A 111,481-nucleotide genomic window follows, 5' to 3' on the forward strand; every position below is an offset into this window, starting at 1 on the left:
CGCCTCCCGCGTCGTCGTCGGTCACCGACGCCCCTTCCCCGAGCTCTCAGCTGCTTTCGAGCAGGACAGACCCCATCCGCCTCCCTCCTCCGCCCTGGACTCGAAGCCGCACGACGCCGCTCGCCGATCCACTGCCTCTTGCTCCCCAGGTCGTTGTTCCGGTGGTGCGGACCGGGGAAGAGTGGACGGCATGTTCCGGGACGACGAGCGACTGCTGACCACGGAAGCGGACGCGATACACGGGCTCGACCCCACCGGTGGCGATCCGCCGGCCTTGGGGCTCACCCCATTGGGCTGGTTCCGGACCGTGCGTTGACGTCCGGGCCGACATGGCCGATTCACAAGTACGCAAGGAGAGCCGGGGATATGACGGTGCCTCTAATCTGAGGCGCGGTTGATCCATCGAACACACAGGGGGTCGCATGCACAGCGACGGTACGGAGGATCGCGGTACGGGCGACGGACGCCACGGCGACGGATCCGACGGGCGCCACGGCGAGAGGGCCGACAGCCGCGACGGCGAGGGAGCCGACGGCTGGTCGTACGACGGCCCGGAGGCCCAGCCGCCGCCGGAGACGGTGACCGCGCCCCTCGAAGTGATCGACGCGCGTTACCAGTTGCTCCGCAGGCTCGGGCACGGCGGGATGGGTGAGGTCTGGGAGGCCCTGGACACCCGCCTGAACCGCAAGGTCGCGGTGAAGGGCCTGCTCGACCGCGGCTCGGTGAGGACGGACAGGCAGGCCCAGTTCATGCAGCGGGCGCGGCGCGAGGCGGAGGCCATCGCGCGGATCAAGCACCAGAACGTGGTCGCGGTGCACGACCGGGTCGAGACCGACAGCCAGGTCTGGATCGTGATGGAACTGCTCAACGCCCACTCGCTGGCCGATCTGCTGCGCGCGGAACAGCAGCTCACGGTGCGGCGGACGGCCAGGATCGGTCTGCAGATCCTGCGCGGGCTGCGGGCCGTGCACGAGGCGGGGGTCGTCCACCGGGACGTCAAGCCGCACAACGTCCTGTTCCGACCGGACGAGTTCGCGATCCTGGCCGACTTCGGGATCGCGACCTTCGACGGGGCCGTACCGGTCACCCGGTCGGGGGAGCTGGTCGGGACGGTGAAGTACCTCGCACCCGAGCTGTTCGACCACGCGTCGGGACGGCCGCAGCCCGCGACGCCCGCGTCCGACCTGTGGGCGCTGGGCATCACCCTGTACGAGATGGTCGAGGGCAGGACCCCTTTCGACGGGCTGTCCCTGGTGGAGTTCCTGATCGCCGTGCGCGACTCGCCGGTGCCGCCCATGGCGTACGGCGGACCGCTGACCCCGGTCGTCGAGGAGCTGCTGCGCAAGGACCCCCGGCAGCGGCTCTCCGCGCCGGACGCGGAGAAGATGCTCCGGGCGGTCGTCCACGAGTCCCCGGCGCCGGGGACATCCGTGCCCGGCACCTCCCCGGTGCGCCGGCCGGACACCGTGTCGTCGTCCCCCGACCCCGTCCCGCCACCGGACCCGGCCCCGCCGCCCCCGCGGCACGGGACGCCGACACCGCCTCCGGGGCCGTCCGCGGAGGGTTCCCGGGCGCCGGAGGAGTCCGACCCGGCCCAGTCCCGGCCCCGGACCCCGGACCGGGCCACGGCCCAGGGACCGGACGCGGGCCGGGCTCGGACCCGGCGCAGGGCCCTGGCCGCCGTGCTGTGCGCCGCCCTGCTGGCCGGCGCCGGCTGGTACGCCGTGGACCTCTCCCGGCGGGGCGAGGAGACGAACGCGCGCGGTGGGGAGGGCAAGGGCGCGCCCGCGCAGAAGTACCGGACCATGCACCGGACCCTGAAGGTGGGCGTCAAGGCCGATCAGCCCGGTCTCAGCGAGCGGACGGCGAACGGCACGTACCGGGGCTACGAGGTCGACCTGGCCCTCGCGATCGCAGGGGACATGGGCTACGCCCCCGAGGCCGTCGAGTTCAGACCCGTGAGCACCGAGAACCGGAGCAGCCTGCTGGAGAGCGGGACGGTGGACCTGGTCATCGCCACGTACAGCATCACCGACGGGCGGAAGAACGCGAAGCCGCCGGAGTACAGCGTCGCCTTCGCCGGGCCGTACTACGTGGCGAACCGGAGTTTCCTGGTGAACAGGGAGTCGAAACTGCACAAGGTCGAGGACTCCAGCGATCTGATCCGTGACGACCTGGAGGTGTGCACCGCCCGGGGATCGACGTACGTGGACTGGCTCGCGGCGGAGAAGTACAACATGACGGCCTCGCGCCCGAACGGATACGAGGAGTGCGTGCAGCGCCTGCTGAATCCGGCGTCGGACGTCTACGCGGTGAGCACGGACGACGTCATCGTCGCCGGGTTCGTCAGGAAGGATCCGGGCCGCCTCAAGCAGCTCCCGAGCAGTTGGGGAGCGGAGGGCTACGGCGTCGCGATGAAGCCCAAGGAGAAGGAGCTGAAGGGCGAGGTGTGTTCCGCCCTGGCGAAGGTCATGGCGGACGGGACGTGGGAGCGGCTCTACCAGAAGCATCTGTATCCGCTGAGGGACCGGGCGGCGGCGCCGAACAGGCCGTCCCTGGAGGAATGCCCGAAGCGCTGACGGCCGGCGGGGCGGGAGGAGACGCGGGACCGGCGGGACCGGCCGCCTCCCGGCTCACCGGGCGAGCGGATCGGTGGTGAGACCCGCGAGGGCGGCGACGGCCAGGCGCACCGTACGGTCCGTCACCGCGGCGTAGTCGTCGCCTGCCTCCAGTGCCGTGGTCGCGGCGTTCACGAGCCCTTGCAGCAGCCGGGCAGTGCGCAGCGGGGCGTCGTCGCCGAGGTCGCGCAGGGCGTCCAGGAGCGGGGAGAGCAGGGCGTGGTGCGCCGCGTCGGCGCCTGCGCGCAGGGCCGCGGCGTCCTGTGCGTCGGCGCTGGCGCGGGCGATGCGGTGCTCGCCGTCGCGCACCATCTCCAGCTGCGCCGTGACGTAGGCGGCGATCCGCCTTTCGGGGGCGTCGCCGGCGGCCGCGACAGCGGCGTGGATGCGCTCGGTCCAGCGCGGCGCGGCCTGCCGTACCACCTCGGTCAGCAGCTCATGGCGGTTGGGGAAGTACTTGTAGACGCTGTTGCGGGCCAGCCCGGTGCGGCGGGCGATCGCCGTGAACGTCACCTTGGCGGCATCGCCCTCGGCGAGCAGCTCGTATGCCGCGTCGAGCAGGGCGGCGCGCTGCTGGGCGCGGTGATCGGCGACCGAAGCGGCCTGGATCCTGGGCATCCGTTCAGTCTAGGACCCCACCCCACTTAGGGACGCGGCGTCGCCATCCTTTATTTTGGGGACACCTTGTCCCTATCTTTGGAGGGAACACCGTGTTCCTCGCCCTGCTGGAACTCAAAGCGGCCAGAGGCCGCTTCCTGCTGATGGGCAGCGTCGTCGTCCTGGTCGCCGCGCTCGTCGGCATCGTTTCCGGCTTCACCACCGGCCTCGGTGACGACACCGTCTCCGCCCTGCGCAGACTGCCCGCCACTCACATCGCCTTCGCCGAAGGCACCAAGTCGGACCAGTTCGCCCGGAGCCTGATCGACCAGCGCACCGTCACCGGCTGGACGAAGGAGAAGGACGTCGAGGCCGCACCGCTGGGCATTGCCATCACCCGCGGCACCACCGACCGCAAAGTGGAGGTCGACCTCGCCGCCTTCGGCGTCGAACCCGGATCCTTCACCGACCCCGGCGCCGAGAAGGGCCACCGCCTGGACGCGGCAGCCCCCAACGGCATCGTCGTCTCCCGCCAGCTCGTGAACGACGGCATCCGCATCGGCGACACCCTGACCATCGACCGGCTCGGCATCCGCCTGAAGGTCACCGGCACCACCGGCCGCTCCTCCTACGGCCACGTCCCGGTGGCCTACGTGACCACCGACGCCTGGCGCCAGATCCGCTTCACCACCCCCGGCGCCCGCACCACGTCCACCGACCTCCCCGGCCAGTACACCGCGACGGCCCTCAAAGTCCCCGCCGGCCTCGGTGGGCAGGCGCTCGCCGAGGCCGACCGCCGCCACAGCACCGCGACCGTCCCGCTCCAGGACGCCTTCGCCGCCGCCCCCGGCTACGACGGAGAGCGCCTGACCATGACCTCCATCCAGACCTTCCTCTTCCTCATCGCCCCGCTGGTCGTCGGCGCCTTCTTCGCCGTCTGGACCGTCCAGCGCACTCCGGAACTCGCCCTGCTGCGCGCCATGGGCGCATCCCGGCGCCGTCTCCTCGGCCACACCCTCGCCCAGGCCGCCGTGGTCGTCGCCGCCGGTACCGCCGTCGGGGCCGCGCTCGCCGCCGCCGTCGGTCTCCTCGTCGGTGAGCAGGTGCCCTTCAGCCTGCCCGCCGCCACTCTCACCACGACCATGGCCGCCGTGGCCCTGGTCGGCCTCGCAGGTTCCGCCCTCACTCTGCGCCGCGTCACCACCGTCGACCCGATGACCATGCTGGGAGCCGCACGATGACCCTCCACCTCGACGGCATCACCGTCACCCTCGGCCGCGGCGAATCCCGCACCACAGCCCTCGACAGCCTGACCGCCTCCTTCCGGCAGGGCGCCCTCACCGCCCTCGTCGGCCCCTCCGGCTCCGGCAAGTCCACCCTCCTCGCCGTCGCCGGCGCCCTGCTCCGCCCGGACCGGGGCCAAGTCCTCCTCAACGACACCGACCTGGCCGCCCTCACCGACCGCCAACGCGCCCACGCCCGCCGCACCCGCATCGGCTACATGTTCCAGAGCGGCAACCTGCTGACCGGCCTCACCACCGAGGAACAACTCCTCGCCGCCGCCTCCCTTGCCGGGCACAAACCCCGCACCCTGCGCGCCCAGGCCCGCGAACTGCTCGCCGAGGTCGGACTCGGCCACCGGCTGCGCCACCGCCCCGACCAGCTCTCCGGCGGCGAACGACAGCGCGTCGCCCTGGCACGCGCCCTGCTCACCCAGCCCGAACTCCTCCTGGTCGACGAACCGACCGCCGCCGTCGACCGCACCCGCGCCGACGACCTCACCCGGCTCATCGCCCGCACCACACACGAACACGACTGCGTCACCCTCGTCGCCACCCACGACCCGGTCGTCGTCGAGGCGGCCGACACCACCATCGACATGCTGGACCACGCTCCCGCAGCCACTGCCTGAACGGCGAGGCCGGCGACAGTCGAATACGCGAGCCCACCGGCACCGAGGGCCGGTGGGGGAAGCGACCGGATTCCGGCCGCGGCGGCCTCGCGGGCGGCGGAGCGGGCCCTCGGCAGCGATGTGGAGGTCGTCGCACGCGCCGCGGACGTCGCCTTCACGCCCCCGGGCGTGCGAGCACCCCCGCCTTCACGCCCCGGCGCCCCGCTCATGCGACCGCGCCTCCGCCCGTGAGCCCGCGCCCCGCCCGCGGACGCGCGCGTCAGGCCGTCGGCTCCCGGCGGAACAGGGCCGTCCAGAGGAACGGCTCGCCGAAGGACGGCGACTCGGGCGGTTCGTCGTTCATGCGGCGGAGCTCGACCTCCGTCAGGCCGGAGAAGATCCGGCGCAACGACTCGGGCGTGTAGGCCAGACCGCCCCGCAGCCCCGCCCCGTCGTAGAAGGCGGCGTCGGGAAGTTCGGACCCCATGCCCCGCTCACCGGCCGCGAAACAGGCGAGCGCGAGATGCCCGCCCGGGGCCAGCACGCGGTCCAGGAGTGCGAGATAGCTGATCCGGCGGTGCGGCGGCAGATGGTGGAAGCAGCCGGAGTCGTGGATCAGGTCGTACGGACCGGTCGGCCCGGTCCCCTCGGCCGCCGTGAGGGCGAAGGCGTCACCGTGGTGGAACCGGATGTCGGCCCCCGCCTCCCGGGCCCGCTCCCCGGCCCACGCGAGGGCCGCCGGGGAGAGGTCCACCGCGTCGACCCGGAAGCCCAGGGACGCGAGGTACAGCGCGTTGCGCCCCGGACCGCACCCCAGGTCCAGGGCGCGGCCCGGGGAGACCAGACCGCGGTCCACGTACGAGACGAGGCTCTCGTCGGGCTTCGCCGCGAAGAACGGGACCGGCCTTCTCCGGTCCCTGTAGAAGCCGTCCCACCAGGACGCCGCGTCAGCCGTCCACCGGTCGGCCTCCGGTGGCACCAAGTCGTCAAGAAGCGCGAGGACATCGTCCGTCGTGCGAATGTTCCGATCCATGCGGACCCCACTCCCTTTTCCTGCCCGGAAGAGGGAATCGTAGGACCGCCCGGTGTGGGAGCCCAGCGTCGAAGAAGACGGCGAGGGCCGGTTTTCGGCGTCCGGCGGCCCCCCGTCGAAAGGGGGCGAATCCCAGGTCGGAGTCGGTCCGTTCGGGGGTCGTCGCATGCCTGGAGGGGCGTGGAAGGGCATGTCCGGGCGCCGCCTGCCGGTGTTTTTCCGGCGGTGTCCCCCCGGCCCTCCGTGCCGCGTCCGGGCGCCGTGCCGGAGGCGGCCTCCCGAGTATCGGGAGCCCTCGCTCCGGGCGCCGTCACGCCCCCGCCGAATATGCCCGTTGGACTCCGGCGTGACTCAGAGTGTCGTTAGAGTCACCGTCGTGAGGGCGGTGTCGTGCGGGCGGCGCCCGCACCGGATGCGGTGCGGGCCGCGGTGCGGACGAGCGGACCCTCGCGGCCGGGAGACCGATGCCGTGGCGGCAACGGTTCGTCGGGCGATCGGACTTGATGAGGTGCCGTCCCGCGCGTGCCCCACTGCGTGGCGGAGACCCCACCGGCGGGGCGGAGCAGGAAGAGTGTGGGGGCAGCGGTGCGGACGACGAAGGAGGACCGATGGTGGGTGCCGTGGCGAACCAGCGGAGCCGGGCGGCCGGGCAGGAGGCGGAGGGACAGGGCGCGCGGGACCGACTCCTGCGGGCCGGACGCCAGTTGTTCGCCGCGTACGGATACGCGCACACGAGCGTCGAGGACCTGTGCGAGCAGGCGAAGGTGCCCGTTCACGTCTTCCAGCAGGAGTTCGTCTCGCGCGAGGTGCTCCTGATGGCGATCTACGACGAGGTCGCGACCCATGGACTGCGCGCCGCCGAGAACGCCCTGATGGCCGAGGGGATGGAGGACTGCCCGACGCGGGAGAGGGTCCGGCTGCTGTTCGACGCCTATGTGAAGGCGGTCACCGGGGACCCCTGCGCGGCCCGGGTGGCGTTCGTCGAGGTGCTCGGGGTCAGCCGTGAGGTGGACAACCATCTCGCCACCTGGCGGACGATGTGGATCGAGTTCCTGACCTCCGAGGCGGAGCGCGCCGTGCGACGGGGCGAAGCGGTGCCGAGCGACCACGCCGTGACCGTCACGGTGCTGAACCACGCGGTGGACGAACTCATGGCCCACCACGGCCGCCGCCCCCGTCAGGTCGACGCCGAATGGCTGACCGACGAACTGACCAGGCTCTCGCTGACCATGATCCTGCCGTCCTGACCCTGCTGTCCTGCCCCGGCAGCCCCGCCTGCCGGACCAGCCGCCCACCGGACCGGCCGCCTGCCCCGCCGGCCGCCGTCTGCCGCCGGTCACCCGTCACCGGGCAGGCGAATAATGGGCGGATGGCGGACGACGGAGAACACCGGGCGCGCGGAGCGCGGCACAGGACCGGGAACCATCAGGAACGCGGCGGCCGGGCGGACGACGGCAAGGCGGGCGCGGACGACGAGATCTCGGCCGTCCTGACGGGCGTCGGACCCCGGCTGAGGGCCCTGCGCCAGGAGCGCGGCACGACCCTGGCCCAGCTCAGCGAGACCACCGGCATCTCCCTCAGCACGCTCTCGCGGCTGGAGTCCGGCGGCCGCAAACCCACCCTCGAACTGCTGCTGCCGTTGGCGAAGGCGTACGGGGTCCCGCTCGACGAACTCGTCGGCGCCCCGCCCACCGGCGATCCCCGTCTCCGCTTCCGCCCCATCACCCGTGACGGCATGACCTTCGTACCGCTGGCCCGGCACCTCGGCGGGCTGCACGCGTACAAGCAGATCCTGCCCGGCGGGCGCGGCGCGACGGGACCGCTGGAGCAGCGGGTGCACGAGGGATACGAGTGGGTGTACGTGCTGACGGGACGGCTGCGGCTGGTGCTGGGCGAGCACGATCTGGTGCTGACGGCCGGTGAGGTCGCCGAGTTCGACACGCGTACCCCGCACGCGTGGGCCAGCGCCGGGCCCGAACCGGTCGAGTTCCTCAGCCTGTTCGGCCCGCAGGGCGAACGGATGCATGTGAGGGCCCGGCCCGCGGGGCGGCCGGAGGACTGACGGGAAGGGCGGGGCCCGACGGGTGGGCGAGGGACTTCGACGGCCGGTGGTCGCCTACGGCCGGGGCGCGTAGGGGCCGCCGAGTCCCCACGCCTGGTGCATCGCGTCGGCGAACGCCGCCGCCAGTCTGTGCTCGCCGGTGGGGCCGGGATGCGTCCCGTCGTACGTGTCCCGGTGGATGTCGTACCCCGTGGGGCGCGAGGCCAGCAGGATCGGGGACATCGGGTCGTCGAGGTCGGCCACGGCCTTGGCCAGGAGTTCGTTGAACCGGTCGCACTCGGCGGCGAACGGGGCGTCCGACTCGGCCCGTACGTTCGGTATCACGGGCAGCAGCACCATCTTCACGCGCGGGTTCGCGGTGCGCGCGGCGGCGATGAACTTCCGTGCGTTCAGGGCGGTCTGGTCACTGTCGGTGTAGAACCCGAGGTCGATCAGGCCCAGCGACACCAGCAGTACGTCCGTGCGGTGCGCGGTGACCGTGTCGGCGATCACCGGGGCCATGTGCAGCCAGCCCTCGCCCCAGCCGGCCAGATGGGCGCGCGCCCCGGTGGGGAAGTCCGGTGCGGCGTACGCGTGACTGACGGCGGCGTCCGCCCCGGTGTCGTACAGCGCGTCACGCGGACCGACGATCGCGAACGGGGCGCCGAGGACGGATGTGAGGTGCTGCCACATCCGGTAGCGCCAGGTGAAGTCGCCGGCGCGCCCGATCGTCATGGAATCGCCGACAAACATGAAACGCATGGGTGTCATCATCGTCGATCAGCGGCGATCGTCCGTCCGGGGGCGGCGTGACGATGGACACTTGCGTCATGCGTTCGTACCTGACTGTGTCCGGAGCCGCCGCACTGCTCCTGTTCGCCGGGGCGCTCCCTGCCGGGGCGGCCGTCACCGATTCCGGCGACGGGGCCGACCGGAGCTTCACCATCGAGGACCCCCGGATCACCGAGTCCAGCGGTCTCGCCGCCAGCCGCGTCCACCCGGGCGTCTACTGGACGCACAACGACAGCGACGACGGGCCGTACGTCTACGCCGTCGACTCCCGCACCGGCAAAACCGTCGCGACGATCACCATGAGCGGGGTGGGGCGGCCGCGCGATGTGGAGGCCGTCTCGCTGGGGCCCGACGGCAATCTGTACGTGGGGGACATCGGCGACAACCTGAACGGCAGCTGGGACCATGTCTGGATCTACCGCTTCCCGGAGCCGAAGGAGCTGAAGGACGCCACGGTCCGCGCCACCCAGTTCGACGTGAAGTACGCGGACGGCCCGCGCGACGCGGAGGCGCTGATGGTCCACCCCACGACCGGACGGGTCTACATCGCGTCGAAGAACGAGAACGGCGGCGGGCTGTACGAGGGGCCGGCCCGGCTCGCCACCGGCTCCGTCAACGTGTTCCGGCGGGTGGGCGAGGTGCCGTGGGTGACGGACGGGGCGTTCTCGCCGGACGGCGGGGAACTGGTGCTGCGCTCGTACTTCAGCGCCCGCGCGTACGCCTTCCGCAACGGCAGGCTCGGCGCCGACGAGGCAGTCCGGGCACCGTTCCAGCGGCAGGCCGAGTCGGTGACGTACACGGCGGACGGCTCGGCGCTGATGTTCGGCTCGGAGGGGGAACGCAGCGACGTGGTGCGGGTGGACCTGGGGAAGGACGCCGGCCGCGGTGGGAACGGGTCCCGGGGCGGGGACCCGTCGGCGTCCGCCGACGACACCGGGGACGGCATCGGCGGAGCCGGGGGCATGAGCCTGAGCGGGGTGCTCGTACTGGTCGCCGTGGCCGCCTTCTTCCTCATGAAGCGGCGTCGCGGACAGGGCTGACGCCGACCTCGTGGAGCGGCGCCCCGGCCGGGGCCGGCCGTCCGGGCGGCGGCCCGGCTCACTCCCCGGACCGCCGTCCCCCGGACCGTCGTTCGACGAGCACCTCGAAACCGTCGATCAGCCGTTGCAGACCGAACGCGAAGTGGTCGGTCCCGTAGTCGAACGCGTCGTCGGAGAGGGCCGCCATCAGCGGGTAGTCGCCGCTCAGCATGGCCCGTTCCAGGTAGGGGCGCTGGTTCTCCCAGAAGTCGTCGTCGCTCAGCCCGGTCTCCCGGGAGGCCTCGGAGGTGTGGAGGCGGGCGCGGGCGATGCCCTCCACGAAACTGTTGACCGTGATGATCGTGGAGATCAGCTCGGCGTCGGACAGCCCCATGCCCCTGATGCCGCCCAGGGACCTCTCCAGACCGCGCACGGCGTTGGGGCCGAGGACCGTGCGTGCCTGATTGACCTTGAGCAGCCAGGGGTGGCGGCGCAGCTGCTCCAGGTAGGAGCGGGCCAGGGCGCCGAGGGCGGCGCGCCAGTCCGCGGGCTCGTCCCCCGCCGTGCCGTCGGGGACGGCCGGTGGCTCGCCCAGGACGTGGTCGAGCATCAGATCGAGCAGTTCGGCCTTGCCTGGGACGTAGCGGTAGAGCGACATCGTGCCCGTGCCCAGATCGGTGGCCAGCCGCTGGCGATCCTCGTGGCGACCGCGCTGGCGATCGGCTGGCGCGCGGGCGACGGACCGGCCTCGGCCGTGGGGGCGTTCGGACTGCTCCTGCTGCTCAGGTTCAGCCTGATCTGGGTCGGCGTCTGGCTCGGGCTGCTGGTCCCGGACCCGGAGTCGGCGGGTGGGCTGTACGCGATCGCGTTCCCGGTCACGATGATCTCCAGTGCGTTCGTCGCGCCGTCCCTGATGCCGGGCTGGCTGGGCGCCGTCGCCGCCTGGAACCCGATCTCGTCCACGGTCACGGCGACGCGCGAACTCTTCGGCAACCCGGTGGCGAGCGGCGGCACCTGGGTCGAGGAACACGCCCTGCTGATGGCGGTGGTGTGGCCGCTGGTGCTGACCGCGGTGTTCCTGCCCCTGGCGGTTCGGCGCTTCCAGCGACTGAGCCGCTGATCCGCCGAGCCGCGGTGCCGCTGGATCGCGGGTGGTCGGTGGGGCGTCGACGCCTCGGGGCCCGCCGGGCACGGGTCGGCCGGCCCGGGTAGGGTCCGGCGCCATGACGAACCAGGAACCCGCGCCCTTCTCCACCGAACGCCTCGACGCCCTGCCGCTGCGGGTCGCGTACGCGGCCGAGATGGCGGCGGTGCTGGACGACCCGGCCCTGTACACGTACACCGGGGGCGCCCCGGAGTCCGCCGACGGTCTGCGGGCCCGCTACGAACGGCAGACCGCCGGTTCGCCCGACTCCGGGGTGCGGTGGTGGAACTGGGTGCTGCGGGTTCGGGACGAGGACCGGTCGGCCGGATACGTGCAGGCGACGGTGTGCGTCCGGGAAGCGGAGGCGGAGATCGCCTGGGTGGTCGGGACGCCGTGGCAGGGGCGCGGGTACGCGAAGGAGGCCGCGGTCGGGCTGGTGTCCCATCTGACGCGGGCGGCGGCGGAGGAGAACGTGCGTACCGTCGTCGCCCACATCCACCCGGACCACGCCGCCTCCGCCGCCGTGGCCGCGGCGGCGGGTCTGGCGCCGACCGCGGAGTGGCACGACGGCGAACGGCGCTGGGAACGGAGCCCGGACCGGAACCGTGACCGGAACCGGGAGTGTGACTAGGCAAACGTTGCCTGATGCGGCACTAGGTGACACCAAGGTGGGTCGGTGAGCCGGCACCGAGCGTGGAGTCGAGCGCGGTACCTGTCACCGTTTGGGCATTCCAGTTGTCACCACCTGGGGTTTTTCGCTCTGGTTGTCACCAACTTCGCTGGACCGGGGCTGCGACGGTGATCTCCGTGACGCTGCGCTAACGACCTGGGGACCGATAGGGAGCGGGCTCGCGCCGCCCTGCGACTCCGCTTGCGGCGTTGTCGTCGGTTGTCGATGCGCCGCATCGACTCCCTCCTCCGCCTTGCAATCGAAGCCGCATGACGACGCTCCCTGATCCACTCCCCATCGCTCCCCAGGTCGTAAGACCTGTTGCAGTGTGCTACGCGCAATGTGGCTGACCGTAGTTGGCCTGTGGAGGGAGGCACGCCGGCAACTGACTCGCCGGAAGCAACTTTCGCGCCGAAACCCACGTCTGCCAGTGGGAACGGGACCGAACCCCACCGACCCATACATGAACGGAGCTTTCGGTGCTCATAGGACTGCTCACCGCCGTGGCAGCATCGATCTGTTACGGCACGGGCTCCGTCCTTCAGGCCGTCGGATCACGGAAGTCAGCCAGCCGGGAGGCCGCCGCGGGCAGCGTGACCCAGCACGGTGGCCCGAGCCTGTCGTCCACTGCGAAGGCAGCGATGACCTGGGAGTTCATCGTCGGGACCATCCTGGACTTCGTCGGCTTCGGGCTCGGCGCACTGGCGGCGCGCCTCCTGCCGCTGTTCCTGTCGCAGACCGTGATCAGCGCCAACTTGGTGATCACGGCGGTGCTGAGCATCAAGCTCCTCGGCATCCGGCTCAACCGCGCCGAGTGGACCTCGATTGCTGTGGTCTGCTCCGCGTTGGTGCTTCTGGCGACGGCGGCGGGCCCGGAAGGCAGCGGCGCCACCCCGATCTCCACGCACTGGTGGCTGCTGGGGATCTCGCTGCTCCTGATCGTGGGCGGCACCGTGGTCGTACGCCTACTGGGGGCGCGCGCCGCGATCCTGGCCGGCCTGCTGTCCGGACTGGGCTTCGGTGCCCTCGGTGTCGGGGTCCGTGTGCTGAACGGCATCGATCCTTTCGACCCGGGAGCGCTGCTCTGCGACCCGGCGCTCTACGCGATCCTGGTGGCAGGCATCGGCGGCATGTACCTGCACACGATCGCCCTGCAGATCGGCTCGGTCAACGGCGCCACCGCCGCTCTGGTCGTCGGCGAGACCGTCCTGCCGGGCATCATCGGCGTGCTGTGGCTCGGCGATGCCTCCCGTCCCGGCTTCGCCTGGGCGGCGATCACCGGGTTCGTGCTCGCCGTATCGGGCGCGGTGGCAGTGGCCTGGTTCGGGTCCCCGCAAGGGCACGGCAGCGACCCTGCGGCGGCGCCCGTGACACCCGCCAAGGACGCCCGGACGTCCGCGGGGGGCTGACCCGGCACCAGATGCGCCGAATTTCCAACGCTTGGCTGCCGTACGGGAGCCATCGTTTGCGACACAACTCCCCCCACACAAGCCTGGTTGAGATCCGACATCCTCTGGCCAAGAGAGCGGTTCAACGTGTGGAGTCTGGTGGCCAAACCGACGACTCGCCTGCGCATCGTCTCTTCCGTCCGGCATCGTTGCCACCGATATCGGGCTCCCAGATGCTCAGTGACAGGTGTCGCGCCCAAGTGGCAACTATCTCGCCCAGTCACAGGGAGCCCGGCAGGGAAGCCCGCTGAAATGCCGTTGTCAGTGGCGGGTGTGAGGATGGCGCTCGCCGGTGGGGTGCACCGGCCGACGTCGTCCCGCACTGAGCCGACGCCGATTCGCATTGAAGGGGACACCGCCATGGGCACCTGGGACACCGGTCACTTCGACAACGACTCCGCAGCGGACTTCTCGGGACGTCTGGACGACACCCCCGAGGCCGAACGGCCGGCGCTGATCCGCAAGGTCCTGGAAATCGCCGTCGCCGCGACGGACTTCCTGGACAGCGACGAGGCGGCGGAAGCGGTCGCGGCGGCGGCGCTGATCGGTGCGCAGTGCCCGGGCGGGGAGCCGGTGACCACCGCGTACGGCCCCGACAAGCCGCTGCCCGAGTTTCCGGCGGACCTGCGCCCGCTCGCGGTGAAGGCGCTCGACACGGTGCTCGGTGAGAACTCGGAGATGCGCGAGCTGTGGGAGGGCGACGAGACGTGGACGGCGGGCATCGTCCGGCTCCGGGAGGTGCTGGTCGCGGCGAGCGCTTGAGCGCGCCCGACGCCCGACGGGGACCGGGCGCGGCCGAGTTCAGGCGCGGGCGCGGCCGGCCCGGATGAGGTCGTCCACGTCGAGGGCCACCGGGGCACCGATCGAATCCGGGAGCGGGGCGGACTGCCCGGGGGCATACACCTGGTGGCTGTCGTACCCGCCCCCCATGGGCTCGGTGAGGACGTGCACCCGGCCGTGCTTGCGGTCGATGATCACGTACACCGGAACCTTGGCCTCGGCGTACGCGGCGACCTTGTTGCGCAGGTCGTTGTTGTAGTTGCTGGAGGTGACCTCCAGCACGAGACGGAAAACGGCCGGGTCGTAGCAGTTGTTCTCGACCATGTGCTCGTCGAAATCGGCGTCGACGACGGCCAGGTCGGGGATGGCGTAGTCCGCGGGGCCGCTGGGGAGCCACAGGCCGATGCCCTGGAGGACCTCGGTCTCGCCGTCATCGATACCGGCTGCGATGAAGGGGCGCATGACTTTGGTCAGCACTCGGGCGTGCGGTCCGTCCGGGGACGGAGCCACGGTGATGACGCCTCCGATGATCTCGACACGGTAACCCGGGTGCTGCTCCATGAGGCTGTTGGCCGTGTCGAGCAGGGGCTCGGGTTCACCGTCACAGGGGTGCTCGACTGCTGCTGCAGACATTGCGGACCTCCTGAAGGGATGATGTCGAGGCCATCATCGTAGGACGATCCGGCCGCCCGGGCCCGGAAGGTCGCCCGCCTCCCGGTCGGGTGAACGGCGAAGGTCCCCGCGCGCCGACGTGCACGGGGACCTTCGCCGGGCGTCGGGGCCGCCGGCGCGGGTGGGACCGTTACAGCTTCTCGATCACGTAGTCGATGCAGGCCGTCAGCGCCTGGACGTCCGCCGGGTCGATCGCCGGGAACATCGCCACGCGCAGCTGGTTGCGGCCCAGCTTGCGGTACGGCTCGGTGTCGACGATCCCGTTGGCGCGCAGCGCCTTGGCGACGGCCGCGGCGTCGATCTCGTCCGAGAAGTCGATCGTGCCGATGACCTGCGAGCGCTTGGCCGGGTCGGAGACGAACGGGGTCGCGTACTTGGACTCCTCGGCCCAGCCGTACAGGTGACGGGACGAGGTGGCCGTGCGGCGGACCGCGAAGTCCAGGCCGCCCTGCCCGTTCAGCCAGTTCAGCTGCTCGTTCAGGAGGAAGAGGGTGGCCAGGGCCGGGGTGTTGTACGTCTGGTTCTTGAGGGAGTTGTCGATCGCCGTGGGCAGGCTGAAGAACTCCGGGATGTGCCGGCCCGACGCGTGGACGCGCGCGGCGCGCTCCAGGGCCGCCGGGGAGAACACGCCGATCCACAGGCCGCCGTCGGAGGCGAAGGACTTCTGCGGGGCGAAGTAGTAGACGTCCGACTCGGTGATGTCGACGGGCAGACCGCCCGCGCCGGAGGTGGCGTCCACCAGGACCAGGGCGCCCTCGTCGGCGCCCGCCACGCGCTCGATCGGCGCGGCGACACCGGTCGAGGTCTCGTTGTGCGTGAACGCGTACACGTCCACGCCCTCCTCGGCCCGCGGCTCGGGATGGGTGCCCGGGTCGGAGGCGACCACGGACGGGTCGGCCAGCCACGGGGCGAGCTTGGCGGCCTTCGCGAACTTCGAGGAGAACTCGCCGAAGGTCAGGTGCTGGGACTTGTTCTCGATCAGACCGTGCGTCGCGATGTCCCAGAAGGCGGTGGAGCCGCCGTTGCCCAGGATCACCTCGTAGCCCTCGGGGAGCGAGAAGAGGTCGCGTACGCCCTGACGGACCGAGCCGACCAGGTTCTTGACCGGGGCCTGACGGTGGGACGTACCGAGCAGGGACGTACCCGTGGCGGCCAGGGCGTCGAGCGCCTCCGTCCGCACCTTGGAAGGGCCGGCGCCGAAGCGTCCGTCGGCGGGCTTGATGTCAGCGGGAATCTGGATATCGGCCACGAACCGGAGCGTAGTACCTCATGGACGGCTCCGAGGACCATGTCCGTCGGATGAGACACCCGCTCCGGTGCGTGGACGATGTCCGTGCAACGGGCGCGTCAGGCCAGGCGCACCGGGAGCTCGTACAGGTCGTTCTGGGTGACGATCGGCTTGTTGCGCAGTTCGGACGCGGGGACGGCCAGCTCCAGGTCCGGGAACCTCTCGTACAGCGCGGGCAGCGCCACCCCGGCCTCCAGCCGGGAGAGCGCCGCGCCCGGGCAGACGTGCGAGCCGTGGCCGAACGCGATGTGGCGGTTGGGGGAGCGGGTGATGTCGAATTCACCGGCCGTCGGCCCGTGCTGTCCCTCGTCGCGGCCGAGCGCACCGAAGGAGACGATCAGCGCCTCGCCCTTCGGCAGGATCCGGTCGCCCACCTCGACGTCCTCGGTGGCGAACCGGAACAGGACGTGGGACGTGGGCGTGGACCAGCGCAGCGTCTCCTCGATCACGTTCTCCCACGGCACCTCGCCCTTCAGCACCCGTGCGCGCTGCTCGGGGTGGGTCTGGAGCGCGACGACCGCGTTGACGATCAGGCTGATCGTGGTCTCGTGCCCGGCCGCGATGATCAGCTGGAGGGTGTTGACGATCTCCTCGCCGGTGAGCTGGTCGCCGTCCTCGGACGCGGCGATCAGGGCGCTGGTGAGGTCGTCGCCGGGGTTCTCCCGCTTGCCGTCGACGATCTCCGTGAAGAGCGCGCCGAGGTCCGCCATCATCTGCGGGACCTCCTCGGGCGGGGTCTGTGTCGAGAAGAACTTCTCGAACAGCCCCTTCAGCCGCGGGTGGTCGGCGCTGTCGACGCCCATGAGCTCGCTGATCACGTTCATCGGCAGCGGGTAGGCGAACTCCGCCTTCAGGTCGACCGGCCCGTCCTCGGCCAGGGCGGTCAGCCGGTCCAGGCTCGCCGCGGTCAGTGCCTCGATGCCGGGGCGCAGCCGTTCCACCCGCTTGACGGTCAGGGCCTGGGCGACCAGGGTGCGCAGTCGGCGGTGGTCCGCGCCGTCGACGGTGAGCATCGAGCGGCCCGGGTTGGCGAGGCCGATCAGCGCCCAGTCCAGGGGTATCTCGCCGCGCTGCCAGGCGTTCCAGACATTGATGTCCTTCACGAGGCGGCCGTCGGTGAGCAGTTCCCGGGCCTCGGCGTGGTGGGTGACGGCGAAGCAGGGCACCCCGCCCGGCAGTTCCACCTCGGCGAGCGGACCGGCGGCCCGCAGCCGGGCGGACTCGCCGTCGAGGTCGGTGACGAAGGGGTCGAGCACGATTCGGGTCATCTCGCGCCTCCGATGGCGGCTTCAGTGGCTGTTCCTGTGGCTGTTCCTGTGGCTGATGCGGTGACGGGGCCGATGGCGGCCGCGAGGGCGGTGCCGGTCGGGGAACCGATGGCGGGCGTGGGCGTGAACGTCACCGGCAGGGTGGTCAGGCCCCGCAGCCAGGGGGACGGGCGGCGGGTGAGCTGTTCGGCCGGGACGGCGAGGTCGATGTCCGGGAGCCGGTCCAGCAGCACCTCGATGCCGGTGCGGGCGATGACCTCGGCGGTCTCCTGGGCCGGGAACGGGCAGCGGTGCTCGCCGTGGCCGAAGGAGAGGAACGCGTTGTTGCCGCCGGTCAGCGCGGAGCCGTCGGTGCGTACCTGCGGGTCGTAGTTGGCGGCGGCGATGCCCAGCAGCAGCAAGTCGCCGGCCTGGATGTGGCGTCCGCCGAGGCGGGTGTCGCGCGAGGCCCAGCGGCCCGCGACGTTCTGGGTCGGGGTGTCCTCCCAGAGCACCTCGTTCATGGCCTCGGCGACGCTGTGCCGGCCGCCCGAGAGGGAGGCGGCGAAGCGGTCGTCGGTGAGCATCAGCCGCAGCGAGTTGCCGATCCAGTCGGCGGTCGGCTGGTGTCCTGCGGCCATCATCACCATGAGGTCCTGGGCGACCTCCTCGTCGGTGAAGTGGCCGCGGTCGGCAATCATCCGCGAGGCGACGTCGTCGCCGGGCACGGCGTGCTTGTCCACCAGCAGCTGGAACATGGACGTGGCGAGGTGCTGCTGCCCGGCCAGGGCCCGTTCCCGGCCGTCGATCATGTCGTTGAGCGAGCCGACGAGCGCGGCGCCGACGGTGTCGGCGAAGCCGTAGATCTTCGCCAGGACGAGCGCCGGGAGCAGCATCGCGTAGTCGGCGATGATGTCGGTGCCGCCGGTGGAGCAGAACCGGTCGACGAGGCCGTCGGAGAACTCCTCCGCGTACCGCTTCAGCGAGAACGGGTCGACCCCCTCCAGCGCGTCGCTGATCATCGCGGCGCGCTGGGTGTGGCGGGGGCCGACGGTGTAGAGGATCGACGGCTGCTTGCGGCCGATCATCGGCAGCAGCGGCCAGTCGTCGGGGATGCGGTCCCACTGGTTCCACAGGTCGGAGTCGCGGCTGAACAGCACCGGGTCGCCGGTGACCTGGTGCAGCTCGCGGTAGCCGAGCACCAGCCAGGCGGGGACGTCCCCGTCGAGGACGACGGGCGCCACCGACCCGTGGTCGCGGCGCATCTCCCGGTACAGCCGGGTCGGATCGGTCTGGAACCGGGGGCCGGACAGCGGTACGCGGCCCTGGGAGAAGGGGCAGCCGGAGGACGGCGCCGGGGGCTGGGTCACGACGAGGGCTCCGGGGTCATCTCCGGCGCGGTCGCCGGAGGGATGGCGGACGGGTCGGCGGAGGACCCGGCGGCGAGGCGGCGCCGCGACAGCGTGTGCAGGTGTTCGACCAGCGTGATCAGTACGTACTTGCTGGACGAACGGTCGCGGGCGTCGCACTCCACCAGGGGCACGTCGTCGGAGAGGGCGAGCGCCTCCCGTATCTGCTGCTCGGTGTGGAGCGGTCCGCCGAAGTCGTTGCAGGCGACGATGAACGGCGCGCCGTGGTGTTCCAGGCGGTCGATCGCGTACCAGGAGTCGGCGAGCCGCCGGGTGTCGACGAGGACGACGGCGCCGAGCGTGCCCGAGAACAGCCGGTCCCACAGGAACCAGAAGCGTTCCTGACCGGGGGCGCCGAAGAGGTACAGCACGGAGCGTTCGTCCAGGGTGATCCGGCCGAAGTCGAAGGCCACGGTGGTGGCCGTCTTCGAGTGGACGCCGTCGAGGTGGTCGACGGCCTCGCCCGCGCTGGTCATGGTCTCTTCCGTGTTCAGCGGACGGATCTCGCTGACGGAGCGGACCATGGTGGTCTTGCCCACCCCGAAGCCGCCGACGATGGCGATCTTCAGTCCGTTGTCGGCGGTCGCCCGCAGGGCGGCACGGTCAGAGGTTGCGGAGTCCAACGAGCACCTGTTCCAGGATGTCGGGGTCGGGGAGCCGGTCCGCGACCCGGGCGGTACGTGGGTGGCGGGCGCTGATCCGGCCGGTGGCCAGCAGATCGGACAGCAGGATGCGGACGATGCTGACGGGCAGTCCGAGGACCGCCGCGATCTCGACGACGGCGGTGGGCAGGGTGCACATCCGCAGGATCGTGGCGTGCTCCGACTGCATGCCGGGGGTCGGTTCGCACTCGGAGACCACCAGGGTCACCAGGTCGAACGCGTCCGAGTCGGACCGGCTGCGGCCCCCGGTGAGGGTGTACAGCCGGTCGGGTGCGTCGTCCCGGCCGGGGCGGGGGCGGCTCATACGGTCGCGGTCGCGTCGACGGAGGAGCGCGGCGGGGCGCTGAGGTGCTCGCCGAGCTGCTCGACGAGTTCGCTCATGTTGTGCCCGACGAGGCCGACGTCCGCCTGGTCGGAGGCGATGACCGCGAGGTGGGCGCCCGCCCCGGCCTCGACGATGAACAGCACACCGCCGTAGAACTCGGTCATCGCGGACCGTACACCGCCGGTGCCGTCGCCGAACTCGACGGACGCGCCCTGCGAGAGGCTCTGGATGCCGGCCGAGATCGCGGCCAGCTGGTCGGCCTGGTCGACGGTCAGCTCGGGGGTGCGGCACAGCTTGAGGCCGTCCCTGGACAGGACGAGGGCGTGGCGGGCACCGGGGGTGCGCTCCAGGAGCCCCTCCAGCAGCCAGTTGAGCTTCTCGTCGGTGGTCGCGGTCATCGGGTGTTGCCTTCTTCCGGGTGCGGGGTGTTGGGCCGGACAGCCTGGCGGAAGCTGCTGAAGCGGGCTGCCTGTTCCTTGGGGTCGGAGGCGCGGGGCCGGGTGGTCTCGCCCGTGGGGTCGGTGAGGCCGGTGTGGTCGGCGCCCGAGGTGCCGTCGGCGCGGCCGCGGGCCTCGGCGATGCGGGCCTCGGCGGCGGCGAGGGTACGGCCGCGGGGGCGCCGGGGGAGCCCGCTCTCGCCGAACCGGGGGAGGCCTCCGGTGCTCTCGGACGCGGCGGGGGCCGGGGGCGTGGCGGGCGCCGGGGCGGCGGCCGGACCAGGGGCGACGGCGGGGGGCGTCGGCGCGGGGGCCGCCGCGTTCCGCGGGCGGGGGAAGTCGTCGGGGCCGGCCGGGAAGGCCGTGCCGTGCGTGGGCTCCGGTTCGGCGGCCGGGGCCGGGGCGGGGGCGACGGGCCGGGCCGGGGCCTGGACGGGGGCCTGGGACGCGGCGGGGGCGGCGGCCGGTGCGGGGGCGGCGATCCGGGTGAGGATCTCCTGCGGGAGCATCAACAGCGCGCCCGTGCCGCCGCGCGCGGACGGCCGGAACGACACGGTCAGACCGTGCTTGCGGGCCAGCCGGCCCACGACGGCGAGGCCGAGCCGGGTGCCGGAGAGTCCCGTCAGGTCCTGGTCGGTGGCGGACACCGCGCGCTCGGCGCGGCGCAGCTGCACATCGCTCATGACCAGGCCGCTGTCCTCGACGGTCACGACGATGCCGGCCGGCACCTCCTCGACGTACACATGGACCTCGGCCGTGGGCGGCGAGAAGTTGGCGGCGTTGTCGATGAGTTCGGCGAGCGCGTGCATGACGCCCTCGGCGGCGTGACCGGCGACCGCGACATCGCTCGTCGAGTGGAGGCGTACCCGCTGGTAGCCGCTGATCCGGCCCATGGCGCCGCGCAGAATGGACTCCATCACGATCGGCTTGGCCCAGCGCCGTCCGGAACGGGCGCCGGTCAGCACGGCGATGGAGTCGGCGAGGCGGCCCGCCTGGGCGGTGCGGTGGTCCAGGTGGAGCAGGTCGCCGAGCACGTCCTCGGCGGCGTGCCGGTGCTCCATCTCGCGCAGGTCGGCCAGCATGCTGGTGGCCAGGGCCTGCATCCGGCCCGCGGCGTTGGCGCAGGCGGCGATCGCGGCGGAACGCTCGCTCTCGCTGCGGGTCGCGCGGGCGGCGAGCCGCTCCACCTCGGCGCCCAGCCGTCCCGCCTCGGCGGCGGCCTGCGCGGCGATCCGCGCGCCCTCGACGTCGGCGGCGGCCCTGATCCGGGCGGTCTCCGCCGTGAACCGCTGGCCCTCGGCCGCGGAGGCGGACACCAGCCTGCTGATCTCGCCGGTGAACCGCTGGGTCTCCGACGCGAGACGCGCCCGCAGCCGGTTCGCGGTGGCACGGGCGTGGACCGTGGCGGCCACGGCGGTGGACACCAGTACGGCGGCGGCGCCCGCGCCCCAGGCCAGGGGAGTCCGCACCGAGTCGGGGGCGGCGACGACCGCCCACAGGCACAGGGAACCGGTGACGGCCAGTGATATCAGCAGGGCCAGTGCGGTCGGCCGGGATGAGGCGCTCAAGTGGAGTCCTTGGGGCGGACGGGGGCGGGCGGGCCGGGCGGTCCGACGGCACGGACGGGGTGGTCGGACCGATCGGGCGGAGTGTTTCGGGTGAACAGGGCTTATCGGGACGGTTCGGTACGGCTGTGGGGCATGCGACAACTGGAGGTGATTATTCCCAGGTAAGTCGTGGTCACTATATGAGAATTGAAGCTCTCTTTGGGAAGGTCTTGTGGCCTTCTCTGTTTATGTATGGGGCGAGGTGTCCGGCTGCGCGTCGGCGGTGCGGCAGGCCGTGAATCCGCTGTGTCCGGGCGCGTTTCCGGCGCGTTCAGGAGTATTTCGGACATATATTCGTCTCGTTCCTGCCTGTTCCTGCTCGCTATGTCTTGTTATGGCTTGTTCCGTCGCGTTGAGGCATTCGCGGGAAACGCGCGCGCTCCGGGCGCGCGGGCGCCCCGCCGGCGGCATCCTGGGCCGATGGCCGCACACCAGGAACCGACGGGACGCGACGCACGACCGACAGGGAACGACGCCGACCCGGCGGATCGCGAAACGAAGCGGACGGATCACGACGCACGACCGACGGGACGCGGCGCGAAGCGGACGGATCACGACGCGCGACCGGCGGAACGCGACGCGCTCGCCCGGGCCCTGCGCTCCGCGGTCCGCGGAGAGGCCGACTTCACCCCCACCGCGCGGGCGCTGACGACGATGGACGCCTCCAACCACCGCCGCGTACCGCTCGGTGTCGTCACCCCGCGCGACGCCGACGACGTGGCCGCCGCGCTGGCCGTCTGCCGCGAGCACCGGGTGCCCGTGGTGCCGCGTGGCGGCGGGACGTCCATCGCGGGACAGGCCACCGGAACCGGGGTCGTGATCGACCTCACCCGCCACATGCGGCGGATCACCGCGCTGGACCCCGGCTCCCGCACGGCGGTCGTCCAGCCGGGCGTGGTCCTGGACGAGCTGCGGGCGGCGGCCGCCCCGTACGGCCTGACCTTCGGCCCCGACCCGTCCACGCACGGCCGCTGCACGCTCGGCGGCATGATCGGCAACAATGCCTGCGGGGCGCACTCGGTCGCCTGGGGTACCACCGCCGACAACGTGGACACCCTGACCGTGGCCCGCTACGGCGGCGGCACCCTTCGGGCGGGCCGCGGCCGGGACGCCGGACTCCCCGACGGACTCCGTGCGTTCATCGACACCAACCTGGCGCTCCTGCGCACCGGATTCCCCGAACTCCCGCGCCGGATCTCCGGTTACGCACTGGACGCGCTGCTGCCCGAACGCGGCACCGACCTCGCCCGTGCGTTCTGCGGCAGCGAGGGCACGCTCGGCGTGGTGACGGAGGCGACCGTCCGGCTCGTCGAGGCACCGGCGGCCCGCGCGCTCGCCGTCCTCGGCTATGCCGACGAGTCCGCGGCCGCCGAGGCCGCCCCCGGCCTCCTCCCGTACGGTCCGCTGACCGTGGAGGGCATGGCCGCCGATCTCGTGCGGGGGGCCGCCGACCTCGTACGGACGTCGGCCGGGCTCCCGCGCGGCGGCGCCTGGCTGTTCGTCGAGACCGGCGGCGCCGGCCCGGCCGAGGCCCGCGCCCATGCCGAACGGATCCTGCGGTCCGCCGACCCGCTGGACGGCACGGTGGTCACCGACCCGGCCGGACAACGGGCCCTGTGGCGCGTCCGCGAGGACGCCGCCGGCACCGCCACCCGCATGCCCGACGGCACCGAGGCATGGCCCGGCTGGGAGGACTGCGCCGTACCGCCCGCCCGGCTCGGCCCGTACCTGCGCGCGTTTCGCGCACTGCTCGCCGAGCACGGGCTGCGCGGCACCCCGTACGGCCACTTCGGCGAGGGCTGCGTCCACGTCCGGATCGACTTCGACCTGCTGACCCCCGAGGGCGTGGCCCGCTACCGCCGCTTCTCCACCGACCTCGCCGACCTGGTCGTCGCGCACGGCGGTTCACTGAGCGGCGAACACGGCGACGGCATGGCCCGCGCCGAACTGCTCCCGCGCATGTACGGGGACGAACTCGTCGACCTCTTCGCCCGGTTCAAGGACATCTGGGACCCGGACGGCGGCATGAACCCGGGCATTCTCGCCCGCCCCGCCCGGCTCGACGAGAACCTCCGCTTCGACGTGCTGCCGCGACGCCCGGTGGACGTCGCGTTCGGCTATCCGCACGACGGCGGCGACTTCACGGCGGCGGTACGCCGGTGCGTGGGCGTCGCCAAGTGCCGTACGGCCGTGCCCGCGGGCACGGCCGTGATGTGCCCGTCGTTCCGGGTGACCGGCGAGGAGGCCCACTCCACCCGGGGCCGGGCCCGGCTGCTGCACGAGATGCTCGCGGGCGAGGTGATCACGGACGGCTGGCGGTCGACGGAAGTGCGCGACGCGCTCGACCTCTGCCTCGCCTGCAAGGGCTGCCGCACCGACTGCCCGGTGGGCGTCGACATGGCCACGTACAAGGCGGAGTTCCTGCACCACCACTACCGGGGTCGTCCGCGCCCGGCCGCCCACTACGCGATGGGCCGGCTGCCGCGGTGGCTGCGCCTGGCGGCCCCGTTCGCGGGCACGCTGAACGCCCTGGCCCGGGTGCGCCCCCCGGCCGCCCTGGCCAAGCGGCTCGCCGGGATCGCTCCGGAGCGCGACATCCCGGTGCTCGCGCGCGAGACGTTCAGCCGGTGGCTGCGGCGGCGCCTGGGCAAGAGGACGGTGATCCTCTCCGACGACCGGGTGGCCCTCCTATGGCCGGACACGTTCACCGAACACTTCGCGCCCGAGGTGGGCCGGGCGGCCGTCCGTGTCCTGGAGTCGGCGGGTCGCACCGCGCTGACGCCCGGTCGTGGGCTGTGCTGCGGCCTCACCTATGTGTCCACCGGCCAGCTCGACCGGGCCCGTACGGTGATGCGCCGGACACTGGACCGGGTCGCCCCGGTCCTGGGCGACCCGATCGTGGTCCTCGAACCGAGCTGCGCCGCCACCCTCCGCACCGACCTGCCCGAACTCCTCCCCGGCGACCCGCGGGCCGCCGAACTGGCTTCATCCGTAAGGACATTGGCCCAGTACCTGGAGGAGTGCGCCCCGCACTGGCGGCCGCCCCGCCTGGACCGTCCGGTCGTCGGCCAGACCCACTGTCACCAGCACGCGGTCCTGGGCGATGAGGCCGACCGCCGCCTGCGCGAACGGGCCGGACTGAGCGGCGAGTTGAGCGGCGGCTGCTGTGGACTCGCGGGGAACTTCGGCTTCGAGCGCGGCCACTGGGAGGTGTCGGTGGCGTGCGCGGAGGAGCAACTGCTCCCCTCGGTACGGGAGGCCGGGCCCGGCGCGGTGATCCTGGCCGACGGCTTCTCCTGCCGCACGCAACTGGCGCAACTGGGCGGCGGGGTACGTGCACGCCACATGGCGGAGGTGCTGGCGGAGGGCCTGCGGGACGGGCCACGGGGGGAACGTCCGGAGGATCTGCCGGAGGACCCGCCGGACGGGCTGTCGGAGAGCCCGCCGGAGGGGTGAGGGCCCGGGGCCCCAGGCCCCGCGCCGGGCCGGACCTCGACGCCGAGGCTGGGCCTCGGCGTCGGCCCGGGCCGGGCTCCGACGCACGGCCGGGCCGTGACGTACGGCCGGGCCCCGACCTCGTCCCCGGGCCGTGACCCCGTCCCCGGGCCCCGACCTCGTCCCCGGGCCCCGCCCTCGTCCCCGGGCCCCGACCTCGTCCCCGGGCCGTGACCCCGACCCCGGGCCTCGGCCTCCGCGCCGGGCACGGGCTCCGATCTCGACCCCCGCCCCCTCACCCCCCGACGCCCCGGTGGCGCACGACCTCGCGGGCGAGGTCGAGGAGGTCCGGCAGCGCGGGGTGGCCGGCAGCGTCGCGCCGGGCGAGGAGGACGGGGAGGGCCGGGGCGTCGACGAGCGGACGGTAGGCGACGCCGGAGTGCGGGTGCATCTCGGCGGTGGAGGCGGCGGAGACCCCGACGCCCCGCCCCGCCGCGATGGCGGTCAGCCAGTCGTCGGTGTTGGCGACGGTGAGGGTCGTGGCGGGGCGGGCATCCGGCGGCCACAGGTCGAGACCGGTGGTGCCGGAGACGGTGTTGAGGACCACGGTGCCGTCCGCGAGATCGGCGAGGCGGAGCACGGCGCGGGCGGCGAGAGGGCCGTCCGCCGCCACGGCGGCCGTCCGGCGCTCCTCGAACAGCACCTCGGTGACGAGCCCGGGCGCCACCACCGGTCCGCGCAGCAGCGCGGCGTCGACCTCGCCCCGGGTGAGCCCGGCGGTGCGGTCGTCGATCCGCAGCAGTTCGAGCGGGGTCGACGGATACCGCTCCTGCCAGCGCCGGAGCAGCGGTGTGGTGTACGGACCGAACGCGGACCAGGCGTGCCCGACCCGCAGCGGCCTCAGGCGCGGCCCGCCGGGGCCGAGCGCCTCGTCGAACGCGGCGACCGCGGCGACGGCCCGGTCCCGGAAGGCGACGCCTTCGGGGGTGAGGACCAGATGGTGGGTGGACCGGTCGACGAGCCGGACGCCGAGGCGCCGTTCCAGGGCGGCGAGCGTCCGTGAGACCGCGGGCTGGGTGAGGCGCAGCCGGGCAGCGGCGCGTGTGACGTTGCCCTCGTCGGCGACGGCGAGGAAGGCGCGCAGATGGCGGATCTCGATGCCGCGGCCCCGCCCGCGGTCCGCAGGGGTCCCGACAGGGGGGTCATCACTGGGTCCAAGGCTCATGCGCGCTGAGCATAACCGGAGCCCAACCGGCATTTCACATGGCACGCGGAGGTACCTACCGTAAGAGGGAGGTACCGCACGGTCCGGTGCAATATTTTCGATCGGGCAGCTCAGCGGAGCGCACTGATGGCGACGGACGCAAGCGCATCCGGACGCCGAGCATCCGGACGTCGGCATTCGGAACACCGAGCGTCCGGGCGTCGGACTCGGACTCGGACTCGGACCTGGACTTGGACTCGGGAGGAACAACGCACGTGGACGTGAACGACCGGAGCGCGGCGGCAGGGGCGGCAGCGACAGAACGGGTGGCGGCCGTCGCCGTACCGGAGACGGTGGCCACGGCCGGCACGGCACCGGATTCCGTCCGCGCACGCGATTCCGTCGGCGCACCCGGTTCCGTCCGCGCCCCGGGCCGGGCGGCGGCGCTCGCCCCGATCGCCCTGGTCGTCGCGGGCGGCCTCTCCGTCCAGTTCGGCGCCTCGGTGGCGGTCCTGCTGATGCCCCGGGCCGGGGCGCTCGGGGTGGTCACCCTGCGGCTGGGCGTCGCCGCGCTCGCGATGCTGGTCGTCTGCCGCCCGAGGCTGCGCGGATACTCACGCGCCGACTGGGGCACCGTCCTGGCCTTCGGCGCGGCCATGGCCGGCATGAACACGCTCTTCTACCAGGCGGCCGACCGCATCCCGCTGGGCGCGGCCGTGACCCTGGAGGTGCTGGGCCCGCTCGCCCTCTCGGTGATCGCGTCGCGCCGCCTGGTCAACGTGGTGTGGGCGGGGCTCGCGCTGGGCGGTGTCGTGCTGCTGAGCGGTGGGGGCTTCGACCGTCTCGACCCCGTGGGCGCCGCGTACGCGCTGGGCGCCGGTGCCATGTGGGCCGCGTACATCGTCTTCAGCGCCCGGACCGGGCGCCGCTTCCCGCAGGCGGACGGCCTGGCCCTGTCCATGGCGGTCGCCGCCCTCCTCACCCTGCCCCTCGGCGTCCTGGAGTCCGGCTCGAAACTGCTGGTCCCGTCCACGCTGGGACTGGGCGCGGTGGTAGCGCTGCTGAGCTCCGTGCTGCCATACACCCTCGAACTCATGGCGCTGCGCCGCCTGCCCGCCCCCACCTTCGCGATCCTGATGAGCCTGGAACCGGCCATAGCGGCCACGGCGGGCTTCCTCGTCCTCGGCCAGGCCCTGGCCCCGACGGACGCCCTGGCCATCGCCCTCGTCATCGGCGCGAGCATGGGCGCGGTGCGCAGCCAGACCCGGCGCCCGAGGCCCCGGGAACGCGGCTGATGCCCGGGGCGAGCCCTTGTCGGCCCGCCCCCGCGCGCGGAATCATGGCGGCCCGTCACGCGAGATCCCGCCGGGGGAGCCCATGATTGTCGCCGCCGTCTATTTCGTCGTCGCCGTGGCCGCGGCCGTGATGTTCGGGAGGAACCTGGACCGTCACCTCCAGGGCCCCCGGCTCCGGGCCATCTGGGCGGGCGGCCGCACGGCCGAGGCCCGGTGCACCGGCGTGCGCACCGAGGAGGCCCAGGACGCCGAGGGCGGCTTCGTCCTGCACGCCCACCCCACCCTGGAGTTCCGCACCGGCGACGGGCGCACCGTCAGCTTCGAGGAGCGCCAGTCGCGTCCGGCCCCGGCCCAGGGCGATGTCGTGACCGTCTACTACGGTGCCGAGAACCCGCAGGACGCGACCACCCGGGCCCCGTCCTTCGGCATCCGCCACGCCAGGACCCTGGTCACCGGGGTGGGCGGCGCCTTCGCCCTGGTCACGGCGGTCGTCGTCGCCCTCGTCCGCTGAGCGCGGCCCGGAGCCGTCCGACCGGCGCTCATCCGGGGGTGACGGTGTCGAGGGGCAGGCTGTCCGTGGCCGTCTCGCGAAAGAACCGCCCCTCCGGCAGATCGTCCACCGCGCCGGAGCCCAGGGGCAGCGCGTCGCAGGAGGCGCTGGTCATCCCCCGCGCGTACGCGGACAGGAACGGGGCCGGCACGTCCGGCACCCCGTGCGGTGCGGACGGCTCGAAGGCGTGCGACGGGTCCGCCACGGCCCGGGCCGCGGTCCCGGCGGGCAGATGGGCCACACCCACCACCCGGTACCGCGGGTCCGGGCCGGGCGGATGTGAACGGCCCTTCGCGTCCCGGTCCACGCCGGTCAGTGCGCCCCGCCCAGTCACCCTGCCCGGCCGCCCCGTCTCGCCGAACGGAAAATAATGCAAGCATGCTTGCTTGTTTATTGCTCCGCTGCCATGCTCCTGGGCACGCCGCCACGTCGCGAGGGGAGCGCACCGTGTCCGAAGTCGCAGCCGTGATCGACGATCTGCGCGACGAGAGCGATGAACTCGACGTCCTGGTACGGGAGCTGAGCGTGGAGCAGTGGTCCGCGCCGACGCCCGCCCCCGGCTGGAGCATCGCGCACCAGATCGCCCATCTCACCTGGACCGACGAGGTCGCGCTGCTGGCAGCCACCGATGCCGACGCCTTCGCGGGCGAGGCGGCCGAGGCCCTGGCGGCCCCCGAGTCCTTCGTCGGCCGGGGCGCCGAGGAGATCGCCGCCGCCCTGGCCCCCCAGGTGCTGCTCGAGCGGTGGCGCGGCGGGCGGGAACGGCTGGAGGCGGTGCTGCGGGAGGCTCCGGCGGGTACACGTATCCCCTGGTACGGGCCGCCGATGAGCGTCGCCTCGATGGCGACCGCCCGGATCATGGAGACCTGGGCGCACGGCCAGGACATCGCCGATGCCCTCGGGGTCACCAGGACTCCCACGGCCCGGCTGCGGCACGTCGCCCGGATCGGGGTGCGGGCCCGCGACTACGCCTATCTGGTACGGGGGATCGAGGCGCCCGAGGAGGAGTTCCGGGTCGAACTCCTTGCGCCGGACGGCGGGGTGATCGTGTTCGGGGACGAGGACGCACCGCAGCGTGTCACCGGGCCGCTGATCGACTTCTGCCTCCTCGTCACCCGGCGCGCCCACCGCGACGACCTCGCCGTCCGGGCGTTCGGGGCCGATGCCGACCGGTGGCTCGACATCGCCCAGGCCTTCGCCGGACCCGCCGGAGCGGGCCGCGCACCCCGGGGGGACGGCAAGTGACCGACGTACTGCGGATCGGCAACGCCTCCGGGTTCTACGGCGACCGCTTCGACGCCGTGCGCGAGATGCTCACCGGAGGCCCGCTCGACGTCCTCACCGGGGACTACCTCGCCGAGCTGACCATGCTCATCCTCGGCCGGAGCCGCCTCAAGGACCCGGCGCGCGGATACGCCACCACCTTCCTGCGCCAGCTCGAAGAGGGCCTCGGGCTCGCCCACGAACGCGGGGTGAAGATCGTCGCCAATGCGGGAGGGCTCAATCCGGCCGGACTGGCCGATGCCGTGAGGGGGTTGGCGCAGAAGGTGGGCGTGCCCGTGCGCGTCGCCCATGTGGAGGGCGACAGCCTCCCCGTGCCCGAAGGATTCCTCACCGCCAACGCCTACCTCGGCGGCGCCGGGATCGCCGCCTGCCTCGACGCGGGCGCGGACGTCGTCGTCACCGGGCGGGTCACCGACGCGGCCCTCGTCACCGGTCCCGCCGCCGCCCGCTTCGGCTGGGGGCCCGGCGACCACGACGCGCTCGCCGGGGCCGTCGTCGCCGGACATGTCCTGGAGTGCGGCACCCAGGCCACCGGGGGGAACTACTCGTTCTTCCGGGGCCACGACCTGCGCCGGCCCGGCTTCCCCGTCGCCGAGATCCACGCCGACGGCTCGTCCGTCATCACCAAGCACGACGGCACCGGCGGCGTCGTCGACATCGGCACCGTCACCGCCCAGCTGCTGTACGAGACCGGTGGCGCCCGGTACGCCGGACCGGACGTCACCGCCCGGCTCGACACCGTGCGGCTGACCCGGGAGGGCCCCGACCGGGTGCGGATCACCGGCGTGCGCGGCGAGGCCCCGCCGTCGACCCTCAAGGTCGGGCTGAACCGGCTCGGCGGCTGGCGCAACGAGGTCGCCTTCGTGCTCACCGGCCTCGACATCGAGGCCAAGGCGCAGCTGGTGCGGGAACAGTTCGCCGACGCGCTCGCCCGCTCCGGCGCCGAACCCGACGAGGTGCGGTGGGAGCTGTCCCGGACCGACCGGGCCGATGCCACCACCGAGGAGAGCGCCAGCGCCCTGCTCCGGCTCGTCGTCCGCGACCGGGACCAGGCGACCGTCGGACGCGCCGTCTCCGGCGCCGCGATCGAGCTCGCGCTCGGCAGCTACCCCGGCTTCCACGTCACCGCCCCGCCCGGCAACGGCGCACCCTACGGGGTGTTCGAGGCGCGGTACGTACCGGCCGGCGAGGTCCCGCACATCGCCGTGCTCCCCGACGGGCGGCGACAGAACCTGGCGCCTCCCGCGACCACACGCCCGCTCCGGGACGTCGGCGAACCTCCGCTGCCCGACCCCCTGCCGGACCCCGGCCCCACCCGGCCCGCCCCGCTCGGCCGGATCGCGGGCGCCCGCAGCGGCGACAAGGGCGGGGACGCCAACGTGGGCGTATGGGCCGTCGACGACGACGCCTGGCGGTGGCTGGCCCACGAGCTGACCGTCGAACGGTTTCGGGAGCTGCTGCCGGAGACCGCCGCCCTCACCGTCGTACGCCATGTCCTGCCCAACCTCCGCGCGCTGAACTTCGTCGTCCACGGACTGCTCGGCGAGGGCGTCGCCGCGCAGCACCGGTTCGATCCGCAGGCCAAGGCGGTGGGGGAATGGCTGCGGTCCCGGCATCTCCCCATCCCCGTAACGCTGTTGAAGGCCGCCCACGCCCCGGAGGTGACCGCATGACCGTCCTGCCCACCGGGCTCGACACCGCGAGCCCCGAATACGCCGCGAACCGCGCGGCCATGCTCGCCAAACTCGACGAACTGGACGCCGAGCACGCCAAGTCGCGGGCAGGAGGCGGTGAGAAGTACGTCGAACGGCACAGGAAGCGCGGCAAGTCGACCGCGCGTGAGCGGATCGAGCTGCTGATCGACCCGGACACCCCCTTCCTGGAGCTGTCGCCGCTCGCCGCCTGGGGGAGCGACTACACGGTGGGAGCCTCGCTCGTCACCGGCATCGGTGTGGTGGAGGGCGTCGAGTGCCTGATCACCGCCAACGACCCGACCGTGCGCGGTGGCGCCTCCAACCCGTGGACGCTGAAGAAGGCGCTGCGGGCCAACGAGATCGCCTTCGCCAACCGGCTGCCCTGCGTCAGTCTCGTCGAGTCGGGCGGAGCCGATCTGCCCTCGCAGAAGGAGATCTTCATCCCGGGCGGCGCGCTGTTCCGCGACCTCACCCGGCTGTCGGCGGCCGGCATCCCCACCGTGGCCGTGGTCTTCGGCAACTCGACGGCCGGCGGCGCGTACGTGCCCGGCATGTCCGACCACACCGTCATGATCAAGGACCGTTCCAAGGTGTTCCTCGGCGGTCCGCCCCTGGTGAAGATGGCGACCGGCGAGGAGAGCGACGACGAGTCGCTCGGCGGCGCCGAGATGCACGCCCGCGTCTCGGGGCTCGCCGATCACTTCGCCGTCGACGAGCGGGACGCGCTGCGTCTGGCCCGGCGCGTCGTCGCCCGTCTCAACTGGCGCAAGGCGCACGCCGATCCGGGACCGGCCGAGCCGCCGAAGTACGACGAGGACGAGCTGATCGGCATCGTGCCCGGCGACCTGAAGGTCCCCTTCGACCCGCACGAGGTCATCGCCCGGATCGTCGACGGCTCCGACTTCGACGCGTTCAAACCGCTGTACGGGACCAGCCTGGTGACCGGATGGGCCGCGCTCCACGGCTACCCGGTCGGCATCCTCGCCAACGCGCGGGGCGTGCTGTTCAGCGAGGAGTCCCAGAAGGCCGCCCAGTTCATCCAGTTGGCCAATCAGCGCGACATCCCCCTGCTGTTCCTGCACAACACCACCGGCTACATGGTCGGCAAGGAGTACGAACAGGGCGGCATCATCAAGCACGGCGCCATGATGATCAACGCGGTGTCGAACTCGAAGGTGCCGCATCTGTCCGTGCTGATGGGCGCCTCGTACGGGGCCGGGCACTACGGCATGTGCGGGCGGGCGTACGACCCGCGCTTCCTGTTCTCCTGGCCCAGCAGCAAGTCCGCCGTCATGGGGCCGCAGCAGCTCGCCGGGGTGCTCTCGATCGTCGCCCGCGCCTCCGCCGCCGCGAAGGGGCGGCCGTACGACGAGGAGGCCGACGCCGGGCTGCGGGCCATGGTGGAGCAGCAGATCGAGTCGGAGTCGCTGCCTCTGTTCCTGTCCGGGCGGCTGTACGACGACGGGGTCATCGACCCGCGCGACACCAGGACCGTCCTCGGGATGTGCCTGTCCGCGATCCACACCACCCCGGTCGAAGGCGCCCGCGGCGGCTTCGGCGTCTTCCGGATGTGAGGCCAGGCATGACCACGCAGAAGTCCGCATCGACGTCCCCGACGACCCCCACGTCGACCTCCGCCAGGTCGGTCGCCGCGCCGACCTCCGAGCCCGCCCCCGCACCGATTTCCGTGCCGGTCTCGACGCTGCTCGTCGCCAACCGGGGCGAGATCGCCTGCCGGATCTTCCGCACCTGCCGGGCGCTCGGCATCGCCACCGTCGCCGTGTATTCCGACGCGGACGCCCACGCCCTGCACGTACGGGAGGCGGACACCGCCGTACGGCTGCCGGGCACGGTCCCGGCCGACACCTATCTCCGCGGTGACCTGGTCGTACGCGCCGCCCTCGCGGCGGGCGCCGACGCCGTCCACCCCGGCTACGGCTTCCTCTCCGAGAACGCCGGTTTCGCGCGGGCCGTACGGGACGCCGGACTCGTATGGGTGGGGCCGCCGCCCGAGGCCATCGAGCTGATGGCCTCCAAGACCAGGGCCAAGGAGCTGATGGCCGGGGCGGGAGTGCCGCTGCTCGCCCCCGTCGACCCGGAACGCGCCACCGAGGCCGATCTGCCGCTGCTGCTGAAGGCGGCGGCGGGCGGCGGCGGCCGCGGAATGCGGATCGTACGCGAACTCGGCCAGCTGCCGGGCGAGGTGAAGGCGGCTGCGGCCGAGGCCGAGGCGGCGTTCGGGGACGGGGAGGTCTTCGCGGAGCCGTACGTGGAGCGCGGCCGGCACGTCGAGGTGCAGATCATGGCCGACGGGCACGGCGGGGTCTGGGCGCTCGGCACCCGGGACTGCTCGCTCCAGCGACGCCACCAGAAGGTCGTCGAGGAGGCTCCCGCGCCCGGCCTCGACGACGCGCTGCGGAACCGGCTGCACGAGGCCGCCACGGCCGCCGCGCGGGCGGTCGGCTACCGGGGTGCGGGCACCGTCGAGTTCCTCCTCGCCCCTGACGGCAGGCCGTACTTCCTGGAGATGAACACCCGCCTCCAGGTCGAACACCCCGTGACGGAAGCCGTGTTCGGCCTCGACCTCGTCGCCCTGCAACTGCGCGTCGCGGAAGGCGGACCCCTGCCCGACGCCGCACCCCCCGAGCCGCACGGGCACGCCGTCGAGGCCCGGCTCTACGCCGAGGACCCCGCCCGCGACTGGCAGCCGCAGACCGGAGCACTGCTCGCGCTGGAGATACCCGACGAGCCCGGACTCCGCCTGGACACCGGATACACCGGGGGCGACACGATCGGCGTGCACTACGACGCGATGCTCGCCAAGGTCGTCGCCCACGCCCCCACCCGCGACCAGGCCGTACGCCTTCTCGCCCGCGCCCTGGAACGCGCCCGCGTGCACGGGCCGGTCACCAACCGCGACCTGCTCGTACGGTCCCTGCGCCACCCCGACTTCCGCGCGGCCCGCCTGGACACCGGCTTCTACGACCGCCACCTCACGGCCCTCACCGCGCCGCCCGACCCGGCGGAACTCCGCCTCGCCGCCCTGGCCGCCGCCCTCGCCGACGAGGCCGCCCGCCGGGAGGGAAGCGGACCGGGACCGGTCCGCTTCGGAGCCTGGCGCAACAACCCCTCGGGGCCGCAGGTCAAGCGCTACCGCGCCGAACCCGACGGCTCCGAGCACGAGGCCGTCTACCGCACCGGCCGCACGGGCCCGGTCCCCGGGACCGGGGAGCGCGTCATCGCCGCCCGCCCCGGCCGTGTCACCCTCGAAGTCGGGGACGTCACCCGCCACTTCACCATCAGCGGGTACGAGGAAGACCCGCACGGCGGGACCCTCCACCGCGGCACGGTGTACATCGACACCGCCGGCGGCTCGTACACCCTCACCGCCCTGCCCCGCTTCACCGACCCCGCCGACCGCACCGAACCCGGCTCCCTGCTCGCCCCCATGCCCGGCACCGTCGTCCGTGTCGCGGAGGGACTGGCCGCCGGGGCGGTCGTCGAGGCCGGGCAGCCGCTGATCTGGCTGGAGGCGATGAAGATGGAACACCGCATCCTCGCCCCCGCCTCCGGCATCCTCGCCGCCTTCCACGCCACCCCCGGCCTCCAGGTCGAGGTCGGCACCCTGCTCGCCGTCGTACGGGACACGGACGCGAGCCCGAGCGGCCGGATGCCGGACACCGACGAGACCCCGAGCACCCGCGCACCCGGCACCCACGCATTGAGCACCCCCGTACCGGGCACCGACACACAGGAGGCACCGAAGCGATGAGCACCGTTCTCGAAACCGACGAACACCGGGACCTGCGCGCCGCCGTCGCCGCCCTCGGAAAGCGGTACGGGCGCGACTACATGATGTCCGTCGTGAACGACGGCTCCCACCCCCGCGAACTGTGGGCCGAGTCCGCCAAGGCGGGCTACCTCGGCGTTAACCTCCCCGAGGAGTACGGCGGCGGGGGCGGCGGTATGGCCGAACTCTCCATCGTTCTGGAGGAGTTGGGGGCAGCCGGTAGTCCCCTCCTGATGATGGTCGTCTCCCCGGCGATCTGCGGCACGGTGATCGCCCGCTTCGGCACCGACGTGCAGAAGCGGCAGTGGCTCCCCGGCCTCGCCGACGGCAGCCTCATCATGGCCTTCGGCATCACCGAACCCGACGCCGGTTCCAACTCCCACCGCATCACCACCACCGCCCGCAGGGACGGCTCCGGAGCGGACGCCGACTGGCTGCTCACCGGACGCAAGGTCTTCGTCTCGGGCGTCGACATCGCCGACGCCACACTGATCGTCGCACGCACCGAGGACGCCAGGACCGGGCGCCTCAAGCCCTGCCTGTTCATCGTCCCGCGCGACACCCCCGGCTTCGGCCGCTCGCCCATCGACATGGAACTCCAGGCCGCCGAGAAGCAGTTCGAACTCGTCCTGGACGACGTACGGCTGCCCGCCGACGCCTTGGTGGGCGATGAGGACGCCGGACTGCTCCAACTCTTCGCCGGGCTCAACCCCGAACGCATCATGACTGCCGCGTTCGGTATCGGCATGGGCCGCTACGCGCTTGCCCGCGCCGTCGACTACGCGAAGACCCGGCAGGTGTGGAAGGAACCCATCGGCGCCCACCAGGCCATCGCCCACCCCCTCGCCCAGGCCCACATCGAACTCGAACTGGCCCGGCTGATGATGCAGAAGGCCGCCCGGCTGTACGACGACGGCGACGACATCGGCGCCGGGGAGGCCGCCAACATGGCCAAGTACGCGGCGGGCGAGGCGTGCGTGAGGGCCGTGGACCAGGCCGTGCACACCCTCGGCGGCAACGGGCTCGCCCGTGAATACGGCCTGGCGTCCCTGGTCACGGCGTCCCGCGTCACCCGGATCGCCCCCGTCAGCCGGGAGATGATCCTGAACTACGTGTCCCACCAGTCCCTGGGGCTCCCCAAGTCGTACTGACGCGGGCCGTCCTGTCCCTCCCCCGTGCCGCGGCCACGCGCCACGGCCCGTCGGCGCGGCTGCCGATGCGCGGACGCACCGGCAGCCGTCCTTCACCGCTCCGAAGGGACCCACCGCCATGGCGCACGTGTTCCACAGCGATCTCCCGCCCGCCCGGGCACTCGACGTACCCGTGCACGACGCGGTCCTCGGGCGGGCCGCCGCGTACGGCGACACACTCGCGCTGATCGACGGCACAGGCGACGGATCCGCCCTCACCTACCGACAACTTGACACGTTCCACCGCAAGGTCGCCGCCGCACTCGCCGGGGCCGGACTGCGCAAGGGGGACGTACTGGCCCTGCACAGCCCCAACACCATCGCCTACCCCGTGGTCTTCCACGGCGCGACACGTGCGGGCGCCACCGTCACCACGATCCACCCGCTGGCCACGGCGGAGGAGTTCGCGAAGCAGCTGCGCGACTCCTCCGCCCGCTGGATCGTCACCGTCTCCCCGCTGCTCGCGACGGCCCGCCGCGCGGCCGAACTCGTCGGCCGCATCAAGGAGATCTTCGTCTGCGACCGGGCGGACGGGCACACATCCGTCCTCGACATGCTCGCCACCACCGAGCCCGAACCTCATGTCACCATCGACCCGGCCGAGGACGTCGCCGCCCTCCCGTACTCCTCCGGCACCACCGGCACCCCCAAGGGCGTGATGCTCACCCACCGCTCCATGGCCACCAACCTGGAGCAGCTGCGCCCCTTCGTCCCCATGGGCCCCGGCGACCGCATCCTGGCGGTCCTGCCCTTCTTCCACATCTACGGGCTGACCGCCCTGATGAACGGCCCCCTGCGCCTCGGCGCCACCGTCGTCGTGCTGCCGCGCTTCGACCTCGAACAGTTCCTCACAGCGATCGAGAAGCACCGGATCACCGGCCTGTACGTGGCCCCGCCGATCGTCCTCGCCCTGGCGAAGCACCCCGCGGTCGACCGGTACGACCTGTCCTCGCTGGAGTACGTCGTCAGCGCCGCCGCCCCGCTGGACGCCGAGCTCGCCGCCGCCTGCTCGCGGCGGCTGGGCCTGCCCCCGGTCCGCCAGGCGTACGGCATGACGGAACTGTCGCCCGCCACCCATGTCGTCCCCCTCGCCGCCCAGAACCCGCCGCCCGGCACGGTGGGCAGGCTGATCCCCGGTACGGAGATGCGCATCGTCCCGCTCGACCGGGACGGCGAGAACGGCGGGAACGGTGAGGACGGTGAGGACGGTGAGGACGCCACGCCCGGGACGGTCGGCGAGATCCTGATCCGCGGACCACAAGTGATGAAGGGCTACCTCGGCCGCCCCGACGCCACCGCCGAGATGATCGACGCCGACGGGTGGGTGCACACCGGCGACATCGGACGCGTCGACGCCGACGGTTGGCTGTTCGTCGTCGACCGGGTGAAGGAACTGATCAAGTACAAGGGCTATCAGGTCGCCCCCGCCGAGCTCGAAGCCCTGCTCCTCGGCCACGAGGCCATCGTCGACGCCGCCGTCATCGGCGTGCCTGACGCCGAGGGCAACGAGATCCCCCGGGCCTACCTGGTCCGCCGCCCCGGCGAGGCGGGGGAGCGGCTGACGGCGGACGCCGTCATGGCGTACGTCGCCGAGCGCGTCGCCCCGTACAAGAAGGTGCGGCAGGTGGAGTTCGTCACGGCCGTGCCCCGCGCGACCTCGGGAAAGATCCTCCGCCGCGAGCTGCGCACCCGTGCCGGGGCCCCGCGCCGACAGGACGGGGCGGCGACGCGGTGACGCAGGAAGCCCCCATGGGCCTCATGCGACCCCCGTTCGCCCGGCTCTCACTTCGCGTGATGGCAGGGGCAGTCGCACCGCCGGATCTCGATGGGCACCTCCCACTCAGGAGCCCCCGCCCGCCGCATCACGCCCGGCCCGGGGCACTCTCCGTGTTCACCGAGCCGACACGCGGGCGCGAGCGCCTTCCGGTGCGGTGTCGGCGCGGTCACGGCTGCTCGCCGTACGGGACCAGGCGGCGCTGTTCGCGGCACGGGGCGCACGCGTACACACCGACCCCCGGTCCCGAGCCCTGCTCGACGATCTCGATCAGCGCGGCCGTCCCGGACGGGCCCTTGTGCCAGTGACACCAACCGGTCTCCGCCGTCCCCGGGCCCAGCACCGGGCGGACGGGCCCCACGCTCACCGCTGCCCGCCCTTGCACCGGTCGCACCGGCAGACGGGGAACTCGGTCGACAGTTCCACCATCTCGGCCGGAACCACCTCGGCCTTCGGCCGAACGACACGTGTCCGCCCGTACCGGTCCACCTCGTACACCTTGATGGTCATGCCCATTCAGCCCGCCTACGTCGTTCGAGGGCCACTTGGCGATTCCGCTGTGCGGCCCGATTGCACCTCCGATGATGTGTGCGCCCGTCGAGTAGGTACCAGGTCGTCCGATGGCCACGCGCGGCCACGTAGCGGCCACGGCTGGAAGCGTGAGTGATGACGTCTCAGACTGGACACATGAGTCGTAACGACGCGTTGAGGGCTGCCCGGCTCCGTGCGGGGTGGCGCACCGTCGAGTCGGCCGCAGCCGGCATCACCGAGCATGGACGGGCCCTGCTCGACGACAGGCAGTTCACCGTGTCCGCAAGGACATGGCGGCGGTGGGAAGGCGCCCGCCCCGGATGGCCGGCCGAGGAGACCGCGATCGTCATCCACGACGCGCTCGGTCGATGGCCCGAAGATCTCGGGTTCACGACTCCGCCGAAATGGATCCGGCCCGAGCATCACGAAGAGGAACATGTGCGCCGTCGAGAGTTCGTCTCTGTCACCGCTGCTGCCCTCGTTGCCGGCCCCGTTGCGCGACAGCACGTCGACCCCGCATTGATCGACTACTTCCAGCAGCAGCTGGAGGGGCATTACTGCGCGGATATGTTCCTTGGTCCTCATGACCTGATCGGCACGGTGTCCGCGCAGTACCAGCTCATCGACAAGCTGGTCCGCTCCGCCAAGGGGGAGACCCGCCGCGGTCTACTGCGCGTCGGTGCGGCCTATGCGGCACTCGTCGGCTGGCTGTACCAGGACGCCGGCGACATGGAGGGGGCCAGCTTCTGGCGGGGGGTGACGCAGGAGATCGCAGTGCGGTCCCGCGACCCGCACCTCATCGGATACGCGCTGGTGAACCAGGCGCAGGTTCGCACTGATCTGGGCGACGGGCACGCTGTCGTCGAGCTGTGCGAGGCCACCCTCGACGACGCAGGCCGTCTCGTGCCGAAGGTACGGATCATGGCAATGCAGCAGCAGGCGCACGGAGCCAGCCTCACAGGAGAGCGCCGTGTCGTCGACCAGCTCCTGGACCGGGCCGACCGGCTACTGCCCCGGGTCGATGACGATTTGCCGTGGGGCAACGCCTGCCGCCGGACCCCGGGATACCTGGAGGTCCAGCGTGCCACCTGTTACGGGCGGCTCGGGCTCGGTGCCGAGGCCAGTTCCTTGTGGGCGCAGGTGTTGGCAGGGGTGCCGGAGACCGCCCGCCGCGACCGCGGGGTGTACATGGCCCGGCAGGCAACCGCAGCGGCGACGGCGCGGGAACCGGAACAGGCAGTGGAGATCGCGAGGGAGGCTGCGACGATCGCGGCAGAGACCAGGTCTGCCCGGATGCGCCGCGAGCTGGTCACTCTGGAGAGGGCCATGCGACCGTGGCACGATGCACCGGTCGGCCGGGACCTCGCAGAGATCCTGGCGCCTGTGACCGATGGGAGCTGACCATGGCCAAGGACCCCCTGTCTGATGTGGAGATCGCTGCGAGGCTGGCAGAGCGGCCGGGCTGGGACCGTCAAGGGAATGAGATCACCCGCTGGTTCGGGATCCGCTATCACGGTGGCGTCGCGATGATCGTGCACATCGCCGACACCGAACGGCTCATCGGCCACCACGCGGACATCGACCTGCGATGGGACCGCATACGTTTCGGCATCACGACGCACGACGCCGGGCATCGGCTCACCGAAGCCGACTTCGACCTGGCGGCCCGGATCGATCAGATTGCCGACGCACACGGGGCCCAGCCACTCGACGGCTGACCCCGGACGCGCATCGATGATCTTCACGCGTAAGGTCCGGTCCGGCCGTACTTCGACGGGGAGGTTGGACAGGTCGTGCATGGTGCCCCCTCTCGGTCCGGCCGGGGCCGGACGCCCCGGCCGGAAGGTGCGGGCGTCGACCTACTCGAACCGCAGGTCGACGATGCTTTCGAGGTCGATGCCGTACAAGCTGTAGACCTTTGTGGTGTTGATCGACGTGAGGCGGCCGGGGGCGAGGCCGAGGGCGGCGGCCGCCTCCCACACCTGTGCTTCATCGTCGGCCTCGATCTCCAGATAGGGCGGGATGCGCGGCCACTCGTCCACCTCCAGGCGGACCGCACCGAGCTTGTAGGAAGTGCGGCGGTTCTCCTGATAGCTGCGCGGAGTCAGTCCGGCGAGGCGGAGCAGAGTGGCGGCCTCGGCGAAGTCATCGACCGTGACCTCGGTCTCGCGAGTGCCGTCGACGGCGTCAGTGGTGATCTCCTTGACGCACAAAGTGACCACGTCGCCCGTGTCGCGCAGGCGCACCCATCGGCCGGGAACGGGAGGGACGGTGTCGTAGACGTACCGCCGCATGGCACGTGGTGGGGCCACCTCGACCCCGCCGGCGACGGAGATCCGCCGAGCGATGTCCGAGGGGTCGATGCCGAGGGCTTTCACCTCGTACTCGATGTCTGTCACAGGGTTGACTCCTGGGGTGACGGGAGCGGAACGGACGGGAAAGGCCGGTGAGGGTCCGGCATAGTCAATTCGGCCCAGACGACCTTGCCCCAGGCATATCGGTCGCAGCCCCAGCGTCGACTCAGGGCGTCGACCAGAAGCAGGCCGCGCCCGGAGCCCTCCCTGTCGCCGGGGCGGCGTGGCTCGGGGAGCCGACCGCCCCTGTCGGCCACACCGATTCGAATCACCTGGGCGCGGGGCCGCCGTTCGACGGCGACGCGCATCAGGCGGCACCGCGTGTGGACGATGGTGTTGTTGACGAACTCGGAGACGATCAACGCCCCGGGCTCGGCCAGTTCTTCCATGCTCCAGGTGTTGAGTGCGGCGGAGACGAGCAAGCGCGCCCGCGCGGCGGACTCGGGCTCGCAGGGCAGGGATTCGCTGTAGCGGTGAACACGGGTCTCAGCGGTTCCGGCGGCGGTTGCGGTCACAGGGGTGTCCCTCCGGGGCGGGTGGTCCTCCAGGCAGGTGGCCCCGGCGGTCATGCCGGGCCTGCGCACTGTCGCGCTGGTGCGACGAGGGAAGTCCACCGTCGGATCGGCCGGGAGAACAGGCGAAACCCCGGATGCGGGGCGTGCGTGACCCCGGTGATTTTTACCGTTCGGAGGCTGCGGTGGTACCAGTGCGGCTTCGGTGCGCGTACGGCAGGGAACGTGCTCGCTCCGCCTAAAGTTCTCGGACCATGACGGCGTACAGCGGGGAGTCGTCGGAGGGCTTGGCCTCGCCCGCCTTGCTGTAGTGCCAGCGCCCGTACAGCGCCTGGACGCGGGGGTGCTCGGTGTCCACCAGGAGCGTGGCCAGATCGGCGCGGACTGAGGCGAGCAGAGCGTCGTGGATCTTCCGGGCGCGCCCGGTACTGCGCCATTCGGGCAGCACCATGAGTTCGGACAGTGCGAACACGGAGCCCCTGAGACCGGACGGGCGCCGGTGCCCCTTCCACCAACCGCCCGGTTTGAGCAAGGAGCCGTAGGCGTAGCCGACCGGGCCGTCGTCCTCCCAACCGGCAACGCACTGCCAGTCCTCCCGGGAGGACCAGAGGTCGACGAAGTAGGAGAAGCGCTCACGCGAGTGGAACGGGTCCGGATCGCCGGCGTACGCCTCGTCATGGATGTCCAGCAGCAGTGAGCGCACGTCAGGTGCGTCCGTGTGCGTGTAGTGCCTCAGATCCATTGGGCGGACTCCTCGATCCAGTCGATGACTTCGGGTGCCCTCGATCCCGAGGCCACAAGCATTCGGCGGGTGGCGGCCAGGGTGTTGACCGTGCGCCGCGAGCCGGACGGCGAGGGCAGCATCGCGTGGGCTCGCCGGCCCGTCGCGCAGGCGAGTTCCAACTCCGCCTGTCTGGCCTGGGCGAGGGACAGGTGCGCGGTGTACAGAGCTCGGTTACGGACCAGGCCGTCCGGGATGGCCGCGAGGGTGCGGTGCAGGCAGTATTCGGCCCGCCTGTGATCGCCGAGCGCCGACCATATGAACGAGGACAGCGCGTCGACCTCGCTGTCGTCGTAGAACCTGATCCACTCGGGACGTCGCTGGTCCGTGGTGCGCGCAAAGGCCCGCTCTGCGTCATTGAGGGCACGTAAGGCCTCGGATCGCCGCCGCAGGCGCGCCAGGCCGTTCGCGTTGCGCAGGTGACCGAGAGAGGCGTACAGCGGGTCGCGCCGTGCGATGGAGGAGCGCTTCATGACCTCCGCTCCGGCGACGGCCTCCGCGTGGTTTTCGCGCTGACTGGACGTCAAGGTCAGGTGGTTCCAGACGTGATACGTCGTCTCGCTGTTCCGGGACAGACCGGCGAAGGTCAGGGCCGTATCGAGGTGCGCGCGCGCCCGCCTTGGCGCACTCGCGTCGATCGACGCGAAGGCGGCCGAGCTGATGACCTCGGCGGCGAGCCGGTGAAGCATGTCCCGTACACGCGTTGAGGCCGAGGACGACGCCAGAGCGGACTGAATCCTGGATGCCAGTTCCACCGCCAGGTTCTCCACCTTCTGTGAGCCCTGCCCCGCATCGTCGTGCCGGAGGATGGCCACATAGTCCTGGTGGAATCGCCGGACATCCTGGATGCCGAGTCGGCCCCGGGTGTCGGTGCCCGGCATCCCGGCGCCCAGGACGGAACAGCTTGCCGCGGCGACAAAGGCACGACGGTCCACGGGGTCCACCTCCAGTGATGCGGTGCTCCTCCTGCGTGGGACGAACCCGAGATCCTCGGCGCGAGCGGAAAGGACCCGTTCCAGAGAAAGCCGGATCCGATCCTGCGGCCACTTCGTCTCGCCGCGTATCCATCGGCGTACGTCCGCATCGGTGACGTTCCCCGATCTGCCTGTCAGCAGCTCGATCTCAACGTTGATCCGACGTGCCAACTCGGCCTGAGTGAAGCCGAGACCAGCAATCCGGTCGGCGAGTTTCCGGTTCACCTGCGGCATGTCCTCACGGTAGTTCCGGGTGCTCTCGGGGACACGGAGGAAGGTAAAAATCACCTGGTTCATGTGCGGGCCGTCCCCGTTTCACGCCTTCGCTCGCCCCGGGGCCCAAACTGCCGTCGAGCAGACATTCACCGGAAGCCGAGGGCCGGCAGTGAAAGGAACGGGCGCGGCCATGAGGAGGGGCCCGCCGCCAGGGGCCAGGCTGAACCATGCAAGCACGCTTGATTGATATGGGTTCCACTGCCACGCTCTGCGGGACGCCGTGGAACGGCCTCGCGGGGACGCCGTGGGGTGGCCCGGCGGGACCAGGGGCACCACCCCAGGGCAACCGCTCCCGGGCAACCGGCCCCGGAGACAAGGAGACGAACCGTATGACGCCGTCGCTCGCCGCCCCCGTCCACGACCGGGGCATCACCACCCTCGCCCTCGACTCGCCGGGCAACCGCAACGCGCTCTCCGCCGCGCTGGTCGGCGAGCTGTCCGTCGCCCTGGAGGCGTGCGCCGCCGATGACGCCGTGCGGGCCGTGGTGCTCACCCACACCGGCAACACGTTCTGCGCGGGCGCCGATCTGACCGCGCCGCCCGATCCGGCGGCGTTCGTCGCCCTGATGCGGCGGATCGTCGCGCTGCCCAAGCCCGTCGTCGCCCGCGTCACCGGGCACGTCCGGGCGGGCGGGCTCGGGCTGCTGAGTGCCTGCGACATCTCCGTCGCCGGGCCCGGCGCCTCGTTCGCCCTCACCGAGTCCCGGCTCGGGCTGGCCCCCGCCGTGATCTCGCTGCCGCTGCTGCCCCGTACCGACCCGCGCGCCGCCGCCCGCTACTACCTCACCGGCGAACGCTTCGACGCCGCCGAAGCGGCCCGCATCGGTCTCGTCACGCTCGCCGCCGAGGCGGACGTGGACCAGGCGCTCGCCCCCGTGCTCGACGGGCTGCGCAGGGCCTCCCCGCAGGGGCTGGCCGCGTCGAAGGAGCTGGTCACGGCTACTGTTCTGGAGAATTTCGACCGGTACGCCGAAGACCTCATCGCCCGCTCGGCGGCACTCTTCGCCTCCGCCGAGGCACGGGAGGGGATGACGGCCTTCCTCGAACGACGGGACCCCGCATGGGTGCTGTGACGCCCCCCACCGACAGGACGCCCAAACAGGACCGCAGCCGGGCCACCCGCCGACGGCTCCTGGAGGCCGCGGTCGCCTGCCTCGCCGAACACGGCTGGGCGGGCTCCACGGTCTCCGTCGTCGCCGAACGCGCCGGGGTCTCGCGCGGTGCCGCCCAGCACCACTTCCCGACCCGTGAGGACCTGTTCACCGCGGCCGTCGAGTACGTCGCGGAGGAACGCTCCGCCGCTCTGCGCGCCCTGCCCGTACAGGGCCGTGCAGAGGTCGTCGCCGCTCTCGTCGACCTGTACACGGGCCCGCTTTTCCGGGCCGCGCTCCAGCTCTGGGTCGCCGCTTCCAACGAGGAACAACTCCGGCCCCGCGTCACCGAACTCGAAGCCCGCGTCGGTCGCGAGACCCACCGCATCGCCGTCGAACTCCTCGCCGCCGACGAGACCGGACCCGGCGTGCGCGAGACCGTCCAGGGCTTCCTCGACATGGCGCGCGGCCTGGGCCTGGCCAACGTCCTCACCGACGACACCGCCCGCCGCCGCAGGGTCGTGGCGCAGTGGGCGCTGCTGCTGGACGAGGCGCTGGGCTGACCCGGGCACGGCGGACCGCCCCGTTCCGCCGTGGCCGCCGGGGGCGGCAAGTGTGGCTGGCACCAAGGCGGTTGGGGTGGTAGCCGTAGTGAGTGCCGACGCTCGCGTCCCTAGCGTCGACGGGTGTGAGATACGGACAGAGCAGAGCAACCAGGATCCCTGTCGGAAACCGGCCCCGCGCCGGAACGAGTCGTACGGCGCGCCGCGCGACGGTGCTGGTGGCGGCCTCGGCCCTGCTGGCGGTCGCCGTCCCCGCCGCGAACGCGTCGGTCGCGGCTTCGGCCGCCGCGCCGGACCGCGACCGCCCGGCGCACACGACGGGCCACGACGCCGGCACGGATAACGGCAAGGGAGTCGGCCGCTACCACCGGCAGCACCTCGCCTGGGGCAGCTGCGTGACGGGCCCCGACGACACGGCGGGCCGTGAGCTGGACGAGGCCGGTGCCCAGTGCGCGGACGTGACCGTGCCGCTCGACTACGCCGACCCCGGCGGCCGTACGATCACCGTGGCCATGTCCCGGCTGAAGGCCACCGACACCCGCCACCGCATCGGCGCGATCCTGCTCAACAACGGCGGACCCGGCGGAACCGCCGTCGAATCCCCGCCGGCCGTCCGCGAGGTGATGAAGGACGTCGGCGCCCGCTACGACATCATCGGCTTCGACCCGCGCTTCGTCGGCCGCAGCACCCCGCTGGACTGCGGCTGGCCCACCGGCATGTTCCTCCGCGCGGCCGGTCCCGACCGGGCGGGCTTCGACCGCCAGGTCGCCTTCCAGAAGGACCTCGCCGACAAGTGCCGGGCCACCAACGCCTCCGTGCTGCCGCACGTCACCACCCGCAACACCGCTCGCGACATGGACGTGATCCGGGGCGCACTCGGTGAACGGAAGATCTCCTACCTGGGCTACTCGTACGGCACCTACCTGGGCACCGTCTACAGCCAGATGTTCCCCGGCCGCTACGACCGGATGGTGCTCGACGGGGCGATCGCCCCGGAGGACTACGGACCGCGGCTGTTGCGGGAGGCGGTGCGCGAGAACGAGCAGGCCCTCGCGGACTGGGCCGCCTGGGCCGCCGCCCGTGACGACACCTACCACTTCGGCCGCACCCGCGACCAGGTCCTCGCCGCCGTCGACCGTGTGGTCGAGGCGGCGGCCCGTCAGCCGTTGACCGTCGGCACCGGAAGCGACGCGTTCCGGCTCGACGCCTCCCACATACCGCTTCTCCTCTTCATGATGCTCTCGGACGACACCGACGCGACGCGGGCCGAGCTCGGCGAGGTGGTCTCCATGCTGTCCGAGGCCGCGCAGGGGAACTCCACCCAACCGTCAGCGGGATTCGCCGAGATGCTGCGGTACGTACTGACCGGCGAGGGCTCGCAGGGCGGCAGTGTGCAGACCGCGATTCTCTGCGGGGGCAAGGCCGCGCCCCGGGACCCCGAGAGCTACTGGCGGGACATCGAGCGCAGCCGTGCCGCCCACCCGCTGTTCGGCCCCATGACCGAGAACATCATGCCGTGCGCCTTCTGGGACCGGCCCCGCGAGGAGCCCACCCAGGTACGTCACGACGTCCCGGCCCTGATCGTGGCCGCCACCGGCGACCCGCGCACCACGTACCGCAGCTCCCTCAAGCTGCATCGCGAGCTGCCGAGCTCCAAGCTGATCACCCTCACGGGCGCCAACCGCCACGGGATCTACGGCGACTACGGCAACGCCTGCGTCGACGACCAGGTCAACCGTTACCTGGCCACCGGAGAGGTGCCCGCGAAGGACCGGACCTGCGCCAAGCGGACGACGGACCGCCAGGACTGACGGGGCGTCCGCAAGGCCCGGGGCGGGTACGGGCCCCGGAGCGTTCGACGAGGGCGGGGCGGGTCCGCCGCCCGGCCGGGTCCGCCGCCCGGCCGGGTCCGCCCCGCCCTCGCCCGGCCCGGGGCTCAGTTCCCCAGGTCCGCGAGCTGCCCGTATCCCTCGATCGACCGGGGGTCGCGCGGTCCGGGCCCGATGTACCGGGCCGTGGGCCGCACCAGCCGGCCCGTCCGCTTCTGCTCCAGGATGTGCGCCGACCAGCCCGCCGTGCGCGCGCACGTGAACATCGACGTGAACATGTGCGCCGGGACCTCCGCGAAGTCCAGCACGATCGCCGCCCAGAACTCCACGTTCGTCGCCAGCACCCGGTCCGGGCGCCGCGCGTGCAGCTCCTCCAGCGCGGCCTTCTCCAGCGCCCGCGCCACCTCGAAGCGCGGCGCGCCCAGCTCCTCGGCGGTGCGCCGCAGGACGCGGGCACGGGGGTCCTCCGCCCGGTAGACCCGGTGGCCGAAGCCCATCAGCCGCTCGCCCCGGTCCAGGGCCCGCTTGACGTACGCGGTGGCGTCCCCGGTCCGCTCGATCTCCTCGACCATGCCGAGGACCCGGGAGGGGGCGCCGCCGTGCAGCGGCCCCGACATCGCGCCGACCGCACCCGACAGCGCGGCGGCCACATCGGCGCCGGTCGACGCGATGACCCGCGCCGTGAACGTGGAGGCGTTCATGCCATGCTCGGCGGCCGATGTCCAGTACGCGTCCACGGCCTTCACATGTTTCGGATCCGGCTCGCCGCGCCAGCGGATCATGAACCGTTCGACCACGGAACCGGCCTTGTCGATCTTGCTCTGCGGCACCATCGGCCGACCCTGGCCGCGCGCCGACTGGGCGACGTACGACAACGCCATCACCGCCGCCCGCGCCAGGTCGTCGCGCGCCGTGCGCTCGTCGATGTCGAGCAGCGGGCGCAGCCCCCACACCGGGGCGAGCATCGCCAGCGCGGCCTGCACGTCGACCCGGATGTCACCGGAGTGGACCGGGATCGGGAACGGCTCGGCCGGCGGCAGCCCCGGACTGAACGCCCCGTCGACCAGCAGCCCCCAGACGTTTCCGAACGAGACATGACCGACCAGGTCCTCGATGTCGACCCCGCGGTAGCGCAGCGAACCACCGGCCTTGTCCGGTTCGGCGATCTCCGTCTCGAAGGCGACGACTCCCTCTAGTCCCGGTACGAAGTCGGACATGGCGGCTCCCTCGGTCGACGGCTGCACGGAGGCCACAGTGGCCTGCCCCAAGATATTGGCGGGTTCCCACGACTCGGGGAAGCGTGACATCCGGCACGGCTCCCCTAATCACCGATGACGGACAGTTGCCCTCCTCGCAAGGCCGGACGCCTCCTCGCGGGTCCTCCCGGGCTGGACGCCCCTCCTTGCCGGGCGGGGGCGACCGCTGCGGCAGGATGACCCCGTGCCCACCGCAGACTCACCTTCCGATTCCATCACCGATCCGGCCGCGATGCGCGAGCAGTACCGCTCCGAGCCCTTCACCGAGGACTCACTGGCCGCCGACCCGATGCAGCAGTTCGCCCACTGGTTCCGGCAGGTCGCCGTCGGCGGGCTGCTGTACGAGCCCAACGCCATGGTGGTCTCCACGGCCACCCCCGACGGCCGGCCGTCCTCCCGCACGGTGCTGCTGAAGAAGTACGACGAGCGCGGCTTCGTCTTCTTCACCAACTACGAGTCCCGCAAGGGCCGCGAGCTGGCCGCCAACCCGCACGTCTCGCTGCTCTTCCCCTGGCACCCCATGGCCCGGCAGGTCATCGTCACCGGCACCGCGTCCCGCGTCGGCCGTGAGGAGACCGTGGCCTACTTCCGTACCCGCCCGCACGGCTCCCAGCTCGGTGCCTGGGCGAGCGCCCAGTCCTCCGTGATCGGCACCCGCACCGAACTGATCGCACGCTACGAGGAGCTGGCCGCCCGCTACCCCGAGGGCGAACACGTCCCCGCGCCCCCGCACTGGGGCGGCTACCGTGTCGTCCCCGCCACGATCGAGTTCTGGCAGGGCCACGAGAACCGGCTGCACGACCGGCTGAGGTACGTGCGCGAGGGCCAGAGCTGGCGCGTCGAGCGCCTGTGCCCTTAGGTCGTGTTGCGAACGTTCCGTCTGGCCCGCGACGCCGGGCACGGCGCCTCGCCATGTTGTCGAGGTCGTCCACGCACGCCCCGTACGAGGACGACCGACGACCCTCCGCCTTGCGATGCACCGCACCGGACGCCGTGGGCCCCGCCCTTCGGGCGGACGACGCTACTTTCGAAACAGGCCCCAGCGGACCGCCGCGCGGCGGACGTTCCGTGGCGGAAACGCAGAAACCCGCAGGCTCTGGTCCCTCCTCACGGAGGAGCCGGCCGGACTTACCGGCGAGCCTGCGGGTCGGTGACTGCTTGGGATTGGCCGACGACCGGCCTGCACTGCGAAGAGCGCGGCAACGGGCGTCAGCCCGCAGCCACCTCACGAGTCCGAGAAGAAATCACTTTTCGGAACACCTCCTTTCACGTGTGGCAGCAGCCTAGGAAGGCGTCGAGCGGCGCTCAACCCATTTATTCCGGCGGGGAGAACCGGGAAGCCGGAAACCGGAAGCCGGGGCCCGAAGCCGGGTCCTGGGCGCCGGAGGCCGGTGGCCGGGAGCCGGAACGGGCTGGTCCCGGCATGCCCGGCGAGCTGCGGCGGGACCGGCCGTGACGGGGCGGCCATGACGGGATCGGCGTGGAGGGATCAGCCGTGGCGGTAGAAGATGCGGTCCCGGTACTCCGTCATCACGCGTCCGTTCCATTCGTGACCACCGTCCACGTTGCCGGACCGCAGCAGCGGCGGCTCGATGCCGCGCGCCACGAGCCGTTCCGCGGCGGCGGCCATCATGGCCTGCATGATCGCGCTGGTGACCACGGTCGACGCGGGCGCGAACGGCGCCTCGATGCCCTCGGTGGTCAGTTCCGCGTCGCCGATGGCGATCTTGCTGTCGAGCACGATGTCGCAGTGGTCCCGCAGGAAGCCGCCCGAGGAGTGCCGGGACCGGGTGCCCTCCGCGTATGCCACAGAGGTGACACCGATGACCTTCAGCCCGAGGGCCCGCGCGTTCATCGCCATCTCCACCGGGAGCGCGTTGCGTCCGGAGAGCGAGATGATCACGAGAAGGTCGCCCTCCCGGGCGGGGCTGGAGTCGAGCACCGCGCCCGCCAGACCGTCGACCCGCTCCAGGGCCGAGCCGAGGGTCGCCGGTACGACGTCGACGCCGACCGTCCCCGGCACCGCCAGCAGGTTCATCAGGGCGAGCCCGCCCGCCCGGTAGACGACGTCCTGCGCGGGCAGCGAGGAGTGCCCGGCGCCGAAGGCGAAGAGCCGGCCGCCCGCGGCGACGGTGCCGGCGATCGCGGCACCGGCCGCCGCGATGTTCCCGGACTCCTCGTCGCGCACGCGCTCCAGCAGGCCGATCGCGGCGTCGAAGAACTTCCCTGCCGGCTTGCTGTCGCTCATCGAAAAGACCCTTTCCGCAAGGGGAGAAGTGTTCACGGGATGTCCATGGGGTGTCGTGCCGCAGATCACGTTGCGGTCTGGACCAGTGGCCTGTCAATGCCGTCTCCGCCGCTTCACCGCATGCTGTTCGACCGGCTCGGCACGGTTGTCAGCGGTATGCGTCAGAATTGGTGGAGGGCCAGCGCACCACGTTTTCCTGTCACAGCACCGAGGGGCACGAATGTCCGGACTGATCGACACCACGGAGATGTATCTCCGCACCATCCTCGAACTCGAAGAGGAAGGGGTGGTCCCCATGCGCGCCCGGATCGCGGAACGGCTGGACCAGAGCGGTCCGACCGTCAGTCAGACGGTGGCGCGGATGGAGCGCGACGGGCTGGTGCAGGTGGCGGGCGACCGCCATCTGGAGCTGACCGGTGAGGGGCGCCGCCTGGCCACCCGCGTCATGCGCAAGCACCGGCTCGCCGAATGCCTGCTCGTCGACGTCATCGGGCTGGAGTGGGAGCAGGTCCACGCCGAGGCGTGCCGGTGGGAGCACGTGATGAGCGAGGCGGTGGAGCGGCGTGTCCTGGAGCTGCTGCGCCACCCCACGGAGTCCCCGTACGGGAACCCGATCCCGGGTCTGGAGGAGCTGGGCGAGAAGGCCGAGGCCGACCCGTTCCTCGATGAGGGCATGGTGAGCCTGTCCGAGCTCGACCCGGGGGCCGAGGGCAAGACCGTGGTCGTGCGCCGGATCGGCGAGCCGATCCAGACGGACGCCCAGCTGATGTACACGCTGCGGAGGGCGGGCGTGCAGCCCGGTTCCGTGGTCAGCGTGACCCAGTCGCCCGGCGGGGTGCTGGTCGGCAGCGGCGGCGAGGCCGCGGAGCTGGACGCCGAGATCGCCTCGCACGTGTTCGTGGGCAAGCGCTGAGTCGTGCCCGGTGCGGCCGAGGGACCTCCTCGGCCGCACCGGGTGCCGTGCCTCGACAGGACGCCGGAGCGGAGCCTGGCGTCCGCTTTTTTTGTTTTGGCGTTCGCTTTTTTGTTTTTCTGTCCGGACCGCAGCGCTTGGACGGGGCACGTGCCAGGCTGTGGCTCCAGGCATGCCTGAGAGTGTCGGCACTCGGCCGCGCGGCCGGGGAGGGAGCAGGCGCATGCGCCCGTCGAACTGGCACGTCCGCCCCACCCAGCACGTCTGTCCTGTCCGTCCGGTCCGCTCCACGCGGCCTGCCCGGCACGTCCTGCCTCTTTGGCGCGTCCGGCAGCTCCGGCGTATCCGGCCGCTCTGGCGCATCCAGCCCGCCCGGCTTCCTGGCCCGTCCGGCTTCCTGGCCCGCCCGGCCCGGCGGGTTCGCCCGGCCCGAACAGCAGAGGGCCCCGGCGCCTGCGGACGCCGGGGCCTGTCCTCCCCTGCTTCGACCCGGAGCCCCGAGCTCCCAGGGTCGGTCCCCACGGGCCCTCATCCCCGAGTGGCCCGCCTCCCGGGGAAGGTCTCCCCTCCGACGCCGGCGCCAACCCTCGGGGCCGGTCACTCGAACGAGGGGTGTTGGTCGACGGAGCCCCGTTTTCGAATAAAGGTTCGATAGTCTGCGTGCGCGTGACCACACGGTGATCGAGCGGGACCGAGCGGTGATCGAGGACGAGAAGGGGGTGCCAGAACCTATGGCGCGGCGCATCGATGTGACCGGGGCCGATGGCGTACGTCTCGCGGCCTGGGAGTTCGCCGAACCGCCCAAAGGGGGCGCGGAGGGCGAGCGGCCCCCCGGCGTCCTCCTGCTCCACGGCCTGATGGGCCGGGCCGCGCACTGGGCGTCGACCAGCCGCTGGCTCGCCGCGCGGTACCGCGCGGTGGGCCTCGACCAGCGGGGGCACGGCCGCAGCGAGAAGCCGGCCGAGGGCCCGTACACCCGGGACGCGTACGTGGCGGACGCCGAGGCGGCGATCGAACAGCTCGGACTCGCCCCCGTCACCCTCGTCGGGCATGCCATGGGGGCGCTCACCGCCTGGCAGGTCGCCGCGAAGCGCCCGGACCTGGTCCGGGCCCTGGTCATCTGCGACATGCGGGCCTCCGCGCTCGGCGCGGCCTCGCAGCGGGAGTGGGAGGAGTGGTTCGCGTCCTGGCCGGTGCCGTTCGCGACGCTTTCCGACGTACGGAAGTGGTTCGGGGAGGACGACCCCCGGGTGGAGCGGCCCAACCCGGCGCGCGGCGACTTCTTCGCCGAGGTGATGGCCGAGCGGGCGGACGGCTGGCGGCCCGTCTTCTCCCGCCGCCAGATGCTCCGGTCCCGTGCGACCTGGGTGTTCGACGCGCACTGGGAGGAGTTGGCCCAGGTCCGTTGCCCGGCCCTGGTGCTCCGGGGCATCGACGGGGTGCTCGGCCGGGCGGAGGCCCAGGAGATGGTCCGCGTGCTTCCGCGCGGGCAGTACGCGGAGGTGGCCGACGCCGGTCACCTCGTCCACTACGACCAGCCGGAGGGCTGGCGCACGGCGGTCCAGCCGTTCCTGGAGCGGTTCGCCGAGGGCTCCCGGAGCGACGGCGACTCCACGAACTCGCCTCCCGGCGAGCGGGCCATGACGGACCGGGCGGGCCATGGCGGATCCGAGGGCCGTTGACGGCCCGGGTCCGGGCCGGGAGTACCGGGGCCGGTCCTGGTACTCCCGTTGACGGTGCGTGATGTGCCGGATTTGGACGGCGGGCCGTGACGGAACCGGGCGGCCCGTCACGGCCCCGGCCCTCAGCCCTTGCTGACCGCCGCCAGGATCTCCGGGAGCCGGTCCGCCGTGCGCGGTGCGGCGATCCGCAGACCCGCCCAGAGGATCAGCGCCCCGTACACCACGCCCGCGGGCAGCAGCGCCCACAGCCACTCGTGCCGGTCGGTGACGCTCAGCCAGACCGTCGCCGTGATCACGGGCGCGCCCAGGACCATGGCCGAGATCATGCCGCCGAAGATCGAGATCCAGGCGAGCCCGGCCTGTCCCGGGGCGACGTTCTTGAACGCCCCGTCCTGCGGAATCGAGTACGGGAACAGCGCCGAGGACACCGCGCCCGTCCCCAGCATCCCGCCCAGCAGGGCGAACGACAGCCCCAGCGCCCCGGGGAGCGCCGTCCAGTCGCCGACCATCGCCGCCGTCAGCACCGTCACCACGGCCGTGTACGGCAGGGTGATCAGCAGCAGCGCCAGCGCCCGCGCCCGCAGTTCGACGTACGCGTCGCGGCGGGAGGAGATCGTCAGCGCCACCATCCAGAACGCGGAGGTGTCCTGGCCGAACTGGTTGTACATCTGGACGCCGAGCATCCCGGCGGCCAGGCAGGCGAAGTAGACCGAACCGTTGCCCTGCAACGCGCTGAACACCGGCACGATCAGCCCCACCGCCAGCGCGGTGACCCAGGACGCCTTGGTCTTCGGGTCGCGCGCGATGTACCGCAGGCTGCGCTCCATCACCGTTCCGGTGCGTCCGGCGGGCAGCAGAGCGGCGAGCCCAAAGCCGCCTCGGCCGGCCTTCTCGCGGGTCGGCGCGGCGGCGGCCAGGGTCGAACCGTCGGGGGCCGTCATCAGCTTCACCAGGCTCCGCCGCCACAGCCACAGCAGGAGGACGAACGCCGCCAGGGACAGCAGGAGCTGCACGGCGGCCTGCCCGTAGAGGCCCCGCGACGCCGAGTCCACGGAGCCGATCGCCGAGGCAGGCGGCAGCCAGCGCACCACGTCGGCCACCGGGGCGAGCGCGGACAGGCCGCCCGCCTCGCCCAGCCGCTGCGCCCCGAAGTTGACCACCTGGAAGCCCACCGCGATCACCAGTCCGCTGAGCACCGCCAGGTCGCGGCCCTTGCGCGAGGTCAGCAGGCGGGAGTTGGCCGTGGCCACGGCCCGGGCCAGGGCCACGCACACCAGCAGCGCGAGCGGCGCGGCGACCACGGCGAACGCCGCCCCGGCCGCCCCGTGCGCCACCGCGATGACCGAGCCCAGCACCAGGCACAGCGTGAACAGCGGACCGATCCCGATCAGCGAGGCCACCAGCAGCGCCGTGATCAGCGGGCGCGGACGCAGCGGCAGCATCACCAGACGGCTCGGGTCGAGCGTCTCGTCACCGGCGGCGAAGAACAGCGGCATCACCGCCCAGGCCACCGCCAGCACCGCGGCCGTCAGCACGACGACGGAGTCGACGTGCGCGTTCCCGCGCATCAGGATCAGCCCGAGCAACTGGCTCGCGGCGAACAGCGCGGCGAAGACGATGGAGGTGATGTACGCGGCGCGCCGGCCCGCCGACTGGCGCAGCCCGTTGCGCAGCAGCGCCAGCTTGAGCCGCACGAAGACGGGGACGAGCGCCGTGCGCCCGGTCGCGGCGGGCCGGACGGTCGCGGCTCCCGCGGGGGTGTCGGGCACGCTCATCGGTCGCCGCCCAGCCAGTCCAGGGACTCACCGGCGGTCCGCGAGCCCGCGCCGACCAGTTCGAGGAAGGCGTTCTGCAGGGAGGGTGCGTCGCCGCGTACCTCGGCCAGGGGGCCCTGGGCCCTGATCCGGCCCGCGGCCATGACGGCCACCCAGTCGCAGAGGGACTCCACCAGTTCCATCACATGGCTGGAGAAGACGACGGTCGCGCCCGAGTGCGTGTACCGCACCAGCACTTCGCGGATGGTCTGCGCCGACACCGGGTCGACGCCCTCGAACGGCTCGTCCAGGAACAGCACTTCGGGGTTGTGCAGCAGCGCGGCGGCGAGCCCGATCTTCTTCCGCATACCGGTCGAGTAGTCGACGACCAGCTTGTGCTGGGAGCCCGCCAGGCCGAGGACGTCGAGGAGCTGGGTGGCCCGCTTGTCGACCTCTTCGCCCGGCAGCCCGCGCAGTCTCCCGGTGTACGCGAGGAGTTCGCGCCCCGAGAGGCGTTCGAAGAGGCGCAGCCCCTCCGGGAGTACACCGATCCTGGACTTCACCTCGACCGGGTCGCGCCACACGTCGTGGCCGCCGATCTCTATGCGTCCCTCGTCGGGGCGGAGCAGCCCGGTGATCATCGACAGGGTGGTGGTCTTGCCCGCGCCGTTCGGCCCCACCAGGCCGATGAACTTGCCCGCGGGCAGTTCGAGATCGATCCCGGCGACCGCGGTCTGCTGCCCGAACCGCTTCCACAGCCCCTGTACGTGAACGGCGGGCGGTGCCGTCGGCACTCCGCTCGCCGTTCCCGTTTCCCCCGGCCGGACTTCTCTTTCGGTCTCTGCCCGGTCCTGCATGGTTCCTTACCTTTCGTCGCCCCGTTTGTACGGACAGCTTACGAAAGGTGTGCGCGGGCCCGCTCTTGCCTACGAAACGTGTGCTCGGCTCCGTCGTCGCCCACGGGAAGCGCGCTCGGGTCCGTCGTCGCCTATGCGAGGCGTGACCGGGCGTCGGCCGCTTCTCGCGCGCAGGCGTAGGCGAGCGGGCCGATGACCTCCTCCACGTCCGGCAGCCAGCGTTGGGCGGACGTGGGGCGGCGGGCCCACTGGACCGCGCCGCGTCCGCCGACCCGGGTCGGCGGAGCGGTCACGCAGCGGCCCTCGCCGTGGCCGACGAGGTCGATCGCGGCGGCGCGCCAGCCCAACTCCCGTACCAGACCGTCCGTCCTGGCCGCCGCGCCCGGAAGGACGAAGAAGAACATCCGCCGGTCGGGGGTGCGGGTGACGGGGCCGAGCGGCAGTTCCATCCGTTCCATCCGGGCCAGGGCGAGGAAGCCCGCGGACTCCGGTACGTCGAGCGCGTCGAAGGAGCGGCCGGTGGGCAGCAGGATCGACGCCGTCGGGTGCTCGGACCACATCCGGCGGGCCGCGGAGCCGCTGCCGGTGGCGCGTTCCGCCCAGTCGGCCCCGGCGGGATGGGCGCCGGGCGAGGCGCAGCCGGTGTCGCCGCAGGAGCACCGCTCCGTGCCGTCCCCCGCCTCCAGCCAGGTGCCGGGACAGACGTCCCAGTGCCGTTCCTCCGCGTATCGCACGGCGGCGTCGAGCAGTTGCCCGCCCCTTTGCAGGGGGATGTGCGTGGCCTGCGCGGCACCGGCGCTCTCCCGTTCCCCGCCGGGCACGTGACCACGGCCGGACGCGGGGACACCGCCGGGTACGTGGCCGTCGTCGGGCTCCCCGGTCCCGGTCCGCTGCCGGACTCCGACGAGATCTTCCACTCCGATGGGCTCTTCCATGATCGGCACAACTCCCGCCACCGGCCGGGGTTACGGGCGTACCGGGCGCGGCCACGGCGTACCGATCCGGTGAACGGGCGCATGGATGCATGGGCGGGGGCGCGCGCGAGACGGCGCCCGGGCGGGTCGGGTAGCCATGTACGGGCGAGGCCGCGACGACCGTCCGCGGCAGCGCCGGAGGGGCGCCCGCGGCACCGTCGGAACGGCCGGCCTCCGTCGTGCGGCGACAGGGGTGACAGGTAATGACAAGGAACGGCAAGGAAAAGCAAGGAACAGTAAGGAATAAGACGGACGTGACGAACACGATGAATGTGCGCATTTTCCGTGCAATCGCCGGGCATTGATCCGCTCATCGATCTCTGCGGCCTCTGGGGGAAACATGGCAGCCAGGCCTCTCGTCGCCCGTCAGCCGAACGAACGGCTCCAGGCGCTCATTCAGGAAGCCGGATGTTCCAACGCCGGCCTTGCCCGCCGCGTCAACATGGTCGGCGCGGAGCGCGGCCTCGACCTGCGGTACGACAAGACCTCCGTGGCCCGTTGGCTGCGCGGGCAGCAACCGCGCGGCAGGGCGCCGGGCATCATCGCCGAGGCGCTCGGCCGCAAACTGGGCCGTACGGTCACGATCGACGAGATCGGCATGGCCAACGGCAAGAACCTGGCGTCCGGCGTCGGTCTCCAGTTCGCCCCGACCGTCATCGGCGCGATCGAGCAGGTCTGTGAGCTGTGGCGGAGCGACGTCGGCCGTCGCGACTTCCTCTCGGGTTCGACGGTCGTCTCCTCGGCCCTGGTCGAACCCAGCCGCGACTGGTTGATCACCGGCGCCGACCCGCAGGTGGCGCGGACCGCCGGGGCCCGGGTCGGGATGTCGGACGTGGCCGCGGTCAGGGCGATGACGTCCGCGCTGGTCGATCTCGACCACCGGTTCGGCAGCGGCCACGTGCGGCCGGTCCTCGTGCACTATCTGAACAGCGTGGTGTCCGGGCTGCTTTCGGGCGCGTACCGCGAATCGGTCGGACGGCAGCTGTTCGCCGCGGTCGCCCGACTCACCGAACTCGGCGGATACATGGCGGTCGACACGGGCCAGCAGGGGCTCGCCCAGCGCTACTACATCCAGGCGCTGCGGCTGGCCCAGGCGGCGGGCGACCGGGCGTACGGCGGTTACGTACTGGCCGCGTCGATGAGCCATCTCGCCGCCCAGCTCGGCAATCCGCGGGAGATCGCGCAACTGGCGCGGGCCGCGCAGGAGGGGGCGCGCGGACACGTCACCCCGCGCGCGCAGGCGATGTTCCACGCCGCGGAGGCGCGCGGCCACGCCCTGCTCGGCGACGCCCGCACCTGCCAGGCCGCGGCGGGCCGGGCGTCGGCGGCCATGGAGCTCGTCGAGCCGGACACCGGCGACGACCCGGACTGGATCGCACACTTCGATCACGCCTATCTGGCCGACGAGTTGGCGCACTGCCACCGCGACCTCGGCCAGGCGGAGGCCGCCGCGCGTCGGGCGAAGGAGGCCCTGGACGGTCATCCGGAGTCCCGGGCGCGCCGACGCGGCATCGGACTGGTGCTTCTGGCCACCGCCCAGGTCCAGTTGCGCGAGGTGGAGCAGGCGTGCCACACCGGCACCCGGGCCATGGAGCTGCTGGCATCGGTGCGTTCGAGCCGGGGCGCGGAGTATCTGGACGACCTGCAGCAGCGTCTGGTCCCGTACGGGGACGAGGCGGCGGTACGGGAGTTCGGGGCGCGTCTGGAGCTCCAGGCGGCCTGACGGGCCCCGCCGGTTCCGCGCCCGGCCCACGTCGCTTCCCTGCCGTCCCGCGTCGGTTGCCTGCGTCGTCCTGCGCCGGTTCCCTGCCGTCCTGTGTCCGTTCCCTGTTGTGCCGGGTGTCCGACGGTCCTCCGACCGTGTCTTGAGGGCTGCCGGGTGCCCGGCCTCTGTGAAGGGGCGGTGAGTGACCGGACACGCTTGGCGGACGACGGGGACCACCCGATAGCGTGAGCCGACGATTCCGTAGGTTCACATGTAGGAGTCCCGGTGACGCAGAGCGGACAGGGTGACGAGCGGCAGCTCCCTGCTGTACGGCCCGCGCACGAAGGTGTCGTGCTGCCCGCGGGTGGCGGCGAGCCCTGGATACCAGGGGGGCCCGGCGAGCAGGGCGCCCCGGCGGGCGGTCAGTCGTGGGGGCAGCCCTGGGGGCCGCAGGCGGCGCACCCGGACGCCTCGTCGCTGCCGCAGCAGGCCGCTCCGGAGCAGGATCCGTACGGGCAGGCGCAGTACGGGCAGGCGCCACAGGGGCAGTCGTACGGGCAACCGCTGCCCCCGATGCAGCAGCAGCCCCCGCAACATCATCAGCACCACCAGCCACCCCAGATTCCACAGCAGCCTCAGCACCAGCAGCCGTCGCAGCCGTATGCCCAGCCCCTGCCGCCCGAGGCGGTGCCCCCCGCGGGCGGGGACGCGGACGCCACGCGGTACATCGCGCCGGTGCCCGGCGGACCGGCGCCGGGCGGGCTGCCGCCGGAGAACCCCGCGGAGGCCACCCAGTTCCTTCCCCACGGTGCGCAGCCGCAGCAGCAGCCGTACCCGCAACAGCAGCAGCCCGCGCACGGCGGTGACGCGGAGGCGACCCAGTACATCCCGCCGGTCCCCGGCGGCGCCCCGTACGGGATCAGGCCCGGCGCCCCCGGTGACCGTCAGCCGCCGGCCGAGTTCGACAACCTGTTCCGCGAGGACGGGACGGCCGGGGCCACTCAGCAGATGCCCCGGCTCGCCCCCGCGCAGCAGCACCCGGGCGGCGGAGCCCATCAGGCACCCCCGGCGCCGCGACCGGGGTACCAGCACGCGGACGAGCCGCAGGGGCGGGCCGCACCGCGCAAGAAGCGCGCGCACGTCACGCTCATCACGGCGGTCGTCGCCGGCTGTGCCGTCGTGGGGCTCGGCGCCGGTGCGCTGATGAGCGGCGGCGACGGCAAGGGCGACGACGACAAGCAGCCCGTGGCGGCCACCGGTTCACCGTCGAACGAGGCCCCCCGGAAGTCGGCCGAGGACCCGGTGAAGACGCAGGCCGAGGCGCTGGACAAGCTGCTGGCGCACAGCAACAACAGCCGTTCGGCGGTCATCGGCGCCGTCGAGAAGACCAAGAACTGCCAGGACCTGGACCAGGCTGTGACGGACCTGAAGGACGCGGCCCGGCAGCGCCGCGATCTGGTGACCCAGCTCGGACAGCTGAACGTCGACAAGCTGCCGGACCACGAGCGGCTGACCGCCGCCCTCACCAAGGCGTGGCAGGCGTCCGCCTCCGCCGACGACCACTACGCCGCCTGGGCCGAGCAGGCCAAGCAGGGCAAGAAGGTCTGCAAGCACGGCAAGGCCCGCACGACGCACGAGACGCAGCAGGCCACCGTGCGCAGCGGCGAGGCGAGCAAGGCGAAGCAGCAGGCGTCGGAGCTGTGGAACGTGATCGCGTCCAAGTACGGACTGACCACGCGGGAAGCGGTCGACCTCTGAGGAGGGCGGTCGGTCTCCGACGGCGGGGCGCGCGCCGGGGCGAGGCGGCCGGGACGGGATGACCGGCCCCGGCCCGCGCGGCGGCAGGAGTCCCTGCGTCGGCGGGGCGTATGCCCGGCGCGGGTGAGGAGCGGGGCCGCTCCTCACCCGCTCACCCCCTGGCGCTGGCGTCCGACAGCGTCTCGGCGACGTCCACGAAGCCCTTCTCGTCCTCGACGAGCCGCCCGTCGCGGACCACCTGGAACGTCACCTTGGTGTTGACGATGCGGGGGTAAGCGGACGAGCCGAGCGTGTCCGAGAACCGCCAGCGCAGTGGCGGTGTCAGCCCGCCGGTCTCGATCCGCGGACCGTGGCCGAGCGCTCCGACGACCTTTCCGGCGGTGACCTCCGGGGAATCGATCGCCTTCACGATCTCGTTCAGCACGGTGTAGGCGATCCACGTGGTCTGGACGCCCGGGTCGTCCGGGTCGATCCGGTTGTCGCCGAAGGCGTGCTCGCGGACCACCGCCCGCATCTCGTTCCAGCGGGAGTCGCTCGGCGCCGGGTACCAGCCGGTGACGTACGCACCCTCGAACGGACTCTTCCGGCCACCGGTGCTGTCGATCATCTGCTGCCCGACACTGCCGAGGACGGACGAGATGCGGACCTCCCCGTACGAGGGTTCGAGCCGTCGGAAGGAGTCGAAGAAGGTCTCCGTACGGCTCCCGAGCACAGCCGTCACACAGCCGCCGCTCCGGCCTGCCGCCCGGAGCGCGCGACCGGCGGCGTCGTCGTACGACGTGGCCGCCTCGGCCGCCCGGATGTCGGCGGGGGCGGGGCGGTCGGCATCGGTGAGGCCGGTCTTCAGGAGCCACGCCTGGCCGTCGCCGCCCAGGGTGTCGGGCCGCACCACGGACACCCGGTCGCAGCGGCGGGCCAGCTGCCGGGCGTTGCCCGCCAGGAGCGCCGACTGTCCGCCGTTGACCGGGAAGGAGTTGTAGCTGCTGAACTCCTCCTCGGAGGCGCCGTAACCACCGATGAAGGGGATGCCGGCGGTCTCCAGCGGTGGCATGAACGACGAACCGTGCCGGCTGTAGGAGCCGACGACCGCCACCGCCTTCTTCTCGACGGCCAGCCGGGCGCAGTTGGCGGCGCCGACCGGGGTGTCCGCCTCGTCACAGGTGACGACCCGCAGCTCGTGACCGTTGAGCCCGCCGTTCTCGTTGACCCAGCGCCCGTACGCGACCGCCATGGCGGTCATGCCGGACATGTCCAGCGTGTCGGGACCCGTGGTTCCCGCGGGGGCCCAGGTGACCACGGTGACGGGCTCCCTGGAACCCCCCGTGGCCCCAGGGAGCGCGCCGCAGCCGGTGGCCAGCAACGCCCCGGCCGCCACCGCGCTCATGAGGAGTCCGCGGGGGCGGGGGGAGGTGAGGCGTCGCCGTCCGGTCATGGACAAGGAGAATTCCGCCCCCGGGGTAACGGCGCTGTGTGCTCCGTACAACGCGCGGTGGCGTCCAGGTGAATTACGGGGGCCCGCGCGGTTGGCTGAAAAGGGAACGTACGATCGACTCTCGTGCAGCAAGGTTCGCAGAACACTTCCCGCCGTGGCCGCCGCTCCTCCACCATGGGCGGCATGCCGCTGAACGACATGCCGTGGTGGCGCTGGCGCAGCAATGTGCGCTCGGCGCTGCACATGCTCTCCGACCCCGTCTTCCACCAGGAGTGCTGGCTGGCCGGACGGGAAGGGTACGGCGACGTCACCGACGCCGTGTACCGCTTGGTCGAGGACACGTGGCTGGACAACTGGTCCGCCGAAAAGTACGTCGGCACGATCTTCCGCGACGCGGACGAGGCCGCCCTCGTCGATGCCGCCGTGCTGCGGGTGCTGCGCATCATGCACCAGATCGGCGCGGACGCCCCCGTTTCGGCGTACCTGGAGCACCCGGGCTGGCCGGAGGCCGTGGTCGCCGCCGGGGAGGCCCATGTGCTGCTCGCCACCAACGACGGCGAGGACCCGGACACCCCGCCGCGCTCTCTGGACGTGCTCCGCATCATGACCGGGTCCGCATCATGACGGGCCGGGGTGCCGGCTGCTCGGCCTGACGGCAGGTCCGAGCGGCGGCCGGTCCTCGTGCGGGTGCGTATACATCATGATCGGGTCCGCATCATGATCGGGTCGGCCTGATCCCGGCCCGATGTGGCACGCTACGGGAATGACCGTGCCACATTCCGCCGAACCGGCCGAGACCACCTCCGAGCAGTACGTCCTCACGCTTTCCTGCCCCGACAAGCAGGGCATCGTGCACGCCGTGTCGAGCTATCTCTTCATGACGGGCTGCAACATCGAGGACAGCCAGCAGTTCGGCGACCACGACACGGGTCTGTTCTTCATGCGGGTCCACTTCTCGGCGGACAGCCCGGTGACCGTGGAGAAGCTGCGGGCCAGTTTCGCCGCGGTCGGCGACTCCTTCCGGATGGACTGGCAGATCCACCGTTCCGCGGAGCGGATGCGGATCGTGCTGATGGTCAGCAAGTTCGGCCACTGCCTCAACGACCTGCTGTTCCGCTCCCGGATCGGGGCGCTGCCGGTCGAGATCGCGGCCGTCGTCTCCAACCACACGGACTTCGCGGAGCTCGTCGCCTCGTACGACATCCCGTTCCGGCACATCCCGGTGACGAAGGAGACGAAGGCGGAGGCGGAGGCCGAGCTGCTGGAGCTGGTCGAGGCGGAGAACGTCGAGCTGGTCGTCCTCGCCCGCTACATGCAGGTCCTCTCGGACGATCTGTGCAAGCGGCTGAGCGGCCGGATCATCAACATTCACCACTCCTTCCTGCCGAGCTTCAAGGGCGCGAAGCCGTACCACCAGGCGCACGCGCGCGGCGTGAAGCTGATCGGTGCGACGGCGCACTACGTGACGGCCGATCTCGACGAGGGGCCGATCATCGAGCAGGAGGTCGAGCGGGTGGGCCACGACGTCACCCCGGACCAGCTGGTCGCCCTCGGCCGCGACGTGGAGTGCCAGGCGCTCGCACGGGCGGTGAAGTGGCACGCGGAGCGGCGCATCCTGCTCAACGGCCACCGCACGGTGGTCTTCGCGTAGCGCGTGCCGGGCACTGTGGGCCGGACGCCGTGCGGCCCCGCCCCGTCCCCGCTCGTCCAGGGCGCGGGCGGGGCGTTGCACGCCGGGTGAGACCGGTCCGGATGCCGCTCGCACCCGGCTGCCGGGCGCGGCGTTCCACGTTCGGCAGCGGCGGCTCGGTCGCCGGCCGCAACTCGTCGCCGATGTCCCACGGCTTCCACCGAGCCGCCGTCCCGACATCCCCGGAGCACCGACCCGGACGACCCGACCACATCGGAGATCATTTCGTCGGGAGTTCTCAGAGGCGGCTCAGCGAGGCCGCGGTGAACAGGATGTCGCGGATCGCCTCGCGGTCGCCCTGCTGACCGGCCGCCGCGTCCACCGGAGGCACCCGCCCGGCGATCAGCTGGCAGAACTCGACGCCGTCCAGCGCGATCTGCGCCACCGTGTGCGCGGGCGAACCGGAGGCGGCGGGGGAGTCCAGCGGGATGTACCAGCTGCCGCCGCCCGAGCCCTCGATCTCCAGATGCAGCGAACGGCCCGGCGAACCCGCCGTCACCAGATGACGTACGGGCCCGGCCAGTCCCGTCCTGCGGCGTTCGGCCAGCGCCGCGGGCAGCACCCGGGCCGCCAGGTCGACGATCCGGTTCAGATGCGGGGCGGACGGCGCCTCGTACGGATAGTCCACCGCGTCCGCGATGTCACCGCCGTGCACCCAGCATTCGAAGGCACGCTCCAGCAACGCGTCGTGCATCGGCAGCGCGAAGTCGCCGTACGGGACGGAGAGCTCGGAGACTCGGCGGCCCGCGAACGACACGGTGCGGATGAGGGTGTGGCTCTGCGCCCGCCACGGCTCGTGGACCGAGCGGGTGGGCGGCAGACGGGTCGCGGACCAGTACCGCTCCGTGCGGGCGGTGGGCGACAGCGGCCAGTCCTCGGCCCGGCCGATGGTGCCGTCGCCGAGCGGCACGTCCAGGCCGAGTGCCGTGCCGACCAGCCCGTCGACGGTCATGAGATGGCCGACGACACCCGCGACCGTCGTCCTGCGACGGGCCTGTTGCTCGTCCTCGAACCACTTCAGCCGCACCGGGGCGTGCCACTCGCAGTCGCCGATGTCGTGCAGCAGCGCGTCGAGCCGGGCGGTCTCCGCCTCGTACGGAGCGGCCCAGTCCGGTACCGGGATGGCGGCCGGGCGACGGGTCAGGCAGGAGTCGATCACCCGGGAACGCAGCGCCGGATCGAGATCCAGACTGCGGTCGGTCTGCAACAGGCCGACCGCGTCGCGCAGCCGCAACGCCTCGTCCGCGCAGGTGGCGCACTCGGTCAAGTGCGCCTCGACGGCCTCGGTCTCCTCCGCCGAGCACGCGGCCAGCGCCCAGGCGCCGAGCAGCGACTTGAGGACGCGATGGGGCAGCAGCGGGGCCGGCGGCTCCGTCGGCTTCGGCGGCAGCGGCGGGGCCTGTGGATTCGGTGAGCCCGGCGGGCTCTGCCGGTTCGGTCGATTCGGCGGGGGCGGCGAGGCCGAGAAGGCCGGTGGGTTCTGCGGCTTCGGCGGCGTCAGCGGGCCGGATGGTGCCACGGCGGATTCCCGTTCCGGTGTCGTCGGCCGCGGTTCGTCGGATGCGCACGCCCGTTCCTCGGGTGCCCACGGTCGCTCGTCCGGCGTCCGGTGCCGCTCGTCGGGCGGGGACGCCGGCGCGAGCGGCGGCAGCGGCAGGGAGCCGAGGTCGAAGTCGTCGGCGGCCGCCCGCGGTCCCGGTATGCGCGGTGCGCCCCGCACCTCCTCGTCGCGTCCCTCGCTCTCGTCGTCGCGTCCGTGCGCGCTGCCGTCGGTGGTCACAGCGCCCGTCCGTATCCGGGCGGGGACGCACCCTCCAGCGGGTGGGTGTGGGCGGTGGACAGCAGCTGCAGCCCGAGCCGCAGCCGGCGACGGGCCTCGTCCTCGGTGACCCCGAGGTCGGCGGCGGCCTGCCGGTAGTCCCTGCGCTGGACGTAGGCGAGCTCCAGCGCGGCGCGCAACGGGGCGGGCATGGACGTCACGATGTAGTCGGCGCGGGCCGAGGCCGTGGCCCGGCGCACCCGCTCCTCCAGCTCGGCGCCGGTCCGCCCGTCCGCGTCCTCGGCGGGGCGGTACGTCTCGCGCAGCCGCCGTACGGAGTGCCGGTGCGCGAGCCGGGCCACCCAGGAGCGCATCGAGCCCTGCTTCGGGTCGTAGGCGTCCGGGTTCTCCCACACGTAACCGAAGACCTCGCGGGTCACCTGGTCCGCAGCCGTCTCGTCATCGAGCATCCGGTGGGCCTGGCTGTGCACGAGCGAAGCGAACCGGTCGTAGAGCTCGCCGAGGGCGGCCGCCTCACCGCGCGTCAGCCGCTGCTGCATCTTGCGGTCCCAGCGGGGTGGTGCGTTTTTCGCCATGCGACCCCCAGCCCTGTTCCCCTCGTCACACCGAATGTAGTCGGCGGTGCCGACCACGGACGACCCTTTGTGGCAAGTGCGCCCCCGGAGAGGCCGGACGTGGTAGAGAAGGCGCCGTCTCGTCGCCGTGGCGAAATCGTATGCGAACCAATCATTTCGGTCCGGACGCGACTATGTCCTCTCGGGCCTCTCGGGCCTCTTGGGCCTCTCGGTCCTCTCGCGCGAGCCGGTGTTTCATGAGCCTGCGGCGGGGCACCCGCGAGAAGGCACGGAAACTTCCGGAACGTCGGACGAGCCGATCGAAGACGATCGAAAACGGTCGGAAACATTTGTAAGTAGTCGAAAATCGACGCCACGGAACGGCGTCGGAGGACACGGAACGAGAGGCCCAGTCGCGTGACACTGAAAGTGGCCGAGACCGTGCATGGCAACTGGACCGTGCTGCGCATGCGCGGCGAGCTGGATCTGGTGTCGTCGCCCGCGGTGCGCCGGTCCGTCCATGAGGCGGTCGCCGAGGGCCGCCACGACGTGGTGCTCGACCTCTCCGAGGTTGAGTTCTGCGATTCCAGCGGCGTCGGCGTACTGATCGCGGCCCGCCGCCTGATGCGCTCGTGCGGGGGCCGGCTGCGGCTGATCCTCCCGGCGCGGGGCGTGGAGGAGGGCTCGCACGTCAACCGGGTCATCGGCGTCCTCGGCGTACGCCGTCTCTTCGACATCTACCCCGACCGGCGCGCGGCCGTCGACGACGGGGCCCGGCCGCTCCTGGTCCGAGGGCCGGAGGAAACGGGGCACCGGCCCCCGCCGTCAGGAGAACCGCTCGCCGCCGGGAGGACGCCTGCCGTCAGGAGAACCGCTCCCGCAGCCGGTACTTCAGCACCTTCCGCAGGGTCTCGTTGCGTGGCAGCTCCGTGACCACCTCCAGCTGTTCCGGCAGCTTGTGCACGGAGAGTCCCCGTTCCCGCAGGTAGCCGGTGATGTCCGGCAGGGTCGGCGGGGCGGCGCCCGCGGGCTGTTCCACGACCGCGCAGACCCGCTCGCCGCGCTCCGCGTCCGGGAGCCCGATCACCGCCACGTCCCCGACCTGCGGGTGTCCGTGCAGCAGGTCCTCTATTTCCTTGGCGGAGACGTTCTCGCCCTTGCGGATGATGATGTCCTTCAGCCGCCCGGTGAGCACCAGATGCCCGCTCGGCTCGACATGGCCGATGTCCCCGGTGATCAGGAACCCGTCGGCGTCGAAGGCGGCGGCCGTCGCCGCAGGGTCCAGGTAGCCCTTGCAGACGGCCTCCCCGCGCAACCGCACCTCGCCGTCCGTGCCGTGCGGCAACGGCATGCCGTCCTCGTCCGTGATCCGGATCTCCATGCCCGCGGGCGGGCGCCCCTCCGTCCCGGCGAGGTGCTCCGCCGTGTCGTCGGGGGAGCCCATCGTGATCATGGGGACCTCGGTCATGCCGTACCCGTGGGTCAGCTGGACGCCCATCTCCCGCACCACCGCGTGGTACAGCTCCGGCGGCTTCGGCGCCCCGCCGCCCGCCAGCAGCCGCAGGGTGGGGACCGGCCCGCGGTCCGGGGTCCTGCGCTGCTCGGCCAGGAACATCGAGTAGAACGCCGTGGAACCGCCCGCGACCGTCACCCCGTGGCGCCGGTACTCCGCCAGCGCGTCCGGCATCGCGAAGTGCTCGAAGAGCACCGCCGGGAACCCGTAGAGCAGCAGCATCACCGCGTAGTCGGGCCCGCCGACATGGGCGAACGGGAACGCGATCGAGCCGATGTCGTCGGCCGACAGGCGCAGCGCGTGGGCCAGGCAGGAGCCGCCCGCGATCAGGCTGCGGTCGGTGTGCAGGACCCCCTTCGGGTCGGAGGTGGTGCCCGAGGTCCAGTAGATCCAGCGGACCGCGGTCCCGTCGGCGGGCGGCGGGGGCAGCACGGCCGGATCGCCGTCCGGCAGCGACGCGTACACCTCGAAGACCAGCGGTACGGGCCCGGCCGCCGGGGCCGGTGCCGCCTCCGCGGCCGGTTCCGCCGTGACCGCTTGCGGCGTCGAGGCCCATGCCGCGACCAGCCGGTGCGCCATCGCCGTGTGGTCGAAGCCGCGCCAGGTGCCCGGCACGGCGAAGAAGCCGGCCTTCGACTCGCGCAGCGCGAACCCCGTCTCGCGGTCCCGGTGGAACGGGATGACGGGCGACTGCACGGCCCCGATCCGGGTCAGCGCGAACGACAGCAGCACCGTCTCGATCCGGGTCGGCAGCTGCCAGACGACCACGCTTCCGGGGCGCACCCCCATCCCCCAGAGCCCGGCCGCGACCCGTTCGCCGCGGTCCCGCAGCTCCCCGAAGGTCAGGGAGCGGTCGTCCTGGATCAGGAACGGGCGGTCCGGCGTCAGGGCGGCCCGTCGCTCCACGAGCTCCCAGAAAGTGCCCGACGTGCCCAGCGCGTGTGCGGTCTCGTCCACGGCGAACCCCTCAAAAGCTGACGGTCAGTCAGATCGTTCGGAGAGCGTAGAGCGCCGCGCCTTGTCGGTCCAGGGGTGCGGGGCTAGCCTGAGTCCGGAGTCGGATCTGACGGGTCATCAGAAATGAATATCGGGAAAGTGTCCGCCGGGGACGGAAGTCGGACCGCGGGGGACGGAAGGAGACCCCGTCGGGGCGCGAAGAGCCCGCCGGGGACGGACAGGGGACACCGTGACGGAGAAGGGGACACCATGACGGAACTGCCTCGGATCGTCAGCGTCGACGACCACGTGATCGAGCCGCCGCACCTCTTCTCCACCTGGCTGCCCGCCAAGTACCGCGAGCGCGGCCCGCAGCCGCTCACCGCGGGCATCGGGGAACTGGCGTACGTCGGCGGCAAGTACGTGATCACGATGGACCCGGACGGGCCGCCCACGGACTGGTGGATCTACGAGGACCTGAAGTTCCCGTACAAGCGGAACATCGCCGCCGTCGGCTTCGACCGCGACGACATGACGCTGGAGGGCATCACCCGCGCCGAGATGCGGCCCGGCTGCTGGAACCCCGCCGAGCGCCTCAAGGACATGGACCTCAACCACGTCGAGGCGAGCCTGTGCTTCCCCACCTTCCCGCGCTTCTGCGGCCAGACCTTCGCAGAGGCGCGGGACAGAGAAGTGGCGCTCGCCTGCGTCCGCGCCTACAACGACTGGATGGTCGAGGAGTGGTGCGGCGACAGCGGCGGACGGCTCGTCCCGCTCTGCATCATCCCGCTCTGGGACATCGGCCTGGCGGTCGCGGAGATCCACCGGAACGCGGCGCGCGGCGTGCGCGCGGTGACGTTCTCCGAGATCCCCACCCATCTCGGCCTGCCGTCGATCCACACCGGCTACTGGGACCCGTTCTTCGCCGCGTGCCAGGAGACCGGCACGGTCGTCAACATGCACATCGGGTCCAGCTCGCAGATGCCCGCCGCTTCCCCGGACGCCCCGCCCGCCGTCCAGGCCAGCCTCTCCTTCAACAACGCCATGGCCTCCATGATGGACTTCCTGTTCAGCGGGGTCCTGGTGCGCTTCCCCCGGCTGAAACTCGCCTACAGCGAGGGCCAGATGGGCTGGATCCCGTACGCCCTGGAACGCGCCGACGACGTCTGGGAGGAGCACCGGGCCTGGGGCGGGGTGCGCGACCTGATCCCCGAGCCGCCGTCCACGTACTACTACCGGCAGATCTTCTGCTGCTTCTTCCGGGACAAGCACGGGGTCGCCTCGCTCGACGTCGTCGGACGGGACAACGCCACCTTCGAGACCGACTACCCGCACGTCGACTCGACGTTCCCGCACACCAAGGAGGTCGCGCTCGACCACGTCAAGGGGCTGGACGACGAGACGGTCTACAAACTGATGCGCGGAAACGCGATCCGGATGCTCGGCCTCGACCTCGACCGCGACCGCCGCCCGGCCCCGAACGGCCGTACCGGCCAGGGAGCGTAGGCGCGCGATGGATCTCGCGTACACGGAGGCGGAGGAGGAGTTCCGGGCGCGGCTGCGCGCGTGGCTGGCCACCGTACTGCCCGCGCTGCCCGCGAAGCCCGACCCCGACGACTGGCCGGGGCGGCGCGCGTACGACACCGCCTGGCAGCGGATGCTGTACGACGCCGGCTACGCGGGCCTGCACTGGCCCGTCGACGCGGGCGGACAGGGCGCCACCCCGACCCAGCACCTGATCTTCCTGGAGGAGACGGAGAAGGCCGGCGCTCCGTACGTCGGCGCCAACTTCGTCGGACTGCTGCACGCCGGGCCCACCGTCGCCGCCGAGGGAACCGCCGAACAGCGGGCGCGCTGGCTGCCCCCCGTACTGCGCGGCGACGAGATCTGGTGCCAGGGGTTCAGCGAGCCCGACGCCGGATCGGACCTCGCCGCACTGCGGACCAGGGCCGTGCGCGACGGCGACCACTACGTGGTGAGCGGCAGCAAGATCTGGACCTCGCACGCGGAGGTCGCCGACTGGTGCGAACTGCTGGTGCGCACCGACCCCGAGGCCCCCCGGCACCGGGGCATCACCTGGCTCGCCATGAGGATGGACACCCCGGGCGTCACCGTCCGCCCGCTGCGCACCCTCGCCGGGTCCACCGAGTTCGCGGAGATGTTCCTCGACGAGGTGCGGGTGCCGGTCTCCCACCGGGTCGGCGCGGAGAACGACGGCTGGCGGGTCACCATGGTCACGCTCTCCTTCGAACGCGGCACCGCCTTCGTCGGCGAGGTCGTCGCCTGCCGCCGCACCCTGGCCGCCCTGGCCGCCGAGGCCCGGACCAGCGGGCGCTGGGACGACCCGGTGCTGCGCCGGCGGCTGGGCAGGCTGAACGCCGAGTTCCGGGCGCTGTGGCGGCTCACCCAGTGGAACGTGAGCGAGGCGCAGGCCGGCGCCGGCCGCGGCCCGGCACGGGCGGCCCCCGGCACGGGCGGCGTACCCGGCACCGGGGGCTCGGTCTTCAAACTGCGCTACTCGCACGCCCGTCAGGAGCTGTACGAGACGGCCGCAGAGGTGCTCGGCGCGGACGCCGCCGATCTGGACCGGGAATGGGTCCTGGACCGGCTCTCCTCGCTCTCGTACACGATCGCCGCGGGCACCTCGCAGATCCAGCGGAACATCGTCGCCGAGCGGATACTCGGCCTGCCGAAGGGGCGCTGAACCGGCCATGGACTTCCAGCTCTCGGACGACCAGCGGGCCCTGCGTTCGGGGATACGGGACATCCTCGCCGGGCGCTTCGGCAGGGACCGGATGCGGACGGCCCTCGATACGGGCACGGCGGTGGACCGCGGACTGTGGAGGGAACTCGGCGAGGCGGGCTTCTTCGCACTGCGGCTGCCGGAGACCGAGGGCGGCGCCGGGCTCGGACTGCCCGAGGCGGTCCTCCTCTTCGAGGAGGCCGGGCGGGCGCTGCTGCCGGGACCGCTGATCACCACGCACCTCGCGGCGGGGGCCGTGAAGGGCGCGGCGGAGGGGACGGCGGTGGTCGCCGTGCTGGAGCCGGGCAGCCCGGTGGAACACCTGGGGGACGCGGACGCACTGCTGGTGCTCGCCCCACAGGGCGCGGGTGCGTCGGAGCCGGCGCCGGGACCGGAGCGGGCGTACACCGTGACGGGCGGAGAACTGCGGGACCTCGTGGGCGAGGCAGCCGAGCCCGTACGGTCGCTCGACCCGTTCACCCCGCTGTGGCGGATCAGCGCCCCCGCCGGAGCACCCCACGAGCGGCTGTCCGGTGAGCTGTTGCCCGGCCGGACGGCCCGGTGGCGTGACGAGGGCGCCCTGCTCGCCGCCGCCGAACAGCTCGGCAGCGCCGCCCGCACGACCGAGCTGGCCGTCCAGCACGCCGGTGGACGCGAGCAGTTCGGCGCCCCGATCGGATCGTTCCAGGCGGTCAAACACCTGTGCGCCGACATGCTGGTCAGGGCCGAGTTGGCGCGCTGCGCCGTCTACGCGGCGGCCGTGACCGCGGACCCCGTCGAGATCGCCGGGGCCAAGCTGCTCGCCGACGAGGCGGCGGTCCGCAACGCCCGCGACTGCCTCCAGGTGCACGGCGGCATGGGCTTCACCTGGGAGGCGGACGTCCACCTGCACCTCAAGCGGGCCTGGCTGCGCTCCGGCCGGTGGATCGGGGCGGCGGCGGCCGAGGAACGACTCGCGTCGGATCTGCGCAGAGGCGCCGGGACACCGCACTGAGACCGGCGCGGGGTTCCGCACGGGACCGGCGCGGGAGTTCGGCGCCGACGCCGGGTTCGGACTTGTGCTGAAACTGTCTGGGATCCGTGCCCGATCCGGTCGGGATTCGTGTCGGTCGGTTCGAATCTGTGCTCGATTCGGTCGGGTTCCGTGAAGAATTCCCGCCCGTAGATATGTGCGAACGCGGTTCGCGGAGAGGTGACGGAGGGGCCCCACGGCCTCACAGTACGGAGTCACGCGGTGCGTTCGGCCTCTCGGGAGCGAGGCCCGTGCCCGCGGGGGATTCGTCACGGGGCGGAGTCGGCGGTCACCTCGGGTACTCTCCGTGGGGTGCGAGAGGTTCTGGAGCCGGGTGTGCCGGACGATCCGGGAGTTGCCCGCGTGGCGGCTTCGGACCGGAGGGGGCGGCCGGCCCGCGTTTCGGGTGGTGACACCGGTTCCGCCCGGGAGATTCCCGAGACCTCCACGCGCTTCTGTTCGACTCCCCGCAATGTGCGTCGCACAGTATGTACCACGCGTACTCCTTCGCGCTGGAATATGCCCGAAGCGCTTGTTGCGGTGACTGTACGTCAACCATGCTGTCGCGTACGGGAATCACGTTCCGTGACCCCGAGGAGGCGCGAGGCGATGTGTCCGCCGGTTCGGATGGTGTGAGCGGTGCAGGTGCTTCAGGTTCAGCTGGAGGTCGGTCCGGATCCCGCAGAGGTCGGGCGGGCACGCAGATGGGCGCGGTCGAGACTGATCGGGTCGGGGATGAAGGGTGACGAGCCACTGGCCGAGACCCTCATCCTGCTGATCTCGGAGCTCGTCACGAACGCGGTGGTCCATACGGGCTGCCCGGCCGTGCTGCGGATGCTGTTCGGCTGCGCGGGCGGGTCCGGTTCCGGGACGGTACGGGTCGAGGTGGCCGACGCCAGTTGCCGCCCGCCGCAGCAGCGTCACGCGCTGGGCGAGGACACCGGTGGCCGCGGACTGGAACTGGTCGACGGCCTGGCCGACCGCTGGGGCTGGCAGCCGGAGGGCGCGGGCAAGCGCATCTGGTGCGAGGTCGACCGGGAACCCCCGCTGGTCCAGGTCGTCCCGCTGCACCCGGGTGGCCAGGCGCTCCGAACCCCCTCGGGGGCGAAGGACACCCACGCGGCGCCGGGCACCCAACCGCGCGCGGTGCACGGCGCGTCGTGCGTGGGCGGTACGCCCTGCGCGGGCGGTTCCTCGTGCGCGGGCGGCGTCGGCGGCACGGGGAGCGTGGACCGCAAGGCGTACGAGTCCCCGCGCACTGTCACGCGACGTGCATAAAGGTTAAAGCAGTGGTCCCGAGGGGCGGTTGGGGCCGAGCGGAGCCCTTCGGGCCGCGCCGGGTCCGGCGCCCGAAGAGCCCGGGTCACAGCACGGCGACCGGGGCGACCGGGGTGCCGGTGGCGCCGACGAACGGTTCGGGCATGGCCGACAGCAGGAACGCGTAACGCTTCTCCTCCGCACAGGCGGTGGACAGCTTCTCCAGGTTCCAGTTCTGGCCCTGGAGCATGCCCATCTCGACCAGGTCCAGCGCGTGCACGCCCAGCCACAGGTCCTCGATCTCCGGCGGGAAGATCTCGAAGGTCAGGGTGTCGTTGGCGACCGCCGCCACATCGCGCGCGCGGAACCACTCGGGTGCGCGGATCGAGAGGCCGGGCGAGGGGTAGGCGTACGCGGGCCTGTCGCCCGTCAGGTAGACCCGCACCTGCCCCGTCCGTACGAGGACGATGTCGCCGGGACGGACCCGGACCCCGGCCAGGTCCTCCGCCGCGTCCAGGTCCTCGGGGGTGACGGCGTGGTCGCCGGGCAGCCGGTCCACGCCGTGCGCGCGGGCCACGTCGAGGAGGATTCCGCGCGAGACGAGGTGCGGCACCTTGTCGATGCCGCTGAACCGCGCGCCCTCGTGCGCGGTGATCGTGTCGGCCGGGCGGCCGTTGTAGATCCTTCCGGAGTGCGAGACGTGGGTGAGGGCGTCCCAGTGGGTGGCCGTCTGGAGGCTCAGCACGGCCGAGTCGTCGCTGGTGGCGACGGTGCCGGGGCCGAAGAGCTCCTGGTTGATCTGGACCATGGTGTGCAGCGGGTTGATCCTCCCGGGGACCAGACCGCTCTGCACGCCGTCCTGTTGGAGGGGGAGCGCGAGCGGGACGCGTCGCCCGGAGCGGACCGTGGCGGCGGCGTCCCGTACGACGGAGTCGGTGATCAGGTTGAGCGTCCCGATCTCGTCGTCGGCGCCCCAACGGCCCCAGTTGTTCACGCGCTTGGCGATGTCGTGGAACTCCTCCGGCAGTGACACGGTGCCTCCCGGGGCTTGTGTTCGCGGACCTGATGGCCCATAAAATCTAACGGTCCGTCAGAAACCGCGGGAAGGGGCCGGGCATGGGGAACTTCTTGGCAGGCAAAGTGGTGGCCGTGACGGGTGCCGGTCGCGGCATCGGACGGGCGGTCGCGATCGCGGCGGCGGCCGAGGGCGCCCGGGTCGTCGTCAACGACTACGGCGTCTCCATCGACGGCGGCGAGCCGAGCAGCGAGGTGGCCGAGTCCGTCGTCAAGGAGATCGAGGCGGCGGGCGGGCAGGCGGTGGCCGTCGCCGACGACATCTCCACGATGGCGGGCGGGCAGCGGATCGTGGACACGGCGCTCGCGCGGTACGGCCGGATCGACGGGGTCGTGTGCGTGGCCGGCATCCTGCGCGAACGGATGCTGTTCAACATGTCCGAGGAGGAGTGGGACCCGGTCGTCGCCACCCATCTCAAGGGCACCTTCACCGTCTTCAGGGCCGCGTCGGCGGTCATGCGCAAGCAGGACGGCGGCGGCACGCTCATCGGATTCACCAGCGGCAACCACCAGGGCAGCGTCGCCCAGGCCAACTACAGCGCCGCGAAGGGCGGGATCATCTCGCTGGTACGGAGCGCGGCCCTCGGTCTGCACAAGTACGGCGTCACGGCGAACGCCGTCGCACCGGTCGCCCGCACCCGGATGTCCGCCAACGTGCCCATGGAGCTCAAGGAGATCGGCGAGCCGGAGGACGTGGCGGCGCTCGTCGTCTACCTGCTCAGCGACCGGGCCCGCAAGGAGCGGATCACCGGCCAGGTGTACACGGTCGCCGGGCCGAAGATCGCGGTCTGGGCTCAGCCGAGGGAGCTGCGCGCGGGGTACGCGGAGGGGCCGTGGACCCCGGAACGGATCGCCGACTTCCTGCCGGGGACGGTGGGCACCGATCCCATGCCGATGCTCGCGCAGTTGGAGGAGATGGCCGCGGCGGCGGCTGCCAAGGCCCGGCCGAACGTCTGACGGGGACCTTCCAGGACGTCCCGTGGGACCCGCTTTCGCGGGCGTTCCCCGGCGCGGACCGCACCGGCGCGGACCCCGCCGACGCGCTGTCCGGCCCCGGTGCGCGGGCGCCGGGCGGCCCCTCGCTCCGTACCCGTACGCAGGAGGCAACGTGGACTTCACCCTCGGCCCGGACGACACCGCCTTCCGCGAGGAGGCCCGCGCCTGGCTGGACGAGCACCTCGTCGGCGCGTACGCGGCGGCGGCCGGCACCGGTGGGCCGGGCAGCGAGCACGAGAGCATCGACGTCCGCCGCGCCTGGGAACGCGAACTCGGACGCGGCGGCTGGATCGGCCTCGGGTGGCCCGACGACGAAGGCGACGGACACGGGGACGGCGGCGGGTACGGGAACCGGCGGGCGAGCCTGATCCGGCAGGTCGTCTGGGCCGAGGAGTACGCCCGAGCCGCCGCACCCGCCCGGGTCGGCCACATCGGCGAGAACCTCCTGGCCCCCACACTGATCGCCCACGGCACCCCCGAGCAGCGGCGGCGCTTCCTGCCCGCCGTCGCGCGCGGCGAGGAGCTGTGGTGCCAGGGCTACAGCGAGCCCGGCGCCGGATCCGACCTCGCCGCCGTACGGACGACCGCCGTCCCCGACCGGGGCACGGGCGGCCACCGCGTGACCGGGCAGAAGATCTGGACGTCGCTCGCCCGGGAGGCCGACTGGTGCTTCGTGCTGGCCCGCACGGAGCCCGGCTCCCGGCGCCGTCACGGCCTGTCGTTCCTGCTCGTGCCGATGGACCAGCCGGGCCGGATCGAGGTGCGGCCGATCCGCCAGATGTCGGGGACCAGCGAGTTCAACGAGGTCTTCTTCGACGGGGCGCACGCCGAGGAGTGCGTCGGTGGCGAGGGCAACGGCTGGGCCGTGGCCATGGGGCTGCTGGCCCTGGAACGCGGCGTCTCCACGCTCGTCCAGCAGATCGGTTTCGCCGCCGAGCTCGACCGAGTGGTGCGGGGCGCCGTGACCACCGGAGCCGTCACCGACCCGGTGCTGCGCGACAGCCTCGTCCGGCAGTGGGCGGAGCTCAAGGTCATGCGCTGGAACGCCCTGTGCACCCTGGGGGCCGTCGGCGATCCCGGCGCACCCAGCGTGGCGAAGCTGCTCTGGGGCGGCTGGCACCAGCGCCTGGGCGAACTCGCCGTACGGATCAGGGGCGCGTCCGGGGCCGTCGGCCCGTACGACTGGACGTCGAGCGCGCCGTACGAACTCGACGAGGCGCAAAGGCTGTTCCTGTTCACCCGGTCCGACACCATCTACGGCGGCTCGGACGAGATCCAGCGGAACATCATCGCCGAGCGGGTGCTCGGCCTACCGAGGGAGACGGGATGAGAGGCGTCGTCTTCGACGGCAGTCGCACCGAGGTCGTCGACGATCTGGAGATACGGGAGCCGGGGCCCGGCGAGGTGCTGGTGGCGGTGGCCGCGGCCGGGCTGTGCCACAGCGACCTGTCGGTGATCGACGGGACGATCCCGTTCCCTTCGCCGGTGGTGCTGGGGCACGAGGGCGCGGGCGTGGTGGAGGCGGTCGGCGCGGGCGTCGGCCATGTGGTGCCCGGCGACCACGTGGCCCTGTCGACGCTGGCCAACTGCGGGGCGTGCGCGCAGTGCGACCGGGGCCGGCCGACGATGTGCCGCAAGGCGATCGGGATGCCGGGGCGGCCGTTCTCCCGGCGGGGCGAGCCGCTGTACCAGTTCGCCTCCAACTCGGCCTTCGCGGAACGGACCCTGGTCAAGGCCGTGCAGGCGGTGAAGATCCCGGCCGACCTGCCGCTCACCTCGGCGGCCCTCATCGGCTGCGGAGTGCTGACCGGGGTCGGGGCCGTGCTCAACCGGGCGAAGGTCGACCGCGGCGACACGGTGGTGGTGATCGGCACCGGCGGCATCGGACTCAACGTGATCCAGGGTGCCCGGATCGCGGGCGCCCTGACGATCGTCGCGATCGACGCCAACCCGGCGAAGGAGGCCGTGGCCCGGCGCTTCGGCGCCACGCACTTCCTGACCTCCGCCTCGGTCGAGGCCGTACGGGAGATCCTGCCGCACGGCGCCGACCACGCCTTCGAGTGCGTGGGCCGTACGGAACTGATCCGCACCGCGATCGACCTGCTGGACCGGCACGGGCAGGCGGTCCTGCTGGGTGTTCCGGCGGCGACGGCGGAGGCGTCGTTCCTCGTCTCGTCGATGTACCTGGACAAGTCGATCCTGGGATGCCGCTACGGCTCCTCGCGTCCGCAACGGGACATCGCGCTGTACGCGGAGCTGTACCGGGACGGCAGGCTGCTGCTGGACGAACTCGTCACCGAGACCTACCCGGTGGAGGACTTCGCCAAGGCGGCGGACGACGCGCACCACGGCCGGGTGGCCCGGGGGGTGCTGGTCTTCTGATCCCGGCCGGGGCCAGGACCCGGGGCGGCTCTGTGGGGTGTGCTCCTCGGGAACCTGCCGACCCGGTCGGCGATCACCATGGTGGTGGCGGCCGTCCTGCTGCCGACCCGGCCGATCCGGCGGCTTGAGCGAATCGGTTGGTGCCGGTGAGGATGGAGCGGATCGGATGGGGACGGTGCGGATGGTGCTGTTGAGGACGGTGCGGGGGTGCTGATGGTGTCGCGGATGACGGCCGCGGGCGCGGCGGTGCTGACCGTCGCCGCCGGGCTGGGGGTCAGGGCCGTGGCCGAGGGTGACGTCGCCAAGTACGCAGGGGACGCGCTCTACACCGTGCTGATCTGCGCCCTCGTGCTCGTGGCCGCGCCCCGGTCCCGGCCGCTCGCAGTGGCCGGCACCGGGCTGGCGCTGAGCTGGGCGGTCGAACTGCTGCAACTGACCGGGTTGCCGGCCGACCTCTCCCGGCACAGCATCGTGGCGCGGCTGGTGCTCGGTTCGACCTTCAACGCGCCCGATCTGTTCTGGTACGCGGTCGGGGCGGGGCTCGCCTGTGCCATGACGGCCCTGGCCGCCCGCTCCGCCCGTTCCGCCCGTACTGCTCCCTCGGTCGCCCGCCCTGCTCCTTCTACCTGCCCTGCTCGTCCTGCTTGTTCCGAAGACGCTCCTCGGACTTCTGCATCTCGATGACCGCGAAGACGTGCGCACTGGTCTGCTTGCGGGTGCTGCCGCTGACGCAGAGCGCCGTGCCCGCGACGGCCGGAGGCACGGACAGCGCGAGGATGAGCATCAGTTCGGGCCAGTCGCGCGCGGAACCGCACCGCGGCGAGCTGCTCCGGAAGTGGGAGTCCGCGACCGGCGAATCGCATTCCAGGTCGTACGAATAGCTGTGCACGGTGTAGGGGGCCAGCAGCAGGTAGCCCAGCCAGATCAGTAGCCCGGCTGCGACGGCCAGCAGCCCCAGACCCCAGCCGAGGAGGGTCCCGGAGCGACGGTCGAAGTGCTGGCGGGCGGCCCAGTGCATGACGGTTCCCTTTCCCTGCGGGCGCGACGGACGAGCCCCGGTGGAGAGGGCGCATGCTCCTCCGAGGGGCGGCGGGCATCAGTTCGAAGGCGTGGCCCAGTGATCCTATGCACGAAAGGAGCACGCCAGGGAGCGAACGAGGCGAACCCGTCGGATTCGGTACGCCGCCGACGCTTGCCCTCTGCCGCGAGCAGTACGGGGAGGACAGCGCCATCGTCTTCGGCCGGGCCCTCGCCTCCCACCAGGTGGGCGCGGCGCTGGTGGCGTTCCTGGGCGGAGTGGCGCGCGACGTGTTCGGCTCCTACGACATGGTCTGGTACGCGTCGGGAGTGCTGTGCGCGACGGCCGCCCTGATGGCCCTGGCCATCCGACACCGCCGCGATGGGCGGCCGGCCGGAGAACCGGTCACTGGCTGAACCGCCCGAACCGCCCTCGGTGGAAGAGCAGCGGACCGTCCACGGCCCTGTCTTCGCCCGCCGGATCCGCCGAGTCCGCCGTTCCCAACGCCTCCACCCGGCCGACGACGATCAGATGGTCGCCTCCGGTGTGGACGGCGTGGATGCGGCAGTCGATCCAGGCCGGTACGCCGTCCAGCAGCGGTGACCCGGTCGCCGGGGCCGCCTCGTACGCCACCCCCGCGAACTTGTCGGCCCCGCTCACCGCGAAGCCCCGGCACAACGCTTCCTGGCCCGCCCCGAGCACATTGACGCAGAAGGCCCCGGCGCGGGCGATGCGCGGCCAGGTCGTCGACGTACGGGCCACCATGAACGCGACCAGCGGCGGATCGAGGGAGAGCGACGCGAACGACTGACAGGCGAAGCCCGTGGGCCGCCGGCCTGTGGGCCCCTCCGGGGCGCCGACGCCGTCGCCCGGGTCGTGCGCGGTGACGATCGTGACCCCGCTGGCGAAATGCCCCAGTACGCGGCGGAATTCGGCAGGGTCGACGGGGGCCCGTTCGTCCTCGGCGACCGCCCGCAGATCCGGGCGCGGCAGCGGATCGACCGGCGCCGGCCCGGCACTGGTGGGGGCGCCGACGGACCTGAGGTACCGGACGGCGGTGGCGGCCATTCCTGCGTGTCCCATCACACCGTCCATTGAAGCTGACGCTACGTCAGATCGGAAGGGGTGGGGAGCCGAATCCGGGCGGAACGGCGGGACTACGCTCGTCGCAGAAGCGCTTCGAGCCGCCCGGAGCCACTTCGTACGGCCCGGACGGCGGGCCCGTGCGGAGAGGCGGCACGGGCGGGCACGGGGAGGGGAGGACGCGTGTCGACGCGTATCGCGGGAGGTACGAGGCCACCCGTTGCGACAGTGGAGACGTGGAGCGGCCGGTCGATCGCGGCGAGCACGATCACGCAGATCGTGTTGGTCGTGGCGGCCGTGGAGATCGCGGGTTTCGTGGAACTTGCCTTCCCGGCTCCCGCCCCGCCGGACGACCCCGCGATCGTGCTGCTGATGATGCCGTTCCTGCTCTGCGGCGCCCCGTTCTTCCTGGTGGCGAGCCTGCTGGTGGTGCTCCCGACCGTCGCGGCGGCGCGATGGGCGGGTACCCGGTTCACCGGCCGCGAGGTGTGGTGGTGGGTCCCGGTGACCGCGCTGGTCCCGGCCGCGGTGGGCGCCGCCGTAGCCGGTATCGCCCTGCGTCCGGCCCCGGGCCCACTGCTCCTGTGCTGGCCGGCGGGTGCGGCGCTGCTGACGGTCACCGCGCTCGTGGCCCGCGAGGTCGTGCTGCGACGCCGCAGGTTGCGGGGCGTGCTCGGCTGGTGCGTGGTCGCCGTCGTGGCCGTGTACGGGATCGGCTCGGGCCTGTACGGCACCGGTCTGATCGCGGAATACCGCCCGCCGAAGGCCGACACCGCCCAACTGTCCGGGACCTGGACCGACGGCAAGGGTGGCACGCTGCGCCTGGCCGCCGACGGCACGGCACACGCCGATGCGCTGTCCGACCCCGAAGAGATGTGGTCGGACCCGACGAAGTCCGCCCGTTGCTCGGGACGAGGCACGTGGAGCTATGAGGCCGGTGATTCGACCACCTGGGACCAGCGCGTACGGCTGAAGATCGAGTCCTGCCCCGACGACACGGCAGGCGACGGATGGCGGATCGGCGGCACCCCGGACCGGCTCGAACTCAACTACGAGTACGGCGACCCGGATTCACCGGACTGGTACACGTTGATCCCGCGCTGATCGCTGACTTGCGGACCGGTCAATCACCGACGGCGTACGCCACGAAGTCCGCCCAGGTGGTGGGTGAGAGGGAGAGACGGGGGCCGTTGGTGTTCTTGGAGTCGCGGATGTGGATGGCGTGGGGGATGGCGGCGACTTCTACGCAGTCATTGCCGCTACTGCTGTCGCTGTGGCTGCTCTTGAACCACATCAGCTCGGGGCCGTTCCCGACTGAGGCGCTCTGGATCACGCTTCCTCCAGTACTTGTCGGTACGTGTTGGGTTGGTGATCTGCCTCGCCCCCGTTACGAGGGCGAGGCGCGGGTGCCGCGCAGATCAGTGCTTGGCGGCGTACGTCACGAAGGCGCTCCAGGCCCCGGGAGCGACGGTGAACAGCGGGCCCGGGACGTTCTTGGAGTCACGGATGTGGATGGTGTGAGGGGTGGTGGCAACCTCGACGCAGTCATTGGGATTGCTGGTGTCGCTGTGGCTGCTCTTAAACCACGTCAGCTCGGAATCGTCTCCAGTAGAGGCATTCCGGATCATGTTTCCTCCAGCATTCGCTTGATGAAAGCCAGCGACTCCCGTGCGCTGAGAGCCTCCGATCGGATGATGCCATAGCGGAGTTCGAGGATCCTCAGATGCTTCGGGCTGGAGACGGGACGCCCCCCGAACTCGTCGTCGGTACGCCCGACTGCGGTGCCGTCCCCGAACTTCAGCACCTGGATCCGCCCACCTGTTCCGGGGTGATTCCAACGAGCGATCGGCATCACCTGGATCTCTACGTTACGCAAGTGCCCGACTTCCAGGAGGCGTTCCAGCTGCCCGCGCTGGACCATCTTGCCTCCGGTGGGGCGCATGAGCGTCGACTCTTCCTGGACAAAGCTCAGCTCGGGCGCAGGCGAGCGATCGAAGATGGCTTGTCTGGCCATGCGGCCTGCCACTCCGCGTTCCACCTCGTCGTCCGAAAAGGTGGGGCGCCTGGTTTTGAGGAGTGCTCGGGCGTGCTCCTCGGTCTGTAGAAGCCCATGCAGACTGTGGCTGCCGTACGACAGCAACTCCACTGCCCGCGCCTCCATCCGAGCCAGATCGCGGATCTTCTTCGGGTAACGGACCTCCGCCACATCCGCCTTCATGGCGGAGATCAGCCCGCCCGCCTTCAAGGTCCTGTCGGCCTTGTCCAGATACTCCGGGCGCGGAATCCGCTTCCCGGCCTCGACCTTGTAGACCTGGTCCTCGCCGTACCCGATCGCCAGGCCGAATTCCGCCGCCCGCATCCCCGCGGCTTCCCGGCGCAGCTTCAGCTGACGCCCCACCGTGGCCACGACGGCCGCGCCGGACTCGTCGTCGGGATCGACCTCCCAGCCGGGTTCGTCCGTGTCGGCCTCGGGCCTCTTCGCGCCGTCCGAATCCACCCGCATCCGCGCCACCTCCACCGTGCCGTCAAGTTGTTGTCATCGCGACGGCCGTGCCCGCCCGTACGCCTGCTCCGGACAGCCCCGACAGCTCCGGACAAGTGACGGACAGTTACCGTACGCATGCGCCTGATCACTGGTCAGCCTAGATCGGTGCGACGAGGCTGAGTGCTGTGAAACAAGAAATCACCCTCCCTCAACACGGTGGCGCCGTCAGCGCGTTCACCGTGCTGCTGTCGCCAACCCGCAGAGGTGCCCGGTTGGCCCGGCTGCTCGCCACGACGCAGCTGGACGAGTGGGGAGTCACGTCGCGGGTGGAAGCGGCTGCCCAGATCGTGGCCGAACTGGCCGCCAACGCCGTGGCCCATGGCCGGGTGCGGGGGAGGGACATCCGACTCGGGCTCGGCGTGTACGGAAGTGGCTCGGTGCTGCGCATCGAGGTGAGCGACGCACGCGGCGATCGCCTGCCGCCCGAACCGGGACACACACTCCTACCGGGTGCCGACCGCGAATCCGGGCGCGGACTGCTGATCGTCGAGGCGCTGGCCGACCGGTGGGGCATCAGCCCGGGACCCTTGCCCTGCAAGACCGTCTGGGCCGAACTCGACCTCGACCTTGACCCCGACCCCGCGCCGTGACCGGGGTCGGGGCTGGGACCAGGACGGGTCTCCCCGCAAGGAATCTGCTGGCCCGGCCCTCGGGGCACCGAGGAATGTGTGAGCGAATATCCGTGCGATCACGCTCTCGCCGTCCCGTCACACACTTGGATGACTCAAGCCAACTGAGCTGGAAATAAGCCTGGTTGTCGGGCATATGCTCGCCAAGCGAACACCCTCAGAGGCGCGACGCCCTCAAAAGGGTGCAACACCGTCTTCCGGGAGCCTGCGGCTCGGGACCGTCCGCGACGTACCTCCAGACGGGCCGTCACTCGCCTTTTCTCTCCGCCCAACACATGGACGCAAGTCGTCGGTGACCTGTGCGCCTCCACCGGGCCACGCCCTCCGATCGTTTCAAGCAACTCCAAGGAATCCGTATGGTCAGCTCGTCCCACGAGGCGATGCACCGCATCTTTCAGGAGTATCCCGGGCTCTTCTCCCGTGTCTCCGAGGTGCTGGGGGTCTCGATCGGCTCCCCGGCCTCGGCCACCATCATGCCCACGGACCTCACCGAGAACCGGCCACTCGAACGTCGGGTGGACACCCTGTTGCGGATCGACATGGAGGACGACGAGTCGTACCTCCTGGCGATCGAGGCTCAGGGGAAGAAAGACCCGGAGAAGCCGGTGAGCTGGATGTACTACCTGTCCTACTTGCAGGCCAAGTACAGACTGCCGCCCATGCTGCTGGTCGTCTGCCAGGACCGGGCCACCGCCGAATGGGCCGCTCAGCCGTACTCCGTCGGGCACCCGAAGGCGCCCGTACTCACCCTTCGCCCGCTCGTCGCGGGCCCGCACAACATGCCCGTGATCAAGGACGTGGCCGAGGCCCGGAAGGACCTGGCGCTGGCCACTCTGGCGGTGATCACACATGCGGGCGATCCGGACATCGGTACCATGCTCAAGACGCTGTCGACCGCTCTGCGGGATGTGCCGGAACCCATTGCTGACCCGATCGTCGAACTCATCGCTCAGGGCCTGGGTAAACGCCCGGCCGCGCAACAGTGGAGGAACCTGGTGGCCGTGGACCTTTCGTTCTACAAGTCGGCGCTTTCGGAGGAGATCCGGGACGAAGGCCGGGCCGAGGGCCGAGTACAGGGGCGTGCCGAAGGCCGCACGGAGGGCCGAGCAGAGGGCCGAGCCGAGGGACGTGCGGAGGGTATCGCCAGGAGCGTTCTGCTTCTGCTGGGGCAGAGTGGCGTTGCCGTGTCGGGTGAAGTACGTGAGCGGATTATGAACTGTACGGATGTGGACCAGCTGAGTCGCTGGCTCCTGCGGGCTCCGAACGTCTCCGCCGTCGAGGAAATCTTCGCCGAGAAGTAGAGGGCGAAACCCGAGGGGCCCGAACGACCGGGCCCCTCGCGGGCGCTGCCGGGCCCGGCACGATGTCCGCCGGACCCGGGGCCTCACCGCCCCCGGAACTTCGGCGCTCGCCGTTCCACGAAGCCCGCCACGCCCTCGTTGGCGTCGTGCGTGGTCATGTTGATCTCCTGGGCCATGGCCTCCGCCGCGAAGGCCGTCGCCCGGTCGGACTCCAGCGAGGCGTTCACCAGCTGTTTCGTGAGCGCGATGGACCGGGTCGGGCTCTCGGCCAGCCGTTCGGCCCAGGCGCGGGCCGTCGCCGCCAGCTCTCCGTCCGGTACGACCCGGTTCACCAGGCCCAGGCGTTCGGCGTCCGCCGCCCGGAGGGAGTCCCCGAAGAACATCAGCTCCTTCGCTCGCTGCGGGCCGATCAGGCGCGGCAGCAGATATGCGCCGCCGCCGTCCGGTACGAGCCCGCGGCGGACGAACACCTCGATGAACTTCGCGGACTCGGCGGCCAGCACCAGATCGCAGGCGAACGCGAGATGGGCGCCGATGCCCGCCGCCGTGCCGTTGACCGCCGCGATCACCGGCTTCTCGCAGTCCAGGACCGCGGCGATCAGGCGCTGCGCGCCAAGCCGGATCGTACGGGCCACGTCCCCCGGAACCCGGTCGCCGGGCGCGCGGGTGCCCGGGGCGGAGGAGCCCTTCGCCGGGGTGCCGCGCAGGTCGGCGCCCGCGCAGAAGCCGCGGCCGGTGGCCGTGAGGACGACCGCCCGGACCGCCGGGTCCGCGGAGGCGCCGGCGAGCAGGGCGATGACGCGTTCCCGCTGGTCCCAGGTGACGGCGTTCATCGCCTCGGGGCGGTTGAGCGTGATCCACGAGACGCCGTTGTCAGTGGTGTGGAGTACCAATGAATCGAGCGGGTCGGCCGACGGGGCCGGACCGGTTCGTTCGGCGTGCTTGGCATGCTGGGAACGCTCGGTGTTTCCGGCGCGCTGATCGTGTTCGGTGTGCTCGGCGGTGTCTTCGGGGGAGGACGGCATGAGGAAGCTCCTTGGCGGGTGGTGGGGGCGCGGGAGGCGGACGGGGCGCTTCCGGGGCGGTGCCCGGTCGGCCTGGCCGGACGGACGGCTCCCGCGTACCGGACGGGGCCGGGCCGGGACAGCGGCAGACGGCCGGTGGTCAGCGGCAGACGGCCAGCGCGTCCAGTGCCACCGCGCCCTGTCCCCGCCCCAGCACCATCAGCGGGTTGATGTCCAGTTCGGCGAGGTCGTCACCCAGTTCCAGCGCCATCCGCTGCACCCGCAGCACGACCTCGACGAGCGCGTCCACGTCGGCCGGCGGGCCGCCGCGCACCCCTTCCAGCAGGGCCCGGCCGCGGAGTTCGCCGAGCATCGACCTGGCCTGGTCCTCGCCGAACGGCGGCACCCGTACGGCCGCGTCGTGCAGCACCTCGACGAGCACGCCGCCCAGCCCGACCGTGACCGTCGGTCCGAACAGCGGGTCCTGCGTGACGCCGACCATCATCTCGACGCCCCGCTCGATCATCTGGCAGACCAGGATGCCGTCCAGGTCGATGTCCTCGTACCGCGCGATGTCGGTCAGCTCGCGGTACGCGTCGCGCACCTGGCTGGCGGAGGTCAGCCCGACCTTGACGAGGCCCAGCTCCGTCTTGTGGGCGAGCCGGGCCCCCGACGCCTTCATGACGACCGGATAGCCGACCAGCCCCGCTGCTCGGACGGCCGCCGCCGCGCTGGTCACCAGCTGCTCGCGCGGCACCCGGATCCCGTACGCCCGCAGCAGCTGCTTCGCCGCGTGCTCGCTCAGCTGGTTGCCCGCGCGCAGCAGTCCCTGCGCCTTGCGGAAGGACGGCGAGGGCGTGCGCGGCGCCTCGTCGAAGGGGGAGCGGTAGCGGGTGGTGAACCGGTGGTGGTCCAGATACGCCTTCACGGCGGTGACGCAGTTGCGGAACGTACGGAACGTGGCGACGCGGGAGGACCCGAGCAGCGTCGTGCGGTAGGCGTCCTCGGTGCCGACGGGCGAGCCCCACACCACGCAGACCAGCTTGTCCGTGGCCTCCGCCGCGTCCACCAGGTCCTGCGCGAGTTTGTCGCTCATCGGCGGGAAGGGGCCGGTGATCGGACAGATCAGGACCCCTACGTCCGGGTCGGCGAGGATCGCGTCGATGATCTTCCGGCCTCGCCAGTCGCCGACCGGGTGCCCGCCGTTGTCGACCGGGTTGGCGACGTTCAGGTAGCCGGGTATCCAGGTGTGCAGCTCGCGCTGCTTCTCCTCCGACAGGGTGGGGAGCTTCAGTCCCGCACCGGTCGCCAGGTCCGAGAAGTGCGCGCCCGTGCCGCCGGAGATCGAATACACGACGACTCCGTCGGCCAGCGGCTTGCGGGCCCGGGCCAGCAGGGCGGCGGTGTCCTGGAGCTCGTCGAGCCCGTCCACCCGGATCACGCCGAACTGCCGCATCGCCGCGTCCACCACCTCGTCCGCGCCGGTCAGTTTGCCGGTGTGCGAGGCGGCCGTCCTGGCCCCCGTCTCCGTACGTCCCACCTTGACCGCCACCACCGGCACCCCGGCCCGCGCGGCCCGGTCCGCGGCCAGCAGAAAGGAGCGCCCGTCCTTGAGCCCCTCCACGTAGCAGGCGATGGCCCCGACCTCCGGGCGCTGTGAGAAGTACGAGATGAAGTCGGCGGTCTCCAGATCCGCCTCGTTGCCGGTGGGGGCCCAGTGGGAGAGCCGCACTCCCAGTTCCTGAAGGGTGTACACGGGGCGTCCCTGGTGACCCGACTGGGTGATCAGGGCGATCGCCGGTCCGTCCAGGTCGTCCCGGAACTTCTCGAAGGCGTTGAGGTTGGTGTTCGGCCCGAGCAGCCGCAGCCCGGACCGCTCCACCGCCTCGGCCAGCCGTGCCTGGGCGGCGGCGCCCTCCGCGCCGGTCTCGGCGAAGCCGGAGGCGAAGGCGACCGCGAACCTCACCTTGGTCCGGGCGAGTTCCTCGATCACGGGGAGCGGATCGCCGACCAGCAGCACGGCCAGGTCGACCTGCTCCGGCAGATCCGCGACGGACGGGAAGCAGGGCCGTCCGAACACGGCCTTGCGGGTGGGGTGGACGGGATGCAGCCGCGCGCCGACCCGTTCGGCCCAGGCGATCAGCTGTCGGGTGATCCCCGTGTTGGGGCGTCCCTCGGCGTCGGAGGCGCCGACGACGGCCACGGACTCGGGCCGGAAGAACCGGTCCAGGTCCGGCACGGACGCGTGCAGCGGCCGGCCGCTGACATCGAGATCGCCCTCCGCGGCGGCGGTCGCCATGCAGCGGACGGTGGCGTGCGGTTCCTCGCCGCAGGCCACCACCCGGGCGCGGAAGTCGGTGGTAAGGGTGCCGTGAGTCGATCCAAGCATCGTTCCGCCCGCTTCTGCTCGAAGTCCGTCGGGTTCCTGTTTCCGGCGCCAGCAAATAGCTGACACTCTGTCAGGTTACTGAACTGACGGCCCGTCAGGAATGGGTGTGCAGGCAATACGTGCAGGCGACGCATGCAGGCAATGCGTACAACCTCCTGGTGATCTTGAACGTCCAATGTGCAGGCCGGTTTTCATCGGCCGAATTCGCTGTCCACGTCCCACCTTTGGGGGAGAGAATGAGACCTGACGTCGCCCGGCGCACCACGCGCCTCGGGGCCCGTACCGCCGCCGCAGCGGCCACCGGCCTGCTGACCGCCGGACTGCTCACCGTCGGAGCCGCGGTACCCGCGTCCGCCGACGAGCCGACCGGCCAGACCGACCAGTTGTGGATCAACGCGCCACTCGAACAGACCCTGCCGCTCGGTGGTGGTTCCGACGGTGAGCCGCAGAGCCGTTCGCTGAACATCGGGCTCTCCCACGACAACGACAACTTCGCCGTCACGGACGGCTGGCTCACGGTCGACATCTCCGGCATCGCCGGAGTGGCCGAGGTGACCTGGCCCGACAACTGCACGCCGAGCGGGACGACCGCCGTGTGCGGTGTCCCCGAGGTTCCGGTCATCGGTGACGCCTACAGCCCGCAGGTCCATCTCACGGTGCGGGCCGCCGAGGGCGCGGCGGCCGGGGCGCACGGCCGGATCACCTACGCGGCCGTCGCCACCGGCGGGCCCACCGGCACCCTGGAGGCCCCGCTCGACTCGTTCGACACCACGCTCACCGTCGCCGGCGGGCCGGACCTGTCCCTCGGGAACGTCGCCCCGGTGAAGGGTGCCCAGCCGGGCAGCACGCACACCGTGCCGTTCACGCTCACCAACAAGGGCGACGACCGTTCCGAGGGCTTCACCGTCAGGCTGGTCGGCTCGTACGGGCTCGATCTCATCACCCGGTACCCGGAGTGTGCGTACCGGACCATCGGCGGTGACGACTACGCCCCGATGACCGAGGCCACCTGTACGTTCGACGAGGTCCTCGAACCGGGTGAGTCCTTCGCGCTGCCCGAGCCGATGCGGGTGGCCCTGGCCCCGCACGCGTACGCCGAGCGCCTCGACATCAGCGTCGAGCCCGGCAACGGCGCCGTCGACCTCGCCGACGAGGACAACTACACCGCCGCCCACCTCGGCGCGGTGAACACCGCCGACTTCGAGGCGCGGGGCGCCCGCGTCGCGGGCGCCGCGGGCGAGACCGTCACCGCCGAACTCGGCTTCCGCAACAACGGCCCGGCCTGGATCGCCTACCCCGTCTCCGGCGACCCCGTCGCCCGGGTCGACTTCACCGTCCCCGAGGGCGTCACCGTCACCTCCGTGCCCGAGGAGTGCATAGCGCGCTCCCTGGACGGCATCGACTCCTGGCCGAGCAGTGCCGGCGCTCCGCGTTACGTGTGCAAGCTGCCGTACTGGACTCTGCCGGACACGGCGCACACCCTTGCGTTCAAGCTGCGCATCGACCAGGTCGTTCCCGACGCCACCGGCCCGGTCGTGCTCCGGCCGAGCTTCGGCGACACGCCGTTCCCGTTCGACCCGAACCCGGACAACAACACCGCCCAGCTCGTGGTGAACCCCACCTCCGGGGCCTGACGCACACCACGACGAACAGGTACGGGAGTTGACCGCGCGGGGCGCGGCCGGTCGTCACACCGGTCGCGCCCCGCGTGCGTACCGCCCCGGGCCCGGTGGGCGGGCGGTCAGCGGGAGCGGGCCGTCCTTCGGGCGATCTTCTTCGCGATCTTCGGTGCGTCCAGGGCGATTTCGCGCAGCATGCCGCTGATCGGATTGGTGAACCCGATGAAGTGCAGCCCGGGCGCCCGCTTCGGCGTGCGGCCCCCGCGCACCACCGGGCGGCCCCGGGCGTCCAGCACGCCGAGGTGGCCGACCAGCCCCTCCAGGGACCGTCGGTAGCCGGTCGCCGCGATCACCGCGTCCGGGGTGATCCGGTTCCCGTCGGCCAGCACCACCGTGTCGCCGTCGAACGACTCGACGGCCGCCATCGGCACCACCCGGCCGCGCTTCACCGCGTCGATCAGCCCCACGTCCTGCACCGGAATGGCGCCCTCCCGGACCCGTGAGTACAGCCCGGTGGCCGGGCGCGGCAGCCCGTACGCGGTGAGGTCGGGCACCACCAGCCGGCTCATCAGGCGCGCGGCCGGGTCCACCAGCCACACCGGCAGCCTGCGCACCAGGACGGCCGTCGCCTGTGAGGGCCAGCCGAGCGTCGAGCGGCGCACGATGTGCGGCGCCGTGCGCACCGCGATCCGCACCCGTGACGCCCCGCCCTCCACCAGGTCCACGGCGATCTCGGCGCCCGTGTTGCCGATGCCGGCGACGAGGACGTCCCGGCCCGCGTAGGGCGCGGCGTCGCGGTACTCGGAGGCGTGCGCGAACGTGCCGGTGAAGGTGTCGCGCCCCGGCCATTCGGGGACGCGCGGGGTGTGGTTGAAGCCGGTGGCGACCACGACCGCGCGTCCGGTCAGCATCCGGCCGCCGCTCGCGGCCAGCTGCCAGTCGGAGCCGTCCGGGGCCCGGTCGACGCGGGAGACCTCGACGCCCGTCACCACCTCCAACTCGTGGTGTTCGGCGTACTTCTCCAGATAGCGCACCACGTCGTCCCGGGCCACCCAGCGCCCGAACCGGCGCGGCATCGCCAGACCCGGCAGCGCGGACCGGCGGCGGGTGGTGTGCAGGCGCAGCCGGTCGTAGTGGCCGCGCCAGGACGCCCCGACGTCGCCGGACTTCTCCAGCACCACCGCCCGCACACCGCGTTCGCGCAGGGCCGCGGCGGCGGCCAGGCCGCCCGGACCGCCGCCGATGACGTACACGGGCCGTTCCTCGGTGCGGTCGTCGAGAGCCGGGGCGGAACCAGCCGCGGCGGGGGCGGTGTGCGACATGGTTCTGGAGCGTAATCGCGAAGTTGGTTGATGGGTCTCGGTCAAGCCCGGAATCGATTGCGAATCGGTCACGGGTCGAATCGATCAAGGGAATCAATCGCTCGTGAGGGCCCGCGTCTTGTGCCCGCCACCGGCATCAGGTGAACTGAAGTAAACTGACGCACCGTCAGATCAATTGGGTGGGAGGGCTCATGCAGACGATCTGGCTCGGCGGAGCCGAGTGGCTGGCCGTTCTCCGGGTGGGCCTCGGGCTGTGGTGGCTGGAGAGCTGGCGGCACAAGGACAAGAAGGGCTGGTTCGAGCGGGGTACGGGCATCGCCTGGGCCGCCGACGTGGCGGCCAAACACCGGTGGGGTGCCGTACGCACCGGCTTCCGGCGGATCGTCGCGCCCCGCCCCAAGGCGATGGCCTACGTCGTCGTGTATGCCGAACTCGCCCTCGGGCTGGGTCTGGTCGCCGGATTCCTCACCCCCGTCGCCCTCGTCGGCGGGCTGCTCCTCAACCTTCTCTACCTGGTGCTGATGATCCACGACTGGGCCGAGCAGGGACAGAACGCGATGATGGCGCTCATCTCACTCGTGGCGCTGTTCGCGATGTCCTGGCAGACCTGGTCCCTCGACCACGCGATCGGACTCTTCCTGTGACCGCCACCGGCCCCGCCCCGCGCTTCGACCTTCCCGAACCCGACGCCTTCACCCGCCCCTACTGGGACGCCGCCGCCCGTGGACGGCTGCTGCTGCGCCGCTGCGGTGCGTGCGGGCGTGCCCACCACTATCCGCGCGAGTTCTGTCCGTACTGCTGGAGCGAGGACGTCGTGTGGGAGGGGGCGAGCGGGGACGCCACGCTGTACACCTGGTCGGTCGTCCATCGCAACGACCTGCCGCCGTTCGGCGCCCGGGTTCCGTACACCGCCGCCGTCGTCGACCTGGCCGAGGGGCCGCGGATGATGACGGAGATCGTGGACTGCGCGGAATCGGACCTGGTGATCGGCATGCCGCTGCGGGTGACGTTCCGGCGGGAGCCGGGGCAGGAGGCCGTCGCGGTCTTCCGGCCCTGAGCCGCGATGCGATGCCCGGCGCGCCGGTGTCTCAACGCGTCTCGGCGTCGCGCAGCTTGCGGCGTTCCCGGAAGTTGGGGTGGCGAACGGTCACGCCCCCCATGCCGCACGATCCGGTCAGCCGGAGCAGCGGCGCACCGGGAACCCGTTCGCCCGTGGTCTTGTCCTTCAGCCCGCCGAGGCCGAGGGACAGCTCGTCGGTCTGCACGGTCCAGCCCTGCGGGACGACGATCTTCACGCCCCCCATGCCCCCGCGCACGTCCAGTTCGATCTCACGCCACTGGCAGTCGGCGAGGGTGAAGTCGATCCTGACGCCGCCAGCGCCGCCTTTGGCACGTATCGCCGGGGGCACCTTCCAGCGGCCCGAGCGGGACGCGCCGTGCATGCCTCCGTCGAGGACCAGCGGCTCGCCCGCGGCCACCGCGACGGGCACCAGGTCCTCGGTGAGGGGGGCCAGTTCCGCGCAGGTCTTGGCGGACAGGGCCAGCCCGAGACGGGTGTCCAGCTCGTCGAGGTCGATGCGCCCCTCGGCCGCCGCCTCCCGCAACTGGTCGACCACCGCCTCGCGGTCGGCATCGGAAGCGCGCAGGGGCTTGACGGAACGCGAGGGCTCAGCAGTCATGGGAGCGATGATACGGACGGGCGCGTCACGAGGCGCCCGTCGCGTTCACTCTCGTACCCGTCGCGGTCCCTCACGGCTCGCCACGCATCCCGCAGCTACCCACGGTTCCCTCACAGTCCCGGCGCCCCCCATACCGGGAACCACCGGGCCAGGTCCTTCTCCATCCGCAGGTCGTCCCCGAGTACCGCCCTGATCTGCAGCTCCAGCTGGTTGTCACGCTTCTCGACGCCGTCGGGCGCGGGCGCGAACGGGTAGAACGTGCCGCGTTTGTACAGGTAGACCAGGGCCAACGGGCGATCGTGGTCGTCGCGGAAGCCGATCAGCGAACAGAGCAGCTGCGGCCCGAAGCCGCCGTCCTGAAGCAGGGTGTTGACCGCGTGCAGATCGTTGACCAGGGCCGCCACGTCGTCCGGGGACTGGCGGGCGAGCAGCCAGGTGTAGCCGTACGCGTCCTGGCTGAACTCCACCGGGACACCACCGCGGTCGGTGTCGGCGTCGAGGAGTTCGCGCACGTCCTGCCGTACGCGGGCGAAGGAGCCGCCCTCGACGCCCGCGAAGCAGACCGAGCCGAGGCCGGTGGGCGTGAACCCGGCGCCCGCCTGGAGGGTGAGGGCGGCGGAGGGCACGGCGAAGAGCTGGTCGAGGTCGGGGCGGACCGGTTTGCTGCGGCCCAGGATGGCGTCGAGAAGACCCATGAACGTTCCTTACGGGGTTCTGGTCCTTGGCGAGTCGTGGACGGGGCGGGGCCGGCTCACGGGTGAGCGGGGCGGGGCCGGGTCACGGGCGGGCGAGGTCGGCGGAGATGCGGGCCAGCTGGTCGAGGCGCTGTTCCAGGGTCGGGTGGGAGGAGAGCAGCCGGCTCAGGCTCTCCTTGGACGAGAACGCGGGGACGAAGTAGAAGGCGTTGTACGGCTCCGCCTTGCGCAGGTCCTCGGTCGGGATGCGGGCCATCTGGCCGCTCACCTTCGTGAGGGCGGAGGCGAGGGCCGAGGGGCGGCCGGTCAGCAGGGCGGCGGCCCGGTCGGCGGACAGCTCGCGGTAGCGCGAGAGCAGCCGGGTGAGCAGGAAGCTCAGCACGTACACGACCGCGCTGATCAGCGGGATCAGCAGGACCACGATGCCGAGGGGATCGTTGCTCCGGCTGCTGCGGGAGAGGCCGCCCCACAGGGCGACGCGGGTGATGATCCCGGCGAGCACGCCGAGGAACGAGGCGATCGTCATCACGGCCACGTCGCGGTGGGCCACGTGCGACATCTCGTGCGCGAGCACACCCTCCAGCTCCGGTGGCTCCAGCCTGCGCAGGAGCCCGGTGGTGGCGCAGACCAGGGCCGTCTTCTCGCTGCGGCCCGTGGCGAAGGCGTTCGGTACGTCGCTCCGCGCGATGGCCACGCGCGGTTTCGGCATGTCGGCAAGGGCGCAGATCCGGTCGATGGCGCCGTGCAGCTCGGGCGCCTCCTCGGGCGTCACCTCGTGGGCACCCATGCTGAACGCCGCGATGCGGTCACTGAACCAGAACTGCGCGATGAACATGCCGCCGACCAGGATCAGGATGATCGGCCAGGCACCGCGCAGCACGGCGAGCAGTACGCCGACCAGGACCACGTACAGCAGTCCGATCAGGAACATGGTGCTGACCATGCGGGTGGTCAGCCCGCTGTCCGGGGCGTAACGGGAACGGGTCCGGCTCATAGTCGCCTCCAGTCGCCGTATCGCCTTCCATCTTGCCTCTTTCGCCCGAAAAGCGGGGATAAGTGTGAGAGCGGAGGCGGGCGTGAGGGGGAGGAGATGCGAGAGCGGGGGCACGTGCGGGAGGGGGAGGCCGGGAGTGGGGCTCGACGTGCGCGCTCGGTCCGGCGGCGGGAGAGTGGCCCACGAAGAGAAAATGGATCAGGGAGGGCCCGAGGGACCGCCGGAGGATATTTGGCCGAACATCACCTGGACCCGTTAGATGCCTCGGGCATCTAGTGGGCAGAGATCGGTAGGACTCCCTCCACCCCTGCGAGGTCTGCCATGGCAGTCGCCGAGACCATCCCGTTCCCGCAGAACCGCACCTGCCCCTATCACCCCCCGACCGAATACCGCGACGCGCAGCGCGGCGACCAGCCCGTCTTCCCCGTTCGTCTGTTCGACGGACGCACGGTGTGGATGGTGACGGGACACGCCGAGGCCCGCTCACTCCTGGTGGACCCGAGAGTGTCGTCCGACCGGGAGAACCCCTCGTTCCCGATCTTCGCCGAACGGGTGGCCAAGGCGTCCCTGCGCCGTGTCGAACTGATCGGCGTCGACGACCCGGAACACAACGTCCAGCGCCGGATGCTGATCCCGGGCTTCACGGTCAAGCGGACGGAGGCCCTGCGGCCGCATATCCAGCAGATCGTGGACCGGCTCCTCGACCAGATGATCGAGCAGGGGCCGCCGACCGACCTGATCAGCGACTTCGCACTGCCCGTGCCCTCCATGGTCATCTGCTCGCTCCTCGGCGTGCCCTACTCCGACCACGAGTTCTTCGAGGCGCAGTCGCGCAAGCTGCTGCGCGGTCCCGCGGCGGCCGATGTGGAGGCCGCGAGGGAGTCGCTCGACGACTACTTCCGTGTGCTGATCGATCAGAAGCGCACCGCCCCGGGCGAGGGGCTGCTGGACGAGCTCATCGCGAAGCAGCTGGAGACCGGGGCCGTGGACCACGAACAGCTGGTCCGACTGTCCGAGATCCTGCTCGTGGCCGGCCATGAGACGACAGCCAACATGATCTCGCTCGGTACGTTCACCCTTCTCCAGCATCCCGACCAACTGGCCCGGATGCGCGAGTCGGACGACCTGATGACCTCCGCGGTCGAGGAACTGCTGCGCTTCCTGTCCATCGCCGACGGGATGGCGCGGGTGGCCGTGGCGGACATCGAGGTGGGCGGCGTGACCATCAGGGCGGGCGACGGCATCATCCTGTCCACCTCGGTGATCAACCGCGACGAGAACGTCTACCCCGCGCCGGACGAACTGGACGTCGGCCGGAACGCGCGCAACCACGTCGCGTTCGGATTCGGGGTCCACCAGTGCCTGGGGCAGAACCTGGCCCGGGCCGAACTGGAGATCGCGCTGCGCGAGCTGTTGCGGCGCCTTCCGGGGCTGAGTCTGGCGGTGCCCGCGGACGAGGTTCCGTTCAAGCCGGGCGACACCATTCAGGGGCTGCTCGAACTGCCCGTGACGTGGTGATCCGGTGACCGGGGCCGGATCGCCCGGACCGGCCGGATCGGAAAGGTTTGACGAGATGCAGATCGACATCGACAAGGAGCGGTGCATCGGCGCGGGACAGTGCGCGCTCAACGCACCGAAGGTGTTCACCCAGGACGACGACGGGTTCAGCGAACTGCTGCCCGGCTACGAGGACGCCCTCGAAGGGCCCACGGTCAAGGAGGCCGCCCGCGCCTGCCCGGTGCAGGCGATCACCATCACCTGACCACCACCCCGGTCGCCGGCTGCGACCCGTGGGCCGGTGGGCGTGCGGGGACGTGACACCGAATGGGTCGCGTCCCCGCACGATGTCCACGCGGGCAGTGGTGTCCGCGCGGGCGGGTCGTTCCGCGCGGTCGTGGCGGGCCGTCTGCGGTGGGCCGTGCGTGGTGGGCCGGCGGGGGCGGGCCGTACATGGTCAGGGCCAGAGCAGTTCCCGGTCCCAGGCGTCCTCCCGCCTGACGTAGCGCAGCCGTACGTGCCGTCGTCCGGCGTTTCCCTGGAAGAACTCGACCGCCCGGGGCTCGACCACGTACCGCGTCCAGCTCACGACCTCCGCGTCCGGCTCCGCCCGGGCCCGCTCCCAGGCCAGGTCGGAGGCGCGGTTGAGTTCGTCGTACGAGCCCAGCACCTCGCTCTGCCGTCCGACCAGCGCCGACGCCAGCGCCCCGGTCGAGCGGGCGTGCAGATCGGCCCGGCTCTCGGCGGGCGAGCAGGCGGTCACCGGCCCCCGGACCCGTACCTGTCGGCCCTGGGCGGGCCAGTAGAAGCCGAGAGCGGCGTGCGGGTGTGCGGTGAGCTGGTGGCCCTTCGCGCTGGTGCGGTGGCTGGCGAAGTGCCAGCCGCGCTCGTCCGCGTCGTGCAGCATCACCGTCCGCACGTCGGGCCGCCCCTCGGCGTCGACAGTGGCCAGCGACATCGTGTGCGGCTCGGTCTGCCCGGCCGCCACGGCCTCGGCGAACCACGCGTGGAAGAGCGGAAGCGGGGCGGCGGGGGCGGCGTCCGGCGCGAAGGCCGGGAGGTCGATGTCCCAGACGCGCTGGGCGTGCAGCAGATCGAGGAAGCTCTGCCGCGTGTCGGACTTCTGTACGTCACTCATGGCCCCCATTGCAGCGCATGGCCGCTCGCCGTGTTCCCGTCCGGTCCCGTCCTGTGTTCCCGTCCGGTCCCGTCCTGTGTTCCCGTGCGTCTCTACGTCCCTCCATCCGTGCCTCCGGCCCGGCCCCGTCCGTGTCTTCGCCCCGGGCCTCGTGCGCCGGCCGCCTCAGCCCCGCCCCAGCACCACCGTCCCCGACGAACAGAACCAGCCGCCCGTCCCCGACGCCACCGCCAGTTCCGGCAGTCCGCCGCCCCTCCTGCGCACCTGGCGCGCGCCCGCCTCCCCGCGCAGCTGCCGTACCGCCTCCACCAGCAGGAACAGCCCGCGCATCCCGGGGTGGCAGGCGGACAGCCCGCCACCGTCCGTGTTGACCGGCAGCTCGCCGGTCAGGCCGGTCCGGCCCTTCTCCACGAACGCGCCGCCCTCGCCCTTCGCGCAGAACCCCAGGTCCTCCAGCGTCACCAGCGTCATGTAGGTGAACGCGTCGTAGATCTCCGCGAGATCGATGTCCGACGGCCGCACCCCGGCCCGCTCGAACGCCAGCCGGCCCGAGACCGCCGCCGGGGAGACCGTGAAGTCGTCCCACTCGGACATGGCGGAGTGCGAGATGTGCTCGCCCGTGCCGAGGACCCATACGGGGTCCTTCGCCGTGTCCGGTACGTGGTCCTCGGCTGCCAGCAGCACCGCGCAGCCGCCGTCGCTGCGGATGCAGCAGTGCAGCTTGGTGAACGGGTCCGCGATCACCGGCCCCGACAGCACGTCGTCCACGGTGATCGGGTCACGGAACATCGCGTCCGGGTTGGCCGCGGCGTTCGCCCGGGCCTGGACCGCCACCTCGGCGAGCTGTTCCAGGGTCGTCCCGTACTCGTGCATGTGGCGGCGGGCGGCCATCGCGTACTTCGCGATCAGCGAGTGCCCGTACGGCACCTCGAACTGGAGCGGACCGCGCGCCCCGAAGGAGAGGTTGGAGGTCCGGCGCCCCGCCTTGATGTCCGCCCGGGCCGTCGACCCGTAGACCAGCAGTACGGCATCGGCGTGACCCGCGGCGACGGCGTCCGCCGCGTGGGCCGCCATCACCTCCCAGGTCGAGCCGCCCACCGCGGTGGAATCCACCCATCTGGGCTTCAGCCCCAGATACTCGGCGACTTCGACCGGGGCGAGCGCGCCGAGCCCGGCGGAGGCGAAACCGTCGACCACGGACCGGTCCAGGCCCGAATCGGCCAGTGCCCGACGTGCGGCCTGGGCGTGCAGGGCGTACGGCGTGGCGTCGTCGACGCGTCCGCAGTCCGCGAGCGATATGCCGACGACGGCGACCTTGCGGTGGGAAGCAGGCATGAATCTGACGGTACATCAGATCTGCTTCGGGCGGACCGCCGCGTACGTCGTCGTCGCCCGGGCCGGCCGGCTGGGGCGCCCCGCGGCCGACCGGGTGTGCCGCCGTGCGGGCCGGTCGCCCGGGTCGCCCCGTCGGTGATGCGGGCGGCCCCGCCGGTCGCGTGACCGCCCCGGTTGCGCGGCTCTGGGCATCTCGGCGGAGCGCCTCTAATATGACGGGCCGTCAGATCGGCGGCCGGGGCCGCCGAGGGGAAGGAGCCCGACGATGGACGCCGCCTTCACCGCGGAGCAGGACGCGATCCGCCGCACCCTGCGGGAACTGCTTGCCGAGCACGCCGGATCGGACGGAATCCGGAGCGCCGTACGCACCGCCGACGGATACGACACGGCCCTGTGGCGCCGCCTCGCCCGGGACCTCGGGCTGCCCGGACTCGCCCTCCCGCAGGAGTACGGGGGCGTCGGCTGCGGCCTCGTCGAACTCGCCGTCGCCTGTGAGGAGACCGGGCGGGTCCTGCTGCCGTCGCCGCTGATCGCCACCGCCGCCCTGGCCGCGCCCCTGATCGCCGCACTCGGCACCGAGGCCCAGCGCGCCGCCCTGCTGCCGAGCCTCGCCGCGGGCGGGCTGACCGCGGCCCTCGCCGTCCCCGGCGACTCGCTCCCCGCCGCGCTCGGCCTCACCGGCGACCCGACCGGTGGCGCCTGGGCGGGCGGCGGCCGGGCGGGCGGCATCCAGGCCGTACCGGACGCCGACGGGGCGGGCTGGCGGCTGTACGGGGAGGCCACGCGGGTCCTCGACGGGCACAGCGCGGGACTCCTCGTGGTCGCCGCCCACGCCGGAGGCTTCCCGCGCAGCCGTACGCTCCTCTTCCTGGTCCACCCGGACGGGGCGGCCGGTGTCGTCCGGGTCCGTCGCACCACCCTGGACGAGACCCGCCCGCTGGCCCGCGTCGAACTGCGGGACGCCGGTGCCGAGCTCCTGGGCGCGGACCACACCGCGGACGTGACCGACGCACTCGCCTCGGCCGGCCCCCCGCTCGCCGCCCTGCTCGCGGCGGAGGCGGTGGGGGCGGCGACGAGCGCACTGGAGCGGACCGTCGAGTACGTCGGGACGCGCGAACAGTTCGGCCGGGCGATCGGCTCCTTCCAGGCCGTGAAGCACCGTCTCGCGGACCTGTACGTACGGGTACGGGCCGCCCGTTCCGCGGCGTACTACGCGGCCTGGGACCCGGCCGCCGCAGGGGGCCTCGCCCTCGCCCAGGCGCTGGAGGCCCTGCGGACCACCGCGGCCGAGACCGTGCAACTGCACGGCGGGATCGGGTTCACCTGGGAACACGACGCCCACCTGTACTTCAAGCGGGCCGCCGCGGACGAACTGCTCTTCGGGCCCGTCCACGGGCTTCGCGCCCATGCGGCGGAGCTGGCCGGACTGTTCGCGCCTCCTGGCGGCGCACGTCCCGGCGGCATGCGTCCGGGCGGCGCACGCCCCGACGAAGTCCATTCCGACAGCGCGCGCCCCGGCGCCTTACGTCCGGGCGGCGTCTGCCATGGCGGCGAACATCCCGACAGTGCACGGGCGGCCGGGCGGGTGGCCGTCTGATGGCGTCCGGTTTCCGGCTGATCCAGAAGGTCTCCGCCACCCGCGCCTTCGCGAGGATCGCCCCGCACGTCATCCCGGCCATGGACCGGGCGGTGCACCGGCTCACGCGCGGCAAGGTGCTGCTCAGTGCCCGGATGCTGCCGGGGCTGGTGCTCACGGTGCCGGGCGCGAGGAGCGGGCTGCCCAGGACCACTCCGCTGGCCTGCATGCCGGAGGGCGGGGCGGCCGTGCCCGGGGACGGGACACCCCGGAGCTGGATCCTGGTCGGCAGCAACTTCGGCCGCCCGGGGCATCCGGCCTGGACCGCGAACCTGCTGGCCGGTCCCGACAAGGCCGTCATCAACTGGAACGGGCGCGACATCCCCGTACGCGCCAGGCTGCTGAAGGGTGCGGAGCGGGAGACGGCGTGGCGGGCGGCGCTGAGGTTCTGGCCTCCGTACGCGTCCTACCAGGCGCGGATCGAGCGGGAGATCCGGCTCTTCAGGCTGGAACAGTCGGGTGACGCGACGGGCTGACGGAGCGAACCGGCGGGGCCGGCCGTCCGGCGGGGCCGTGGGGCGTGCGACGAGCCGGTGATGCGTGCCGGGGTACCTGGGAAGCCCCGGATGCGCCGACGGCGGACCACGATGTGGTCCGCCGTCGGCGAGACAGGACCTGGGGCGCCCGGACCGGCCGGACGGTGCCCAGTGGGGGAAGTGAGGGGGACCCGGCGCGGGACTACCTCGTCGGTTTCTTGCCGGTGATGCCCAGATGCACCAACAGTGCCAGGTTCGGCTTGAGTTCGGCCTGCTTCACGCCCCAGGTCGTGAAGCCCTTCTGGTGAGAGGCGACCGCGGCCAGCATCGCGACGATCGAGCCGGCCATCGCGGCGGCGCTGACGTCCTTGTCGACCTTGCCACGGGCCTGGAGGTCCTTCACCGCCTCCGTGAGGGAGTTGGTCACCGAATTGAGGATCTTCATGCGGATCTTGTAGAAGCGTTTGTCGCCCTCGGCCGCCCCGAGGTCGACCACGCGCAGGATCGCGTCATGATGTCGCCAGAAGTCGAGGAACCCATCGACGAGCTCTTCGGCGGTCTGCCAGCCGGCCTTGCCGACCCAGGAGCGACCGGCGACCAATTCGGTCAATCCGGCGCCCTCTTTGGCCATTTCCTCGGCGATTTCGAGGACGGCGCCCTCGACATCGGGGAAGTACTGGTAGAAGGTCGCGGGTGAAGTCCCCGCCCTACGGGCCACGTCGATGACCTTGACGTCCCGGTACGGCGAGGAACTGAGCATCTCGCTGAGGCAGTCGAGCAGCTTCTGCCGCGTCGCCTGTCCGCGTCGACCGGCCACGCGGCCGTCGACGGTGCGTACTTGTCCTGTCATGCCGTCAGCTTACCGAGGGGTGATCCGAGCGCGATTCGGCCGACTGCAAATGGGGAGCCCCGCAGGTGCGCCGGGGGGTGTGGCCGAAAAGTGACGCATGGGCCCCGCAGGTAGACAAGTCCTATCAACAGCCTGTGGATAACTTCGGTGGATAACTTTCTGTGACGCCGCGGATATCGAACTTTCCTTCGAAGGGTGAGCTCGGTGTGGTCACCCGGGGCGCGGCGCGCGCCACTCGCGGTTACGTTTCCTGTGACGAGCGTCACCGATGTGAACCGTGAGCCATCGCGGACAGGCCGAACGCGACCGCGAACGGCCGGGGTGGTCGAGAGCGGTCGGGGGCAACGGTGTGAACACGGAAGGACCGGGCCATGGCCGCATTCGCGCGATCCGCGCCGTGCTGGGTGGATGTGCAGCTTCCCGACCTCGAAGCGGGCAAGCGCTTCTACGGCGAGCTGTTCGGCTGGACCTTCCGGTCCGGCGAGGGCCCGTACGCGGACGCGTTCAGCGGCGGCAGGCTGGTCGCCGCGCTCGTCGCCAAGCAGGACGGCCGCATGCCCACCGCCTGGGGGATCTATTTCGCGACCGAGGACGCCGCCGCGTCCGTCGCCCGGATCAGGGAGGCGGGCGGCACGGTGATCACCGATCCCGTATGGGCCGGCCGTGCGGGGGTGGTCGCCCAGGCGGCCGACCCCGGTGGGGCGGTGTTCGGGCTGTGGCAGGCCGGTGAGCGCGAGGGCTTCGAGAAGCGGAACGAACCCGTCTCGTTCTGCTGGACCGAGGTCCACACCCGGCAGCGGGACCGCGTCGACGCCTTCTACGAGGAGGTCTTCGGCTTCCAGGGCATCGATCTCGGCACCTCCGATGCCTCCGGCGCCCCCGGTGCGGGCGGCTCCGGATCCGCCGAGCCCGGAGCGACCGGAAGCGGATCCGCCGAACCCGATGCGACCGAGCGGGGATCCGCCGCCTTCGGCCCCGACTTCCGTATGTGGTCCCCGGCGGGCACCGAACCGGGGCCCGACACCGCGATCGGCGGCCGCAGCGTCATCACCGACGCCTTCCCCGCCGAACTGCCCAGTTACTTCCTCGTCTGCTTCGCCGTCGAGGACTGCAACTCCACCGCAGGTCACGCCGTACGCCTCGGCGGTCGCATCACCGCGCCGCCCTTCGACATCCCGTACGGACGGATGGCGGTGCTCCAGGACGATCAGGGCGCCGTGTTCGCCGTGCTTCAGCCCGTTGTGTCCGGGAAGCGGGCGGAGTGACCTGTGACACCCCGGTCCGCCCCCGGGTTCGCAACCGGGGGCTCAGCCAGGAACAATCGGGGTGCGCACCGCCGGGTGGTGCCCAGTGGTGAGACGCCGCACAAGGCGGGTTTTCGCGGGCTTCCGTTTCTGGAGGTCCGTACGGGGAGGTGGCAGGGCAAGTGGTGGAGCAGCTGACGCAGCACGACCCGAGGCGGATCGGCCCGTTCGAGGTGCTGGGACGGCTCGGGGCCGGCGGCATGGGGCTGGTCTATCTCGCACGCTCGGCTTCGGGCCGGCGGGTGGCGATCAAGACGGTGCGTACGGAGCTCGCCGAGGACCAGCTGTTCCGGGTCCGCTTCACGCGTGAGGTGGAGGCCGCCCGGGCCGTCAGCGGCTTCTACACGGCCGCGGTCGTGGACGCCGACCCGCGGGCCGCCGTGCCGTGGCTCGCCACCGCCTATGTGCCCGCTCCCTCGCTCGAAGAGATCGTGAACGAGTGCGGTCCCATGCCGGTGCAGGCGGTGCGCTGGCTGGCCGCCGGGATCGCCGAGGCGCTCCAGTCGATCCACGGCGCCGGGCTCGTCCACCGCGACATGAAGCCGTCGAACGTGCTCGTCGTCGAGGACGGCCCCCGGGTGATCGACTTCGGGATCGCGTCGGGCGTCTCCAACACCCGGCTGACCATGACGAACGTCGCCGTCGGCACCCCCGCGTACATGTCGCCCGAGCAGGCCAGGGACTCGCGCAGCGTCACCGGCGCCAGCGACATCTTCTCGCTCGGCTCGACCCTGGTCTTCGCCGCCACCGGCCACGCGCCGTTTCACGGGGGCAACCCCGTGGAGACGGTCTTCATGCTGCTGCGCGAGGGCCCTGATCTGGAGGGGCTGCCGGAGGAGCTGCGTCCGCTGATCGAGTCCTGCATGCAGATGGACTCCGCCCTGCGCCCCAGCCCCGCCGATCTCCAGGCCCAGCTCGCTCCGCACCTCTTCGCCTCCGGCGGTGACGACAGCGGTACGGCCTCGGCCTGGCTGCCGTCCGCCGCCACCGCGATGATCGAGCAACGCCGGGGCGGTCGCAAGCCCGCTTCCCACGTGCCCGCCCCCGGGCCCGGCACCGCGCCACCGGCACCTGCTCCCGGGCCCGCGCCCGCTCCGGCCCCGGTGCCTCCGCCGCCCCAGCAGCCGCCGGCCGCCGGTCCGCCCCCCGCGTGGCACGGCGGCGACGCGGATCCGCGTCCGGCCGCCCCGGCCCAGCTGCCCGACGGCGGCGGTCCGGTCCGGCTGCCCGGCACCCAGGTGCCGATCGGCCCCGGTCCGCGTGCCCAGGGCGTGCGGGCCGCCGCCACGGCCGCCACGGACGCCGGTCCCGCGACCGGCTGGGTGCGCCCGCCCGCGGGGGTGAACGGTGCGGCCGCCACCGGCGCCGCCGGGGTGAACGGAGGCGCCCCGCCCGCCCCGCTGCCCGCGCCGACGCACGCCCCCGACGCGCCGCCCCCGGGCCCCGAACGCTGGCGGCCCTGGCGCTTCCGGATGTCGAACGACGTCTGGGGCACCCCCGTCGTCGTCGGGGACCTCCTCTACGTCACCTCGTTCGAGGTGCACGCCCTGGACATCGGCAACGGGCGGCGCCAGTTCAAGACCCGGGACGTGGCTTGGGCGATGGCCGTCGAGGGCGGCAGGATCCACGCCTCCGACGGGCCGTCGCTGTACGCCCTGGACGCCACGACCGGCGCCGAGCAGTGGCGGCTGCAGACCGACGCCTGGGTGTACTCCCTGAAGGCCGAGCGCGGCACCGTCGTCACCGGCACCCGGGGCGGCGGCGTCCAGGCGTGGGAGGCGTCCACGGGCGAGAAGCTGTGGGAGGCCGTGGGCGTACAGACCGACTTCGAGTCGCAGGACGCGGGGCCCGCGCTCCACGACGGCACGGTCTTCCTCTGGCAGGACGCCCGGCTGCGCGCCGTCGACGCGCGCACCGGCATCGAGCGCTGGGCGTACCCCATCGGCGACGCGGCCTCCTGCGGCGGTGTGCCGGTCCGGGTGACCCCGGCGTCGGACGGTTTCGTGTACATCAGCGCCGGTGCCCGGGTGCTGGCCGTAGACCTCGTGTCCGGCCACGTCCGCTGGCACTTCGAGTCGCCCGCGGTGTTCCTCTCCCCGCCCGCGTTCGCGCCCGGCCCCGCAGTCACCGGAGGCGGCGTGTACCTCGCGGACTACCTCGGCACGGTGTACGCGCTCGACGCCTCCACCGGCAAGGACCGCTGGCGGATCGCCACGGAGTCCCGGCAGTCGGCCGAGCCGGTCCTGGTGACGGCGGGGAACGTCCATGTCGGCAGTGGCAGCGCGCTGTACACGCTCGACGCGGTCACCGGCACCCCGAAGTGGCGGTTCGCGGCGGGCGGAGAGGTGGTGGGCGCGCCCGTGGTCGCCGACGGCCGGGTGCACTTCGGCTCCGCCGACCACGTCCTCTACACCCTGGACGCGGCGGGCGGACAGCTCCGCTGGAAGCTGGCGACGGGAGGCGAGATCACCGGTTCCCCGGTGGCGCGGGGCGGTGTCGTGTACGCGTGCAGCAAGGACCGCTGCGTGTACGCGCTGGACGCGCTGAAGGGAACGGGCACGGGCAGCCGCGCCCGCACGTAGGCCCTGTCCTCGAACTGCCGCCCGCCGCCTGCCGGGCGTCGCACGACACGCTCACTCGCCGCGTTGTCGGCCAGCGCGCATGGGGTTACGGCGTCATGGGATCAGGGCGTCAGGACGCCACGCGGTCACGGCTCCCAGGATCCCGCCCCGGGGCGCCCGGGACCGTCGTCCGGCCGGCCCCCGTGCCCCGGGCCCTCGTCCGGCCCGGTGTGCCCGGGCCCTTCGTCCGGCCCGGGACGTGGCCCCGGTCCCGGCTCCGGCCCCGGCCGCTCGTACGGCCCCGTTCCCGGCTTCGGCCCCGGTCCCGGCTTCGGCCCCGTTCCCGGCCGCTCGTACGGGTTCGGCCCGGTGTACGGGTGCGGCTCGGGCTCCGGGAGCGTGCTCGTCTGCACGGACGGCCCCGGCTCCTGCGTCGGCGGCCAGGTGTCCGGGTGCTCCGAACCGGGCGCCGCGTACGGCTGGGCGTACCCCTCGTGCACGGGGTGCCGCCGACCGGGCTGCCACCCGCCCTCGCGCCGTTCACCACCGCGCCGCCGCCCCGGCATCAGGGCCGCGCCCAGCAGGGTCAGCACCCCGCCCGCCGCCGCGCCGGCCACGCCCCACCGCAGCCCGGAACCGTTGCTCGCGATCCCCAGACTGCCCAGCACCTGCCCCTGGCGCACCATCCACAGCACGGTGAACCCGAGCACCAGCGCACCCGCCACCGCCACCAGCGACCGCGAACGCAGCACCACGCCGATCACCGTCAGCAGGGCCGTGAAGAGGAAGAACAGAAAGATCGAGCTCAGCAGGCCCGGTCGGGCGGAGGTGATCCCGGTGAACGGATCCAGGATTCGGTACTGACGCCCGAGGCGTCCGTCGTACCAATGACGGTAGGGGCTCAGCACGGTGACGGCCGCACCGGCCAGGGCGAGAACCGAACCGGGGACGTCGCGGATCATCGTCGGCCTCCTGCCTGCGCACGCACGGACCGGTGCCGCGGGCCGGTACGGGCCCGGCCCTGCGAACCGGTGTCGCGTGCCGGCGTCACAGGTCCGTGTCACGGATCGGCACCACTCCCGGCCTCGACGCTACGCCCGCCCCACGGGCCTCGCCACCGTGCGCTAACGTGACGCGATTGTTCGATGCACAACAACTCGGAGCGGGCAACCGCACGGGGGCCGTCCGGGACGCCATGGGCCGTCCGGGATGTGGATGGCGCCATCCGGGACGCAACGGACGACGACACAGGACGACGATCAAGGGGGGCTGCATCGATGATGCGGCGGCACATCAGACTCTCGGCGGCACTACTCGTGGTGGTGCTCGCACTCACCGGCTTCACCACCGGCCGGGGCCACTCCGGCAAGAGCAGGAGCGGCGGATCGAGCAGCAGCGGTGGCGGCTGCTCCAGCTCCGAGAAGAGCAACGACGACTACCGCCACAGCGACTACGACAGCAGCGGCGACAACGACGACTACGACTACGGGTCGTCGAGCAGTTCCTCCGGCGGCACGGCCCCGTCGCCGTCCGCCTCGGACGCGGCCGACGCGTACGTGTTCCGGTGTGCCCAGCCCCGCAAGGGCAAGCGCAAGGCCGTCACCACCGCCACCGTCAGGCTCACGGCGAACGCCGCCGGTCCGCACACCTACGAGGTCGACGTGACCTTCCTCGACGCGATGGGCAACACCGTCGACACCGGTGAGGCGCGGGTGAAGGCCGAGGGCGGGGACGCCAGGACCGTGTCCGTGCGCATGGACAACCCGCGCAAGGTCTCCAGGGTGAAGAAGTGCCGTGTCGAGGCGGAACTGACCTACTGAGCCGTCCGGCCACCGGGCCGTCCGGCACTCGCCCACAGGCCACCGGACCGTCCGGCCACCGTGCCACCGGGGTCCCGGACCACGGAGCCACCGGGCCGCCGCCCTCACCGCGGCCGGAAGCCGCCGTTCTTCCCGCCCACGCCCCGCCCCCGGAAGAGCTCGGACTGCCGCTCCGGCGGCAGGTTCCCGAGCGCGATCAGGTGCGGGGCGTGGGCCATGGCCTGCGTCCTGGCCGCCTCCTTCGCGGACCACACCGCCCGTACCGTCCCCTGCACCGCCTCCGTCGGGTACGAGGCGATGACCCCCGCGGCGCTCAGCGCCGCCGCCACCGCGTCGCCCGGTGCCGTCACCTCGCTGACCAGCCCGGTCTCGTACGCCCGCCGGGCCGTGACCCGTTCCGCCGTCCCCATCAGGGACATCCGGGCCACCTCCCCGAACGGCATCCGCTGCGCCATGGCGATCGCCTCGTACGCGCTGACCATGCCGTACGTGGTGTGCGGGTCGAAGAACGTCGCCTCCTGCGACGCCACGACGAACTCCGCCTCGCCCAGCAGATAGAACGCCCCGCCGCAGGCCATTCCCTCCACGGCCGCGATCACCGGCTTCCACAGGTCGTTCGCCTTCGGCCCGATCGTGAGCAGCGGATCGTCGATGGTGTACGGGGACGAGGGCTGCGGGACGTGTGCCGACCGGTCGATTCCCGTGCAGAACGCCCGGTCGCCCGCGCCGGTGAGGACGACCGCCCGCACCCCGTCGTCGTACCGGAACGCCCGCCAGACGGAGGCCAGTTCGGCGGCCGTCGCCAGGTCGATCGCGTTCAGTTTCTCCGGCCGGTCCAGGGTGACGAGCGCGACGCCGGTCTCCTCGTCCTTCTCCGTGCGCAGGGTCATCGCCGCCGTCCCCTCACCGCTCCAGCAGCCAGCGCACCAGGGCGGTTCCGGAGGCATCCGGACAGAACACCGCCCGCACCGGCGCCCCGATCCGCAGCCGCCCCGGATCGACCGAGTCCAGCGGGGCGTCGGGACCGCTCACCACATTCCCGACCAGCCGGATCCCGGGCGCGTCGGCCAGTTCGACCACGACGGCGTTGTACGGCGCCTGCGCGGCGTACGCGGGCAGCAGCGGCGGGTGCGGCAGCACGTACGACCAGATCCGGCCGCGCCCGCTCATCGCCCGCCACTCGCTCTCGAAGGACCGGCAGTGCGGGCAGCACGGCCGGGGCGGGAAACGGAGCTTCCCGCACTCCGGGGCGGCACACGCCTGGACCCGGAGTTCACCGCGGGCCGCGTACTCCCAGAAGGGGGCGCCGTCGTCGTCCACGACGGGCGTCAGCAGCGCGTCATCCATGTCGGCTCTCCAATTCTTCGATTCCCCGGTTCCCCGATTTCTCAGTCCCGCAGTCCCGCAGTCCCGCAGTCCCTCGGTTCTTCAGTTCCTCAGCAGTACGGCGGACGTGGGCACGCCCTCGCCGGCGGTGACCAGGCACGTCCCGGCGTCCGGGACCTGGGCCGTGGAGGTGCCGCGCAGCTGCTTCACGCCCTCGTTGATCAGGTTGAAGCCGTGCACGTACGCCTCGCTGAGCCCGCCGCCCCCGGTGTTGAGGGGCAGCCGCCCGCCGCTCTCCAGCGCCCCGCCCTCGGTGAACGCGGCGCCCTCGCCGCGCCCGCAGAAGCCGTAGCCCTCCAGCGACAAGGGGATGAGCGGGGTGAAGGCGTCGTAGATCTGCGCGACGTCCACGTCCTGCGGGCCGAGGTCGGCCTGTTTCCACAGCTGTCGGGCGGCCGTCCACGCGGGGCCCGAGAGCGGGTCGTCGTTCCAGTAGTTGACCATCCCGTGGTGCTGCGCGGGCAGGCCCTGCGCGACGGAGTGGATGTAGACGGGCCGGCGCCGGCAGTCCCTGGCCCGCTCCGCGGAGACGATGACGCAGGCCAGTGCCCCGTCCGTCTCCAGGCAGTTGTCGAAGAGGCAGAGCGGTTCACTGATCCAGCGCGAGGTCATATACATCTCGCGGGTCAGCGGGCGCTCGTACATCATCGCGTCCGGGTTCTGGTTGGCGCGGTTGCGGCAGGCGAGGGCCACGTTGAAGAGGTGGTCGCGGGTCGCCCCGTACTCGTGCATGTAGCGCCGGGCCAGCATCCCGATCTCGTCGGCCGGTCGCAACAGTCCGTACGGCCGGGTCCATTGGGCGGGCGTGGGCAGTTGCGCGGTGGTGTTCTTCCACGGGCGGGGGCCCGAGCCCCGCTTCCGCGACCGCCAGGCCACCCCGACGCTCGCCTGCCCGGTCGCCACCGCGGCGGCCAGATGCGCGACCGTGGCGCACGAACCCCCGCCCCCGTAGCCCACCTTGCTGAAGAAGGTCACGTCGCCCGCGCCGATCGCCTTGGCGATTTCGACCTCGTCGGTCTCCTCCATCGTGTACGAGGCGAAGGCGTCCACCTCCGAGGCGTCGATCCCGGCGTCGTCGAGCGCCGCGACGATGGCCCGGCAGGCCAACGTCTTCTCGGACTCCGGCAGTTGTCTCGCGAACCGCGTCTGACCTATGCCGGCTATCGCCGTCCTGTCCTTGAGTGCCGTCACCGCCACCTCCGAGACCGTCCTGACCGCTGACAGCGGCAGAGGCTACAGCTAATCTGACGGATAGTCAGCTACTCGTGGCCGACTGCGCTGCGATCGGCCACCACGTCGATCGGCCACCGCGTCGATCGGCCACTGCGTCAGGAGGGCGAGCGATGCGCGGCGACGAGGAGTGGGGCAGCGTCCCGGGACTGGTGCGCGCGGCGGCGCGGCGGTACGGGGGCCGGGAGGCGGTCGTCGAGGGCCGGACCCGGATCTCGTACGCCGAACTCGGCGAACGCGTCGAGCGGGCCGCCGCCGCGTGCATGGCCGCGGGCGTCGAGCCGGGGGACCGGGTCGCGGTGTGGGCCCCGAACACCCTGGACTGGATCGTCTCCGCGCTCGGCGCCGTCACCGCCGGAGCGGTCCTCGTCCCCCTCAACACGCGCTTCAAGGGCACGGAGGCGGCGTACGTCCTGCGTCGCAGCCGGGCGAGAATCCTCTTCGTCACCGGCACCTTCCTCGGCACCTCGTACGTGGCGTCGCTGCGCCGGGCCGACGTACCGCTCCCGCACCTGGAGCGGGTGGTGGTGCTGGCGGACAGCGCCCCCGACGACTACCTCGCCTGGAAGGACTTCCTGGCGGCGGGGGAGGGGGTCGGATCCGCGGCGGTCCGGGCCCGCGCCGACGCGATCGCCCCCACCGACCCCTCCGACATCATCTACACCTCGGGTACCACCGGCCGGCCCAAGGGCGCCGTCATCACCCACGCCCAGACCCTGCGCTGCTACGCGATCTGGAGCGAGCTGGCGGGCCTGCGCGAGGGCGACCGCTATCTGATCGTGAACCCCTTCTTCCACACCTTCGGATACAAGGCGGGGGTGCTCGCCTGCCTGATGCGCGGGGCGACGATGGTGCCGCAGCCGGTGTTCAACGTGGACACGGTCCTGGCCAACGTGGCCGCCGAACGCATCTCGGTGCTGCCCGGTCCGCCCACCCTGCACCAGTCCCTGCTCGACCATCCGGCCCGGGGCACCCACGACCTCTCCGCGCTGCGCCTGGTGGTGACGGGCGCGGCGGTGGTGCCGCTGCGGCTGGTGGAGCGCCTGCGCACCGGGCTGGGTGTGGCGACGGTCCTCACGGCGTACGGCCTCTCCGAGGCGAGCGGCATCGTCACGATGTGCCGCCGGGGCGACCCGCCGGAGACGATCGCCTCGACGTCGGGCCGGGCGATCCCGGGCACGGAGATCCGTGTCCTGGCCGAGCCGGGCGCCCCCGGCGAGGTCCTGGTGCGCGGCTTCAACGTGATGGCGGGCTACTTCGAGGACCCGGAGACCACCGCGGCGACGATCACCCCGGACGGCTGGCTGCACACCGGCGACGTGGGCGTCCTCGACGAGCACGGCAACCTCCGGATCACCGACCGGATCAAGGACATGTTCATCGTCGGCGGCTTCAACGCGTACCCCGCCGAGATAGAGCAGATCCTCGGCCTGCACCCGGACGTCGCCGACGTGGCCGTCATCGGCGTCCCGGACCCCCGACTGGGCGAGGTCGGGCGGGCATACGTGGTCCGCAGGCCGGGGGCCACCGCCACGGCCGACGACCTGATCGCCTGGTCGCGCCGCGAGATGGCGAACTACAAGGTCCCCAGGTCGGTGGAGTTCGTCCCCGCCCTGCCGCGCAACGCGAGCGGCAAGGTCCTGAAGGGGGAGCTGCGGGGGCGGGCGGACGAGCCGGGGAGCCCGACGGGCGCCTGACCGCCCGCCGCATGCGTCAACACGGGGGCATGGAGATCGTTCGTCCAGGTGAAAGGGGCGGTCGCGTCGCCCGGAGCGAGAGTATGGTGCCTGGTATGGCTACCAAGAAGTACACGGTCACCCTGCCGGAGGAGCTGGCGGAGGAGATCCGCCGCGAGGTCGGCCCCGGCGCGTTCAGCGCGTACGTCACGCATGCCATGGAGCGGCAGCGCGAGCGCGACCGGCTGGGGGAGCTGGTGGGGCGGCTGGAGGGCGAGTACGGACCGGTGACGGACGCCGATCTCGCCGCGGCCGAGGCCGAGCGGCACGAGATCGAGCAGTGGTTCGACGAGCGCGACGCCGACACGGAGCCCCGCCGGCGTGCGGCCTGATGTCCGAGACCTCTTATGTGCTGGACTGCGAGGCGTTCTCCCGGACGGCGCTCGGAAACGCGGAGATGCGGGCCCGCCTCAAGGACGCGCACCGTACCGGCATCCGCGTGGTGACCAGCTCGATGACGCTGATCGAGGCGTATCACGGCAAGATCCGGAAGCCCGTCTGGGACTGGGCGATGTCCGGCATCGTCGTCGAGCCCGTCACGAAGGACGTCGCCGACGAAGCGATCAGGCTGCTGCGCGCCACGGGGCTGCACGGCCACAAGTACGCCGTCGACGCGGCGCTCGCGGTGATCGCGGGGCGTCAGGCGGGCCGGGTTGTGGTCTTCACCTCGGACGAGGACGACATGGGCAAGCTGTGCGCGGCGGACGTACTGGTCCGGGGGCTGTAGGGCTTGTGTCGAAAGTCCCGTCTGGCCGGGGCGTCCGGCACTTCCTGGGCCTGTCTCGCCTGTCTGCTGTTGCCCAATCCGGGCGGGCCTGCCCGGATCCATGTCCCTGTCAGCCGGCCGCCGAAGGGGCCCGATCAGCGGTCGTTCGGGGCCCCAGGATCGCCACGGGCCCTGTCACCCCGAG

At 72.1% G+C, this 111,481-nt stretch carries 102 protein-coding genes and 5 pseudogenes; 59 read left to right on the plus strand and 48 right to left on the minus strand.

What is annotated here, in order from left to right; all coding sequences use genetic code 11:
* Positions 1-190: 190 nt before the first annotated feature.
* Positions 191-316, plus strand: a complete 126-nt coding sequence (locus tag ACFYXM_RS15245) for a hypothetical protein (RefSeq protein WP_389289506.1) — start codon at positions 191-193, stop codon at positions 314-316.
* Positions 317-422: 106 nt separating this feature from the next.
* Positions 423-2,579, plus strand: a complete 2,157-nt coding sequence (locus tag ACFYXM_RS15250) for a serine/threonine-protein kinase (protein WP_389289508.1) — start codon at positions 423-425, stop codon at positions 2,577-2,579.
* 54 nt (positions 2,580-2,633) lie between these two features.
* Here ACFYXM_RS15250 and ACFYXM_RS15255 read toward each other — a convergent pair whose 3' ends face one another.
* Positions 2,634-3,236 carry a TetR/AcrR family transcriptional regulator gene (locus tag ACFYXM_RS15255; protein ID WP_389289510.1) on the minus strand — a complete coding sequence of 201 codons (603 nt, stop codon included), beginning with the start codon at positions 3,234-3,236 and terminating at the stop codon, positions 2,634-2,636.
* A gap of 92 nt (positions 3,237-3,328) precedes the next feature.
* Here ACFYXM_RS15255 and ACFYXM_RS15260 point away from each other — a divergent pair, with 92 nt between their 5' ends.
* Together ACFYXM_RS15260 and ACFYXM_RS15265 are read left to right on the plus strand one after the other, a co-directional pair.
* The gene (locus ACFYXM_RS15260; protein ID WP_389289512.1) at positions 3,329-4,456 is read left to right on the plus strand and encodes an ABC transporter permease; all 1,128 of its coding nucleotides are present in this window, start codon (positions 3,329-3,331) and stop codon (positions 4,454-4,456) included.
* Positions 4,453-5,127, plus strand: coding sequence for an ABC transporter ATP-binding protein (locus ACFYXM_RS15265; RefSeq protein ID WP_389289514.1), 675 nt, complete (start codon positions 4,453-4,455; stop codon positions 5,125-5,127). Before ACFYXM_RS15260 ends, ACFYXM_RS15265 begins: the two co-directional genes overlap by 4 nt.
* 259 nt (positions 5,128-5,386) lie before the next feature.
* On the opposite strand, the gene ACFYXM_RS15270 is transcribed toward ACFYXM_RS15265, so the two are convergent.
* Complete coding sequence (locus ACFYXM_RS15270) at positions 5,387-6,139, minus strand: class I SAM-dependent methyltransferase (RefSeq protein ID WP_389289516.1); 753 nt, start codon at positions 6,137-6,139, stop codon at positions 5,387-5,389.
* A 608-nt stretch (positions 6,140-6,747) separates the two neighbouring features.
* On the opposite strand from ACFYXM_RS15270, the gene ACFYXM_RS15275 reads away from it, so the two are divergent.
* Together ACFYXM_RS15275 and ACFYXM_RS15280 are read left to right on the plus strand one after the other, a co-directional pair.
* Positions 6,748-7,386, plus strand: coding sequence for a TetR/AcrR family transcriptional regulator (locus ACFYXM_RS15275; RefSeq protein ID WP_389289518.1), 639 nt, complete (start codon positions 6,748-6,750; stop codon positions 7,384-7,386).
* Positions 7,387-7,508: 122 nt separating this feature from the next.
* A complete protein-coding gene (locus tag ACFYXM_RS15280) occupies positions 7,509-8,201 on the plus strand; it encodes a helix-turn-helix domain-containing protein (RefSeq protein WP_389289519.1) in 693 nt (230 codons plus the stop codon).
* Positions 8,202-8,255: 54 nt separating this feature from the next.
* On the opposite strand, the gene ACFYXM_RS15285 is transcribed toward ACFYXM_RS15280, so the two are convergent.
* Positions 8,256-8,942 (minus strand): GDSL-type esterase/lipase family protein, encoded by a 687-nt coding sequence (locus tag ACFYXM_RS15285; protein WP_389289520.1) that lies wholly within the window; start codon positions 8,940-8,942, stop codon positions 8,256-8,258.
* Positions 8,943-9,010: 68 nt separating this feature from the next.
* Here ACFYXM_RS15285 and ACFYXM_RS15290 point away from each other — a divergent pair, with 68 nt between their 5' ends.
* Positions 9,011-10,012 (plus strand): WD40 repeat domain-containing protein, encoded by a 1,002-nt coding sequence (locus tag ACFYXM_RS15290; protein WP_389289522.1) that lies wholly within the window; start codon positions 9,011-9,013, stop codon positions 10,010-10,012.
* Between the two features lie 58 nt (positions 10,013-10,070).
* On the opposite strand, the gene ACFYXM_RS15295 is transcribed toward ACFYXM_RS15290, so the two are convergent.
* A complete protein-coding gene (locus tag ACFYXM_RS15295) occupies positions 10,071-10,601 on the minus strand; it encodes a TetR/AcrR family transcriptional regulator C-terminal domain-containing protein (protein ID WP_389289524.1) in 531 nt (176 codons plus the stop codon).
* A 78-nt stretch (positions 10,602-10,679) separates the two neighbouring features.
* Between ACFYXM_RS15295 and ACFYXM_RS15300 the strand changes: the two are divergent.
* The 4 genes and pseudogenes from ACFYXM_RS15300 to ACFYXM_RS15315 all read left to right on the plus strand — a co-directional run.
* Positions 10,680-11,111 (plus strand): annotated as a pseudogene (locus ACFYXM_RS15300) (ABC transporter permease); the annotation flags it as partial.
* Positions 11,112-11,214: 103 nt separating this feature from the next.
* The gene (locus tag ACFYXM_RS15305; protein WP_389289526.1) at positions 11,215-11,766 is read left to right on the plus strand and encodes a GNAT family N-acetyltransferase; all 552 of its coding nucleotides are present in this window, start codon (positions 11,215-11,217) and stop codon (positions 11,764-11,766) included.
* Between the two features lie 518 nt (positions 11,767-12,284).
* Positions 12,285-13,214 carry a hypothetical protein gene (locus ACFYXM_RS15310; protein ID WP_389289528.1) on the plus strand — a complete coding sequence of 310 codons (930 nt, stop codon included), beginning with the start codon at positions 12,285-12,287 and terminating at the stop codon, positions 13,212-13,214.
* A 399-nt stretch (positions 13,215-13,613) separates the two neighbouring features.
* Positions 13,614-14,015 (plus strand): DUF4259 domain-containing protein, encoded by a 402-nt coding sequence (locus tag ACFYXM_RS15315; RefSeq protein ID WP_362031076.1) that lies wholly within the window; start codon positions 13,614-13,616, stop codon positions 14,013-14,015.
* A gap of 39 nt (positions 14,016-14,054) precedes the next feature.
* Here the strand turns inward: ACFYXM_RS15315 and ACFYXM_RS15320 are convergent, their stop codons facing one another.
* From ACFYXM_RS15320 to ACFYXM_RS15355, 8 genes and pseudogenes are all read right to left on the minus strand, one after another.
* Positions 14,055-14,666 carry a Uma2 family endonuclease gene (locus ACFYXM_RS15320; RefSeq protein WP_073785611.1) on the minus strand — a complete coding sequence of 204 codons (612 nt, stop codon included), beginning with the start codon at positions 14,664-14,666 and terminating at the stop codon, positions 14,055-14,057.
* Between the two features lie 169 nt (positions 14,667-14,835).
* The gene (gene serC / locus ACFYXM_RS15325; protein ID WP_351519550.1) at positions 14,836-15,954 is read right to left on the minus strand and encodes a phosphoserine transaminase; all 1,119 of its coding nucleotides are present in this window, start codon (positions 15,952-15,954) and stop codon (positions 14,836-14,838) included.
* A 98-nt stretch (positions 15,955-16,052) separates the two neighbouring features.
* Positions 16,053-17,261 carry a cytochrome P450 gene (locus ACFYXM_RS15330; protein WP_389289531.1) on the minus strand — a complete coding sequence of 403 codons (1,209 nt, stop codon included), beginning with the start codon at positions 17,259-17,261 and terminating at the stop codon, positions 16,053-16,055.
* Positions 17,262-17,359: 98 nt separating this feature from the next.
* Positions 17,360-18,610 (minus strand): annotated as a pseudogene (locus ACFYXM_RS15335) (cytochrome P450); the annotation flags it as partial.
* The gene (locus ACFYXM_RS15340; protein WP_389289532.1) at positions 18,607-19,272 is read right to left on the minus strand and encodes an ATP/GTP-binding protein; all 666 of its coding nucleotides are present in this window, start codon (positions 19,270-19,272) and stop codon (positions 18,607-18,609) included. The gene ACFYXM_RS15340 and the pseudogene ACFYXM_RS15335, both read right to left, overlap by 4 nt.
* Positions 19,253-19,615 (minus strand): DUF742 domain-containing protein, encoded by a 363-nt coding sequence (locus ACFYXM_RS15345; protein WP_389289534.1) that lies wholly within the window; start codon positions 19,613-19,615, stop codon positions 19,253-19,255. Before ACFYXM_RS15345 ends, ACFYXM_RS15340 begins: the two co-directional genes overlap by 20 nt.
* Positions 19,612-20,034 (minus strand): roadblock/LC7 domain-containing protein, encoded by a 423-nt coding sequence (locus ACFYXM_RS15350; RefSeq protein WP_389289536.1) that lies wholly within the window; start codon positions 20,032-20,034, stop codon positions 19,612-19,614. The genes ACFYXM_RS15345 and ACFYXM_RS15350 overlap by 4 nt, the downstream gene beginning before the upstream one ends.
* Complete coding sequence (locus ACFYXM_RS15355) at positions 20,031-21,641, minus strand: sensor histidine kinase (RefSeq protein WP_389289538.1); 1,611 nt, start codon at positions 21,639-21,641, stop codon at positions 20,031-20,033. The genes ACFYXM_RS15350 and ACFYXM_RS15355 overlap by 4 nt, the downstream gene beginning before the upstream one ends.
* A gap of 459 nt (positions 21,642-22,100) precedes the next feature.
* Here ACFYXM_RS15355 and ACFYXM_RS15360 point away from each other — a divergent pair, with 459 nt between their 5' ends.
* On the plus strand, positions 22,101-25,136 hold the full coding sequence (locus ACFYXM_RS15360; protein WP_389289539.1) for an FAD-binding and (Fe-S)-binding domain-containing protein: 3,036 nt from the start codon (positions 22,101-22,103) through the stop codon (positions 25,134-25,136).
* A gap of 274 nt (positions 25,137-25,410) precedes the next feature.
* On the opposite strand, the gene ACFYXM_RS15365 is transcribed toward ACFYXM_RS15360, so the two are convergent.
* Positions 25,411-26,340 carry a LysR family transcriptional regulator gene (locus ACFYXM_RS15365; RefSeq protein WP_389289540.1) on the minus strand — a complete coding sequence of 310 codons (930 nt, stop codon included), beginning with the start codon at positions 26,338-26,340 and terminating at the stop codon, positions 25,411-25,413.
* Positions 26,341-26,600: 260 nt separating this feature from the next.
* Between ACFYXM_RS15365 and ACFYXM_RS15370 the strand changes: the two genes are divergently transcribed.
* Positions 26,601-27,614, plus strand: coding sequence for a DMT family transporter (locus tag ACFYXM_RS15370; RefSeq protein ID WP_389289791.1), 1,014 nt, complete (start codon positions 26,601-26,603; stop codon positions 27,612-27,614).
* An 82-nt stretch (positions 27,615-27,696) separates the two neighbouring features.
* Positions 27,697-28,125 carry a DUF3592 domain-containing protein gene (locus tag ACFYXM_RS15375; RefSeq protein ID WP_389289541.1) on the plus strand — a complete coding sequence of 143 codons (429 nt, stop codon included), beginning with the start codon at positions 27,697-27,699 and terminating at the stop codon, positions 28,123-28,125.
* Positions 28,126-28,153: 28 nt separating this feature from the next.
* Here the strand turns inward: ACFYXM_RS15375 and ACFYXM_RS15380 are convergent, their stop codons facing one another.
* Positions 28,154-28,471, minus strand: a complete 318-nt coding sequence (locus tag ACFYXM_RS15380; protein WP_389289542.1) for a hypothetical protein — start codon at positions 28,469-28,471, stop codon at positions 28,154-28,156.
* Positions 28,472-28,611: 140 nt separating this feature from the next.
* Between ACFYXM_RS15380 and ACFYXM_RS15385 the strand changes: the two genes are divergently transcribed.
* The 6 genes from ACFYXM_RS15385 (at position 28,612) to ACFYXM_RS15410 (ending at position 37,857) form a co-directional block, all read left to right on the plus strand.
* On the plus strand, positions 28,612-29,409 hold the full coding sequence (locus ACFYXM_RS15385) for a TIGR03084 family metal-binding protein (RefSeq protein WP_389289544.1): 798 nt from the start codon (positions 28,612-28,614) through the stop codon (positions 29,407-29,409).
* Positions 29,406-31,121, plus strand: a complete 1,716-nt coding sequence (locus ACFYXM_RS15390; protein ID WP_389289545.1) for an acyclic terpene utilization AtuA family protein — start codon at positions 29,406-29,408, stop codon at positions 31,119-31,121. The genes ACFYXM_RS15385 and ACFYXM_RS15390 overlap by 4 nt, the downstream gene beginning before the upstream one ends.
* Complete coding sequence (locus ACFYXM_RS15395; RefSeq protein ID WP_389289547.1) at positions 31,118-32,716, plus strand: acyl-CoA carboxylase subunit beta; 1,599 nt, start codon at positions 31,118-31,120, stop codon at positions 32,714-32,716. The genes ACFYXM_RS15390 and ACFYXM_RS15395 overlap by 4 nt, the downstream gene beginning before the upstream one ends.
* Positions 32,717-32,829: 113 nt before the next feature.
* Positions 32,830-34,914: an acetyl/propionyl/methylcrotonyl-CoA carboxylase subunit alpha gene (locus ACFYXM_RS15400; protein WP_389289793.1), complete on the plus strand. Its 2,085-nt coding sequence runs from the start codon at positions 32,830-32,832 to the stop codon at positions 34,912-34,914.
* Positions 34,911-36,083: an acyl-CoA dehydrogenase family protein gene (locus ACFYXM_RS15405; protein ID WP_389289548.1), complete on the plus strand. Its 1,173-nt coding sequence runs from the start codon at positions 34,911-34,913 to the stop codon at positions 36,081-36,083. The genes ACFYXM_RS15400 and ACFYXM_RS15405 overlap by 4 nt, the downstream gene beginning before the upstream one ends.
* Before the next feature lie 118 nt (positions 36,084-36,201).
* On the plus strand, positions 36,202-37,857 hold the full coding sequence (locus ACFYXM_RS15410; protein ID WP_389289550.1) for a 4-coumarate--CoA ligase family protein: 1,656 nt from the start codon (positions 36,202-36,204) through the stop codon (positions 37,855-37,857).
* Between the two features lie 208 nt (positions 37,858-38,065).
* Here the strand turns inward: ACFYXM_RS15410 and ACFYXM_RS15415 are convergent, their stop codons facing one another.
* Complete coding sequence (locus tag ACFYXM_RS15415; RefSeq protein WP_389289552.1) at positions 38,066-38,263, minus strand: hypothetical protein; 198 nt, start codon at positions 38,261-38,263, stop codon at positions 38,066-38,068.
* The gene (locus ACFYXM_RS15420) at positions 38,260-38,406 is read right to left on the minus strand and encodes a hypothetical protein (RefSeq protein WP_389289554.1); all 147 of its coding nucleotides are present in this window, start codon (positions 38,404-38,406) and stop codon (positions 38,260-38,262) included. Before ACFYXM_RS15420 ends, ACFYXM_RS15415 begins: the two co-directional genes overlap by 4 nt.
* A gap of 177 nt (positions 38,407-38,583) precedes the next feature.
* Between ACFYXM_RS15420 and ACFYXM_RS15425 the strand changes: the two genes are divergently transcribed.
* Together ACFYXM_RS15425 and ACFYXM_RS15430 are read left to right on the plus strand one after the other, a co-directional pair.
* On the plus strand, positions 38,584-39,828 hold the full coding sequence (locus ACFYXM_RS15425; protein WP_389289556.1) for a Twin-arginine translocation pathway signal: 1,245 nt from the start codon (positions 38,584-38,586) through the stop codon (positions 39,826-39,828).
* Positions 39,829-39,830: 2 nt separating this feature from the next.
* Positions 39,831-40,145 carry a 4a-hydroxytetrahydrobiopterin dehydratase gene (locus ACFYXM_RS15430; protein WP_389289558.1) on the plus strand — a complete coding sequence of 105 codons (315 nt, stop codon included), beginning with the start codon at positions 39,831-39,833 and terminating at the stop codon, positions 40,143-40,145.
* A gap of 141 nt (positions 40,146-40,286) precedes the next feature.
* Here the strand turns inward: ACFYXM_RS15430 and ACFYXM_RS15435 are convergent, their stop codons facing one another.
* From ACFYXM_RS15435 to ACFYXM_RS15450, 4 genes are all read right to left on the minus strand, one after another.
* Positions 40,287-40,826 carry a CYTH domain-containing protein gene (locus ACFYXM_RS15435; protein WP_389289560.1) on the minus strand — a complete coding sequence of 180 codons (540 nt, stop codon included), beginning with the start codon at positions 40,824-40,826 and terminating at the stop codon, positions 40,287-40,289.
* Positions 40,823-41,296, minus strand: coding sequence for an ATP-binding protein (locus tag ACFYXM_RS15440; protein WP_389289561.1), 474 nt, complete (start codon positions 41,294-41,296; stop codon positions 40,823-40,825). Before ACFYXM_RS15440 ends, ACFYXM_RS15435 begins: the two co-directional genes overlap by 4 nt.
* Before the next feature lie 235 nt (positions 41,297-41,531).
* The gene (locus ACFYXM_RS15445) at positions 41,532-42,035 is read right to left on the minus strand and encodes a GNAT family N-acetyltransferase (protein WP_389289563.1); all 504 of its coding nucleotides are present in this window, start codon (positions 42,033-42,035) and stop codon (positions 41,532-41,534) included.
* A complete protein-coding gene (locus ACFYXM_RS15450; protein WP_389289565.1) occupies positions 42,026-43,282 on the minus strand; it encodes an XRE family transcriptional regulator in 1,257 nt (418 codons plus the stop codon). Before ACFYXM_RS15450 ends, ACFYXM_RS15445 begins: the two co-directional genes overlap by 10 nt.
* Before the next feature lie 371 nt (positions 43,283-43,653).
* Here ACFYXM_RS15450 and ACFYXM_RS15455 point away from each other — a divergent pair, with 371 nt between their 5' ends.
* The 3 genes from ACFYXM_RS15455 to ACFYXM_RS15465 all read left to right on the plus strand — a co-directional run bounded on the left by ACFYXM_RS15455 (position 43,654) and on the right by ACFYXM_RS15465 (position 46,789).
* Positions 43,654-44,397, plus strand: coding sequence for an enoyl-CoA hydratase family protein (locus ACFYXM_RS15455; RefSeq protein ID WP_389289567.1), 744 nt, complete (start codon positions 43,654-43,656; stop codon positions 44,395-44,397).
* The gene (locus ACFYXM_RS15460) at positions 44,385-44,978 is read left to right on the plus strand and encodes a TetR/AcrR family transcriptional regulator (RefSeq protein WP_389289569.1); all 594 of its coding nucleotides are present in this window, start codon (positions 44,385-44,387) and stop codon (positions 44,976-44,978) included. The genes ACFYXM_RS15455 and ACFYXM_RS15460 overlap by 13 nt, the downstream gene beginning before the upstream one ends.
* A gap of 125 nt (positions 44,979-45,103) precedes the next feature.
* Entirely contained in the window at positions 45,104-46,789 is a 1,686-nt protein-coding gene (locus ACFYXM_RS15465) for an alpha/beta hydrolase (RefSeq protein ID WP_389289571.1), read from the plus strand.
* 125 nt (positions 46,790-46,914) lie between these two features.
* On the opposite strand, the gene ACFYXM_RS15470 is transcribed toward ACFYXM_RS15465, so the two are convergent.
* The gene (locus ACFYXM_RS15470; RefSeq protein ID WP_389289573.1) at positions 46,915-48,024 is read right to left on the minus strand and encodes a citrate synthase 2; all 1,110 of its coding nucleotides are present in this window, start codon (positions 48,022-48,024) and stop codon (positions 46,915-46,917) included.
* A 271-nt stretch (positions 48,025-48,295) separates the two neighbouring features.
* Here ACFYXM_RS15470 and pdxH point away from each other — a divergent pair, with 271 nt between their 5' ends.
* Entirely contained in the window at positions 48,296-48,922 is a 627-nt protein-coding gene (gene pdxH, locus ACFYXM_RS15475; RefSeq protein WP_389289795.1) for a pyridoxamine 5'-phosphate oxidase, read from the plus strand.
* Positions 48,923-49,552: 630 nt separating this feature from the next.
* On the opposite strand, the gene ACFYXM_RS15480 is transcribed toward pdxH, so the two are convergent.
* Positions 49,553-50,311 (minus strand): SIS domain-containing protein, encoded by a 759-nt coding sequence (locus ACFYXM_RS15480; protein WP_389289574.1) that lies wholly within the window; start codon positions 50,309-50,311, stop codon positions 49,553-49,555.
* A 220-nt stretch (positions 50,312-50,531) separates the two neighbouring features.
* Between ACFYXM_RS15480 and ACFYXM_RS15485 the strand changes: the two genes are divergently transcribed.
* Both ACFYXM_RS15485 and ACFYXM_RS15490 read left to right on the plus strand, forming a co-directional pair.
* Entirely contained in the window at positions 50,532-51,224 is a 693-nt protein-coding gene (locus tag ACFYXM_RS15485) for a metal-dependent transcriptional regulator (RefSeq protein ID WP_362624250.1), read from the plus strand.
* Between the two features lie 731 nt (positions 51,225-51,955).
* Complete coding sequence (locus tag ACFYXM_RS15490) at positions 51,956-52,906, plus strand: alpha/beta fold hydrolase (RefSeq protein WP_389289576.1); 951 nt, start codon at positions 51,956-51,958, stop codon at positions 52,904-52,906.
* A 122-nt stretch (positions 52,907-53,028) separates the two neighbouring features.
* On the opposite strand, the gene ACFYXM_RS15495 is transcribed toward ACFYXM_RS15490, so the two are convergent.
* The 3 genes from ACFYXM_RS15495 to ACFYXM_RS15505 form a co-directional block, all read right to left on the minus strand.
* Positions 53,029-54,681 carry a transporter gene (locus ACFYXM_RS15495; protein ID WP_389289577.1) on the minus strand — a complete coding sequence of 551 codons (1,653 nt, stop codon included), beginning with the start codon at positions 54,679-54,681 and terminating at the stop codon, positions 53,029-53,031.
* Positions 54,678-55,517, minus strand: a complete 840-nt coding sequence (locus tag ACFYXM_RS15500) for an ABC transporter ATP-binding protein (protein ID WP_389289579.1) — start codon at positions 55,515-55,517, stop codon at positions 54,678-54,680. Before ACFYXM_RS15500 ends, ACFYXM_RS15495 begins: the two co-directional genes overlap by 4 nt.
* 131 nt (positions 55,518-55,648) lie before the next feature.
* Entirely contained in the window at positions 55,649-56,452 is an 804-nt protein-coding gene (locus tag ACFYXM_RS15505) for a bifunctional DNA primase/polymerase (RefSeq protein ID WP_389289581.1), read from the minus strand.
* 379 nt (positions 56,453-56,831) lie between these two features.
* Here ACFYXM_RS15505 and ACFYXM_RS15510 point away from each other — a divergent pair, with 379 nt between their 5' ends.
* On the plus strand, positions 56,832-58,214 hold the full coding sequence (locus ACFYXM_RS15510) for a transcriptional regulator (RefSeq protein ID WP_389289582.1): 1,383 nt from the start codon (positions 56,832-56,834) through the stop codon (positions 58,212-58,214).
* Positions 58,215-58,481: 267 nt separating this feature from the next.
* Positions 58,482-59,954, plus strand: coding sequence for a hypothetical protein (locus ACFYXM_RS15515; protein WP_389289584.1), 1,473 nt, complete (start codon positions 58,482-58,484; stop codon positions 59,952-59,954).
* 151 nt (positions 59,955-60,105) lie between these two features.
* On the opposite strand, the gene ACFYXM_RS15520 is transcribed toward ACFYXM_RS15515, so the two are convergent.
* Positions 60,106-61,386, minus strand: a complete 1,281-nt coding sequence (locus tag ACFYXM_RS15520; protein WP_389289586.1) for an ABC transporter substrate-binding protein — start codon at positions 61,384-61,386, stop codon at positions 60,106-60,108.
* 174 nt (positions 61,387-61,560) lie between these two features.
* Here ACFYXM_RS15520 and ACFYXM_RS15525 point away from each other — a divergent pair, with 174 nt between their 5' ends.
* Both ACFYXM_RS15525 and purU read left to right on the plus strand, forming a co-directional pair.
* Complete coding sequence (locus ACFYXM_RS15525; protein ID WP_389289797.1) at positions 61,561-62,010, plus strand: hypothetical protein; 450 nt, start codon at positions 61,561-61,563, stop codon at positions 62,008-62,010.
* A 139-nt stretch (positions 62,011-62,149) separates the two neighbouring features.
* Entirely contained in the window at positions 62,150-63,037 is an 888-nt protein-coding gene (purU, locus tag ACFYXM_RS15530; RefSeq protein ID WP_389289588.1) for a formyltetrahydrofolate deformylase, read from the plus strand.
* 277 nt (positions 63,038-63,314) lie between these two features.
* Here the strand turns inward: purU and ACFYXM_RS15535 are convergent, their stop codons facing one another.
* Entirely contained in the window at positions 63,315-64,856 is a 1,542-nt protein-coding gene (locus ACFYXM_RS15535) for a zf-HC2 domain-containing protein (protein WP_389289590.1), read from the minus strand.
* On the minus strand, positions 64,853-65,431 hold the full coding sequence (locus ACFYXM_RS15540; protein ID WP_389289591.1) for an RNA polymerase sigma factor: 579 nt from the start codon (positions 65,429-65,431) through the stop codon (positions 64,853-64,855). Before ACFYXM_RS15540 ends, ACFYXM_RS15535 begins: the two co-directional genes overlap by 4 nt.
* A 396-nt stretch (positions 65,432-65,827) precedes the next feature.
* Here ACFYXM_RS15540 and ACFYXM_RS15545 point away from each other — a divergent pair.
* Positions 65,828-66,193 (plus strand): annotated as a pseudogene (locus ACFYXM_RS15545) (STAS domain-containing protein); the annotation flags it as partial.
* A 79-nt stretch (positions 66,194-66,272) separates the two neighbouring features.
* On the opposite strand, the gene ACFYXM_RS15550 reads toward ACFYXM_RS15545, so the two are convergent.
* Positions 66,273-67,880 carry a class I adenylate-forming enzyme family protein gene (locus ACFYXM_RS15550; protein WP_389289593.1) on the minus strand — a complete coding sequence of 536 codons (1,608 nt, stop codon included), beginning with the start codon at positions 67,878-67,880 and terminating at the stop codon, positions 66,273-66,275.
* A 249-nt stretch (positions 67,881-68,129) separates the two neighbouring features.
* Between ACFYXM_RS15550 and ACFYXM_RS15555 the strand changes: the two genes are divergently transcribed.
* The 4 genes and pseudogenes from ACFYXM_RS15555 to ACFYXM_RS15570 form a co-directional block, all read left to right on the plus strand.
* On the plus strand, positions 68,130-69,365 hold the full coding sequence (locus tag ACFYXM_RS15555; RefSeq protein ID WP_389289595.1) for an amidohydrolase family protein: 1,236 nt from the start codon (positions 68,130-68,132) through the stop codon (positions 69,363-69,365).
* A 7-nt stretch (positions 69,366-69,372) separates the two neighbouring features.
* Positions 69,373-70,563 carry an acyl-CoA dehydrogenase gene (locus ACFYXM_RS15560; protein WP_389289597.1) on the plus strand — a complete coding sequence of 397 codons (1,191 nt, stop codon included), beginning with the start codon at positions 69,373-69,375 and terminating at the stop codon, positions 70,561-70,563.
* A gap of 7 nt (positions 70,564-70,570) precedes the next feature.
* Entirely contained in the window at positions 70,571-71,596 is a 1,026-nt protein-coding gene (locus ACFYXM_RS15565) for an acyl-CoA dehydrogenase family protein (protein WP_389289598.1), read from the plus strand.
* 657 nt (positions 71,597-72,253) lie between these two features.
* Positions 72,254-72,715, plus strand: a pseudogene (locus tag ACFYXM_RS15570) (ATP-binding protein); the annotation flags it as partial.
* Positions 72,716-72,977: 262 nt separating this feature from the next.
* Here ACFYXM_RS15570 and ACFYXM_RS15575 read toward each other — a convergent pair.
* The gene (locus tag ACFYXM_RS15575; protein ID WP_389289599.1) at positions 72,978-73,904 is read right to left on the minus strand and encodes a cyclase family protein; all 927 of its coding nucleotides are present in this window, start codon (positions 73,902-73,904) and stop codon (positions 72,978-72,980) included.
* Positions 73,905-73,987: 83 nt separating this feature from the next.
* On the opposite strand from ACFYXM_RS15575, the gene ACFYXM_RS15580 reads away from it, so the two are divergent.
* The 4 genes from ACFYXM_RS15580 (at position 73,988) to ACFYXM_RS15595 (ending at position 78,007) form a co-directional block, all read left to right on the plus strand.
* Positions 73,988-74,902, plus strand: coding sequence for an SDR family oxidoreductase (locus ACFYXM_RS15580; RefSeq protein WP_389289600.1), 915 nt, complete (start codon positions 73,988-73,990; stop codon positions 74,900-74,902).
* Positions 74,903-75,053: 151 nt separating this feature from the next.
* Positions 75,054-76,271 carry an acyl-CoA dehydrogenase family protein gene (locus tag ACFYXM_RS15585; protein WP_389289601.1) on the plus strand — a complete coding sequence of 406 codons (1,218 nt, stop codon included), beginning with the start codon at positions 75,054-75,056 and terminating at the stop codon, positions 76,269-76,271.
* Complete coding sequence (locus tag ACFYXM_RS15590) at positions 76,268-77,323, plus strand: Zn-dependent alcohol dehydrogenase (RefSeq protein ID WP_389289603.1); 1,056 nt, start codon at positions 76,268-76,270, stop codon at positions 77,321-77,323. Before ACFYXM_RS15585 ends, ACFYXM_RS15590 begins: the two co-directional genes overlap by 4 nt.
* Positions 77,324-77,536: 213 nt before the next feature.
* Positions 77,537-78,007 (plus strand): DUF2809 domain-containing protein, encoded by a 471-nt coding sequence (locus ACFYXM_RS15595; RefSeq protein WP_389289799.1) that lies wholly within the window; start codon positions 77,537-77,539, stop codon positions 78,005-78,007.
* Here ACFYXM_RS15595 and ACFYXM_RS15600 read toward each other — a convergent pair.
* Positions 77,946-78,341, minus strand: a complete 396-nt coding sequence (locus ACFYXM_RS15600) for a hypothetical protein (protein ID WP_389289604.1) — start codon at positions 78,339-78,341, stop codon at positions 77,946-77,948. The genes ACFYXM_RS15595 and ACFYXM_RS15600 overlap by 62 nt on opposite strands.
* Before the next feature lie 164 nt (positions 78,342-78,505).
* Here ACFYXM_RS15600 and ACFYXM_RS15605 point away from each other — a divergent pair.
* Positions 78,506-78,757, plus strand: a pseudogene (locus ACFYXM_RS15605) (MFS transporter); the annotation flags it as partial.
* On the opposite strand, the gene ACFYXM_RS15610 reads toward ACFYXM_RS15605, so the two are convergent.
* Entirely contained in the window at positions 78,747-79,409 is a 663-nt protein-coding gene (locus ACFYXM_RS15610) for a flavin reductase family protein (protein WP_389289801.1), read from the minus strand. The pseudogene ACFYXM_RS15605 and the gene ACFYXM_RS15610 sit on opposite strands and share 11 nt — an antisense overlap.
* Before the next feature lie 198 nt (positions 79,410-79,607).
* Here ACFYXM_RS15610 and ACFYXM_RS15615 point away from each other — a divergent pair, with 198 nt between their 5' ends.
* Entirely contained in the window at positions 79,608-80,528 is a 921-nt protein-coding gene (locus ACFYXM_RS15615; RefSeq protein ID WP_389289606.1) for a hypothetical protein, read from the plus strand.
* 19 nt (positions 80,529-80,547) lie between these two features.
* Here the strand turns inward: ACFYXM_RS15615 and ACFYXM_RS15620 are convergent, their stop codons facing one another.
* The 3 genes from ACFYXM_RS15620 to ACFYXM_RS15630 form a co-directional block, all read right to left on the minus strand.
* Positions 80,548-80,718 (minus strand): DUF397 domain-containing protein, encoded by a 171-nt coding sequence (locus tag ACFYXM_RS15620; RefSeq protein ID WP_389289803.1) that lies wholly within the window; start codon positions 80,716-80,718, stop codon positions 80,548-80,550.
* A gap of 124 nt (positions 80,719-80,842) precedes the next feature.
* Positions 80,843-81,052 (minus strand): DUF397 domain-containing protein, encoded by a 210-nt coding sequence (locus ACFYXM_RS15625; RefSeq protein WP_389289608.1) that lies wholly within the window; start codon positions 81,050-81,052, stop codon positions 80,843-80,845.
* A complete protein-coding gene (locus ACFYXM_RS15630; RefSeq protein WP_389289805.1) occupies positions 81,049-81,927 on the minus strand; it encodes a helix-turn-helix transcriptional regulator in 879 nt (292 codons plus the stop codon). Before ACFYXM_RS15630 ends, ACFYXM_RS15625 begins: the two co-directional genes overlap by 4 nt.
* A 167-nt stretch (positions 81,928-82,094) precedes the next feature.
* On the opposite strand from ACFYXM_RS15630, the gene ACFYXM_RS15635 reads away from it, so the two are divergent.
* Entirely contained in the window at positions 82,095-82,559 is a 465-nt protein-coding gene (locus tag ACFYXM_RS15635; protein WP_389289609.1) for an ATP-binding protein, read from the plus strand.
* A 395-nt stretch (positions 82,560-82,954) separates the two neighbouring features.
* Positions 82,955-83,899 carry a hypothetical protein gene (locus ACFYXM_RS15640; protein ID WP_389289611.1) on the plus strand — a complete coding sequence of 315 codons (945 nt, stop codon included), beginning with the start codon at positions 82,955-82,957 and terminating at the stop codon, positions 83,897-83,899.
* 83 nt (positions 83,900-83,982) lie between these two features.
* Here the strand turns inward: ACFYXM_RS15640 and ACFYXM_RS15645 are convergent, their stop codons facing one another.
* Positions 83,983-84,924: an enoyl-CoA hydratase/isomerase family protein gene (locus ACFYXM_RS15645; RefSeq protein ID WP_389289612.1), complete on the minus strand. Its 942-nt coding sequence runs from the start codon at positions 84,922-84,924 to the stop codon at positions 83,983-83,985.
* 139 nt (positions 84,925-85,063) lie between these two features.
* Complete coding sequence (locus ACFYXM_RS15650) at positions 85,064-87,292, minus strand: acetate--CoA ligase family protein (protein WP_389289614.1); 2,229 nt, start codon at positions 87,290-87,292, stop codon at positions 85,064-85,066.
* A 236-nt stretch (positions 87,293-87,528) separates the two neighbouring features.
* Here ACFYXM_RS15650 and ACFYXM_RS15655 point away from each other — a divergent pair, with 236 nt between their 5' ends.
* The gene (locus tag ACFYXM_RS15655; RefSeq protein ID WP_389289616.1) at positions 87,529-88,926 is read left to right on the plus strand and encodes a hypothetical protein; all 1,398 of its coding nucleotides are present in this window, start codon (positions 87,529-87,531) and stop codon (positions 88,924-88,926) included.
* Between the two features lie 107 nt (positions 88,927-89,033).
* Here the strand turns inward: ACFYXM_RS15655 and ACFYXM_RS15660 are convergent, their stop codons facing one another.
* Positions 89,034-90,233 carry a flavin-containing monooxygenase gene (locus ACFYXM_RS15660; protein ID WP_389289617.1) on the minus strand — a complete coding sequence of 400 codons (1,200 nt, stop codon included), beginning with the start codon at positions 90,231-90,233 and terminating at the stop codon, positions 89,034-89,036.
* A 191-nt stretch (positions 90,234-90,424) separates the two neighbouring features.
* On the opposite strand from ACFYXM_RS15660, the gene ACFYXM_RS15665 reads away from it, so the two are divergent.
* Together ACFYXM_RS15665 and ACFYXM_RS15670 are read left to right on the plus strand one after the other, a co-directional pair.
* Complete coding sequence (locus ACFYXM_RS15665; protein WP_389289619.1) at positions 90,425-90,877, plus strand: DoxX family protein; 453 nt, start codon at positions 90,425-90,427, stop codon at positions 90,875-90,877.
* Complete coding sequence (locus tag ACFYXM_RS15670; protein WP_389289621.1) at positions 90,874-91,290, plus strand: Zn-ribbon domain-containing OB-fold protein; 417 nt, start codon at positions 90,874-90,876, stop codon at positions 91,288-91,290. Before ACFYXM_RS15665 ends, ACFYXM_RS15670 begins: the two co-directional genes overlap by 4 nt.
* 31 nt (positions 91,291-91,321) lie before the next feature.
* Here the strand turns inward: ACFYXM_RS15670 and ACFYXM_RS15675 are convergent, their stop codons facing one another.
* The 3 genes from ACFYXM_RS15675 to htpX all read right to left on the minus strand — a co-directional run bounded on the left by ACFYXM_RS15675 (position 91,322) and on the right by htpX (position 93,601).
* Positions 91,322-91,912, minus strand: coding sequence for a DUF1707 domain-containing protein (locus tag ACFYXM_RS15675; RefSeq protein ID WP_389289623.1), 591 nt, complete (start codon positions 91,910-91,912; stop codon positions 91,322-91,324).
* 110 nt (positions 91,913-92,022) lie between these two features.
* Positions 92,023-92,607, minus strand: coding sequence for a hypothetical protein (locus tag ACFYXM_RS15680; RefSeq protein WP_389289625.1), 585 nt, complete (start codon positions 92,605-92,607; stop codon positions 92,023-92,025).
* Positions 92,608-92,689: 82 nt separating this feature from the next.
* On the minus strand, positions 92,690-93,601 hold the full coding sequence (gene htpX / locus ACFYXM_RS15685; protein ID WP_389289627.1) for a zinc metalloprotease HtpX: 912 nt from the start codon (positions 93,599-93,601) through the stop codon (positions 92,690-92,692).
* Between the two features lie 321 nt (positions 93,602-93,922).
* Here htpX and ACFYXM_RS15690 point away from each other — a divergent pair, with 321 nt between their 5' ends.
* Both ACFYXM_RS15690 and ACFYXM_RS15695 read left to right on the plus strand, forming a co-directional pair.
* Positions 93,923-95,119 carry a cytochrome P450 gene (locus tag ACFYXM_RS15690; RefSeq protein WP_389289629.1) on the plus strand — a complete coding sequence of 399 codons (1,197 nt, stop codon included), beginning with the start codon at positions 93,923-93,925 and terminating at the stop codon, positions 95,117-95,119.
* A gap of 55 nt (positions 95,120-95,174) precedes the next feature.
* Positions 95,175-95,363 (plus strand): ferredoxin, encoded by a 189-nt coding sequence (locus tag ACFYXM_RS15695; RefSeq protein WP_389289631.1) that lies wholly within the window; start codon positions 95,175-95,177, stop codon positions 95,361-95,363.
* A gap of 192 nt (positions 95,364-95,555) precedes the next feature.
* Here the strand turns inward: ACFYXM_RS15695 and ACFYXM_RS15700 are convergent, their stop codons facing one another.
* Together ACFYXM_RS15700 and ACFYXM_RS15705 are read right to left on the minus strand one after the other, a co-directional pair.
* A complete protein-coding gene (locus tag ACFYXM_RS15700) occupies positions 95,556-96,236 on the minus strand; it encodes a pyridoxal 5'-phosphate synthase (protein ID WP_389289633.1) in 681 nt (226 codons plus the stop codon).
* A 165-nt stretch (positions 96,237-96,401) separates the two neighbouring features.
* Positions 96,402-97,571 carry an acetyl-CoA acetyltransferase gene (locus ACFYXM_RS15705; RefSeq protein ID WP_389289634.1) on the minus strand — a complete coding sequence of 390 codons (1,170 nt, stop codon included), beginning with the start codon at positions 97,569-97,571 and terminating at the stop codon, positions 96,402-96,404.
* Here ACFYXM_RS15705 and ACFYXM_RS15710 point away from each other — a divergent pair.
* The 3 genes from ACFYXM_RS15710 to ACFYXM_RS15720 all read left to right on the plus strand — a co-directional run bounded on the left by ACFYXM_RS15710 (position 97,570) and on the right by ACFYXM_RS15720 (position 99,683).
* Positions 97,570-97,710 (plus strand): hypothetical protein, encoded by a 141-nt coding sequence (locus tag ACFYXM_RS15710; protein ID WP_389289636.1) that lies wholly within the window; start codon positions 97,570-97,572, stop codon positions 97,708-97,710. The genes ACFYXM_RS15705 and ACFYXM_RS15710 overlap by 2 nt on opposite strands.
* Before the next feature lie 126 nt (positions 97,711-97,836).
* Positions 97,837-99,168 carry an acyl-CoA dehydrogenase family protein gene (locus tag ACFYXM_RS15715; RefSeq protein ID WP_389289637.1) on the plus strand — a complete coding sequence of 444 codons (1,332 nt, stop codon included), beginning with the start codon at positions 97,837-97,839 and terminating at the stop codon, positions 99,166-99,168.
* Positions 99,168-99,683 (plus strand): nitroreductase family deazaflavin-dependent oxidoreductase, encoded by a 516-nt coding sequence (locus ACFYXM_RS15720; RefSeq protein WP_389289638.1) that lies wholly within the window; start codon positions 99,168-99,170, stop codon positions 99,681-99,683. Before ACFYXM_RS15715 ends, ACFYXM_RS15720 begins: the two co-directional genes overlap by 1 nt.
* 202 nt (positions 99,684-99,885) lie before the next feature.
* On the opposite strand, the gene ACFYXM_RS15725 is transcribed toward ACFYXM_RS15720, so the two are convergent.
* A complete protein-coding gene (locus ACFYXM_RS15725) occupies positions 99,886-100,533 on the minus strand; it encodes a TetR family transcriptional regulator (RefSeq protein WP_389289639.1) in 648 nt (215 codons plus the stop codon).
* A gap of 371 nt (positions 100,534-100,904) precedes the next feature.
* On the opposite strand from ACFYXM_RS15725, the gene ACFYXM_RS15730 reads away from it, so the two are divergent.
* The gene (locus ACFYXM_RS15730; protein ID WP_389289641.1) at positions 100,905-101,798 is read left to right on the plus strand and encodes a VOC family protein; all 894 of its coding nucleotides are present in this window, start codon (positions 100,905-100,907) and stop codon (positions 101,796-101,798) included.
* A 164-nt stretch (positions 101,799-101,962) separates the two neighbouring features.
* Positions 101,963-104,419, plus strand: a complete 2,457-nt coding sequence (locus ACFYXM_RS15735; RefSeq protein ID WP_389289807.1) for a PQQ-binding-like beta-propeller repeat protein — start codon at positions 101,963-101,965, stop codon at positions 104,417-104,419.
* Between the two features lie 125 nt (positions 104,420-104,544).
* Here the strand turns inward: ACFYXM_RS15735 and ACFYXM_RS15740 are convergent, their stop codons facing one another.
* On the minus strand, positions 104,545-105,360 hold the full coding sequence (locus tag ACFYXM_RS15740) for a hypothetical protein (RefSeq protein ID WP_389289642.1): 816 nt from the start codon (positions 105,358-105,360) through the stop codon (positions 104,545-104,547).
* 315 nt (positions 105,361-105,675) lie between these two features.
* On the opposite strand from ACFYXM_RS15740, the gene ACFYXM_RS15745 reads away from it, so the two are divergent.
* The gene (locus ACFYXM_RS15745) at positions 105,676-106,218 is read left to right on the plus strand and encodes a hypothetical protein (RefSeq protein ID WP_389289644.1); all 543 of its coding nucleotides are present in this window, start codon (positions 105,676-105,678) and stop codon (positions 106,216-106,218) included.
* A 104-nt stretch (positions 106,219-106,322) separates the two neighbouring features.
* Here the strand turns inward: ACFYXM_RS15745 and ACFYXM_RS15750 are convergent, their stop codons facing one another.
* From ACFYXM_RS15750 to ACFYXM_RS15760, 3 genes are all read right to left on the minus strand, one after another.
* Positions 106,323-107,108, minus strand: a complete 786-nt coding sequence (locus tag ACFYXM_RS15750; RefSeq protein ID WP_389289645.1) for an enoyl-CoA hydratase/isomerase family protein — start codon at positions 107,106-107,108, stop codon at positions 106,323-106,325.
* Between the two features lie 13 nt (positions 107,109-107,121).
* Positions 107,122-107,565, minus strand: a complete 444-nt coding sequence (locus tag ACFYXM_RS15755) for a Zn-ribbon domain-containing OB-fold protein (protein WP_389289647.1) — start codon at positions 107,563-107,565, stop codon at positions 107,122-107,124.
* Between the two features lie 81 nt (positions 107,566-107,646).
* A complete protein-coding gene (locus ACFYXM_RS15760) occupies positions 107,647-108,795 on the minus strand; it encodes a lipid-transfer protein (protein WP_389289649.1) in 1,149 nt (382 codons plus the stop codon).
* Between the two features lie 152 nt (positions 108,796-108,947).
* On the opposite strand from ACFYXM_RS15760, the gene ACFYXM_RS15765 reads away from it, so the two are divergent.
* The 3 genes from ACFYXM_RS15765 (at position 108,948) to ACFYXM_RS15775 (ending at position 111,297) form a co-directional block, all read left to right on the plus strand.
* Positions 108,948-110,531 carry a FadD3 family acyl-CoA ligase gene (locus ACFYXM_RS15765; protein WP_389289651.1) on the plus strand — a complete coding sequence of 528 codons (1,584 nt, stop codon included), beginning with the start codon at positions 108,948-108,950 and terminating at the stop codon, positions 110,529-110,531.
* Positions 110,532-110,626: 95 nt separating this feature from the next.
* Positions 110,627-110,902, plus strand: a complete 276-nt coding sequence (locus ACFYXM_RS15770; protein ID WP_389289653.1) for a hypothetical protein — start codon at positions 110,627-110,629, stop codon at positions 110,900-110,902.
* Positions 110,902-111,297 (plus strand): hypothetical protein, encoded by a 396-nt coding sequence (locus ACFYXM_RS15775; RefSeq protein ID WP_389289654.1) that lies wholly within the window; start codon positions 110,902-110,904, stop codon positions 111,295-111,297. The genes ACFYXM_RS15770 and ACFYXM_RS15775 overlap by 1 nt, the downstream gene beginning before the upstream one ends.
* Positions 111,298-111,481 lie beyond the last annotated feature (184 nt).

Source organism: Streptomyces sp. NPDC002476 (assembly GCF_042889785.1).
Taxonomy (GTDB): Bacteria; Actinomycetota; Actinomycetes; order Streptomycetales; family Streptomycetaceae; genus Streptomyces.

Excerpts from the sequence above, each read along its gene's own strand:
- ACFYXM_RS15245 (WP_389289506.1), top strand. The coding sequence starts at position 191 with ATGTTCCGGGACGACGAGCGACTGCTGACCACGGAAGCGGACGCGATA.
- ACFYXM_RS15250 (WP_389289508.1), top strand. The coding sequence starts at position 423 with ATGCACAGCGACGGTACGGAGGATCGCGGTACGGGCGACGGACGCCAC.
- ACFYXM_RS15255 (WP_389289510.1), bottom strand. The coding sequence starts at position 3,236 with ATGCCCAGGATCCAGGCCGCTTCGGTCGCCGATCACCGCGCCCAGCAG.
- ACFYXM_RS15265 (WP_389289514.1), top strand. The coding sequence starts at position 4,453 with ATGACCCTCCACCTCGACGGCATCACCGTCACCCTCGGCCGCGGCGAA.
- ACFYXM_RS15270 (WP_389289516.1), bottom strand. The coding sequence starts at position 6,139 with ATGGATCGGAACATTCGCACGACGGACGATGTCCTCGCGCTTCTTGAC.
- ACFYXM_RS15275 (WP_389289518.1), top strand. The coding sequence starts at position 6,748 with ATGGTGGGTGCCGTGGCGAACCAGCGGAGCCGGGCGGCCGGGCAGGAG.
- ACFYXM_RS15280 (WP_389289519.1), top strand. The coding sequence starts at position 7,509 with ATGGCGGACGACGGAGAACACCGGGCGCGCGGAGCGCGGCACAGGACC.
- ACFYXM_RS15285 (WP_389289520.1), bottom strand. The coding sequence starts at position 8,942 with ATGCGTTTCATGTTTGTCGGCGATTCCATGACGATCGGGCGCGCCGGC.
- ACFYXM_RS15290 (WP_389289522.1), top strand. The coding sequence starts at position 9,011 with ATGCGTTCGTACCTGACTGTGTCCGGAGCCGCCGCACTGCTCCTGTTC.
- ACFYXM_RS15295 (WP_389289524.1), bottom strand. The coding sequence starts at position 10,601 with ATGCTCGACCACGTCCTGGGCGAGCCACCGGCCGTCCCCGACGGCACG.
- ACFYXM_RS15305 (WP_389289526.1), top strand. The coding sequence starts at position 11,215 with ATGACGAACCAGGAACCCGCGCCCTTCTCCACCGAACGCCTCGACGCC.
- ACFYXM_RS15315 (WP_362031076.1), top strand. The coding sequence starts at position 13,614 with ATGGGCACCTGGGACACCGGTCACTTCGACAACGACTCCGCAGCGGAC.
- ACFYXM_RS15320 (WP_073785611.1), bottom strand. The coding sequence starts at position 14,666 with ATGTCTGCAGCAGCAGTCGAGCACCCCTGTGACGGTGAACCCGAGCCC.
- ACFYXM_RS15330 (WP_389289531.1), bottom strand. The coding sequence starts at position 17,261 with ATGACCCGAATCGTGCTCGACCCCTTCGTCACCGACCTCGACGGCGAG.
- ACFYXM_RS15345 (WP_389289534.1), bottom strand. The coding sequence starts at position 19,615 with ATGAGCCGCCCCCGCCCCGGCCGGGACGACGCACCCGACCGGCTGTAC.
- ACFYXM_RS15350 (WP_389289536.1), bottom strand. The coding sequence starts at position 20,034 with ATGACCGCGACCACCGACGAGAAGCTCAACTGGCTGCTGGAGGGGCTC.
- ACFYXM_RS15360 (WP_389289539.1), top strand. The coding sequence starts at position 22,101 with ATGGCCGCACACCAGGAACCGACGGGACGCGACGCACGACCGACAGGG.
- ACFYXM_RS15365 (WP_389289540.1), bottom strand. The coding sequence starts at position 26,340 with ATGAGCCTTGGACCCAGTGATGACCCCCCTGTCGGGACCCCTGCGGAC.
- ACFYXM_RS15375 (WP_389289541.1), top strand. The coding sequence starts at position 27,697 with ATGATTGTCGCCGCCGTCTATTTCGTCGTCGCCGTGGCCGCGGCCGTG.
- ACFYXM_RS15395 (WP_389289547.1), top strand. The coding sequence starts at position 31,118 with ATGACCGTCCTGCCCACCGGGCTCGACACCGCGAGCCCCGAATACGCC.
- ACFYXM_RS15405 (WP_389289548.1), top strand. The coding sequence starts at position 34,911 with ATGAGCACCGTTCTCGAAACCGACGAACACCGGGACCTGCGCGCCGCC.
- ACFYXM_RS15410 (WP_389289550.1), top strand. The coding sequence starts at position 36,202 with ATGGCGCACGTGTTCCACAGCGATCTCCCGCCCGCCCGGGCACTCGAC.
- ACFYXM_RS15420 (WP_389289554.1), bottom strand. The coding sequence starts at position 38,406 with ATGACCATCAAGGTGTACGAGGTGGACCGGTACGGGCGGACACGTGTC.
- ACFYXM_RS15425 (WP_389289556.1), top strand. The coding sequence starts at position 38,584 with ATGAGTCGTAACGACGCGTTGAGGGCTGCCCGGCTCCGTGCGGGGTGG.
- ACFYXM_RS15430 (WP_389289558.1), top strand. The coding sequence starts at position 39,831 with ATGGCCAAGGACCCCCTGTCTGATGTGGAGATCGCTGCGAGGCTGGCA.
- ACFYXM_RS15445 (WP_389289563.1), bottom strand. The coding sequence starts at position 42,035 with ATGGATCTGAGGCACTACACGCACACGGACGCACCTGACGTGCGCTCA.
- ACFYXM_RS15450 (WP_389289565.1), bottom strand. The coding sequence starts at position 43,282 with ATGCCGCAGGTGAACCGGAAACTCGCCGACCGGATTGCTGGTCTCGGC.
- ACFYXM_RS15455 (WP_389289567.1), top strand. The coding sequence starts at position 43,654 with ATGACGCCGTCGCTCGCCGCCCCCGTCCACGACCGGGGCATCACCACC.
- ACFYXM_RS15460 (WP_389289569.1), top strand. The coding sequence starts at position 44,385 with ATGGGTGCTGTGACGCCCCCCACCGACAGGACGCCCAAACAGGACCGC.
- ACFYXM_RS15470 (WP_389289573.1), bottom strand. The coding sequence starts at position 48,024 with ATGTCCGACTTCGTACCGGGACTAGAGGGAGTCGTCGCCTTCGAGACG.
- pdxH (WP_389289795.1), top strand. The coding sequence starts at position 48,296 with ATGCGCGAGCAGTACCGCTCCGAGCCCTTCACCGAGGACTCACTGGCC.
- ACFYXM_RS15480 (WP_389289574.1), bottom strand. The coding sequence starts at position 50,311 with ATGAGCGACAGCAAGCCGGCAGGGAAGTTCTTCGACGCCGCGATCGGC.
- ACFYXM_RS15485 (WP_362624250.1), top strand. The coding sequence starts at position 50,532 with ATGTCCGGACTGATCGACACCACGGAGATGTATCTCCGCACCATCCTC.
- ACFYXM_RS15490 (WP_389289576.1), top strand. The coding sequence starts at position 51,956 with ATGGCGCGGCGCATCGATGTGACCGGGGCCGATGGCGTACGTCTCGCG.
- ACFYXM_RS15495 (WP_389289577.1), bottom strand. The coding sequence starts at position 54,681 with ATGAGCGTGCCCGACACCCCCGCGGGAGCCGCGACCGTCCGGCCCGCC.
- ACFYXM_RS15500 (WP_389289579.1), bottom strand. The coding sequence starts at position 55,517 with ATGCAGGACCGGGCAGAGACCGAAAGAGAAGTCCGGCCGGGGGAAACG.
- ACFYXM_RS15505 (WP_389289581.1), bottom strand. The coding sequence starts at position 56,452 with ATGGAAGAGCCCATCGGAGTGGAAGATCTCGTCGGAGTCCGGCAGCGG.
- ACFYXM_RS15510 (WP_389289582.1), top strand. The coding sequence starts at position 56,832 with ATGGCAGCCAGGCCTCTCGTCGCCCGTCAGCCGAACGAACGGCTCCAG.
- ACFYXM_RS15520 (WP_389289586.1), bottom strand. The coding sequence starts at position 61,386 with ATGACCGGACGGCGACGCCTCACCTCCCCCCGCCCCCGCGGACTCCTC.
- ACFYXM_RS15525 (WP_389289797.1), top strand. The coding sequence starts at position 61,561 with ATGGGCGGCATGCCGCTGAACGACATGCCGTGGTGGCGCTGGCGCAGC.
- purU (WP_389289588.1), top strand. The coding sequence starts at position 62,150 with ATGACCGTGCCACATTCCGCCGAACCGGCCGAGACCACCTCCGAGCAG.
- ACFYXM_RS15540 (WP_389289591.1), bottom strand. The coding sequence starts at position 65,431 with ATGGCGAAAAACGCACCACCCCGCTGGGACCGCAAGATGCAGCAGCGG.
- ACFYXM_RS15555 (WP_389289595.1), top strand. The coding sequence starts at position 68,130 with ATGACGGAACTGCCTCGGATCGTCAGCGTCGACGACCACGTGATCGAG.
- ACFYXM_RS15560 (WP_389289597.1), top strand. The coding sequence starts at position 69,373 with ATGGATCTCGCGTACACGGAGGCGGAGGAGGAGTTCCGGGCGCGGCTG.
- ACFYXM_RS15565 (WP_389289598.1), top strand. The coding sequence starts at position 70,571 with ATGGACTTCCAGCTCTCGGACGACCAGCGGGCCCTGCGTTCGGGGATA.
- ACFYXM_RS15580 (WP_389289600.1), top strand. The coding sequence starts at position 73,988 with ATGGGGAACTTCTTGGCAGGCAAAGTGGTGGCCGTGACGGGTGCCGGT.
- ACFYXM_RS15590 (WP_389289603.1), top strand. The coding sequence starts at position 76,268 with ATGAGAGGCGTCGTCTTCGACGGCAGTCGCACCGAGGTCGTCGACGAT.
- ACFYXM_RS15595 (WP_389289799.1), top strand. The coding sequence starts at position 77,537 with ATGGTGTCGCGGATGACGGCCGCGGGCGCGGCGGTGCTGACCGTCGCC.
- ACFYXM_RS15600 (WP_389289604.1), bottom strand. The coding sequence starts at position 78,341 with ATGCACTGGGCCGCCCGCCAGCACTTCGACCGTCGCTCCGGGACCCTC.
- ACFYXM_RS15610 (WP_389289801.1), bottom strand. The coding sequence starts at position 79,409 with ATGGCCGCCACCGCCGTCCGGTACCTCAGGTCCGTCGGCGCCCCCACC.
- ACFYXM_RS15620 (WP_389289803.1), bottom strand. The coding sequence starts at position 80,718 with ATGTGGTTCAAGAGCAGCCACAGCGACAGCAGTAGCGGCAATGACTGC.
- ACFYXM_RS15625 (WP_389289608.1), bottom strand. The coding sequence starts at position 81,052 with ATGATCCGGAATGCCTCTACTGGAGACGATTCCGAGCTGACGTGGTTT.
- ACFYXM_RS15630 (WP_389289805.1), bottom strand. The coding sequence starts at position 81,927 with ATGCGGGTGGATTCGGACGGCGCGAAGAGGCCCGAGGCCGACACGGAC.
- ACFYXM_RS15640 (WP_389289611.1), top strand. The coding sequence starts at position 82,955 with ATGGTCAGCTCGTCCCACGAGGCGATGCACCGCATCTTTCAGGAGTAT.
- ACFYXM_RS15645 (WP_389289612.1), bottom strand. The coding sequence starts at position 84,924 with ATGCCGTCCTCCCCCGAAGACACCGCCGAGCACACCGAACACGATCAG.
- ACFYXM_RS15650 (WP_389289614.1), bottom strand. The coding sequence starts at position 87,292 with ATGCTTGGATCGACTCACGGCACCCTTACCACCGACTTCCGCGCCCGG.
- ACFYXM_RS15655 (WP_389289616.1), top strand. The coding sequence starts at position 87,529 with ATGAGACCTGACGTCGCCCGGCGCACCACGCGCCTCGGGGCCCGTACC.
- ACFYXM_RS15660 (WP_389289617.1), bottom strand. The coding sequence starts at position 90,233 with ATGTCGCACACCGCCCCCGCCGCGGCTGGTTCCGCCCCGGCTCTCGAC.
- ACFYXM_RS15665 (WP_389289619.1), top strand. The coding sequence starts at position 90,425 with ATGCAGACGATCTGGCTCGGCGGAGCCGAGTGGCTGGCCGTTCTCCGG.
- ACFYXM_RS15675 (WP_389289623.1), bottom strand. The coding sequence starts at position 91,912 with ATGACTGCTGAGCCCTCGCGTTCCGTCAAGCCCCTGCGCGCTTCCGAT.
- ACFYXM_RS15680 (WP_389289625.1), bottom strand. The coding sequence starts at position 92,607 with ATGGGTCTTCTCGACGCCATCCTGGGCCGCAGCAAACCGGTCCGCCCC.
- htpX (WP_389289627.1), bottom strand. The coding sequence starts at position 93,601 with ATGAGCCGGACCCGTTCCCGTTACGCCCCGGACAGCGGGCTGACCACC.
- ACFYXM_RS15690 (WP_389289629.1), top strand. The coding sequence starts at position 93,923 with ATGGCAGTCGCCGAGACCATCCCGTTCCCGCAGAACCGCACCTGCCCC.
- ACFYXM_RS15695 (WP_389289631.1), top strand. The coding sequence starts at position 95,175 with ATGCAGATCGACATCGACAAGGAGCGGTGCATCGGCGCGGGACAGTGC.
- ACFYXM_RS15700 (WP_389289633.1), bottom strand. The coding sequence starts at position 96,236 with ATGAGTGACGTACAGAAGTCCGACACGCGGCAGAGCTTCCTCGATCTG.
- ACFYXM_RS15710 (WP_389289636.1), top strand. The coding sequence starts at position 97,570 with ATGAATCTGACGGTACATCAGATCTGCTTCGGGCGGACCGCCGCGTAC.
- ACFYXM_RS15705 (WP_389289634.1), bottom strand. The coding sequence starts at position 97,571 with ATGCCTGCTTCCCACCGCAAGGTCGCCGTCGTCGGCATATCGCTCGCG.
- ACFYXM_RS15715 (WP_389289637.1), top strand. The coding sequence starts at position 97,837 with ATGGACGCCGCCTTCACCGCGGAGCAGGACGCGATCCGCCGCACCCTG.
- ACFYXM_RS15720 (WP_389289638.1), top strand. The coding sequence starts at position 99,168 with ATGGCGTCCGGTTTCCGGCTGATCCAGAAGGTCTCCGCCACCCGCGCC.
- ACFYXM_RS15725 (WP_389289639.1), bottom strand. The coding sequence starts at position 100,533 with ATGACAGGACAAGTACGCACCGTCGACGGCCGCGTGGCCGGTCGACGC.
- ACFYXM_RS15730 (WP_389289641.1), top strand. The coding sequence starts at position 100,905 with ATGGCCGCATTCGCGCGATCCGCGCCGTGCTGGGTGGATGTGCAGCTT.
- ACFYXM_RS15740 (WP_389289642.1), bottom strand. The coding sequence starts at position 105,360 with ATGATCCGCGACGTCCCCGGTTCGGTTCTCGCCCTGGCCGGTGCGGCC.
- ACFYXM_RS15745 (WP_389289644.1), top strand. The coding sequence starts at position 105,676 with ATGATGCGGCGGCACATCAGACTCTCGGCGGCACTACTCGTGGTGGTG.
- ACFYXM_RS15750 (WP_389289645.1), bottom strand. The coding sequence starts at position 107,108 with ATGACCCTGCGCACGGAGAAGGACGAGGAGACCGGCGTCGCGCTCGTC.
- ACFYXM_RS15755 (WP_389289647.1), bottom strand. The coding sequence starts at position 107,565 with ATGGATGACGCGCTGCTGACGCCCGTCGTGGACGACGACGGCGCCCCC.
- ACFYXM_RS15765 (WP_389289651.1), top strand. The coding sequence starts at position 108,948 with ATGCGCGGCGACGAGGAGTGGGGCAGCGTCCCGGGACTGGTGCGCGCG.
- ACFYXM_RS15770 (WP_389289653.1), top strand. The coding sequence starts at position 110,627 with ATGGCTACCAAGAAGTACACGGTCACCCTGCCGGAGGAGCTGGCGGAG.
- ACFYXM_RS15775 (WP_389289654.1), top strand. The coding sequence starts at position 110,902 with ATGTCCGAGACCTCTTATGTGCTGGACTGCGAGGCGTTCTCCCGGACG.